The organism is Quisquiliibacterium transsilvanicum (assembly GCF_014202215.1).
Classification (GTDB): Bacteria; Pseudomonadota; Gammaproteobacteria; order Burkholderiales; family Burkholderiaceae_E; genus Quisquiliibacterium; species Quisquiliibacterium transsilvanicum.
In genome coordinates this window covers 162,082-274,233 of the sequence record NZ_JACHGB010000005.1, presented here as the reverse complement: position 1 = coordinate 274,233, position 112,152 = coordinate 162,082, and the positions used below count along the sequence as shown (strand labels likewise).

The following is a 112,152-nucleotide window of genomic DNA, read 5'->3' as shown; positions in this document are numbered from 1 at the left end:
GGTCGGGCAGGCCGTCGAGCAGCTTCGCGCCGTGCGGCTTGTTCTTCGGCCAGGTGCCGTCGGGGGCGTCGCCGCTGATCGCGTAGTAGAACTTGCGCAGCGATGCGCGCACGTCCGCCTCCAGCTCGGCCTCGGCCACGCCCTCGTCCTGGAAGTAGACCTGGTAGAAGAAGCGGCCCTTCGCGGTGAAGGCTGCGCGCACCGCCTCGAGGAAGTTCACGGTGGCGATTCCGGTCCAGGGCACGGAGAGGCCGGCCACGGCGGAAACCCGGTCGGGGCGCGTCAGCGCGGTGTTCCAGACGATGGGGGCGCCCCAGTCGTGGCCCACCAGCACCGCGCTGCCGTCGGGCGACAGCGCTTCGATCACGCCGGCCAGGTCGGCAGTGATCTTCTCCAGGCTGTAGTCGGCCACTTCGGGCGGCCTGTCCGAGCCGCCGTAGCCGCGCACGTCGATCGCGCAGACGGTGAAGCCGGCTTCGGCGACCGGTCCGATCTGGTGGCGCCAGCTGTACCAGCCCTCGGGAAAGCTGGACCATCACGACCAGCGGGCCGCTGCCGGCGACGGCCGCGCGCAGCTTGATGCCGTTGGTGGGAACCTGGATGAAGCGGGGGGGCATGGGGGCTCCTGGGCGATATGTCCGGGGCCGGCTGCAGGGCGCGGCACGGGGTGCTCCATTGTGCGGATCTTCTGGACGTTGGGCCGCCAGCCGGAGTTCCAATCGGTGATCGACCGGATCGACTCCGCGGCCGGATCGCTGTCTCATGTGACGAGAGCAGCACGGTCCGCGGCGGACGGATCGTCCCTTGGGAGCAGGAGACGGCATGGAAGCGACGAAAGCGACGATCGACAGCCGGCAGGCCGGCGATGGGCTGGCGCAAGCCAGGGCGCATCTGCGCGCCGAAGGCTGGTGCGTGGTGCCCGCCGTGCTGCGCCCGGAGGAGGCGGCCGCCGTCCTGGAGAGGCTCTGGGCTGCCGCCGACGAATTCCGCAGTCGCGGGCGCGACACCTACATGGCGCGCCTGGATCCCAACCCGTCGAACGTGCGGGTGTTCGAGCTGCTCGACATCGATCCGGTCTTTCGCGACCTGATCCGCAGGCCGATTGCGCTTGAGCTGGTGCGCACCCTGCTCGGGCCGGAGTTCCTGATCTCGAACTTCACGGCCAACATCGCCCGGCCCGGCTCGGGTTCGATGAGCCTGCATTCCGACCAGGCGCTGGTGGTGCCGGAGCCGTGGCTGGAGCCCTGGTCCATCAACGTGATCTGGTGCCTGACGGACGTCTACTTCGAGAACGGCGCCACCCTGTTCATTCCGCGCAGCCACGAGGTGACCCGGCTCGCCGAGCTCGGCCCGGACCCGGCGGCGAGGCTGCGACCCTTCGAGGCCAGGGCGGGGTCGGTGATCGCGATGGACGGGCGCGTCTGGCACACCTCCGGCGCCAACGTCACCGCCGACGCGGACCGTGCGCTGCTGTTCGGCTACTACTCGCGCAGCTTCCTGCGGCCACAGGTCAACTGGAACGCAGTGCTGTCGCCGCAGGTGCAGAACGCACTGGATCCCGAGCTTCGGGAACTGCTCGGGATGGACGCCGTGGCGAATCGGGGCGTGGGGGCGAAGCTGCTGGCGGCGAACGTGGGGCGTGAGGCCTCGGCTACCCAAGGGAGTGTGAAATGAAGGCGGTCCTTCCCTCGATCACCAGCGACCTCGACCAGGCGGAGCGGGATCTCCGCGAGCACGGCATCTGTCTCGTCTCCGGGGTGCTCTCCGCCGAGCAGCTGGCCGACGTGCGCGCCGGGCTGTACCGGGCGGCGAAGCTCGACAACCGGCGCAAGCTGGCCCACAGCGGCCGCAGGATCGATCACGGCGAGAGCAACCAACACGTCCGGAACACGCTGAGTCTGGATCCGGTGTTCGCGGACGTCGCCGAGCATCCCGCCGCGCTGCGGCTGGTGAGGTCGGTGCTGGGATGGCCGGCGCTGCTGGGCAACCAGTCCGCGTTCATCGCGATGCCGGGCTGCGAGGCCGGCCGGCTGCATGCCGACCAGGGCTTCATCCCGGAGCCGTGGCCGACGCTGCCGCAGGGCTGCAACGTGGGCTGGTGCATAGACGAGTTCACCGAGGAGAACGGTGCGACGCGGTTCGTGCCGGGCAGCTGCCGCCACCACCGCCCCCCTGGCGAGGGTGACGAGGAAGGCTCGGTGGCCGCGGTCGCGCCGGCCGGCACGATGGTGGTCTTCGACAGCCGGATCTGGCACCGCACCGGCGAGAACCGCACCAGCGACCAGAGCTGCGCGGCGCTGTTCAACTGGTACACGCGGCCGATCTACCGCACCCAGGAGAACTGGTTCCTGTCGCTGAACCCCCGCATCCTGGAGGGGGCGTCCGACGAGCTGCTGACCCTGCTTGGGTACAAGACCGAGGGTTTCGGGAAGGTCAACGGGCGCTCGCCGATGTGACGTGCGCAGGGCGATGCGCCGATGGGCACAGGCTTGCGCACTGCTGCCTTCAGCGTGCCGGTCAGGACCGCCCTCCTCCGATCAGCGCCTGGCGCTGCTCCAGGAGGAAGGGGCGGTCGATGTGCCGTGCCAGTTCCTCGATCGAAGCCACTGAAAGCCCGCGTGCCGCGAAGTGCTCGCGCCAGCGATCCACAACCCGTGCAACACGGGTTGCCTCCGCAAGCGCATCTTTCGGCGTCAGCCAGTACTGCGCGGCCGCGGTCAGCGCATTCTCGATCGACGATTCCGCGCCGCGTTCACCGACCGCCATGGCCTGGTAGCCCAACGAACTTGCCATCGGCAGCACGTCGAATGCGGGCGCCAGTGCATAGTGCTGGTCCGGCGTGACCAGCAGCACGTGGTTCTTCTCGTGGTCGTCGGTGTTGTCGACGAGGATGTTGAACACCAGGCGACGGAACAGGTCGTGCATCTGCGCGCGATGGACGTCGACGGCACCCCGGCGGCGAAGCAGCAGGGCCAGGGCGGGATAGGAGAGCTCGCTGCCCGCGGCCTTCAGCGCCACGTTGGCCGACAGCGCATGCAGCCGGCGAGCCGCTGCGCGGTCGAAGCGCCGGATGGCGAGAGCGGTTCCGCGCGCCAGGGGGATCAGCCGCGTGTCGGCGACGGTGATGCCTGCCTGGCCCGCCAGCGTGAGGGCGGCGTGCTCGATCAGCGCCTCGTCGGGACGGTCAGGTTCGGCGAACTTGAGGACCCACTCGTGGTCGTCCAGCTGCAGCAGCGCCTTCGGACGGGCGCCGCCCATGGTGACGCCGGGCGCGATCAGCCGTCTGCGGGCTTCGTCCAACGGTTCGCCGGCCAGGACGCGATGCACCACTTCATGCACGGCGTCGACGTCGGCGAGGCGGGGCAAGGGACCGATCTCGCGCGGCTGGTAGCGGTCCGCGGCAGTGGAGACACCGAGCGCGCCGAAGCGGTCGTCGCCCGCGTAGAACAGGTACTCCAGAAGCGAGAGCCGGGGCGGGCGGTCCAGCATCCGGATCACCCGCTCGCCCCAGCGATCCGGGCGGGCATCATCGACCGCGCCTGCGGCCGTGTCCTTCTCGCGCGGGACATGCTCGCGATCTACCAGGGGCAGGTCCTCGCTGAGCGCGAAACCGTGCTCGAGCCACGCCGGCGCGTAGCGCAACGACACGCCCCTGCGCGCCATCACCAGGTTGAGTTCGCCCACGAGGACGGGGGTCTCGGGCGTGCCGAGATACCAGAGATGGAGGGTGTCCGCGAGCTGCCGGCCGCTCACCCGGGGTCTCCCTGGGCCCGCCCTGATCGCGGCGCCGGTCCCGAAGACGAGGTGCGTGTGCGCGCCGCGCGCAGGCGGCTCGCCTTGCGGACATCGGCCTCCAGCGCCTGCTGGTCCTTGGCGGGGTCGGCCAGATCGGCGAGATCCCCCGACATTCCGGCCAGCCAGAGGGCGGTGGCGTACACCCCCATGCGCACCGAGGGATCGCCCCGTTCCATCCGGATCAGCGTGGGCACCGAGACGCCGAGCCGGGCGGCCCACTGCTTCTGGGACTCCCTGCGGCGCAGGCGCGCCACCGCGAGCCGCTCACCCAGGGTGACCAGCGAGCCTGCCACTTCCGGTGGCAGGGAGATGAGTGCGAGCGAGGCTTTCGACATCACATCCGATTGATCTCGTTACCGTAACAAGATAACGCATATGTGATGTCGAGGCTATTTCCCCGTCACCCCGGCTTGCGCGGCGCAGTCCCGCTGCGCACCTCCCTGAACGGCACGTCGCGGTCCACCTCCGGCTCCCTGGGCAGGCCCAGCAGGACGTTCTACGGTTCCAGCAGCTGATGGTCTGTATGTCTGGATGGGCTTCCGCGCTACGCGCAGTCTTTATGCATTGATGCCGTAGCCCCGACTGCTTCCACAGCCTACGACTTCGGCAACTTCCTCGGCGACTGCTCAGTATTGCCTTGCCGGCGACTGCCTTCTGAGCGGGGGGCAAGTGTCGCAGGACCTTTGCGGCGCCGTGAAGGTGCGAGCAATCCACCCAGGATGAGCGCATACGCCTCCTCGAATGCCTGGGAGATCGTCAGGCCGGCTTCCGCGAGGAACGCGGACCGACGCAGCCTGAGTGATGCCCCCAGCAGGACCTCGGTGGCCACGAACTGGTTGTGAGCGGTGAAGACTCCGCGCCGGATGCCGTCCTCGAGGATTCGCCGCACGCCCTCGGCGCGGGCGATCTGGTAGCGATCGAAGATCTCGCGGCCTTCGGAGGACGACTCGAGGTCGCGCAGGAACGCAGGGCTCAGCGTGACCGTCGATGTCACACCAACGCGGAGGTAGGCGGCGATCGCGCGCGCCGGATCGGGTTCACGGGCAGCCGCCTCGAAGCCTTCGCGGAGCATCTGGTCGAAATGCGCTCGCGCTGCGAGGTGCAGCAGCGCCTCCTTGCTGGGTGCCAGCTCATAGAGCCGCCTGCGGGAGCAGCGCAGGCGGGTGGCCATCTGCGCGACCGAGAGCGCGGAGATGCCTTCGGCCTTGAGCAGCTCGAAAAGCTGCGTGGCGAACTCCTCGCCGGTACGCGTGGTTCTCATTGCTTGTTTCGGTCGCCCGGTCAGATCCGGCCAGAGGATAGCCTCTCGCTTGCTTTGCGGTACTGAATGCGTTGACGTGGTACCAAAACATGTCTCTAATCCATCGAGTACAACAACGCCCCGTTCGCTCGCCTTCGCCCGAAGGCCGCGCGCCGGCACGACACGCGAGGAGACCTGATGGACAACGTTTACGTGGTGGGCGTCGGGATGACGCCCTTCGGCCGGCTCATCGATACCAGCATCAAGGAGATGACGCGCCAGGCCGTGGATGAAGCACTGTCGGACGCCGGCATCGGCGCAGACGCGCTCCAGGCGGCGTTCTTCGGAAACGCCTCGCAGGGGCACATGGAAGGCCAGCAGATGATCCGGGGACAGGTTGCGCTGCGCGCGATGGGTATCCAGGGCATACCGGTGACCAACGTCGAGAACGCCTGCGCGAGCGGCAGCACGGCGATGTACCTCGCCGTCAATTTCGTCAGGTCCGGCGAGGGCGACGTGGCGCTGGCCGTGGGCGCCGAGAAGATGTTCTCGACCGACCGCGACCGGATGTTCTCGGTGTTCGACAGCGCCTGGGACGTGTCCGAGGCCGATGCGATCCGCGAACGCCTGCTGAGCATGGGCGCGGGCGTCGAGGTGCCGCCCGGTACCACCTCGCCGAAGCCCTACAGCGTGTTCATGGACGTGTATGCGGCATTTGCACGCTTCCACATGAAGCGCTTCGGAACCACGCAGCGCCAGCTGGCCGCCGTGGCCGCGAAGAACCATCGCCACTCGCAGCACAACCCCCTGTCTCAGTATCGCAATCCGTACTCGATCGACGAGGTGCTGGCTGCCCCGCCGATCACCTACCCCCTGACGCTTCCGATGTGTTCCCCCATCTCGGACGGAGCGGCCGCGACGATCGTCTGCAGCGAAGCGGGTATGCGTCGTCTCGGGATCGACCGGCGTCGGGTCGTGCGCGTGCTCGCTTCGGTGCTGCAGACCGGAAGCGATCGCGACCCGAGCGATGTGGAGAATCATTGCACCGCGCTTGCGGCGCGGCGCGCCTACGAGAAGGCAGGCCTTGGACCGTCCGACGTTTCGGTTGCCGAGGTTCACGACGCGACCGCGATGGGCGAGATCATCCAGGTCGAGAACCTCGGCTTCTGCGCATTCGGCGACGGCGGCCCTCTGGCCGAGCGCGGCGACACCTCGATCGGCGGCCGAATTCCGGTCAACCCTTCCGGCGGCCTGGAGTCCAAGGGACATCCGGTCGGCGCGACAGGCCTCGGCCAAGTGCATGAGCTCGTCACGCAGCTGCGCGGCGAGGCTGGGTCGCGGCAGGTGGACGGCGCGCGAATCGCGCTGGCCGAGAACGGCGGGGGGCTGCAGGGAGTCGAAGAGGCCGTGGCCTGCGTGACGATCCTGTCGAGGTAGCCGCCATGCCGCAGTTCGATGGCCGCTTTGCGCCAGCAGGTCCGGCCATGATCAAGGGTGCCGAAGAGGATGGTACCAATGGTATTGACGGGGTACCTTTGCCCGCTTCTAATTGACCGATCAGGCGACAGTCCGTCATTACCGCTTGCACCGTCGCTTGAATCCCGCCGGGCCGGCAGAGCCGGTTCCCGCCGGGCGCCCTAAACACCACGAAACGATAAGAGGAGACATCGATGAACACGAACAGGCGCGATTTCCTTACGATGGCCGCCGCCGCGGGCGGCGCCGTGGTCCTGCCGGGCATCGCCCGCGCCCAGTCGCCGGGCGTCACCGCGACCGAGATCCGGATCGGCAACACCACCCCGCTGAGCGGCCCGGCCGCAGCCTGGTCCTCCGGTGCGATCGTCTTCAAGAACTATCTGCAGATGATCAACGATCGCGGCGGCATCAACGGGAGGAAGCTTGCCGTGCTCCAGATGGACGACGGCTACAGCCCGCCCAAGACCGTCGAGGTGACGCGCAAGCTGGTCGAGCAGGACGAGGTGCTCCTGATGGCCGCGACCACCGGCACGCCGACCTCGATCTCGGTGCGCGCCTACCTGAACCAGAAGAAGGTTCCCCAGCTCTTCGTGGGCTCCGGCGCCGCCAGCTGGGCCGACGACATCCAGAAGTTCCCCTGGAGTCTCGGCTTCCAGCCGCTGTTCTCCGACGAGGGACGGGAGACGGCCCTCTACGTGATGAAGCATAAGCCTGGCGCGAAGATCTCGGTCTGCTACCAGAACGACGACGCCGGCAAGGACTTCCTGAGGGGCCTGAAGGCGGGCCTGAACGCTGCCGGCGCATCGAAGCAGCTGGTGAACGAGTCGACCCACGAGGTTTCCGATCCCACGGTCGATTCGCAGGTGATCTCGGCGCAGGGCTCGGGAGCCGACGTGTTCATGCTGTTTGGCTCGCCCAAGGCGACCGCGCAGGGGATTCGAAAGGCGGGCGAGATCGGCTGGAAGCCGCAGATCTTCGTGAACGGGAACGCCACCTCGGTCAAGAGCGTGATGGAGCCCGCGGGGCTCGACCGGGCCAAGGGCGTGATGGCGGCGGCGTTCATGAAGGACCCGAACGACCCGCGCTGGGCGGACGACAAGGGGATGCTCGAGTGGAAGGCCTTCATGGACAAGTACAGTCCGGCCCAGGCACGCGACAACCTCGCCACTTACGGCACGCTGTCGGCGCAACTGCTGGTGCAGGTGCTGACCCAGTGCGGCAACGACCTGTCGCGCGAGAACATCATCCGGCAGACCGCGAACCTCGACATGGACCTGCCGCTGCTGCTTCCGGGCCTGCGCGTTAAGACCAGCGCCACCGAGCGCCACCCGCTGCGCAGCATGCGTTTCCAGCAGTTCGACGGCGCCGGCTGGAAGGTGCTGTTGTGAGCGTGGCCGCGACCGACAGCCTGACCGCCGGCGCAGCGCCCCCGCTGCCCCTCGGGCAACTGGTGCGCTCGCGCGCCGGTTGGCCGGAGGAGCCGCCGTTGCTCACCTTCGTAGGGCACGACGCCTCTGGTGCTTACGTGGTTGCGCACCGGCACTTCGCCAGCTTGTGGCGACGCGGCCAGGCGATCGCCCGGGCGCTCGCTGCACGGGGCGTCGCAGCGGGTGACCGCTTCGCGCTGCAGATGCAGAACCACGCTGAGTTCGCCGACGCGGTCGTCGCCTCCGCGATCCTCGGCGCGGTCTTCGTGCCGATCGATCCGCGCACGCGGGGCAAGAAGCTGCAGTACATGCTCGATGCCGTCGGCTGCAAGGGGGTGATCGCCGGAACCTATTGCCTCGAGGCGCTGCAGGAAGTCGTCCACGAGGCCCCGTCGGTCGGCTGGGTGCTGCTGGTCGGGCCTCGCGACCCGGCGCGCGCGCTGCCCGCGCGCACCGAATGGCTCGACGACGTCGTCGTACCCGACGGTCCGGACCTGCCCGTCACAGGGGACCGCCTGGACATGGCGATGCAGATGATGTTCACCTCCGGGACGACCGGTGACCCGAAGGCGATCGTCGGGACCTATCAGCGCTACGCATCGATCGGCGACATCGTGCGCGCCCTGGGCGTGATCGACTCCGACCGCATGTACACAGGGTTGTCGATGACCCACGGCAACGCGCTGATGATCACCATGGGCGGCGCTCTGTACACGGGCGTCCCCGCGGTGTTCAGCCTGAAGTTCACGAAGAGCCGCCTCTGGTCGGTGATCCGCGACTTCCGCTGCACCACGATGAACCTGCTGGGAGGCATGTTCAGCGCGATCTACAGCGAGCCGCCCACCGAACGCGACGCCGACAACCCCCTGCGGGTGGTGCTGTCCGCGGGCATGCCGAAGAACCTGTGGGAAGCATTCGAGAAGCGATTCGACCTCCGGGTGCTCGAGTTCTACGGCGCATCGGAAGGCGGCCTGCTGGTGAAGCACCCTGGGGTCGGACCGATCGGCAGCATCGGACGTCCGCCGCCCAGCCTGATCGCTCACATCCTTGACGAGGAAGATTGCGAGTGCGCGCCCTTCCAGCCTGGCGAGATCGTCTTCGAGAACGCCGACGGCAGCCCCGCGGTCGTCGACTACTTCGGCAACCCGGATGCGTCGCAGAAGAAGACTCGGGGCGGATGGCTGAGGATGGGCGACATCGGTTACCGCGATGACGAGGGCTGGTTCTACTTCATGCATCGCAAGGGCAACGAGATTCGCCGCAACGGCGACTTCATCTCGCCGGGCTTCCTGGAGAAGGAGATCGCCGAACACCCGAACGTCATCGACGTCTTCGTCTATGGCGTGAAGAGCACCAACGGTACGCCGGGAGAGAAGGACGTCGTGGCTGCGATCGTCGCTCAGGACGCTCGTGCCTGGGATGCCGAATCCGTCTTCGCCTTCTGCGAGACGCGGCTGGAGAAGAACAGCGTCCCGTCGTACTTGCAGCTTGTCGATGAGATCCCGAAGACGGCCTCCGAGAAGCCGCTGGAGCGGGTGCTGCTGGAAACGTTCAGCCCATCGGCGGCGAACGTGTTCGCGCGTCGTACCGACGACGTGGCGGCGTGAGGCGGACGCCCGGAAGCGTATAGGCCAAGGGGGCGCGTCGCGGGAGGCGGTTACCTGCCGCGACGCGCATGATCCTCACCCCGCCTTCCGCGGCGCCGTCCCGCTGCGCACCTCCCTGAACGGCACGTCGCGATCCACCTCCGGCTCCCTGGGCAGGCCCAGCACGCGCTCGGAGATGATGTTGCGCTGGATCTGGTCGGTGCCGCCGCCGATCGAGGTGAAGTAGGCGTTGAGCGTCAGGAAGTTGGCGTCCTCGGCGCGCGGATGCTCGGGGCCTTCGAGCAGGCTTTCGGGGCCGAGCAGTGCGGTGCGCAGCCGTGCCTCCTCGTGCAGGATGCGCGACATCGCCAGCTTGCCCAGCGACATGATCGGCGACGAGGTGCCCTGGGCGAGGTCCGCCTTGGCACGCGCGGTGTTCAGCCGGTTGAGCACGCGGTAGGCGGTCACGCGTGCGATGTCCTGGCGGATCACCGGGTCGGCCAGCCGGCCGGCCTCGCGGGCTAGCGCCACCATCGCGGTGTCGCCCTGCGGATTGGCCAGCCCGCTGCGCGGGCCGCGGGCGCCCTCCCCCATCACCGAGCGCTCGTAGGCGAGCGCCGTCTGCAGCACGCCCCAGCCGCCGTTCAGCGGGCCAAGCAGGTTCTCGGCGGGCGCGATCGCGTCGGTGATGAAGACCTCGTTGAAGTGCGCCTCGTCGGTGACCTGGCGCAGCGGCCGCACCTCCACGCCGGGCTGCTTCATCGGCAGGAAGAAGAAGCTGATGCCGCGGTGCTTGGGCACGTCCCAGTCGGTGCGCGCGATCAGCATGCCGTAGTCGGCGGTGTGGCCGTTGGTCGTCCAGACCTTCTGGCCGTTGACCACGAAGTGGTCGCCCTGCCGATCGGCGCGGGTGCGGATCGCGGCCAGGTCGGAGCCGGCGCCGGGTTCGCTGTAGAGCAGGCACATGCCGACCGCCTCGGTCAGCAGCGCGGGCACGATGTGCGCCTTGAAGGAGGGCGTGGCATGCGCCAGCGCGGTGTTGGCCCACAGGTTGATGCGGTCCTGGCCGGCTCCGGGCGCGCCCGCTTCTGCGAAGGCTCGCTCGATGAGCCTGCCCTGCTCCGCCGGCAGCCCGCGGCCCTGCCATTCGGGCGACCAGGTGGGCACGGCGTAGCCTGCGGCCAGCACCTTCTCGAGGAAGGCGCGGCGCTCGGGCGAACGCAGCACGCCGCATGGGGCCTGCATCGTGGCGCGGTCCCAGTGCTGGGCCAGCCAGGCGCGGACCTCGGCGAGCAGCGCTTCGTCGGTGATCGGGGTGCTCATGCCTGGGCCTCCAGCAGTTGGACGTAGCGTTCTCGGTACGCGGCGGGCGTGCCGAACAGTTGCGCGTCGGCGCGCGCGCGGCGCAGGTACAGGTGGGCGGGGTGCGCCCAGGTGAATGCGATGCCGCCATGCATCTGGATGCTGGTGGCGGCCACGGTGGAGAAGGCGTCGGCGCAGGCGAAGGCCGCCAGGCACACCGCCTGCGGCGCATCGGCATCGCCGTCGGCCAGGCAACGCGCCGCGTGGCGTGCCGCCGAGGTGCAGGACTCGCTCTCGAGCAGCAGGTCGGCGGCCATGTGCTTGATGGCCTGGAAGCTGCCGATGGCGCGGCCGAACTGGAAGCGATCCTGCGCGTAGGCCACCGTTGCCTCGAGCACGCGGCGCGCCGCGCCCGACTGCTCGCCGGCCAGCGCGATGCGCGCGAGGTCCAGCGCGGCTTCCACCGCCTGCCAGCCGGGACGGGCGCAGGCCAGCCGGCGCGCGGGCGCGTCCTGCAGCGACAGTTCCGCCATGGGCTGCGTGCGGTCGAACACCGGCAGCGCCTTGCGCTGCAGGCCCGGGGCTTCGGCCGGCAGCTCGAAGACGCCGATGCCATCCGGGGTGCGCGCCACCACCAGCAGCAGGTCGGCGATCTGGCCATGGGTCACGTAGCCGGCGGTGCCGGCCAGGCGCCAGCCGTCGCTGCCCTGCCGCGCCGTGACCGCCACGTCGCTCTCGGTCCAGCCGCCCTTCGGGCCGGTGAGCGCCACGGTGGCGATGCGGCTGCCGTCTGCAATTCCCGGCAGCAGCCGCGCCTGCGCGTCGGCGTCGTCCAGCGCCTGCAGCAGGCCCGCGGCGAGCACGCCACTGGAGAGCATCGGCGTGCAGGCCAGCACCGCGCCCATCTCCTCCATCACCCGCTCGAGCTCCACCGGGCCCGCGCCCACGCCGCCGTGCCGGGCATCGACCAGCAGGCCGGCCACGCCCATCGAGGCGAGGTCGCGCCAGAGCGCGGGGTCATGGCCCTCGGGGCCGTCCATCGTGCGGCGCACGTCGGCTTCGGTGCTGCGGTCGGCGAGCAGCCGGCGCACCGAATCGACGAACGCGTCGAGTTCATCCTGGTCGATCGTTGCCATGGGTTCCTGTGTGGGTTGGGTGCCCGGGCGCCCTTGGGCGGGCACGGTGCGCATCATGGTAGCGGTCGGTCCCCACCATCGCTTCGCGTCGAGCACGAAAGCGGTACGCCGGCAGCCGTCACTGCGCCCGCGCATCGGGCATCCTGCGCATTGGCGCGCGCCGCAGGCCTGGCCCCGCAGCGCGCGTGGAGAACGGGATCACCCACACGGAGGAGCACTCGAATGGAACTCAAGGACAAGGTCGTCGTGATCACCGGCGGCAGCGGCGGCATCGGCCGCGCGATGGCCAAGGCCTTCCTGGCGCAGGGCGCCAAGGCCGTCATGCTCGCCGACCTGGACGCGGCGGCGGTGAGCGCGGCCGCGAAGGAGATCGGCTGCGACGGCATGGCCTGCGACGTCACGCAGGAGGCGCAGGTGCAGGCGCTGGTGAAAGCGACCGTCGACAAGTACGGCCCCATCGACCTCTTCTGCTCCAACGCCGGCGCCGGCGGCAAGGGCGTGCTGACCGACGCGCCGAACGAGGTCTGGCAGAAGCAGTGGGAGTTGCACGTGATGTCGCACCTGTACGCGGCCCGCGCGGTGCTGCCCTCGATGATCGAGCGCGGCTCGGGCTACCTGCTGAACACCGCGTCGGCCGCCGGACTGCTGGCGGCGCTGGGCTCGGGGCCCTACACGGTCACCAAGGCGGCCGCGGTGAAGTTTGCGGAGTTCCTGTCGATCACCCACGGGGACCAGGGCATCAAGGTGTCGGTGCTGTGCCCGCAGGGCGTGAACACCGCGATGGCGCCGCGCTCGCTGGGCGACGGCCAGACCGACGGCATCATCGAGCCCGAACAGCTTGCGCAGACGGTCGTCGAGACGCTGCGCGAGGAGCGCTTCTACGTGCTGCCGCACCCGGAGGTCGGGGAATACGTCCGCCGCAAGGGCGAGGACGTGGATCGCTGGCTGGGCGGGATGCGGCGGCTGCGGAGGAAGTCGCAAGGGGGGTGATCTCGCTCCGAGCGAGCGCTACCGCCCTTCGGCGCGACAGCGGGGCCGGCCGGTTTCCGACGGCCGGCTGCCCGTGGAGAATGCACCAATAGAACGCCCATTGACACCCATTCAGCGGTCAGGCCTTGCAAGGCATGCGCCGCCATAAATGGGTGTTATTGGGCGTATCATGGACTGCATGCTTCGCTCGGACACTCTTCAGATCACCACTGAGATCCTGAGCCTCATTGCTCGGATCGATGAGTTCAAAGGCGCCTGGCGCGCCCTGGGCAGCCTTGCGCCTGATCGTCTGTCGGCCTTGCGCAGGGTGGCCACCATCGAGAGCATCGGCTCGTCCACCCGTATCGAGGGCAGCAAGCTGACCGACCGGGAAGTGGAGAAACTGCTTTCCAATCTGGCCATCCAGTCTTTCGACACCCGTGATGAGCAGGAGGTGGCTGGCTACGCCGAGCTGATGGAGTTGGTGTTCGGCTCTTGGCGGCACATCCCGTTCAACGAGAACCACATCAAGCAACTGCACCAGATCCTGCTTCGCCACAGCGAAAAGGATGCGCGTCACCGGGGGCAGTACAAGACCAGCTCGAACAGCGTGGCCGCTTTCGATGAGAACGGCGTGCGGATCGGAATCGTGTTCGAGACGGCAAGCCCGTTCGACACACCGCGGCTGATGGCCGAACTCGTGACCTGGGTGAACGAAGAGCGTGGCAAGGCGCAACTGCATCCGCTGCTGATCGTTGCCATCTTCGTGGTGGTGTTCCTGGAGATCCACCCGTTCCAGGATGGCAACGGCCGCCTCAGTCGTGTGCTGACGACGCTGCTGCTCATTCAGGCAGGCTACGCCTACGTGCCCTACAGCTCGCTGGAAAGCGTGATCGAACTCAACAAGGAGGCCTACTACCTTGCATTGCGGCAGACGCAAGGGTCGATCCGCACGGACGCGCCCAATTGGCAGCCGTGGCTGGTGTTCTTTCTACGGTCTCTGGCCGAGCAGGTCAGGCGACTCGAGAAGAAGGTCGAGCGCGAGAAGATCGTGCTGGCTGCCTTGCCGGACCTTTCACTCCAGATCGTCGAATTCGCCCGAGAGCACGGACGCATCACCATGGGCGATGCCATCAGATTGACGGGTGTCAGCCGAAACACGTTGAAGCAGCACCTCCGCAATCTGGTCGATCGCGGCCATTTGAACCAGCAGGGCAGCGGGCGCGGTGTCTGGTATGAACTCAAGTGATGGTACGGAAACAAGTCCCCCAGGCTGACATGACCGCTCTCTCCTCGTTGCTCGACCACTATCGCCACTCCTCGATGTCAGAACGCGAGAAGGGCACGTACTTCGAAGAGCTCATGCTCTGCTACCTGCGCAACGAGGCGACCTACCGCGACCTCTACAGCGAGGTCTGGACCTACGCCGACTGGGCAGCGCAGCAAGGCTTGGACAAGCGTGATGCCGGCATCGATCTGGTGGCCAAGACCCAGGGCACCGGCGAACTCCACGCCATCCAGTGCAAGCTGTACGCCGATGACTATCGGCTGCAGAAGAGCGACATCGACAGCTTCTTCACCGCCTCGGGCAAGAAGCCGTTCACCCACCGAATGATCGTCAGCACGACCAACCACTGGAGCACCCACGCCGAGGAGGCGCTGCGCGACCAGCAGCCGCCTGTCAGCAAGATCGACCTGAACGCTCTGGAGAGCAGCCAGATCGACTGGGCAAAGTACCAGTCCAAGGCGGCGCCGGTACTCAAGGTCAAAAAGCAGCTTCGACCGCATCAGCAACAGGCGTTGAATGCCACATTGGCCGGGTTTCAGAGATCCGACCGGGGCAAGCTCATCATGGCCTGCGGCACCGGCAAGACCCTCACCAGTCTGAAGATCGCCGAGGCCCTGGCCGGCAAGGGCAAGCGTGTGCTGTTCCTGGTGCCCAGCCTGTCCCTGCTGTCGCAGACCCTGGCCGAGTGGACCCAGGAAAGCGCTACGCCCTTGCACAGCTTCGCCGTCTGCTCGGACAGCGATGTGGGCAAGAAGCGCCAGAAGGACGACGACAGCGTCCAGACCTTCACCCACGAGCTGCGCTATCCGGCCACGACCGAGCCCGCGCGCCTGGCCACCGAGATGGTCAAGCGGCACGACGCCGCGCACATGAGCGTGGTATTCAGCACCTACCACTCGATCGACGTCATCAGCAGCGCCCAGCACGGCCATGGACTGGCCGACTTCGACCTCATCGTCTGCGACGAGGCCCACCGCACCACGGGCGCCACCTTCGGCGACGACGACGAGAGCAGCTTCGTGAAGGTGCATGACGCGGACTTCATCCGGTCTGCGAAACGCCTCTACATGACAGCCACGCCGCGCATCTATGGCGACAGCGCCAAGGCGAAGGCAGAGCAGGGCAGCGTCGCTTTGTGCTCGATGGACGACGCGGCCCTCTATGGCCAGGAGTTCCACGTCATCTCCTTCTCCGAGGCGGTGCGGCGCGGCCTGCTGGTGGACTACAAGGTCATCGTGCTGTCCGTGGAAGAGAGCCACGTGAGCCGCCGCATCCAGTCCCTGCTGAAGGACGAGAACAACCAGCTCAAGGTGGACGACGCTGCCAAGATCATCGGCTGCTGGAAGGCCTTGGCCAAGCAGGGGCTCACCGAGGAGTTGAACGGTGACCACGAGGCCATGAAGCGGGCCGTCGCCTTCTGCCAGGTCATCGAGGTGAGCAAGGGCGCGAAGACCCACAAGGTCAGTTCGAAGAACATCGCAGGCATGTTCCAGGCGGTGGTCGAGGCCTACCAGGCCACCGAGGAAGACGATGCGGCTTCGACGCTGGCCTGCGAAGCGGAGCACGTGGACGGAAGCATGAACGCCAGCGAGAAGGAGGCCAAGCTCGCGTGGCTCAAGGCGGACGCCGCCGCTGACACCTGCCGCATCCTGAGCAACGTGCGCTGCCTCTCCGAAGGCGTTGACGTACCTGCCCTGGATGCGGTGCTGTTCCTGACCCCGCGCAACTCTCAGGTGGACGTCGTGCAGTCCGTCGGCCGGGTGATGCGCAATGCGCCGGGCAAGAGACGCGGCTACGTCGTCCTGCCGGTGGTCATCCCGGCAGGCGTGGAGCCCCATGATGCGCTCAACGACAACAAGACCTATGCCGTGGTGTGGCAGGTGCTGCAGGCGCTGCGCTCACACGACGACCGCTTCGACGCGATGGTCAACAAGCTGGACCTGATCGGCCGAGACACCAGCAAGATGGAAGTCGTTGCCATCACCGACAAGATTCAGAAGAAGTCGGAAAAGGCGAAGGGACCAAAGAACAAGGACGCCGGCAAGGGGGGGTTCGCCATCGGTGAACCGGAACCCAAGCGCTACGGCAAAGAGGACCAGGCTTCCCTGCCGTTCGAGATCGGCGAGATCGAGAAGGCCATCTACGCCAAGCTGGTGCAGAAGGTGGGCAACCGCCACCATTGGGAAGACTGGGCGAACGACATCGCCAAGATCGCCCGCACCCACATCGACCGCATCACGGCCATCGTTGAAGAGCCGGCCAACGAGAAGGAGCGCGCGGCCTTCAACACCTTTGCCGGCGAGCTGCGTGACGACCTGAACAGCAGCATCGGCGACGGCGAGGTCATCGAGATGCTGGCCCAGCACCTCATCACAAAGCCGGTCTTCGATGCCCTGTTCGAGGACTACAGCTTCGCCCAGCACAACCCCATCTCGCTGGCCATGCAGGGTGTGCTCGACGTGCTGCAGGAGCACCGGTTGGACAAGGAGGCCGACACCCTCCAGCGCTTCTACGACAGCGTGAAGATGCGCGCCCAGGGCATCGACAACGCGGCCGGCAAGCAGAAGATCGTCGTCGAGCTGTATGACAAGTTCTTCCGCAACGCCTTCCCCAAGATGACCGAGCGGCTAGGTATCGTCTACACGCCGGTCGAGGTGGTGGACTTCATCATCCACAGTGTCGCCCACATCCTCGAGACCGAGTTCGGTCAGACGCTTGGCAGCAAGGGCGTCCACATCATCGACCCCTTCACCGGCACCGGCACCTTCATCACCCGGCTGCTACAGAGCGGCCTGATCGCGCCCGAGCATCTGCCGCACAAGTACAAGCACGAGATCCATGCCAACGAGTTGGTGCTGCTGGCCTATTACATCGCCGCCATCAACATCGAGGCCGTGTACCACGGCATCGTGGGCGGCAAGTACCAGCCCTTCGAGGGTATCTGCCTGACCGACACCTTCCAGATGTACGAGAAGGAGGACCTGGTGGATGCGCTCCTGGTGGACAACAGCGCGCGGCGCAAGCGGCAGAAGAAACTAGACATCCGGGTCATCATCGGCAATCCGCCGTACTCAGTAGGGCAGAAGAGCGAGAACGACAACAACGACAACGTTGCCTACCCGCACCTGGACGGGCGCATCCGCGCCACCTATGTCCAACGTTCTGACGCGATGCTGGCCAAGGGCCTTTACGACAGCTATATCCGCGCCATACGCTGGGCCAGTGACCGGGTCGGCAGCAACGGCGTTATCGGCTTTGTGACCAACGCTGGCTTTCTGGACGCGCAAACAGCCGATGGTCTGCGCCGCTGCTTGGCCGACGAGTTCAGTAGCATTTACATCTTTCACCTGCGCGGAAACCAGCGCACAGCTGGCGAGTTGTCACGTCGGGAAGGCGGCAAGATTTTCGGCAGCGGAAGCCGCGCTCCGATTGCCATCTCGCTGCTGGTCAAGAACCCCGTCTCCAAGCAGCCGGGGCAAATCCACTTCCATGATATCGGCGACTGCCTTAGCCGGGAGGAGAAGCTGACTAGGATTGCCGATCTGGCCAGCGTCGCCGGTATCGCTGCAATTGAGGGCTGGCATGCCATTACGCCAGATGTCCATGGCGATTGGCTCAAGCAGCGCGATGACAGCTTTGCCGAGCACATGGTGCTGGGCGATAAGAAGGGCAATGCGCCCAAGCTGTTCGGGAACTTCTCGTTGGGCGTGGTCACCAACCGGGACGCCTGGTGCTACAACGCCTCGAAAGCGGAATTGACGGCTAATATGACTCGGATGATTGCTTTCTACAACCAGGAAGCAGAACGTTTTGCGGCCGCCCACCTTGGCTTGGACAAGAAGCAGCGCGAATCCTTGGTGGATGATTTCATAGACGCTGATGCGAGGCGGATTGCATGGACCCGGTCACTCAAGCAGGAGCTTGCGAAGGACCGGCGTTTCAGATTTCAGACTGTCTGCCTGATTCCTTCGATGTATCGACCATTCAACAAGCAATGGACCTACTTCAACCGCCGATTCAACGAAGTGGTGTACCAGATGCCCAGGATTTTCCCGGACGCCTCTGCCGAAAATCGCGTCATCATCGTTCATGGACCCGGAGAAATTCTGCCGTTTACGGTCCTGATGACATCTGTCCTGCCAAACATTCATGTTTTGCACGGCGGCCAGTGCTTTCCGCTCTACCTATACGACGATCCGGAGCCCGAGGCCGCAGAAGCCAGCCCTGAGCAGTCCGCCCTGTTCAGCGAGGAAGTTGAACCGGCGGAGCCGCTGGCAACCAGGCGCCGTGACGCCATCACGGCAGAAGCGCTTGCGCACTTCCAGTCCGCCTACCCCGACGAGAGCATCACTCGCGAAGACATTTTCTACTACGTCTACGGCCTGCTGCACTCGCCCGACTACCGTGAGCGCTTCGCCGACAACTTGGGCAAGGAACTGCCGCGCATCCCGCGCGTCAAGACGGCCACCGATTTCTGGGCTTTTTCCCATGCCGGCCGCAAGCTGGCCGACCTGCACCTGAACTACGAGAGCGTTGAGCCCTATCCCCTGAAGATCGACAGCGGCGGCAGGAAGCTCACCGACGCCGACTTCCGCGTCGAGAAGATGCGCTACGGCAGGAAGGGCAAGGACAAGGACCTGACCACCCTGCACTACAACGACCGAATCACCTTGACGGACATCCCGCCGGAAGCCTATGAGTACGTCGTCAACGGCAAGCCGGCCGTGGACTGGGTGGTCGAGCGCCAGGGCGTCAAGACCGACAAGAACAGCGGCATCGTCAACGATGCCAATGACTGGGCGATTGAGACAGTAGGAAATGCTCGCTACCCGATGGAGTTGTTCCAGCGCGTGGTTACCGTGAGCTTGGAAACGATGAAGATCGTGAGGGCACTGCCCCAACTCGACATTTCATCGGCCAACAGCTGACACAAGGTAACTTCCCTGACGGCGACAGGTTGCATAACCGCTCTGTGCTCACCGACTTCGCAGGCGCGTCGCTCTCGTACAGTACCCAGGCCTTGGGGCCCTTGGTCCTTGATGACCTGTCGTTGCTTTATCAAGAGCAAAACGAGGAGCGCCGGCGATAATTCACACGACCGGAGCGGCTCAAGCCGATGGGTGCTGCGCGAGTCGTCATTGGCACAGCCCAAACGTCGATCGACTATAAAAATTCTTGCAAAGGCATAAGGATGGTATAGGCATCGACAGAAAGTAGTGCGCTAAGTCGTGGACTTTTCGTAGATCACGAGTTAGCACGCCGCTAGCGTTCGTAGTGGCACGGGCGCCAGTTGGCTGGACTTCCTAGAGGCGGCCGGACCGGCTGCGTTCACCTTCTGGAGATCAACATGGCGCGACGAGTTTTCTACAGTTTCCACTATGCGCCTGACAACTGGCGTGCCTCGCAGGTGCGCAACATCGGTGCGGTGGAGGGTAACCAGCCTGCCAAAGACAACGACTGGGAGACCGTGACCAAGGGCGGTGACAAAGCAATCGCAAAATGGATTGCTGACCAGATGGATGGCCGCAGCTGCGTGGTGGTGCTGATCGGTTCGGGAACAGCCAATCGAAAGTGGATCAATCATGAAATCGTGAAGGCGTGGAACGATGGCAAGGGCATCCTCGGCGTCCACGTCCACAACCTGAAGAACAGCGAGGGCAAGACCAGCACGAAGGGCGCTAACCCTTTCGAGCACGTGACGCTGAAGTCGACTGGCGCGAAACTCTCCACCGTGGTTAAAACCTACGATCCTCCGGGCTACAGCAGCGCCGATGTCTATGCCCACATCAAGACGAATTTGGATTCCTGGATCGAAGCTGCAATTGCCAGCAGAACCAAGAAATGAGGCGATGCAAGGCAAGCACCGAGAGCGGTAGGCGCTGCCTCGATGCGGCTCGTCAAGGCGGCGACCACTGCCGCACTCATGATGGTCAGCGTCAGATGGAAGTGTCGCCGCCGCTGCGATTGGCGCTTTGGTTGGTCACGCTGTCCTTCCGGGCATTCGTGGTGCGTTGATCGGCAGCGCGACAGCACCAATCGCAAGACAGTCCTACAGAGAGACTCGAATGAGCAAGAAAAAGGTATTCGTCAGTTGCGATTTCGACAACGACCAGATGCTCAAGGATTTCATCATTGGTCAGGCGCGCCTCGCCGACTCACCATTCGAGGTGGTCGACCACTCCCTAAAAGAGGCTGCGCCTGAAGCTGATTGGCCCAAGAGGGCACGGGCTGCGATCAAGCGCTCAGAGCTCGTCTTGGTCATGGTCGGCCCTCAAACGCACCGTGCGCAGGGTGTCCTGAAAGAGGTGGCGTTGGCCTGCGAAGAAGGCGTGCCCATCGTTCAGATCATTGGCTACAAGGACGGGAGCTACCCAGCCGTTCCGAACGCCGGACGCCTGTACTCGTGGAACTGGGACAACCTGAAGCGTCTCTTGTCCTGATCGACGAATACCCAATCGGAAATGCCGCATCAAATCAGCAGGGAGCGCAACTGATGGCGATTGTTCCAATCGATCGCTTTGTTCAAGACTACTCGGAGGCCCTGCGGCAAGGAACAGCAGCAATCTTCGCTGGCGCAGGGCTCTCTGTTGCGGAAGGCTTTGTGGACTGGAAAGGCTTGCTTCGTCCGCTTGCCGACGAACTCAATCTGGACATAGCTCGCGAGCACGACTTGGTCCGTGTAGCTCAGTACCATGTCAATCACCACAGCAACCGCAATGACCTAGCTCAGGCAGTACTTAACCAGTTCTCTGGACGTACCGCGACTGTCACAGAAAACCACCGAATCCTCGCCCGACTACCGATATCGGTCTACTGGACGACAAATTACGATCGTTCGATAGAACAGGCGCTCGAGCAGAGTGGGAAAGTTGTTGATATCAAACATCGACAAGATCAGCTGGTGCAAAGCCTGCATGACCGAGACGCCATCGTCTACAAGATGCATGGCGATTGCCAGAACTCGGCTGAGGCGATTCTTGCCAAAGAGGACTATGAACGCTACCACCTGACGCGTGGAGATTTTCTGACCGCGCTTGCAGGTGATCTTCTTTCCAAGACGTTCCTGTTCATTGGGTTCAGCTTCTCTGACCCGAATATGGACTATGTTCTGGCCCGAATGTTCACGCGTCACGGGCGAAATCAGAACAAGCACTTTTGCATCTTGCGCTGGGAATCACAGGCACCCGGAGACTCTCCTGAGGACTTTGCATACCGCAAAGCGAAGCAAGACTATTTCGTCAAGGATCTGGAGCGATACAACATCCGCGCTGTAATGGTTGACTCCTATGACCAGATCACCGAAGTGCTGCGACGGGTTGAGGCACGCCACAAGAGCAAGACGATTTTTGTCTCTGGAGCAGCTCACGAGTATGGGTCACGCTGGTCGTCAACCGATGCGCTGGAATTCGTTCACAAGCTTGCTTGGGAGCTGATCGGGCGAGATTTCCGTTTGGTGACCGGGCTCGGCCTGGGCATTGGGAGTGCGGTCGTCGATGGCGCACTGCAGCAGATATATCGAGTCCAGAGGCGAACATTACGAGATCAGCTGGTCATTCGACCGTTTCCGCAATCGGTTGAAGGAAAGCAGCTTTGGTCTTCGTACCGAGATGACATGCTCAACTTCGCAGGCATCGCCATTTTCATGTTCGGCAACAAACTGAGTGCCGAACCTCCCGCTGTGGCAACTTCAGATGGCATGATTGAGGAGTTCCGGATTGCCGCAGAGAAGGGCCTCAAGGTGCTACCTCTCGGCTTCACCGAGTACGCCGCACGAATTTTGTACGACCAAGTCACAGCGGATTTCGCAAGGTACTTCCCGCGATCCACTCCAGCCTTCGAGGCTCTGTTCAAGTCGCTCGGCGATTCAACACGCTCCTTGGCCGATCAGTTGAGAACAACTTTGAGTGCCCTTCAAGAACTGGAAAGGATGTAGTTCGATGGCGTACTTCACGAAGTCGGAAGCGCGGGCCGCCGCGGCGAGGAATCGTGGTCTTCAGAAGAGCGCCGGGATGACCTCTGGCCGAATTCTGAAGGAGTCGGTGACTGCCGCGACAGCCCGCGATACGTTCGACGTCTTCCTCTCGCATTCGTTAGCTGACGCTGAGATCGTGCTCGGCATCAAGCTGCTCCTTGAGGAGAGCGGACTCAAGGTCTACGTGGATTGGGTCGAAGACGCGCAGTTGGATCGCCGTGCGGTGACCAAGGAAACCGCTGCGGTCCTGCGGCAACGGATGCGGCAATCAAAGTCGCTCATCTACCTGTCGAGCGACAACTCAAGTTCGTCGAAGTGGATGCCCTGGGAGCTGGGCTACTTCGATGGCTTCAAGCCAGACGGCGTGGCCATCATGCCGGTTCTTGACAGTCCGACGGGTACATTCAAGGGCCAAGAGTACCTAGGCTTGTACCCCATCGTTCAAAAGAACACCTACACCGACGGAAGGCCAGATGTCTTCGTCGAAGAGCGTGGAGTACGCTGGTCAACGCTTCAGAAGTTCGGACGTGGCCAGCCCGCTTGGGGAAGGTACAACTGAGTCATCCGAGACTCGGCGTCAGGGGGGGCTGTGGAGATCGCTGGTCAGCTGAATCTGCATCAACTGGGTCAGCAATCTCTCACTAACGTGGCACGGCTCTCACTATCCGTGTCACCCGACAGCAGGCGTCACACGTCGATGTTCCTCGCCACCAGCGCGTACTTCTCGATGAACGCCCTCCTCGGCTCCACGTCGTCACCCATCAGCGTGGTGAAGATCTGGTCGGCCGCGATGGCGTCCTCGATCTGCACGCGCAGCATGCGGCGCACGGCGGGGTCCATGGTGGTGTCCCAGAGCTGGTCGGCGTTCATCTCGCCCAGGCCCTTGTAGCGCTGGCGGCCGACGCCGCGCTCGGCCTCGGCGAGCAGCCAGCGCATTGCGCCGCGGAAGTCGGTCACCGCCTGGCCGCGCTGCCTGTCGCCCTCGCCGCGCCGGATCTCGGCGCCCGGGCCGATCAGGCCGGTCACGGTGCGGGCGAAATCCACCAGCGCGGTGTAGTCGGATGACAGCAGGAAGTCGGCATCGATGACGCTGGTCTTGACGTTGCCGTGGTGGGCGCGCTCGATCAGCAGCATCCACTTCTCGTTACGCTCGACGTAGCGCGGGCGCACCACGGGCGCCTCGGTCTGGTGGCCGGGCGGCGCGTAGCGCGCCATGGCCGCGGCCAGCTCCACTGCCGAGGCCTCTGCCGTGGCTTCGGTGGCCAGGTCGAGCTCGCAGCCGTCGAGCACCGCGCGCAGCGCGTCGGTGTCGATGATGCGCGACAGGCGGTCGATCACCGCCTCGGCCACCAGGTACTTGCGCGCCAGTTCGCCCAGCGTGTCGCCGGCGATCGGCTCGGCGTCCTGGCCGGGCAGCAGGCGCGCGCCGTCCAGTGCCAGGCGCAGCATGTACTGGTTGAGCTCGTGGTCGTCCTTCAGGTAGCGCTCTTCCTTGCCGTGCTTGACCTTGTAGAGCGGCGGCTGCGCGATGTACACGTAGCCGCGCTCGATCAGCTCGGGCATCTGCCGGTAGAACAGCGTGAGCAGCAGCGTGCGGATGTGGCTGCCGTCCACGTCCGCGTCGGTCATGATGATGATGCGGTGATAGCGGCACTTGCCGGCGTCGAAGTCCGGGCCGATGTTGGTGCCCAGCGCGGTGATCAGCGTGGCGATCTGGTCGGAGGTGATCAGCTTGTCGAAGCGCGCCTTCTCCACGTTGAGCACCTTGCCGCGCAGCGGCAGCACCGCCTGGAACTTGCGGTCCCTGCCCTGCTTGGCCGAGCCGCCCGCGGAGTCGCCCTCGACGATGTAGATCTCGCTCAGCGCGGGGTCCTTCTCCTGGCAGTCGGCCAGCTTGCCCGGCAGGCCCACGCCGTCGAGCAGCCCCTTGCGGCGGGTCATCTCGCGCGCCTTGCGCGCGGCCTCGCGGGCGCGGGCCGCATCGACGATCTTGCCGCAGATGATCTTCGCGTCGGTGGGCTTCTCGAGCAGGTATTCGTCGAGCGCCTTGGCGACGAGCTCCTCGACCGGCGCGCGCACTTCGGAAGAGACCAGCTTGTCTTTGGTCTGCGAGCTGAACTTGGGCTCGGGCACCTTCACGGAAAGCACGCAGGTGAGGCCCTCGCGCATGTCGTCGCCGGCGGTCTCGACCTTGGCCTTCTTGGCGAACTCGTGCTCTTCGATGTACTTGTTGACGACGCGGGTCATCGCCGCGCGCAGGCCGGTGAGGTGGGTGCCGCCGTCGCGCTGCGGAATGTTGTTGGTGAAGCAGAGCACCTGCTCGCTGTAGCCGTCGTTCCACTGCATGGCCACTTCGACGGTGATCGCCAGCCCGTTGTCGAGGTTCTTGCTGCCGACGGCGTGGAACACGTTCGGGTGCAGCACCGTCTTGTTCTTGTTGATGAACTCGACGAAGCCCTGCACGCCGCCGGCGAACGCGAAGTCCTCTTCCTTGCCCTGGCGCTGGTCCACCAGGCGGATGCGCACGCCGTTGTTCAGGAAGGAGAGCTCGCGCAGGCGCTTGGCGAGGATCTCGTAGTGGAAGTCGATGTCGGTGAAGATCTGCTCGTCGGGCGAGAAGTGCACCTCGGTGCCGCGCTTGTCGGTGGTGCCCACCACGCGCATCGGCGAGATCTGCACGTCGTCGATCTCCGAGACCAGGCGGTCCTTGAGCACGCCGCGCTCGAACTCGAGCATGTGCACCTTGCCGTCGCGCTTGATCACCAGGCGCAGCCACTTCGAGAGCGCGTTCACGCAGGACACGCCCACGCCGTGCAGCCCGCCCGACACCTTGTAGCTGTTCTGGTTGAACTTGCCGCCGGCGTGCAGCTCGGTGAGCGCGATCTCGGCGGCCGAGCGCTTGGGCTCGTGCTTGTCGTCCATCTTCACCCCGGTGGGGATGCCGCGTCCGTTGTCGGTGACGGAGATGGAGTTGTCGGTGTGGATGGTGACGACGATGTCGTCGCAGAACCCGGCCAGCGCCTCGTCGATCGAGTTGTCGACCACCTCGAAGACGAGGTGGTGCAGACCGGTGCCGTCGGAGGTGTCCCCGATGTACATTCCCGGGCGCTTGCGGACGGCCTCGAGCCCCTCGAGGATCTGGATCGAAGACTGGTCGTAGTTCTGTTCGGACATCGATTAACCCTTCAGATTCGCATCGGCATCACCACGTAGCGGAACGTGGTGTCGCCGGGAACAGTCAACAGCGCGCTGGTGCTGGCGTCGCCGAATTCGAGCATCACCTGCTCGGACTTCAGGTTGGCCAGGACGTCCTGGAGGTAGCCGACGTTGAAGCCGATCTCGAGGGCCTCGCCGTCGTAGTCGACCTCGAGCTCGTCGATCGCCTCCTCCTGCTCGGCATTGCTGGTCTGCACCCGCATCAGCCCCGGCGACAGCGACAGGCGCACGCCGCGGAACTTGTCGGAGGTGAGGATGGAGGCGCGGCCAAGCGAAGAGGCGAGCACCTCGCGCGAGACCGTGGTGGCCCTGGTGTAGCCCTGGGGGATCACGCGCTGGTAGTCCGGGAACTTGCCCTCGACCAGCTTGCTCACCATCTCGACCTCGCCGAAGCGGATGCGCACCTGGTTGGCGGCGACGTCGATCTCCACCGGCTCGTCGACGTCGCCGAGCAGCCGCTGCAGCTCCAGCACGGTCTTGCGCGGAATGATGACGTCGTTGCGGGCCAGCGTGCCGCCCACGAGCTGCGCCTCGCAGTAGGCCAGCCGGTGACCGTCGGTGGCCACCACGCGGACCATGTCGCCCTCGGTGACCAGCAGCAGCCCGTTCAGGTAGTAGCGGATGTCCTGCTGGGCCATCGCGAAGTGCACCATGTGCAGCAGGTGCTTTAGCTGCTTCTGCGGCAGCGCGAAGGAGGCGGCGTACTGCTCGTTGACCGCCACCGTGGGGAAGTCCTCCGCATCGAGCGTCTGCAGCGCGAAGCGGCTCTTGCCCGCCTGGATCGTCGCCTTCTTGCCGGCGACCGAGAGGCTCACCTCAGGCCCCTCGGGCAGCGCGCGCAGGATGTCGATCAGCTTGCGCGCCGACACGGTGGTGGCGCCGTCGCCCTCGCCCGCACCCAGCGATGCCGTGGTGCGGATCTGGATCTCGACGTCGGTGGCCAGGAACGAAACCGATTCCCCTTCCTTGCGCAGCAGCACGTTGGCGAGGATGGGCAGCGTGTGCCGGCGCTCGACGATGCCCGCGACCGTGGTCAGCGGCTTCAGAATGGAATCGCGAGAGGCTCTGATGAACTGCATGCTCTTCACTTCCCCTTGGTGTTGTTCATGAGGGTGGCGGCTTGAGATTCTCTATCCGCGAAGCGTCTGTTCGAGCACGTGGATCTGGTGGTTCAGTTCCGGATCGTGCTGGCGCTGCTCGGTGATCTTGCGCATCGCGTGCAGCACCGTTGTGTGGTCGCGCCCGCCGAAGCCCTCGCCGATCTCGGGCAGACTCTTCTGCGTGAGCTCCTTGGCGAGGTACATGGCGATCTGGCGCGGCAGCACGATGTGCGCATGGCGGCGTTTGCCGTACATCTCGGCGACCTTGATCTTGAAGAAGTCGGCAACGGTCTTCTGGATCACCTCGACCGAGATCTGCCGGCGGTTCAGCGCCAGCAGGTCCTCGAGCGCCTCTTTGGCGAGGTCGAGCGTGACCGGCTTGTTGCGAAATCCCGCATAGGCGATCACGCGCAGCAGCGCGCCTTCGAGCTCGCGCACGTTGGAGCGCAGGTGCTTGGCGATGAAGAAGGCGACGTCCTCGGGCAGCTGCGCGGACTGCTGTTCGGCCTTCTTGAGCAGGATGGCCACCCGCATCTCGAGCTCGGGCGGCTCGATGGCGACGATGAGGCCGGAGTCGAAGCGCGAAATCAGCCGCTCCTCGATCCCGGAGATCTCCTTCGGGTAGGTGTCGCAGGTGATGATGATCTGCTTGCGGGCCGCGTACAGCGCGTCGAAGGTGTAGAAGAACTCCTCCTGGGTGCGCGGTTTGCCGGACAGGAACTGGATGTCGTCGATCAGCAGCAGGTCGAGCGACTGGTAGTAGTGCTTGAGGTCTTCGGAGGTCTTGCGCTGGATGGCGCGGACCATTTCGTCGAAGTATTCCTGCGCGTGGATGTAGCGCACCTTGGCGCGCGGGTTGCGTTCCACGAAAGCGTTGCCCACTGCGTGGATCAGGTGGGTCTTGCCCAGCCCGACCCCGCCGTACAGGAACAGCGGGTTGTAGCTGCCGGGGCGGTCCACCACCTGCAGCGCGGTTGCTCGCGCCATCTGGTTGGACTTGCCGGTGACGAAGTTCTCGAAGGTGAGTTCCGCGCGCAGGCGGCTGCGGTCGACCACCGGCTGCGCGGGCGCGGGCGGCTGCTCGGGGGCCTGCGCCGCTGCGGCATCGGCGCCCTGCCCCGGCGCGGCGCCGGCGGCCTCCGGACCTGCGAAGCGCGTCTCTGCGGCAGTCGGCTGCGGCGCGCGCGGCGTCGGCGCAGCCGACCTCGACGGCTGCCCCGGCGCCAGCTCGAAGGCGACGCGGGTCTGCGGGCCGAGCAGTCCGGCGGCAAGCTCGGCGATGCGCGAGCCGAACTGGGTGCGCACCCAGTTCAGCTTGAACTGGTTGGGCGCGCCCAGGCGCAGTAGCTGCTCCTCCGGCTCGTAGCCCAGGCACACCAGCGGCTTGATCCAGGTCTTGAACAGCTGCGCCGGCACCTCGGCTTCGAGCCGGGCGGCACAGGCGAGCCAGTGATCCTGCACCTGTGCAGCCTGGCTGGGGTCGTGTTCTGCGGACCTGGAATGGGGCATCTGTGGGTGGTGAGCGGGGGGCGAATGTCGACTGGACGAACCCGTCATTCTACCCCGGCGAGGTGAGTTTTCCACAGGCCTGGGATTGACTGGCCTTGACGGATGGGGTGTAATTAAAGGCTTTTCTCAGAGAACCGCCATGAAACGTACCTTTCAGCCCTCCGTCGTGCGCCGTAAGCGCACCCACGGTTTTCTCGTTCGCATGAAGACCCGCGGCGGTCGCGCGGTGATCCGTGCGCGTCGCGCCAAGGGCCGCAAGCGCCTGGCAGTCTGAGCCGCCGCCGGTGTGGCGGCTGCGGCGTGACAGCGGGCCCGATCTACGCCGTGATGCCGCGGCAGGCAATGCTCGCTGCGGGTCGGCGCGCTTTGCCACGCGGCTGCTGAGCTTCCGGCCATGGGCAGGCAGCGGGTCGACGCTTCGCTGGCAGCGCTCGCGCGTAGGCGTGCCGACGTCTCCAGCGCGCACTTCGGGTTGGCTTTCATGATGACGGAAGCCGACGGCGTCGTCGCGTCCGTCCCTCATGGAAAGGGACGGCTCGGCATGTCCGTGCCCAAGCGCCAGCTCAAGCTTGCGGTGGATCGCAATGCGCTCAAGCGCGTCGCCCGGGAGGCCTGGCGGCTGGCGCCGTGGGACGAACTGCCGCGTCCGCAGGTTGTGATGGTCAAGCTGAGGCGCTCCGAGCCGCAGTGGAAAACCACGGGCAGGGCAGCGCTCAAGAAAGCCTGGCGTGCCGAACTCGACGAACTCATTTCCAGGCTGCGCCGCCGGGTGCAGTCGCAAACGCAGTCGCAGGCGAACATGCAAGCCGACGCCGCGGCCCAGGCAGGAGCCGCAGCCGGGGGCGACACCGCCCCGATGAATCCGCAAGCTGGCGAGCGCCGGGATGCCTGAGCGCCCCGTTTTCTCGATGCTTCGGCGCGTCCTCGTCGCGATGCTGAGCGCGCCGGTGCATTTCTACCGGTACGCGATCAGTCCGATGCTGGCGCCCCGCTGCCGTTTCTTTCCCTCCTGCTCGGAGTACGCGCTGGAGTCGCTGAGCCGCCATGGTCCCCTCACGGGTTCATGGCTGGCGGTGACGCGCGTGTGCCGCTGCCACCCGTTCAATCCGGGCGGAATCGACCCCGTTCCCGACAATCCTTCGCTATTGCGCGGCGGCAACAACCGCTGGCCCGCGGCAATGCGCGGCGATCCACCTGCCGAGTGAACCACATGCAATCGAGTCAACTGCAACGCACCATCCTCTGGGTCGTCTTCTCGATGTCCCTGCTGTTCCTCTGGGACGGCTGGCAGCGCTACAACGGCAAGCCGTCGATGTTCGGGGAGCCGCCGGCGGTGCAGGCCGACGCGGGCGCGCAGGGCAAGGGCGCGACGCCGCCGACCCAGAACGACGCGAGCATCCCGGCGGCGCCGGCCTCGGCCGCCGGCGCCGCCGCGGTGCCGGGCGCCGCTGGCGCGCCGGCCGCGGGTCAGCCGCGCCTGGAGCCGCTGAAGCTGCGCAGTGACGTGCTGGCGCTGGAGATCGACCCCGTCGGCGGCCAGGTGCGCCGCGGCGAGCTGCTGAAGCACAAGGCCAGCGAAGAGGCGATGACCGACACCGGCAACGTGGTGCTGCTCGAGGAGGCGCCGGGCCGCACCTACCTCGCGCAGAGCGGCCTGGTGGGCGCGCCGCAGGGCAGCAGCTTCCCGACGCACAAGTCGGTCTTCAACGTCCTGGAGCAGGGAGCCGGCGAGGGCGGCGCGCAGCAGCTCAAGCTGGTGGCCGAGAGCGGCGGGGCGCGGCTGGTGCGCACCTACCGGCTTGCGCCGGGCGCGTACACGGTGGATATCACCGATGAGGTGACCAACGTCGGCACGGAGCCGATGCGCCCCGTGCTCTACATGCAGCTGACGCGCGACGGCAGCAGCCCCCCGGGCGACTCCAAGTTCTACAGCACCTACACCGGGCCGGTGGTCTACACCGAGGCAGCCAAGTTCCAGAAGGTCGCCTTCGGCGACATCGAGAAGGGCAAGGGCGATCACGCGAAGGGCGCGGCCGACGGCTGGGCTGGCATCATCCAGCACTATTTCGTGACGGCCTGGATCCCCACCGAGAGCGCCACGCGGGAGTTCTACACCCGCAAGATCGACACCAACCTCTATACGGTCGGCGCCACCCAGCCGATGGCCGAACTCGCACCCGGCGCCAGCGCCTCCGCGTCGACGCGCCTGCTGATCGCGCCGCAGGACCAGCGGATGCTCGAGTCCGTTGCGCCCGGGCTGGACCTGACGGTGGACTACGGCTGGCTCACGGTGATCGCCAAGCCGATCTTCTGGCTGCTGCAGTGGCTGCACGGCATTGTCGGCAACTGGGGCTGGTCGATCGTGCTGCTCACCATCGTGATCAAGACCATGTTCTTCCCGCTGCAGGCGGCCAGCTACCGCTCGATGGCGCGGATGAAGGCCGTCTCGCCGCGCCTGATGCAGCTGCGCGAGCGCTACGGCAGCGACCGCGTGAAGATGAACCAGGCGATGATGGAGCTGTACAAGGAAGAGAAGATCAACCCGCTCGGCGGCTGCCTGCCGATCGTGGTGCAGATCCCCGTGTTCATCGCGCTGTACTGGGTGCTGCTGGCTTCGGTGGAGATGCGCAACGCGCCCTGGATCCTCTGGATCAAGGACCTTGCGGTGCCGGACCCCTGGTTCATCCTGCCGCTGGTGATGGCCGGCACGATGTTCCTGCAGGTGAGACTGAACCCGAAGCCGCCGGACCCGGTCCAGGCCAAGGTCATGATGATGATGCCGATCATCTTCTCGGTGATGTTCTTCTTCTTCCCGGCCGGCCTGGTGCTGTACTGGCTGGTGAACAACATCTACTCGATCGCGCAGCAGTGGACGATCACGCGGACGATCGAGAAGGCTGCGGCGGCGAAGAAGAAGTAGAGGGCGACGCAGGCGTCGCCGGCCGCGGCCGGCGACTCGAGTCCTTTGCGGGGCCGCGCATGCGCGGCCCCGTTCACATTCCGCTGGCGCTCCGAACGTGATCGCTGCCCTCACGCTGCTGCTCGTCTTCCAGCTCGCCGGCGAAGTCATCGCCCGCGCGCTGGGATTGCCGATTCCCGGCCCGGTGATCGGCATGGCGCTGCTCTTCGTCGCCCTGCTGGTCCGCCGAGGCCCCGGCGAAGACCTGCGCCGGACTTCGGGGCAGCTGCTTCAGCACCTGTCGCTGCTCTTCGTGCCCGCCGGCACCGGCATCGTGCTCTACGGCGACCGCATCGCCGCCGAGTGGCTGCCCCTGCTGGTGTCGCTGTTCATCAGCACCCTGCTCACGCTCGCGGTGACGGCACTGGTGCTGAAGGCGCTCGGCCGCAGGCGCGGCAAGCCCGAAGAGGAGGGCGGCCGATGAGCCCGGAGCTCCAGGAAATCTGGGTCTACCTGTCGACCTCGCCACTGCTCGGGCTGACGCTGACCCTGCTCGCCTACCAGGCGGCGTACTGGATCCACCGGCGCGTCGGCTTCCATCCGCTGGCCAACCCGGTGCTGGTCAGCGTGGCCATGCTCGCCGCGCTGCTGCTCGCCACCGGCACCTCCTACCAGGCCTATTTCGACGGCGCGCAGTTCGTGCACTTCCTGCTCGGCCCGGCCACCGTTGCCCTGGCGATTCCGCTGCATGCGCAGTGGCCGCGGCTGAAGGCGATGGCCGGCCCGCTGACGATCGCGCTGGCGGCCGGCTCGCTGACCGCGGCGCTGTCGGCCTGGGGCATCGGCGCGCTGCTCGGCGCCAGCCGCGAATCGCTGATGTCGCTCGCCCCCAAGAGCGTCACCACGCCGATCGCGATGGGCGTGGCCGAGCGCCTCGGCGGCCTGCCCTCGCTGACCGCGGTGCTGGTGATCGGCACCGGCATCATCGGCGCGGTGCTGGCGCACGGCGTGATGCGCCGCCTGCGCGTCGAAGACCACGCGGTGCAGGGGTTCGCCCTCGGCCTCGCCTCGCACGGCATCGGCACCGCGCGCGCCTTCCAGGTCAGCGAACAGGCGGGCGCCTTCGCAGCGCTGGCGATGGGGCTGAACGGCCTGGTCACCGCGGTGTCGCTGCCGTGGATCATGCCCTGGGTGGAGCGGGTGTTTGCGCGGTGACAGCGGGGCCGCCCGGATTCCTCGCCGGCTCGTGTTGCGGTCCACTGTATATTTTCAGCTGCCAATGCGCGCGACATGCCGTATCAGTCGCTGATCAAGGTCTGGCTGCAGAAGAAGGTTCAGAGTCACTTAGCGATCGGATATGCCGATGCCGATGACGAGGACGGACTTCCGCGACCGCGTCGTGCTGGTGACCGGCGCGGCACAGGGAATCGGACGCAGGATGGCGCTGCGCTTCCACGCCGCCGGCGCGACGGTCGTTGCCTGGGACGTCGACGCCGCGGGCCTCGAGTCGCTCGCTGCCGAGCTGGGCGGGGAGCGCGTGCACGCCCAGGTCTGCGACCTCGCTGATCCCGCGGCGATCGCAACGCAATCGGCGCGCGTGCTGGCGGGGGTCGGACCGGTGGACGTACTCGTCAACAACGCGGGTGTCGTCAGCGGACGGCCGCTGCTCGAGCTCGAGGACAGCGACGTCGAGCGCACGCTGAACGTGAACACGCTGTCGCTGTTCCGCACCACCCGCGCGTTCCTGCCGTCGATGATCGCGCGCGACCGCGGCACGGTCGTCACGATCTCGTCCGCCGCGGGGCTCGTCGGCGTCGCAGGCCTTACCGACTACTGCGCGAGCAAGTGGGCGGCCGTGGGCTTCGACGAGGCGCTGCGCGCCGAGCTCGGCAAACAGGGTTCGCAGGTGCGTACGCTGATCGTATGCCCGTACTACATCGACACCGGCATGTTCAAGGGCGTGCGTACGCGCTTCCCGCGACTGCTGCCGATCCTCGACCCTGACGACGTGGCAGCGCGCATCGTCGGCGCGGTGGCCGAGGGACGCGCCCGCCTGCTGCTGCCGCGCTTCGTCTGGGCGACACTCCTCGCGCGGAGCCTGCCGGTGCCCCTGTTCGACCGGGTGGCCGGGTTCTTCGGCATCAACGCGAGCATGGACCACTTCGTCGGCAAGCGCCGCCGCTGAGGCGGGCCCCCTGGGCTCTGTTAGATTCGCCGGCATGCGCCTTCCCGACGAATCCCCGATCGCCGCGATCGCCACGCCCCCCGGGCGCGGCGGCATCGGCGTGGTGCGCGTCTCGGGCAGCGGGCTCGACTGCGTGATCTCCGGCCTGCTGGGCGAGGCGCGGGCGGCCGCGCTGGCGCCGCGGCACGCGGCCTACGGACCCTTCCTCGCTGCCGATGGCAGCGAGATCGATCGCGGACTGGCGCTGCACTTCCCGGCGCCGCACTCGTACACCGGCGAGGACGTCTTCGAGCTGCAGGGCCACGGCGGCCCGGTCGTGATGCAGCTGCTGCTGCGCCGCGTGCTCGAGGCCGGCGCGCCGATCGGGCTGCGCCTGGCGATGCCCGGCGAGTTCACGCAGCGCGCCTACCTGAACGAGAAGCTCGACCTGGCCCAGGCCGAGGCGGTGGCCGACCTGATCGACGCCACCACCGAACAGGCCGCGCGCTCGGCCACGCGCTCGCTGGCCGGCGAGTTCTCGCAGGAAATCCACGCGCTGGTGGAGCAGGTGATCCACCTGCGGATGCTGGTCGAGGCCACGCTGGACTTCCCCGAGGAGGAGATCGACTTCCTGGAGCGCGCCGATGCGTTCGGGCAGCTCGCGCGCATCCGCGCCACGCTGGCCGGCGTGCTCGCGCGCGCGCGCCAGGGCGCGCTGCTGCGCGAGGGGCTGAACGTGGTGCTGATCGGCCGGCCCAATGTGGGTAAGTCGAGCCTCCTGAATGCGCTGGCCGGCGCGGAGGTGGCGATCGTCACGCCGATCGCCGGCACGACGCGCGACCGCGTCGCGCAGGCCATCCAGGTGGAGGGCGTGCCGCTGAACGTGATCGACACCGCGGGGCTGCGCGACACCGCCGACGAGGTGGAGCGCATCGGCATCGCGCGCACCTGGGACGAGGTGGCGAAGGCGGACGTGATCCTGCACCTGCAGGAGGCGGGGCAGGGGGGCGCGACAGCGGCGGCGGCCGCCGGCGCGCGTGTCGATCCGAATGCTGTGCCAGGTGCCGGCGCGATAGACGCCGACGCGATCGACGCCGGCATCGCCGCGCGGCTGCCCGCCGGTGTGCCCATCGTGCGCGTGCTCAACAAGATCGACCTGGCCGGGGAGGGCGCGCGCGTGGAGCGCGTGGGCGGCCGGCCGTCAGCGGTGTGGCTGTCGGCGCGCGGCGGGGAGGGCGTGGAACTGCTGCGCGCGGCGCTGCTGGAGCTGGCCGGCTGGCAGGGCGCCGGCGAGTCGCAGTTCATCGCGCGCGAGCGGCACCTGCAGGCGCTGCGCGCGGCGTCCGATCACCTGGATGCTGCGGAGGAGAACGCGCGCAGGCGAGGGGAGCAGCTGGAGCTGTTCGCGGAGGAGCTGCGGCTGGCTCAGGAGGCCTTGAGTGAGATCACCGGGGAGTTCACGCCGGATGATCTGCTGGGGGTGATCTTCAGTCGATTTTGCATCGGGAAGTAGGGCCGTGGTCCGGGGCGCGCAGTAGTTCTCGAGGAGCAATCGTATGAACTGGTTCCACCGACTCACGGGCTTCCAAGAGTCCGACTACCGCAGCACCCGGTCGCGCCTGCGCGTGGAGGGCAGGCACCTGGTGTCCGACGCGCATGACCGCCGCTTGGGCATCGGCGATTTCGAGATGCCCTCGCTCGCGGAGCTGCGCCAGCGTGCCGCGAGCGCCGTCGACGGGTCGGCGTCCCCGGCGGGCGGGCTGTCCGTTTCGGCGGTCTCCGGCGACGTGCGTGCGCTCCATGCGCAGCCCGAGTACGCGGGCGCGCTCTTCCAGGTGGCGTCGCAGTTCAACATGCTGGAGATGGTCCACCCGGACTTCACGCCGGAGGACGGTGTCGCCGGCTACGAGCACGACCGCACGCAGGGCCCGGCCTGCGCGATCGCGGCGGGGGCGGCCACGGTTTACCGGAACTACTTCGTGCCCGTCGGCGACCAGGCGGGGCAGAGCCGCGCGCGTCAGCTCGACGGGCTGGCGGATCTGGGCGAGGGGCTTGCCGGGGCGCTGGGCGCCTCGGTGCCCGATCTCTGGGAGATGCGCAACGGCTATGCGCTGTGCACGCCGGAGGGGCTCGACCGGATCGGGCGGCACCTGGCCGCCGCCGACGAGGCGGCGCGCGATGCCCTGCGCGCGCGGCTTCGCATCGGCCTTCACTGGGAGGTGGAGGTGACCGATGCGCCGGAGCCTGGGCGCCCGGTGGTCTCGCAGGCCTTCTGCTCGGCGCTGCCGGTCGCGTACAGCGGGATCCCGGGGACGCGCTGGGAGGGCTTCGCCCGCCTGGTGCTCGAGGCGGCCTACGAGGCCACCCTGCTGGCGGGGCTGCTCAATGCGCGCCGTACCGGCTCGCGGGTGGTCGCGCTGACGCGGCTGGGCGGCGGGGCCTTCGGCAACGAGGGCGCCTGGATCGACGACGCGATGGACCGTGCGTTCGGCCGGATGGCGGCGCAGGACCTGGAAGTGCGGGTCGTCGTGTGGGGCGAGGTTCCACAGGTGCTGCGGCGGCTGGAGCGCGCGTATCCGGTGTCCGCGCGAGGGTGAGCAGGCGATGAGGGATCGGGGCGGGATGCGCCCGGAGCGTCCGCGCGCGCCGCCCGCGGATCCCTTGCGCTAGCATCGTCGAAGGTCCACGCGCCGGATCGGCAAGCCCGCCCGATGCGGCCCGAACCCAGGGAGAGCGCCCGATGGCCGGCATCAAGAGGATCGATCACGTCGCGATCGCGGTGCGCGACTGCGACCAGGCAACCGAGCAGTACACGAAGCTGCTGAACGCGAAGCACGTGCGCACCGAGGTGCTGCGCGAGAAGGCCGGCATGGTGAAGGTGGCCTACATGCAGATCGGCGAGAACATCCTCTCGCTGGTGCAGTCGCTGGAGCCGGACGGCTTCATCAACCAGCACATCGACCGCTACGGCGAGGGCCTGCACCACCTGGGCCTGGAGGTGGACGACCTGGAGGGCTTCATCTCGCAGGTGGAGGCCAACGGCTACAGGATCCCGCTGCGCGACGAGTTCAGCAATCGCAGCGAGGTGGTGCTGCGGCCGCGCGACGCGAACGGCGTGGTGCTGCAGGTGCTGCAGTGGAAGGGCGGAAGCGACGCCACGGTGGCGGACCGCATCGAGCGCATCCTGGCGCTGCAGAACCAGCCGGAGTGAGGACGGCTGCGAGCCAGGTGTTCTCGAGCTCGCAGCAGCGCCTTTGTGTACGGTGAGCCCTGCCGGGCTTTTCAGACTCCAATCCCCTGGCCGTGCTGGTGGACAGCAAAGCGGACATCCACGCCATGTGATTCGACCATGAGACTTACCTAAGATACTGATTGGAATCGATAAAGTTCTGATATCGTGAAGGCATGAAAGAGGACATCAATGCGGTCACGGACAGGGGCGAGAGCACCGCCCGGATGGAGCCGCTGCTGCTCGGTGAGACTTCACGCCACCGAGGTCCGCTGACCGACCGTGCCATGGATCTGGTGTCCAGGTCAGCCGGGTTCCGTCGCAGCCTGCCGGAGGGGGTTCGCGCCGGGCTCGCCGACCTTGTGAGGTCGATGAACTGCTACTACAGCAATCTCATCGAGGGCCACGACACCCACCCGGTGGAGATCGAGCGGGCGCTCAGAGGCGACTACAGCAGCGATCCCCGCAAGCGCGATCTTCAGCTGGAAGCCAGGGCGCACTTCGAGGTGCAGGCCTGGATCGACGGTGGCGGGCTTGAGGGCCGTGCCGCCCTGGTGGCAGGGCTGGTGGAGATCCACAGGCGCTTCTGCGAGCACCTGCCCGAAGAGCTGTTGAAGGTCGAGGATCCGCGCGCCGGCGAGCGCCTGGATGTGGTTCCCGGGGCCCTGCGTGATCGGGACGTCATGGTCGGCCGTCACCTGGCGGTCAGTCCGGGGGCCGTTCCCCGGTTCCTGGATCGTTTCGAGAGCGTGTACGCGCGGCTGGGCAGGACTGACGCCATCCTGTCGGTGGCGGCCGCGCACCACCGCCTGCTCTGGATACACCCGTTCCTCGACGGCAACGGCCGGGTGGCACGCCTGATGTCGCACGCGATGCTGCTCGAGCAACTGGACTCGGGGGGCGCCTGGTCGGTGGCGCGCGGGCTCGCACGCCGGGTCACCGACTACAGGGCGCACCTCGCGGGGTGCGATCTGCCTCGCCGTAACGACCTCGACGGTCGTGGGGCGCTGAGCGAGGAGGCGCTGGCGGATTTCACCCGCTTCTTCCTTGAAACCTGCATCGACCAGGTGGAGTTCATGGAGGCGCTGGTCCAGCCGGAGCGCCTGCGAACGCGGATTTTGATCTGGGCCGAGGAGGAGATGCGCGTCGGCGCGCTGCCGGCGAAGGCGGGGCGGGTGCTGGAAGCCCTGCTCTACAGGGGGGAACTTCCGCGCGGCGAGGTCGCCGGCCTGCTCGGCACGACACCGCGACACGCGCGCCGGATCGTCGCTGCGCTGGCCGATCGGGGTGCGCTGGTCTCGGATGGCCACCGTGCGCCGCTTCGGCTTGGCTTTCCTGCCGCATTGGCAGGGCAGTGGATGCCGGGTCTTTTTCCGGAGCAGGCGGCTTAGCCGGCTTCAGGGTCCACGCGCTGGGATCGCGCGATGCCCTCCGCCTAGAGCTCCAGGTCCCCCGCCAGCATCTCCTTGGCGATCGTCCTGCGCAGGATCTCGTTGCTGCCGTCGGCGATCTGCACCAGGCGCAGCGCGTGGTAGGCCTCGGCCAGGTGCATCTCGGCGGTCATGCCCATGGCGCCGTGGGCCTGCATCGCGCGGTCGATCGCCTGGGTGCACATCTGGGTGGCGAATGCCTTGGTCATCGACAGCTCCTTGCGCGCGGGCAGGCCGCGGTCGAGCAGCTGCGACACGTTCAGCGCCATCAGGTGGGCGGCATGCACCTGCATCGCGGCTTCCGCCAGCGGGAAGGTCACGCCCTGGTACTCGGACAGCGTGCTGCCGAAGGCCTCGCGCACCTTGACGTAGTCGAAGGCCTTCTCCAGCGCCCAGCGGGCGGTGCCGACCGAGCGTGCCGAGTTGTAGATGCGGCCGAGGTTGACGCCGAGCATCGCGATCGAGAAGCCCTTGCCGGGGCGGCCCACCAGCTGCCAGGGCTCGACGCGGATGTCGTCGAAGTGCAGCACCGCCTCGTTGCCGCCGGCGCTGTCCCACATGCGGATCACGCGCTGCACGACGAAGCCGGGCGAGGAGGTCGGCACCAGGAAGGCGCTGATGCCGCCGCGGCGCTGCGCGGCCGCCTCGGGGTCGGTCACCGCGAACACGATGCAGAAGTCCGCGTACGGGCTGTTGGTCGTCCAGATCTTGCTGCCGCTGATGCGCCAGCCCTCGCCGTCGGGGGTGGCGCGCGTCTGCATCATCATCGCGTCGGAGCCTGCGCCCGGCTCGGACATGCCGAAGCACATGGTGGTCTCGCCGCTCATGAGGCCGGGCAGGAAGCGCTCGCGTGCCTGCGGCGTGAGCTCGGTGAGCACCGGGCTCGGGCCGAAGGCCCAGTGCGACAGCGCGCTGAGGCCGAGCCAGTACTGGCCGCCGCACAGGTGGAAGACCCGTTCCCAGCCGGCGAACCAGGCGACGTGGCCGAGCCCCTGGCCGCCGATGGATTCCGGCGCGCACATCGCGTAGTAGCCGGCCCGGGCCGAGGCCCGGCGGACCTCGCCGATCAGCTCGAGCACCGGCGCGCTGTAGCGGCCGTCCGCGTCGAAGCAGCGGTGCGGGTTCTCGAGCAGCGCGGCGTTGTCGTGGTGGCGCTGGATCACCTCGGTGCGCACGAAGCGCTCGAGGCCGTCGCGGATGGCCGAGATGTCGGGCGGATATTCGTAGGCGATGGCGGGCATGGGTCTCCTCCGTTTCCTGTTTGGGCTGGTTGCAGGCAATCCATTGCCGAAACCTTCATATCGCATCCCCGGACAGCCGCAGCTCGAGTTCCGCGCGCAGCCCCCCAAGCGGCGACTCTCCCAGCGCGATCCTTCCCCCATACAACTCGGCCGTCTCGCGGGCGATCGCCAGCCCCAGGCCGGTGCCGGGCGTGCGTTCGTCGGCGCGCACGCCGCGGCGGAAGACCTCATCGCGCTCGGCTTCGGTCAGCCCGGGCCCGTCGTCGTCGATCGTGACGAGCAGGCTGCCGTCGACCGCGGCGGCGCCCACGCGCACCTGGCGGTGCGCCCACTTGCAGGCGTTGTCCAGCAGGTTGCCGACCATCTCGTGCAGGTCCTGGCTCTCTCCGGCGAAGCGAAGCCCGGGGGCGACCGGCGTCAGCGCGATCTCCAGCTCGGGGCGGTTCTCGCGATGGGCATGCACCTTGCGCATCACGCGCACCAGTCCTTCCACGATGGGGGCCACCTCGGTGCGCTGGCCGGGCAGGCCGGCGCTCGACTGGCGGGCGCGTTTCAGCTGCCAGTCCACCTGCCCGCGGATGCTGGTGACCTGCTCGGCGAGCTGGCGGGACAGCGTGGCGCGGTCGATGCGCTGGTCCTCGGAGAGGCCGGCGAGCACCGCGAGCGGCGTCTTGATCGCATGCGCCAGGTTGCCGGCGAGCTGGCGGGCGCGTTCGACCACGCGGCGGTTCTCGTCGAGCACGCGGTTGAGGTCGTCCGCCAGGGGCTCGACTTCGGCGGGGAAGCTGCCGGCGAGATGCTGGGCGCGGCCGCTGCGCAGGTCGGCGATCGCCGACTGCAGGTTGCGCAGCGGCTTCAGGCCGAGGTGGACCTGCGCGAGGGCGGCGGCGAGCAGTGCCACGCCGAGGATGGCGAGGAAGAGGGCGAGCAGGCCGGTGAAGCGGGCGACCGCGCTCTGCAGCGCTGCGTCGTCGGCCGCAACGACGAGCCTCCATTCGGAGGCCGGTGTCGCCGGCGTGTCGCGCGCCTGCCGCGCGGGGGCCGATGGCGCGGCGGCAGGTGCCTGCCGTGCGTCGGTCGCGTCAGGCGGCGCGATGCGCACGCGGCGTTCCAGCGCCCGCAGCGATTGGCCGTCGGGGCCGGCGAGCTGCCGGTGGACGGTATCTGCACCCGCAGCAGCAGCGGCAGGCAGCTCCAGCCGGACGTCCCACAGCGATCGCGAGCGCGCAGGCTCCTGCGCTTCGGCTGCCCGACCGGTCGCCGGATCCAGCCGCTCGATCTGCCAATACAGCCCCGAGTAGGGCCGGCTCCACCTGGGGTCGCTGAGCGGCGCCTGCAGTTGCGGGCGTTGCTCGGGGCCGGGCTCGAAGGCGGCGGTGAGCTGGTCGAGCTGCAGGCGCAGCTGCGCCTCGAACTGGGTTTCTGCGTACTCGCGGAACAGGCCGGCGAGCGACCACCCTGCCACGAGCATCGCGGCCGTCACGGTGAGCAGGGTGGCGCCCAGCAGGCGCCAGCGCAGCGAGCGCGTTGCGAACCTCATCCGTGGGCTCCGCCTTCGGGGCGGCGCATCCGGTAGCCCAGGCCGCGCACCGTTTCGATGAGCCCGGCCGGCAGCTTCCTGCGCAGCCGCGCCACGAAGACCTCGATGGTGTTGGAGTCGCGCTCGAAGTCCTGCGCGTAGAGGTGCTCGGTGAGCTCGCTGCGCGAAACGGTCTGGTCGGCGTGGTGCATCAGGTAGGACAGCAGGCGAAATTCCTGCGCGGTCAGCGCCACCGGCTGGCCGTCGAGCGCGACGCGGGCGCTGCGGGTGTCCAGCGACAGCGGCCCGCAGCGCAGCACCGGGGTGGCGATGCCGCTGGCGCGCCGGATCAGCGCGCGGATGCGCGCCAGCAGCTCCTCGGTGTGGAAGGGCTTGGTCAGGTAGTCGTCCGCGCCGGCGTCGATGCCTGCCACTTTCTCCTGCCACTGGTCGCGGGCGGTGAGGATCAGCACGGGCGCGGCGACGCCCTCGGCCCGCCAGCGGCGCAGCACGCTCAGGCCGTCGACCACCGGCAGGCCCAGGTCCAGGACGACGGCGTCGTAGGGCTCGGTGCCGCCGAGGAACCAGGCGTCGCGCCCGTTGCCGGCGTGGTCGACCGAGTAGCCCGCGGCCAGCAGCGCGGCCCGCAGCTGCGCTGCGAGCGTTGGCTCGTCTTCGACCAGCAGGACCCGCATCAGCGCCTGCTCTCGCGCGTGTCGATCACGGCGGCGTCCTTGGCGTCGACGTCCAGCTTCAGCAGCTTCCCGTCGGACTGGAGGATCTTGATCTCGTAGATCCAGCGTCCGCTCGCGCGTTCGAGCTCGACTTCCAGCACGTCGCCGGGGTGCTTGCGGGCGACGCTCTCGAGGATCTTCGGCAGGGGCTGGATCTCGCCGGCGACCAGCGCGGCGCGCGCCTTGTCGTGGTCGCTGTCCGCGAAGGCGGCGGTGGCGGGAATGGCGATGGCGATCGCCAGGAGTGCGGTGCTCAGGGTGCGTTTCATGTCTTGCTCCGATGGTGGTGCCCGGGCGCGCCGAAGACGGTCCGCCGGGGCCTGGCCTGCGAAGGCGGGCCGTGGCGGAAGTGTCCGGCGCGGCGGCTGAACGCCGGATGAACGCCGCGTTCAGCTCCGGTACAGGCCGGCCCGCGCAGCATGGCCGTCGTGAAAGCGAAGCGCTGCCCGCCAGCGATCGCCCATCGGACCCGAGAGCGTACCGCGCTTTGAACCAACAGGAGGCACCGGATGATTCCCGACACCCTTGCAGGCAATGCAGCCAGCGGCATGAAGCAGGGCCCTGCGCCCGTCCGCCCAGTCATCGGCCTGCCGATGCGCATCTTCCACTGGGCACTGGCCCTGTCGTTCACCGGCGCCTGGCTGACGGCGGAGGCCGACGGGCTGCGCGAGGTGCACACCGTGCTCGGCTACACCATGGCGGGCCTGCTGGCCTTCAGGCTGGTGTACGGACTGGTCGGGCCGAAGCGCGCGCGCCTGTCCGCCCTCCATGCGCGGGCCGCTGGCCTGCCGCGCTGGCTGCGCGCGACGTGGCAGACGGTGAAGTCGCTCGGGCGCCCCGGCACGCCGGATGCACCCAGGGTGAACTGGTCGCAGGGGCTGGGCGTGGCCACCGGCGCGATCCTCGCCGCGATGCTTGCGCTGATCGCGCCGCTGGTTCTTTCCGGGCTGGCGACGCTGGACGAGTGGGGAGGGCACCGGGTCGCCGAGCTGACCGAGGAACTGCATGAGTTCTCCGGCAGCCTGCTGCTCGGCCTGGTGCTGTCGCACCTTGCGCTGCTGGCCGTGCTGAGTGTGCTTCGCCGCAGGAACGAGGCGGCCCCGATGATCACCGGACGCCTGCCGGTCGGCACCCGCCCCCGGATCCATTAGACTTCTCGGCTCCGCCCTCCGGGACGCAATCAGGCTCACCGCTTGCGCCCGGGGGCTCTACAGGTGTCCGGATGAGCAGGCTTCGCGCAAGAGACGTTCCCGGCTGGCTCGGGCAGGCCGCCTCCAGGCCCGCCGTGGCTGCAGCTGCGCTGCTGGCGCTCTGCCTGGTGCTGCAGCAGGGGGCCCTGTCCGCGGGCTGGCGCTTCGACGACGGCCCGCTGCTGTACTTCGTCACGAAGTTCTCGCCGCTGGAGTATTTCTCCAGCCCGGAGGTGATGCGGCAGCAGTCCTGGGCGTCCCTCACGCCCTGGAATGCGCTGTTCTACGAGCTGGGGCTGCCGTTCTCCGGTCTCGACCCGCACGGGCACTACGCGCACCTGCTCGCGGTCATCTGGCTGACCTCGGTGGCGACCTGGTTCCTGCTGCGCCTCTGGCTGCCGGGCGCGGCTGCGTTCGCCGGGGCCGCGCTCTACCTGGCGATGCCGGCCACCGGCGCGGTCGGGCGGATGCTGATGACCGGGCATTACGCCTACGGTCTGCTGTTCTCGGTGCTCGCGCTGTACCTCTTCGCGCGCGGCGTCCGGGAAGGGCGCAAGGGCCTGTCGCTGGCCGCAGCGCTGTTCTACGCGCTCGCCTGCCTGTGCAAGGAGCTCTACCCGCCGCTGATCGCGGCGATGGTCCTGCTTCCGGTGGGCAGCTTCAGGGAGCGGCTGCGGCACCTGCCGGCCCTGCTGGTCGCCGCTGCGGGGTATGCGGCCTTGCGGCTGACGGTGCTGCAGGGGGTCAACACCTATGCCCGTCCGCACTTGGACGGAGGGCTGTCCGCGGGCGAGATCGGCAGGCAGTTCGTCGATGCCTTGTTCGGCGCCGGCCTGCCCGGCGGGGTCGGCATCCTGGCCGCGGTGCTGGCGCTGTTCGTCGCGGCGTTCCGCCCGCGGCAGCGGGTCGCCTGGGGGTTCGTGCTCGTAATCCTGCTGCTGGCCGTGCTGCCGATCCTCGGCATGGCGCGGATGGGCTTCGCGGACCTCACCGCATCGCGGCTGCTCTACCTGCTGAGCTGGGCCGTTGCGGTGGGGCTCGCCTGGTCCCTGGGGCGAGGCCGGGTGCTCGGCGCCTTCCTGGTCGTTGCGGCGGCGGCTCTGGTCCTGGGACAGCAGGGCACGGCCAGCCACATCGACGCTGCCGCCCGCCAGCTCGAGGCCCAGTACGGATTCGTTGCCGAGCCGCGGCCGGACGCCTTCCTGCTGCCGCCGGGCTTCGCCTACGTGGGCTACCTGGAGTCGATGCGCGACGCGTCGCTGCGGCTTGGCCGCGCGCAGCTGCCCGCCGTGCTGAAGTCCGAGGAGGAGCTGGAGCGGATCGGCCGCGACCCCGGCGCGAGGGTCTTCCACTGGAGCCTGGAGTGCAGCTGCGTCGCGCCGATGGGTGCGGGCGGCGGAGCCTTCCTGCGCGAACATCGTGCGATGCTGGAGGCCGGGATCGGCAAGACGCTGTGGGTGATGGTGGAGGTATAAGACCACGGCATGCGCAAGCTGCTGCGCTGGAAGTTCGCCTCGGAGGATCCCGGCAGCTTCGAGCTCCACCTGATCGAATACATGCGGTACTCAGTGCCGCCGGAAGGCGAGATTCCGTTCGGCCTCGACGTCACCGCGCCGCGCAATGCCGAACTGCACCTGCGCGTGCAGCTGCGCTCGCCCGAGGGCTGGCTGGCCCGGTCGCCGGTGCTGGCGATCCACCCGGGCAGGGCGAGCCGCGTCGAGTGGGCCGGGCCGTCGGCGAGGGAAGACGGACAGGAGCTCGCCGGTGCTGGCCGGTGACCGATGGCAACAGGAGGCCGCCGATGAGCAAGGCAGGATTGCGGTTCGTGCTGGCGGCGCTCCTGGCGGCGGTGCTGGCGCTCGGCGCGTGGTGGTACTGGTCGCCCCACCTGGCGGTGCGCTCCATGCTGGAGGCCGCGCAGCAGCGCGACGCGGAGCGCTTCAATCGCTACGTCGATTACCCGCGGGTGCGCGAGAGTCTCAAGGCCCAGTTCGGCGCGCGCGTCGGCGAGCTGGCGGGCGACGGCCGGGGCGACGGCGCCGACCGGGCGATGTCCGCGCTGGGCTCGCTGCTGGCGACCGCGCTCGCGGACCGCTTCATCGACGCGATGGTGCGGCCCGAGGTGGTGATGCGCGCGATGGCCGAGGCGAGGATGCAGGCGCCGCCGGGGCGGGAGGAGAGGCGGTCGGGCCAGGACGGGGGCGGAAGCGCAAACGGGGGAAACGGGGAGAGCGACTCTAGCGAGCGTCCGCGCCGCGGCGTCGACTGGCGCTTCGAGCGCAGCAGCGCCGACCGCATCGTCGCCTGGGGCGGGCGGCCCGGCGCCGGGCTCGAGGAGCGCACCGGTTTCGTCTTCGAGCGCAGCGGCTTCGCCACCTGGAGGATGACGGAGATCCGGCTGCCCTGAGGACGGCCGCACCAATGGAGACGACTGATGGGCTGCATGCCTGGATCGGAGCGGAAGTGAACGCGTCCCGGGATCGTGGGCGAGGTACATCCGCAGTGAAATCCCCGCCGACGGGTGCGCTCGCCGTTGCAGGTCATCGCCATGGGCTCGCCCAGCCGGCGATGACCGTGGTCGTGCGCATGACGACCACTGCTGACCCGAGGCATGGGCTGCCGCGGATCGACCAGTGGCTCGTCGAGGCGCTGGGCATCGACCCGAACGCACGTGGGGAGCCTCGCGTTGCGCCGGGCGTGCGCGCTCCGACCGCGGCGGTGCACGCGGCCTGGCGGCTGCTGCTGTTCGCGGGAGAGATGCTGCGGCTGCTCAAGCTGCCCTCGTTCGAGCCGGGCTGTGTGCTGGCGCTGGAGCCTGAGCGTGGTGGGCCGGGCGCCTGGCGGCTGGCCGCGGCGGTGCCGTTGGTCGAGCACATGCCCCGGATCGTCTACGACGCGGCCTACTCGAAGGCGTCCGCCTTCCTCGACTGGATGCAGCGGACCCCGTGCACGCCGCCGAACGCCGCCCTGCTGCACGGGAGGGTGGAGGACGAGTTCCTGGGCGTGCTGAAGGACCGCGTTCCGGGCGGCCTGTCGACCATCCCGATCCTCGAGGCGGCGCACCGGCGGGGCATTCCGTTCCGGCACCTCGGCGGCGGCGCCTATCAGCTGGGCTGGGGCCGCAATGCGCGGCGCGTCGAGCGGGGCGCAGTCGACCTGGACTCTGCGATCGGATCGAAGCTCTCGCACGACAAGCATCTCACCGCGCAGGTGCTGCGCGGAGCGGGCCTGCCGGCGCCGGTGCATCTGCCGGTCCGCTCGGAGGAGGCTGCCCTCGAGGGGGCCCGGCGGCTGGGCTGGCCGGTGGTGATCAAGCCCGTGGACCGTGACCGCGGCGAGGGCGTGACGGTGAACGTGTCCGACGAGGCGGCGCTGCGCGCCGCCTGCGCGGCGGCGTTCGCGTTCTCGCCCAGGGCGCTGGTCGAGCGCCAGGTGGCGGGCGTCTGCCACCGACTCCACGTTGCCGGCGGGCGCCTGCTGATCGTCTCGAGACGCCTGCCGAAATCGGTCAAGGGCGATGGCCAGCGCACCGTGGCGGAGCTGATCCGTGCCGCCAACGAAGAAGAGGGCCGCAAGCCGCCCTGGAGCCGCCTCAAGCCCTTTCCGGACGATGCGCTGGCGTTCGCCTCGCTGCGCGCGGCGGGCCTGGCGCTGGACTCCATTCCGGAGGAAGGCCGCTGGGCGCCGCTGCGGCCGATCCAGTCGGTGGCCTGGGGTGGCGTCGTGGAGGACTACACCGGGACGATCCACCCCGACAACGTCGAACTGGCGCTGCGCGCCGCCGAGGCACTCGGCCTGTCGGCGGCCGGCATCGACGTGATCTCCACGGACATCCGTGTGCCGTGGCACGAGAACGGGGCGATCGTCAACGAGGTCAACTACGCGCCGCAGACCGCGCCCAGCGCCGCGGGCCGGCACATGCTCGAGTCCTTCCTGGACCGGTACTGCCCGGAGAACGGGCGCATCCCGGTGGAGGCGGTGATGGGCGGCGCTTCGGCGCTCGCGTTCGCCCTGGCGCGCCAGCGGGCGCTGGGGGAAGAGGGAGTGGCCTGCTACCTTGCCGCGCACGATGCCTGCGTCGGCCCCGGCGGCGCTCCGGTCACGCTGGCGGCCGACGGCCTGTCCGACCGCGTCAGGGCGCTGCTGATGCGCCCGGACGCAGGCGCGCTGGTGATTGCCGTGCGGACAGACGAGTGGCTGAACAGCGGCCTGCCCGTCCACCGCTTCGACCGCGTCACGGTGCTGGACGAACCGCTGCTGTCCCTGGAGCCGGGGAGCGACGCCGACGAACCGGCGCGACGACGGCGCCTGGCGGGGATGTTGCGGGCCGCAGCCGCAGCCGCAGCCGCAGGCTGATCAGCGCCCAGAGGCCATCCAGGCGCGCGCCGCGGACATCAGCGCATCGCCGGTGGCGGTGAGCCTGCCGTGGCGGCGCACCACCTCGTCACCCGCGGCGAAGTTGCGGGCGTCGGCCTCGCGTGCGGCGCCGGCCTCGTCACGGCCAGCGGCATCGAGCAGGCCGCTCTCGAGCAGTCGTCCCATCGCCCAGTGCATGCGGGCCGAGACGTAGGTGGCGTGGTAGATGCCGTCCATCGGGCGCTCGTCGATGCGCAGCGGCGAGGGATAGAGCTCGTCGTCATCGTTGAGCACCAGGGCCTCCTCGGCGGCGAAGCCGTAGAGCAGCATGTGCGCGCTCTCGTGGGCGAGCACCTCGAGCAGCGCCACCGGGCTGCGCGACAGCCCCACGTTGAGGAACAGCGCCCCCCACAGCATGTAGCAGGAGCCGCCGTCGAACTGGTAGCCCCTGCGCTCCTCGCCGGAGACCATCACCAGCTCGGAGACCAGCGCGTCGAACTCGTCGGCCAGCGCCGGAGTGGCGGCGCGCATCAGCGCCATCGCCTGCGGAAGCTCGCGCTCGAAGCGTTCGGCGCGCTCCGGCGAGGGCGGCAGGATGACGAAATCGGAGTCCGGCTCGCAGCCCATCATGCGCGAGTAGCGCTCGCGATGCGCAGCGAGGCCGGGATGGTCGAAGGGGATGACGCGCGTCGCGCCTTGCCGCGGCTGTTCGCACGCCAGCGAGACGAACAGCGCCTCGGCGTCGGCCAGCCGGTCCTCGGACAAGGCGATGACGAGGTCGGAATAGAGGCCGAAGGTGGATGGGGGCAGTAGTTCGCCCCTGGCCAGCGCCTGGGACAGCCCCGCGATGGCGGGGACGTCGAAACGGACGTGGCCCGCGCAGCGTTCGGCGATGTGGTCGAGACTCTCGGCCAGCGAGCGGCGCATCCGCAGGTCGAGCGCGCGCGCGCGCGCGCCGTCCGGCAGGAACCGGAAGTCGTCGAGCAGGTTCACTTGGGAAGCAGGCTGTGCCGGTGCCGCGCCCGCGGAGCGTCTGGCGCGCAAGGCACCGCACCGGAGCGGCGCGGGCACGCGGGCATGGCCGGAACTACGCGGGAACTCAGGCGGGAGAGATGGTCTTCATGCCGACCTTCATGCCGATCTTGGCTCCGACCTTGACGCCGGCCTTCTCGCCGATCTTGGAGCCCACCTTGGCGCCGGAGGCGGCGGCGCCGTTCTGCTGGATGATCTTGAAGCCAAAGAGCTTGGAGGGGTCGAGCTTGACGGTTTGCATGGGGTCTTCCTCTTGGAGTGCTGCCAAGTATCGCTTGCGGCATCGGCGCAGCGCAAGCCGGCCCGTCGCGCGGCCGATGAAACGCCTGTCCGTCGCGGGAACTCAGGACCGCTCCCACGCGTGATACCGCGCCACCCACTCGAGCAGCTTCTTCGGCGCATGCGCGCGCTTCCACTCGCCGGCCGCGTACTTGTTCGCTTCCGCCATGGTGGGGTAGGTGTGGATGGTGCCCAGGATCCTGTTCAGCCCGAGGCCGTGCTTCATCGCGAGCACGTACTCCGCCAGCAGATCGCCGGCGTGGTGGCCGACGATGGTCACGCCCAGGATGCGGTCCTTGCCCGGCACGGTGAGCACCTTGACGAAGCCGTGCGCGTTGCCGTCGGCGATCGCGCGGTCCAGGTCGTCGATGCCATAGCGGGTCACCTCGAAGGCGACGCCCTGCTCGAGCGCCTCGCTTTCCGAGAGCCCCACGCGAGCCACTTCGGGATCGGTGAAGGTGGTCCAGGGGATCACCGAGTAGTCGGCGCGGAACTTCCGCAAGCGTCCGAACAGAGCGTTGACCGTGGCATACCAGGCCTGGTGCGCGGCCACGTGGGTGAGCTGGTAGGGGCCGGCCACGTCGCCCACCGCGTAGATGTTCGGGTAGTGCGTCTGCAGCCAGGCGTTGGTCTCGACGGTGCGCTTCGGCGTGAGCGGGATGCCCAGCTCCTCCAGTCCGTAGCCGGTGACGCGCGGGCTGCGGCCTACGGCGCACAGCAGCTGGTCGAAGGGCAGGGCGATCTCGCGCTCGCCCGCGCGCACCACCAGCCGCTTCTCGCCATCGACCACCTCGGCGCGCACCGCCTGGTGCCCGGTGAGCACGGCGACACCGTCGGCGCGCAGCGATGCGGCCACCAGCTCCGAGACGTCCGGGTCTTCGCGCAGCATCACGCGCGGCGCCATCTCCACCTGCGTGACCTGCGAGCCCAGGCGCGCGAAGGCCTGCGCAAGCTCGCAGCCGATGGGGCCGCCGCCCAGCACCACCAGCCGCCGCGGAAGATCCTCGAGGCCCCACAAGGTGTCGCTGGTCAGGAAGCCGGTGTCCTGCAGCCCCGGGATCGGCGGCACGAACGGCGAGGCGCCGGTGGCCAGCACGATGCTGCGCGTGCTCAGCGTCCGGATGCCGCCGTCGGCCAGCGTCACCTCGACGGTCCACGGGCCGGTGATGCGGGCATGGCCCTGCAGCACTTCCACGCCCAGGCCGGTATAGCGTTCGACCGAGTCATGCGGCTCGATCGCCCGGATCACCTGCTGCACGCGGCGCATCACCGCCGGGAAGTCCACGTCGCCGCGCGCCTCGCGGATGCCCAGGCGGTGGGCCTCGCGCAGCTCCTTGGCCATCGTGGCCGAGCGGATCAGCGCCTTGCTCGGCACGCAGCCGAAGTTCAGGCAGTCGCCGCCCAGCCGGTGGCCCTCCACCAGCGTCACCTTGGCCTTCACCGCGGCGGCGATGTAGGCGGACACCAGCCCGCCCGCACCCGCGCCGATCACCACCAGGTTGCGTTCGAACCGCTTCGGCCGCGGCCAGCGCGCGTATACCTTGCGTGCCTGCAGCCAGCCGACGATGGCCTTGGCGATCAGCGGGAAGATTCCGAGCAGCACGAAGCTGCCCAGCAGCGCTGGCGACAGAACGTCCGCCGGCGAGCGGATCGCGGCCAGCTGGGTACCCGCGTTCACGTACACCGCGGTGCCGGCCAGCATGCCGATCTGGCTGACCAGGTAGAAGCGGCCCGCGCCGATCGGCGTGAGGCCCATCAGCAGGTTGATCAGCCAGAACGGGAACACCGGCACCAGGCGCAGCGTGAGCAGGTAGAAGGTGCCGTCGCGGCGGATGCCTTCGTTGATCGAGGCCAGCGTCTTGCCGAAGCGCGACTGCACGGTGTCGCGCAGCAGGTGCCGCGACGCGAGAAAGGCCAGCAGCGCGCCGAGACTGGACGCGAAGGAGACGACCAGCAGGCCGGTCCAGAAGCCGAAGACGGCGCCGCCCGCCAGCGTGAGCACCACGGCGCCGGGAATGGAGATCGCGGTGGCGAGCACGTAGATCGCGAAGTAGGCGAGCAGCATCGCGATCGGACGCGACGCGTACAGCCCGGCGAGCGCGTCGCGGCTGTCCTTGAGCCGCTCGAGGGTGAGCAGCTCGCCCAGCCCGAAGTGGCGGTACAGCGCGACGAGCAGGATCGCGGCGGCTGCGGCGCCGATCCACAGCCAACGCCGCGCGGGCGCGGCCATCAGGCGGCCGCGCGCGATGGCGCGGCTTCTCTGCCGAAGGTCGGGCCGTTTGTCTCGGCGCGCGCGGTCGCCGTCGCGGCGCGGCCCGGTTCCTGGCCCTCGACCTCTTCGCGGTCCGCGCCCAGCGCACCGCCGCAGCTGCTGCCCTGCCCGGCGGTACAGCCATAGCAGTGCCCGGACACGCGGATGGCCTCGCCTTCGGGGTCATTCGTCAGCAGGTCGCGCAGGTGCGCGCGCGACTTGCCGGCCAGGCCCGCGGGCAGCCCGAGCATCTGGTTGAAGTCGCAGTCGTTCAGCCAGCCCTGCCAGTCGACGCTGACCAGGCTGCGGCACATCACCGTGTCGAGGTTCTCGGGCCGGTACGCGCCGCGCAGCAGCGCCATGTAGCCGTCGAAGGTTCCCTTGCTGACCAGCGTGCTGCCGAAACGCTGGATGGGCATGTTGGCGAGCGCGAACAGGTGGTCGAAGCTGATGCCGAAGTGCTGCATCAGCTCGCGCTTGTAGTCCTCTCCCAGGGCCTCCTGCGGCGGCGGCAGCGAGGGGCCCTGCGGGTTGTAAACCAGGTTCAGCACCAGTCCGCTGCGCGCGTCGCCGTAGCCGAGCGCGTTCAGCCGGCGCAGCCCAGTGATGCTGCGCTCGAAGACGCCGTCGCCGCGCTGGCGGTCGACGTTGTCGCGCGAGTAGCAGGGCAGCGACGCGGTGATCTCGACGCCTTCGCCTGCAAGGAAATCCGCGAGATCTTCCTGGCCCGGCTCGGAGAGGATGGTGAGGTTGCAGCGGTCGATCACGCGCACGCCCAGTGCCCGCGCGCCCCGCACCAGGGCGCGGAAGTGCGGGCTCAGCTCCGGGGCGCCTCCGGTGAGGTCGAGTGTGCCGATGCCGCGCGCCTTGAGCACCTCGAGCACCAGCGCCGCGTTGTCCGCGTCCATCATCTCGGTGCGGTTCGGGCCTGCGTTGACGTGGCAGTGCAGGCAGCTCTGGTTGCACCTGTAGCCCAGGTTGACCTGCAGCGTCTCCAGGCGATGGCGGCGCAGGCGCGGGAAGTCGATCTTGGCCAGCAGCGGCAGGGTGTCATGCATCGGGGTCGGTCCTTCGATCGGATCGTGTTCGTGGAAGCCAGTTCGCAGCCAGGTGCGTTTCGGTTACATCCTGCCTGAAGCGCGGCGCGGCGGAGCCCGGCCGTGGGAGAATCCGCGGCGCACGGGGCGGCCGGCCAGCGCAGGACCTGCCGCGGAGCCGGGTGTAACCAGACCACGCACCGGAGCGAAATGGCAGGAGATGCCGCGGGAAACGACTTCGAATCGGGCCTGAAGCCGCTCTGGGTGCGCGCACAGACAGGAGACGAGGCTGCCTATCGCGAGTCTCTCGAGCGGATCGCCGCGCGGCTGCGCGGCTACCTGCGCAGGCGGATGCAGGGGGCGCCAGACGACGTCGAGGACCTGGTGCAGGAGATCCTGCTCGCGCTGCACCTGCAGCGCGGCACCTGGGACCCGGCGCTGCCGGTGAGCGCCTGGGTGCTGGCGATCACCCGGCACAAGCTGGTCGATCTCTGGCGCCGCCGCGGGCGACGGGAAGCGCTGAACGGGGTTCTGGAGGAGGTCGACGAGTCGCTGCTGGCGGTGGCGCCGGATGCCGGCGAGGCCAGGCGAGACCTGGACCGGCTGCTGCTGGAACTCCCGGAAGCGCAGCGCCAGGCGATCCTGCTGACCAAGGTCGAGGGGCTTTCGGTGTCCGAGGCCTCGCGCCGGACCGGGGTGTCCGAGTCGGCGATCAAGGTGCAGGTGCACCGGGGCCTCAGGCGCCTGGCCGCGTTCGTGAAGGGTGGCTGACCATGAAGACCGAAGCGCTGATCGATCTGCTCGCTAATGGCGCCGGGCCCGCGCCGCGTGCCGTGGCGGCGCGCCGGCTGCTGCCGGCGGCCCTGCTGGGCGTGCTGCTCAGCGTCGTGCTCGCGCTCGCGCTGCTGGGGCCGGTTCCTGCGTCGATGTACGCGACGCCTGCGCCGTGGATCAAGTTCGGCTACGCGCTGGCGCTGGCGGCCGCGGGGGGCTGGCTGGCGGCGCGGCTGTCGCGGCCGGTGGCCAGGCTGGGCACGCCGCGTGCCGTGCTTTCGGCCGTGCTGACGGCGATGGCGCTGCTGGCAGCGTACGCGCTGCTCACGCGGCCGGCCGGCGAGCGGCTGGCGGCGGTGCTCGGCCATTCGTGGCTGGCGTGCCCGTGGAACGTCCTTGCGTTCTCCCTGCCGGCGCTGGCTGCCGTTCTCTGGGCCGTCCGCGGGCTGGCGCCCACCCGGCCGCGTGCCGCGGGCTGCGCCGCCGGCCTGTTCGCCGGCGCGCTGGGCGCCTTCGGCTATGCGCTGGCCTGCACCGAGGACTCCACCGCCTTCGTCGCGATCTGGTATTCGGTGGGCATCGGGCTGACTGCGCTGCTCGGGGCGCTCGCCGGGCCTCGCGTGCTGCGCTGGTGAGCACGCGCTTCCCGGCCGAGCTCGGCGCAGGTCACTGCTGACCGGCGCGGCCGGTACCCCGGCCTCCGCGCCAGGCTCAGCCTGGCTTCACCGCAACCTTCAGCACGCCGTCGCGCTGGTTCGCGAAGAGCTCGTAGGCCTCGACGATGTCGTCGAGCTTGTACTGATGGGTGACCAGCAGGCCGAGGTCCAGCCGGCCGGACTCCAGCACGTTCATCAGGCGGCGCATGCGCTCCTTGCCGCCGGGGCACAGCGCGGTGTTGATCCGATGGTCCCCCAGGCCGGCGGCGAAGGCGTCCAGCGGGATGGTGAGGTCGCTGGAGTAGACGCCGAGGCTGGAAAGGGTGCCGCCCGGCTTGAGCACCCGCAGCGCGGACTCGAAGGTGGACTGCAGGCCGAGGGCCTCGATGGACGAATCCGCGCCGCGGCCGCCGGTGATGCGCATGACTTCGGCGATCACGTCGTCGGTCTTGAAGTTGAGGGTGACGTCCGCCCCCAGCTTGCGCGAGATGTCCAGCCGGTGGTCGTTGCCGTCGACCGCGATGATGGTGGTGGCGCCGAGCAGCCGTGCGCCCGCGGTAGCGCACAGGCCGATCGGACCCTGCGCGAACACCACCACGGTGTCGCCGATGCGGATGTTGGCGTTCTCGGCGCCCTTGAAGCCGGTGGACATGATGTCCGGGCACATCAGCACCTGCTCGTCGGTGAGTCCGTCGGGGATGGGCGCCAGGTTGGCCTGCGCGTCGGGCACCAGCACGTACTCGGCCTGGGTGCCGTCGATCAGGTTGCCGAAGCGCCAGCCCGCGGTGGCCTTGTAGCCGTGGCAGCCGCAGCGGCCGCTGGCTACCAGGTAGCTGCCGTCCTGCGACGGCACGCCGTCCTGCGCGGCATACGAGTTGAAGTTGGGGCAGATGGCGCCGGCGATCACGCGCTGGCCCTCGGCATAGCCCTGCACCGCGCTGCCCAGCTTCTCGATGATGCCCACCGGTTCGTGACCCACGGTGAGCCCCTTGGCCACCGGGTACTCGCCCTTGAGGATGTGGACGTCGGTGCCGCAGATGGTGGTGGTGGTGATGCGCACCAGCGCGTCGTTGGGGCCGACATCCGGAATGGGCTTCTCGGCGATCTCGATCCGGCCGGGCTCGACGAAGACGGCGGCTTTCATCATTCGGGGCATGGCGTTCCTCGGTGTGTTGCGTACGGCCCGATGCTGGTCGCGCGGGGTGACTCGATGATGTCGGGGCTCATTATCCGCGAGCCAGCGCGATTCCCCCCAGCACGACGGCGGCGATGAACAGCGTTTCCGCGACCATCATCGCCACCGGCTTCCAGCCCAGCTCCGCAAGCTGCATCAGCGAGGTCTTGACGCCGAGCGCAGCGATCGCGACCACCAGGCACCAGCGCGAGACTTCGCCGAGGCCGCGCGCAACTCCGGCCGGCACGACGCCCGCGCTGTTGAGCGCCACCAGCAGGACGAAGGCCACCAGGAAGCCGGGCAGGATGGGCGGGCGCTTCCCCTGGGCGCCGGAACCGCCGTGCCCGTTGCGGAACAGGTGCGCGAACAGCACCACCACCGGCACCAGCATCGCAACGCGCAGCAGCTTGACCAGCGTGGCGCCGTCGCCCACTTCCGGCGAGATCATGAAGCCCGCGCCGACCACCTGGGCGACGTCGTGGATGGAGCCGCCCAGGAAGATCGCCGCCTGCCGGGCGTCCAGCCCGAGCTCGCCGGCAATCGTCGGGTAGAACACCATCGCGATCGTCGACAGCGTGGTCACGCCGACCACCGTGAGCAGCGTGAAGCGCTGCTGGTCCTTGCCCGCCGGCAGCACCGCGGAAATGGCCAGCGCGGCGGATGCCCCGCAGATGGCGACCGCGCCGCCGGTGAGCAGGCCCTCGCTGGCAGGGCGCCGCATCAGCCTGGCGAGCAGCCAGCCGAAGGCGATGGTTCCGGCCACCGCTGCAACCACGATCGCGGCCGGCGCTGCGCCGAGCGCGACGATCTGCTCGAGGCCGATGCGTGTCCCCAGCAGGGCGACGCCGAAGCGCAGCACGGTGCGCGAGGCGAATTCGAGACCCGGCTTCAGGCGCCGACTCTCGGCGGCGAAGTTGAAGGCCATGCCGAGCATCAGCGCAAACAGCAGCTGCGGCCCCTGGTAGCGCTCGGCGAGGTAGCTGGCGGCGAGTGCGATGGCCAGGGCGGCGAGGGAACCGGGGGCGGCGGCGAGGGGGCGCATGCTGGCAGGATTCTGCACGATCCTCGGCACGGCACCGCCGCGGCGGCGGGCGACGCTGCCTGTAAGCCGTTTGTGGCAGCTGTAACGCCGCGTAAGGCCGCGGGACTTCCGCCCGGGCGCGCCGGAAGATGGGGGCACCTTCCAGGAGGAGACCCGAGATGAAATCCAGATACAGCACACTTGCCGCCGCGATTGCCGCGGCGGTCTTCGCCTTCGGCGCCACCGCTGCATCGGCCGACCCCCGCGGCGATCGCGGCGAGCGCGGCGCGCGGCACCAGGACGACCGGCGCGGTGCCCAGCACTGGCAGCGCGACGGCGGGCACCGCGACGCGCAGCGTTCGCACCGCGCCGGATATGACCGGGACGATCGCAGCTGGCGCAACGATCACGACCACCGCCGCGCGGCCCCCGCGTACCGCCATGGCCCGCCGCCGCATGCGCGTGGCGGCGGCCGCGGCGCGGGACCGCGGCACGACCTCTATGCGGGCCGCTACGTGCCGGCCTACTACCGGACGCCGCACTACGTGGTGCGCGACTGGCACGGCCACCGGCTGGCGGCGCCGCCGCGCGGCTACCACTGGGTGCAGACCGGCGCCGACTACGTACTGATCGCCATCGGCACCGGGCTGATCGCGCAGGTGGTGCTGGGCTGGTGACGCGACGTGCCGGGCCAGGAGTCCGGCACGATCGCTGCGGCGTCCGCCCGTTTCTGGAAGGCGCGCTGCGCGCCGGGTGGCGGCTGCGGAGGTAGTCTGCAGACTCCCTGCCCGTAGCGCTGCCGCCGATGTCCGTATTTCCACCCTTGTCGAATTCCCCCGAGCGCCAGCGCTGGAAGATGCTGCTGGCACTCACCTGCGCCTTCGCGCTGAGCCAGGCCTACCGCACGGTGGCGGCGATCATGGCGCCCTCGCTGCAGCAGGATTTCGGCCTGTCGGCTCAGGGCCTGGGCCTGTTCTCGGGGATGTTCCATCTGGCCTTCGGCGGCCTGCAACTGGCGATGGGCATCGGGGTGGACATGCACGGTGTGCGCCGCACGGTGCTGGCGGCCTTTCCACTGGCCATCGCCGGGGCGCTGCTGTCGGCGATGGCGCCGGGCTTCGGCACGCTGCTGCTGGGGCAGGCGCTGATCGGCATAGGTTGCGCGCCGGCCTTCCTGGTGTGCACGGTGTTCATCGCGCGCCAGTTCCCGCCGCACCGCTTCGCGTCGGTCTCCGGCCTGGTGCTGGCGATCGGCGGCATGGGCATGCTGCTCACCGGCACGCCGCTGGCCTGGCTGATCGAGGCCTGGTCCTGGCGGGCCGGCTTCCTTGCGCTGGCGCTGCTGTCGGTGCTGGCCTGGCTGGCCGTGCTGCGCTGGGTGCGCGAGCCCGCAGCGGGGCAGGCGGGCAGCGTTCGGCGCGAGACGCTGGGCGGGGCGCTGCGCGGCTTCGCGCAGCTGTTCACCTTCCCGCACACCTGGGGGATCCTGGCGCTGGGCGCGGTGTCCTATGCGTCTTTCGTCACGTTGCGCGGCCTGTGGCTGGGGCCGATGATGGTGGAGCGCCACGGGTTGTCGCTGGTGGAGGCGGGCAACGTGGCGGTGCTGGTGACGGTGGTCGCGCTGGTCGGGCCGCCGCTGTTCGGCCGGCTCGATCCCGGCGAGCGGACGAGGCGCCGGTGGATCGTCGGCTACGGGCTGGCGTCGGCGGCGCTGTTCGCGGTGGCGGCCTTCGGGCTGGGGCTGGCCGGCGACCTGGCGGTGCTGGTGGTGCTGTCGCTGGTGCTGGGCTTCATGGTGCTACAGTACGCGGACGTGCGCAGCGCCTATCCGATGGCGATGACCGGGCGGGCGCTGTCGCTGTTCACGATGTCGATGTTCCTCGGGGTGGCGCTGGTGCAGTGGCTCACCGGGCTGGCGGCTGGAGCCGCCCAGGCTGCGGGGCTGCCGATCCCGGCGGTGGTGCTCGGCGCGCTGGCTGCGATCCTGGCTGCCGGGGTCGCCGCCTTCGCCTGGCTGCCGCGGCCGCCCAGGCCGGGGCAGCACTGACCGATCGCGCTCGCTGCACGGCGATGGGGCCGGCCGGGGCGCCGCTGGTCCGGCCGCCGCGGCGGCCGGACCGGACTCAGCCCGCCGCCTGCGTCGCGGTGTAGCCGGCCTCCTCGATCGCGGCCTTCAAGGCCTCGACCGAGGCGCCCGCTGCCTCCACCGACACGCGGTGCGCCGGCAGATCCACGTTCACCTCGGCGCCGGCGTCCACCGCCTTGACCGCTTCGGTGATCGCCTTGACGCAGTGGTTGCAGCTGATGTCGGGGACTTCGAATACGACCATTCCTGTTCTCCTCTTGGCTCGGGACGGCGAATGCCGCCGATGCAGGAAGTGTGAACCTTGCCGCGGTGGCAAGGTCAAGTGCCCTCACGCGCCGCGGTAGCGGGGCTCGCGCTTTTCCAGGAAGGCGCGCACGCCTTCGGCGAAGTCCTCGCCCTGGACGCCGAGGATCTGGTTGCGGTCCTCCAGCGCCAGCACCGATTCCAGGCTCGGCATGTCGACCGCGTGGTCGAAGGCGTCCTTGGTCAGCCGCAGCCCCAGCGGGGTGGCGCGCAGCAGGTCGGCCAGCAGCGCGTCGATTTCGACGTCGAGCGCATCCTCCTCGACCACCGCGCTGACCAGGCCGAGTTCCAGCGCGCGCTGCGGCTCGATGAAGCGGCCGGTGAGCATGTAGTGCTTGGCCAGCGAGGTGCCGAGCATCCGCGGCAGGAAGTAGCTGACGCCCATGTCGCAGGCGCTCACCCCAAGCTTGATGAAGGCTGCGTTCATCCTGCCCTGCGGGGTGGCGATGCGCAGGTCGGCGGCGAGCGCGATTCCCATGCCGGCGCCTGAGGCCGGGCCGTTGAGCGCAGCGAGGATCACCTGCGGCAGCCGGTGCATCTCCAGCATGATGTCGCGGATTCGCCGCTGCGCGCGCAGGCCGTCGGAGATGCCGCCGGCTGCGCTGCCGGTCTTGGCGCTCTTGAGGTCGAGGCCTGCGCAGAAGGCGCGGCCGGCGCCGCGCATCACGATCACGCGCAGCGCGTCGTCGTCGCGCGCCGCGCGCAGGAAGCGCGTGAGGTCCGAGACCAGCGCGTCGTCCAGCGCGTTCAGGCGTTCAGGGCGGTTCAGCGTCACGCGGGCCACGGGGCCCACGCGCTGGACGATCAGAGTGGGGTAGGCGTCGTTCATCGGGGCGTCTCCTGCGTTCATCGTGGCGGCAGGCTAGCCGATGGCGCACGGCGCCGTGCGCCGCCCTGTCTCGATATGGGCAGGCGAAGGCTACTCCCAGCGCTGCCGATAGCTGAAGGTCGGCAGGCCCCAGCCCCGCCAGATCGCGAGCAGACGCAGCCCGAGACCGAAGGCGAAGCAGATCGAGGTGTTCAGGTCGGGCGCCACGCCTGCCTTGCCGAGCCCCAGGAACAGCAGGCAGACGGCCAGCGAGACGCTCGCGTACAGCTCCCGCCGGAACACGATCGGCACCTGGTTGCAGAGAACGTCACGGATAACGCCGCCGAAGATGCCGGTGATCATTCCCGACATCACGATTACCGCCAGCGGGTAGCCCATCTCGCGGGCCACGTTGCAGCCGATCAGCGAGAAAGCGACCAGGCCCATCGCGTCCAGCACCAGGAAGATGCGCTTGAGGTGGTGGACGTGGGAAGCAAGGAGGATCGTCAGCAAGCCCGCCGAGATGACCAGGTAGATGTACTCGGGGTGCTGGGTCCAGCCGATCGGGTAGCGGCCGAGGATCAGGTCGCGAACGGTTCCACCGCCCAGCGCGGTGACGAAGGCGATCACGGCGACGCCGAACACGTCCATGTTGCGCCGGCCCGCAGCGAGGGCGCCGGCCATGGCTTCGGCGGCGATGGCCACGAGGTAGACGACGGTCAGCATGCGGGGACCTCGCACGCAAGGGCGGGTCGCGCATGCGGCGACGAAGGGGCGAGAACGGACATCGGGAGGCGTCTCCAATGCAGGCCGGACCTGCTTTCGTTGCGGGTCCGGTGGGCCTCTCCCCCTGTCCTTTTACCTGAGAGTTTCGGCTGCGCGGGCAGCCTGCCCCTTCGGTGGACCGGCTCGCGCGGTGCGGCGGTCTCTCTCCAGTCGGCGAAATGTTCCTGCGGTCCGGTGTGCCTGAGCGATGATGGGAGCTTGCGCCTTCGGCGGAGGCGGCTTCGCCTCTCTCTCCCGCAGAACCTGCGGATTATCGAACGGCTCCGGGTGCGGCGTCAAACACGTCCCCAACGGACCGGGGCGGGCCGCCCGAAGGCCTGCCCGCCCCGACCTGGCGCAGCGGCGCCGCGCCTGCGACGGGCGGACCGTGGTCCGCCCGTCGCAGGCGCTCAGCGGCGCGCCGCCGCAGCGCCGGCCAGCGCGGGCACCGCGGGCGCCCGCGTGCCGAGCAGGCCGATCACGACCTGCCAGATCACCGCGAAGGCGCCGACGATGAACACCACGTCGCCGAAGGTGCGGATCCAGCGCAGCGTCTCGAGGAAGGGCTGCTGCAGGAAGGCCTCGCTGCGCGCATACCAGAGACCTTCGCTCACGCTGGCGTGGAACTGGAAGATGCCGATCGGCAGCAGGCTGGTCGCGATCATCAGCACCAGGCCGGCGTTGAGCCACCAGAAGCCGGTCTTCATCAGCCGCTCGCTGAACACCAGCTCCGGGCGGAGGTAGCGCAGCACCAGCAGCGTGAAGCCCAGCGCCAGGAAGCCGTACACCCCGAACAGCGCAGCATGCGCATGCACCGGCGTGGTGTTGAGGCCCTGCAGGTAGTACAGCGAGATCGGCGGGTTGATCATGAAGCCGAAGACGCCGGCGCCCAGCATGTTCCAGAAGGCCACTGCGATGAAGCACATCAGCGGCCATTTCAGCCGGGCCATCCAGGGGGCGCGGTTCTTGAGCCTCCAGTTCTCCCAGGCTTCGTGGCCCAGCACCACCAGCGGCACCACTTCGAGGGCGCTGAAGGACGCGCCCACCGCCATCACCGGCGTCGTGGTGCCGGCGAAGTACAGGTGATGGAAGGTGCCCGGCACGCCGCCCAGCATGAACAGCGAGGCCGAGGCGAGGCTTGCCGTGGTGGCCATGCGCGCCGAGACCAGGCCCAGCGTGGAGAAGACGAAGGCGAGCGCCGTGGTGGCGAACACCTCGAAGAAGCCTTCCACCCACAGATGCACCACCCACCAGCGCCAGTACTCCATCACCGAGAGGTGGGTGCGCTCGCCATAGAACAGGCCGGCGCCATAGAACAGGCCGATGGCGATCACCGAGGCGCTGAACAGCGCCAGCAGGTTCTTGTCGCCGGGGTTGCGGAAGGCGGGCAGGATGCCGCGCAGCATCAGCACCAGCCAGAACAGGATGCCGGTGAACTTGCCGATCTGCCAGAGACGGCCGAGATCGACGTACTCGTAGCCCTGGTGTCCCAGCCAGAAGTTCAGGTGCTCGGGCATCACCTGGGCGATCGCCAGGTAGTTGCCGGTGTAGGAGCCGACCACCACCACGACCAGCGCCCAGAAGAGGATGTCGACCCCCAGCTTCTGGTACTTCGGGTCCTTGCCGCCGTTGATCAGCGGCGCGAGGAACAGGCCTGCGGCCAGGAAGCCGGTGGCGATCCAGAACAGCGCGCTCTGGATGTGCCAGGTGCGCACCAGCGAGTACGGGAACCACTGCGACACGTCGATGCCGTAGAACTCCTGGCCCTCGACGGTGTAGTGCGCGGTGAAGCCGCCCAGCAGCACCTGCAGTCCGAACAGCGACACCACCAGGAACAGGTACTTGCCCAGCGCGCGCTGCGACGGCGTGAGCGGCACGCGGGTGAGCGGATCATGCGCCGGAGCCGCCGGCTCCTCTTCCTCCTTGCGCATGAAGGCCCAGGCCCAGATCAGCAGGCCGACGCCGGCCATCATCACGACCACGCTCGCGATCGACCAGATCAGGTTCTCGGCGGTGGGCCGGTTGTCGATCAGCGGCTCGTGCGGCCAGTTGTTGGTGTAGGTCGCGTCGGTGCCGGGGCGCTCGGTGGAGGCGGCCCAGGCGGTCCAGAAGAAGAAGCCCGCCATCTTGGCGCGGCGCTCCGCGCTGGGCAGCGTGTTCTCCTTCATCGCGAAGCTCTCGCGCGAGCCGCGCAGGGCGGGGTCGTCGCTGAACAGCCGGTCGTAGTAGGCGGCGGTCTGCTCGATGGCCCTGGCGCGCAGCGCCGACACGGTGGCCGTGTCGGTGGCGGCGTCGTAGGGCCCGTTGCGGTACTCCGCCTTCATCTGCGCGCGCAGCGCGGCCTGGGCGCCGACGTCGAGCGCGTCGTAGCGCTTGCCGTGCGCCTTCTCGGCAGCGAGATCCAGCCAGGCGACCAGCTCGCGGTGCAGCCAGTCGGCGGTCCAGTCCGGCGCCTGGTAGGCGCCGTGGCCCCAGATGGAGCCGAGCTGCATGCCGCCCACCGACTGCCAGGCGGTCTGGCCGTCGAGGATGTCGTCCTCGGTGTAGAGGACGCGTCCGTCCGCGGTGACCACCTTGTCGGGGATCGGCGGCGCCGAGCGATAGACCTCCGCGCCGTAGTAGCCGAGCAGGCCGAAGGTGACGGCCAGCACTGCGATGAGGATGAACCAGAGTCTGCGATACCTACCCACGATGGGCCTCCCGGTCTTGGGGTACTTCGTCGTCGTCGGGGCCCTTGAACAGGACCTCGTTTTCAAGTGCGATGTGCTGGAGCAGGTCTTCGCGGAACTCGGCGATGCCCGCGTGGAGCGCGCGCCAGGTGCCGCAGGCGTCCGCGGGGAGCGCATTGCCGCGGGTGATGGCGTCGAGCTCGCGCAGGGCCTCGCCGTGCTGTTCGTGCTCCATGCGCATCACGGCGATCGGTCCCTGGGCCAGCGGCGGAAAGCCGCGCGCCAGCAGCGGGAAGAGCACCTGCTCCTCCTTCTGCATATGGCTCTCGAGCTCCTGCTGCATGGCCGCGAGATGGTCTGCCAGGCCGGGCGGGCAGTCGTCACGGTCGCCGTGCACGCGCTCCACGGTGCGCGCCAGGCGGACCAGTTCGGAGAGCTGCTCGCGGTGGCGATCGTGGTACCTGGACAGGATGTGCTCTATCAGGGCGGCCGGCGGACCGTTGCGCCAGCCGGCTGCCGACTGTTCGGAGGGGGTCATTCGAATCCCGTTCATGCTTGTTGAGGCATGTTTTCCCTTGCATGTTGCAGGCCAGCATTGCGGTATAGAAAAATCAATGACTTGCGAGGGGGAAGGGTAGAATGCACCGCAGCATATTGGGGTCAAGATGACCCGAAAAGGGTAATCAGGACCATGATCGAAACGCTGCTGCTGACCGACCTGGTCGCCGACCTGCCGCAGGCGGTGCGCCTGCAGCGCCTGGTGACCACGCTGCGCGGGCACTTCCGCTGCGGCGCCGTGGCGCTGCTGCGGCTGGAGGAGGAGCACCTGCGGCCGGTGGCGGTCGACGGGCTGGTGCGCGAGGCCCTGGGCCGGCGCTTCGCCGTGGGACAGCATCCGCGCCTGGCGGCGATCCTGTCGCGGCGCGAGGTGACCTGCTTCGACCGCGACAGCACGCTGCCCGATCCCTACGACGGCCTGCTCGACACTCTCGTGGGCGAGCCGTTGCCGGTGCACGACTGCATGGGCGCCAGCCTCTACGTCGAGGGCCGCCTCTGGGGGGCACTGACACTGGATGCGCTGAAGACCGGCACCTTCGACGAGGCGGCCCAGGCCGAGCTGCTGCGCTGCTCGGTGCTGGTCGAGGCGGCCATCCGGGTGAGCCGGCTCGAGGAGGAAATCCATGCGCTGAGGCTGTCGCGCGCGCCGGGCGGAACGGTGCGGCCCGGTTCCCCGCAGGAGCAGGGGGAAGAACTGGAGATCATCGGCCAGAGCGAGACCTTGTTGCGCCTGCTGCATGAGCTGGAAGTGGTGGCCGACTCGGAGCTGCCGGTGCTGCTGCTGGGCGAGACCGGCGTCGGCAAGGAGCTGTTCGCGCGGCTGCTGCACCGGCGCTCGCGCCGGCGCAACAAGCCGCTGGTGCACGTGAATTGCGCGGCGCTGCCGGAGTCGCTCGCCGAGAGCGAGCTTTTCGGCCACGTGCGCGGCGCGTTCTCGGGCGCGAGCGCCGACCGGCCCGGGCGCTTCGAGGCGGCCGACGGCGGCACGCTGTTCCTCGACGAGGTGGGCGAGCTGCCGCTGCCGATCCAGGCCAAGCTGCTGCGCGCGCTGCAGAACGGCGAGATCCAGCGCCTGGGCGCGGACCGGCCGCGGCGCGTGAACGTGCGGGTGATCGCCGCGACCAACCGGCAGCTGCGCGAGAGCGTGCGCGACGGCGGCTTCCGCGCCGACCTCTACCATCGGCTGTCGGTGTACCCGGTACCGATCCCGCCGCTGCGCGAGCGCGGCAACGACGTGCTGCTGCTGGCCGGGCGCTTCCTCGAGCTGAACCGCGCGCGCCTGGGCCTGCGCAGCCTGCGGCTGGCGCCCGAGGCGGAGGATGCGCTGCTGCGCTACCCCTGGCCGGGCAACGTGCGCGAGCTGGAGCACGTGGTCAGCCGTGCGGCGCTGAAGGCGGTGAGCCGGGGCGCGGACCGCGCGGACATCGTGACGCTGCCGCCGGAACTGCTGGACCTGGACGGCGTCAGCCGGGGGTCGTCCGGCGGCCTTGCCGGGCCTGCGGCAGGACGCTGGGGCTCATCGGGCGAGCCCGCCGACGGTGGCGGAACGGTCGGCAGCAGCGGGACGGCCGCGGGCGGCGACGGCGGCGGGCCGCAGGAAGACCTGCCGCTGCGCGACGCGGTGGATGCGCTGCAGCGCCAGCGCATCCGCGCCGCGCTGCAGGCCTGCGAGGGCAACTGGGCGCAGGCGGCGCGCCGCCTGGGGCTGGATGCGAGCAACCTGCATAAGCTCGCGCACAGGCTTCGGCTGAAGTAGCCGGCGAGGGCCGGCAATCGGTCGCCGGCCACCTTGCGCTCGCTCAGATCACGAAGAACCCGTGCGTGCCGTCGCGCCCGAGCTGCTCGACCAGGCCGAATTCCCAGTCCAGGTAGCCCTGCATCGCTTCGACCGGATTGTCGGTGCCCTCGTAGGGGCGCCGGTAGCGGTCGATCCGCGGCGAGGCCAGGCGCTGCTCGCCGGATTCCATCGGCAGGCCGGCGGCCGACCAGGCGTCGGTTCCGCCTTCGAGGACATGGATCGATTCCGGCGGCACCAATCGTGCGAGATCGGCGGCGGCGAAACGGGCGAGCACGCCGTCGGGCGAGGCGAGCACGTAGCGGGCCGGCGCGGGCTGCGCTGAATGGATCGCTGCGAGCGCCTCGGGCAGCTGCGAGCGCAGCGCGAACCAGGCGCCCGGCAGGTGGGCTCTCACGTGTGTGGCGCTCGCGGCCAGGTCGAGGATCACGACCTGACGAGGTGGTGGCGCGGTGCCATCAACGCTGGCGCCGCTGCTCGCCGCGAGGCCGAGCCATTCGGCCAGGCGGGCGGGCGACACCGTCGCGGTGGCGGGGGACGGCGGCAGCGCCGCGGCAGGCTTGCCCGTTTCGCTGAAGTCGCCGGCGGCCAGCCCGTCGAGCACGTGCACCTCCCAGCCCATCTGGGCCAGCCAGGAGGCGGTCATGTGGGCGCGCACGCCGTCGTCGTCCACCAGCACGATGCGCGCGCCGCGCACCGGCACGCTGTGGTCGGTCTCCTGCACCAGCTGGCCGCCGGGAGCGCTGGCCGAGCCCGGCAGGTGGCCGGCCGCGAATTCCTCGGGCGTGCGCACGTCGAACAGGCAGGTGGTGCGGTCCGCGTCGCGGCGCCAGGCGTCTAGCGAGGCGCGCGTGGCGCGGCCTACGCCGGCGCGGTCCGCCACCGCGCGGGCGCGTGCTGCGGCGTCATCGCGCTGCGCGCCCGCGGCCGGGTCGAAGCGCCGGGCCTGGCCGTGCTCCAGCGACTGGCCGGCGAGCGTCCAACCGATGGTGCCGTTGCGCAGCGCGGCTACCGGGTTCGGGATGCCGAAGTTGACCAGCGATTGCGTGCCGATGATGCTGCGCGTGCGGCCGGCGCAGTTGACGATGACGCGGGTGGACGGGTCAGGTGCGAGCGCGCGCACGCGCAGCGCGAGCTCGGCGCCGGGCACGCTGATGCCTCCGGGGATGCTCATCGTGTTGTACTCGTCGAAGCGCCGCGCATCGAGCACCACGACGTCCGCCTTCGAATCGAGCAAGGCCTTGACCTCCTGCGCGCTCAGCGAGGGCGTGTGCCGCTTCGATTCGACCAGCTCGCCGAAGGCCTTGCTGGGCACGTTGACGTCGCGGAACAGCTCGCCGCCGGCATCGCGCCAGCCGGCCAGGCCGCCCTCGAGCAGGCCGACGTCGGTGTAGCCGAGCTCGGCCAGCCGCAGGGCAGCACGCGGCGCGAGGCCCACGCCGTCGTCATAGACGACGATGCTCGTGTCCCGGCGCGGGATGCGCGCCCAGGCCTCGGGCTCGATGCGCGACAGCGGCAGGTTGGCGGCGAACAGCGGGTGCGCTTCGGCGAAGGGCGCCTCCTCGCGCACGTCGAGCAGCGCGATCTCGCGGCGCTCGAGCAGCGCTGTGCGCACCCACTGGAAATCGCGCTGCGCCGGGCGCGCAGCAGCGGGGGCCGCGGAATGGGCGGGTCGGTTCGGTCGGTGGGGGAGCATCTTCTTCGGGCCTGCGGGGATGTTGGGCGATGTTGCGCGATGAGCGCGATGAGCGCGATGAGCGCGATGTTAGCGCGGCCCGCCGCTTCGCCCCGTGCGCGCCCCGCGCTCGCCCCGCGTGTCGACGCCGCGTAACATCCAGCCTCCGCTCGAGTCGGCGCGCAGCGGGTTTGTCGACCGATAGGTCTTGTCCGGGAAGGGAATCGATGGGTTCGCTGACGATGCGTGCGGTCGCGCTGGAGCGGGTCGCTCACCTGGCTGCATCGGCGCTGCGGTACGCGCACCATGGCGTGCGCCCGCTGACGCGACCGGAGGGCTGGTGATCGTGGCCAATCCGGGCGAGGAGTTCGATCGTTCCCTGCAGGCCAGGCGCATGCAGGCCGTGCTCGACCAGGTCTGCGCGGCGGGTGCGCGATCGGTGCTCGATGCGGGCTGCGGCGATGGCGATCTGCTGGTGCGCCTCGCCGAGCTGCCGGATCTGACGCGCATCGTCGGCCTCGATCCGGATCCGGACAAAATCCTTGCAGCGCGGGCGGCACTGGGCCTGGAGTCACCCTGGACGTCGACCAGGATCTCGCTGGAGCCGGTGAGCCTGTTCGAATACGCGCGGGCCCCGGAGCGTTTCGACGTGTGCACCATGGTGGAGGTGATCGAGCACGTCGATCCGGGTCGGCTCGGTGCGCTGGAGCGCGCGCTGTTCGGGCAGATTCGTGCGCGCGCCGTGGTGGTGACGACGCCGAACCGGGACTACAACGCGCGGCTCGGGATGCCGCCCGGCAGCTTTCGCCATCCGGATCATCGCTTCGAGTGGGGCCGCGCGCGGTTCGGAGAGTGGGCCAGGCGGGTGGCTGGTGAGCACGGCCTGCAGGCGGAGCTGTCCGGTATCGGCGACCTCGATCCGGCCCTTGGCGCGCCCACCCAGATGGCGGTGTTCACCCGGGCCTGAGCGGATTCACGCGGCCGGTCGGTTCAGCGGGCGAAGCCGAGCATGCCGGCAAGCCGGCGCGGCAGGGCGTACGGCGCCGGTCGCCCGGCCGCCGGTGCGCTCACGCCTGGCGCCGGCATCGCATCGGAAGGCGGCGCTGGCCGCGCGCTGGCGTCGCCCGCCTGCCTTGCGGGAGGCACGTGTCTGGGCGAATCGTCCATCTCGCGCAGCACCCGCTCGACCAGCGCGGCCGCCTCTGGAAACTGCCTGTAACCGGCGTCCGCATCGACATGGCCGGCCGGTCCGAGGTTGACCACCCAGCTGCCCCATCGGCGGGCCCATTCGCGGGCCTCGGCGATCGGCATTCCGGGGTCGTTCTCGCTGGCGAACAGGGTCGAGGGAAGCAGCGGCGCGCCGACCGGCAGGCGGGCGGCGACCCCGAAGCGGGCCGGGTCGCTCGGCGCCACCAGCATCGCGAAGCGCACCGGCGAGGCGCGCAGCTGCAGGTGACGCATCAGCGCCAGGCACCCGAAGCCGTGCGCCGCGGCCACCCAGGGGCCCGGGCCCGCGGCGTCGATGGTGTCGCCGATCCGGGCGGCCCAGGCGTCCAGGTCGGGCCTGGACCAGTGCCGCTGGTAGACGCGCACCGCGCCCGGAAAGCGCAGTTGCAGCCAGGTCTGCCAGTGCGCTGCGCCGCTGTCGCGCAGGCCCGGCACGATGAGCAGGCGGCCGGAGGGCGGCGTGCCGGCGGCAGTCGGCAGCTGGGCACCGGGAGCGTCCCGGCCGTCGATTGCGGGTCCTGACTGGATGGGGTTCATAGCGCTGCACCTCGCGTCATGGAGCTTGCGGCCGCGGCGTGGGCCGGCTGCGGTGGTCCAGGAAGTCTGCTCCCGCTGCGATGACGCCGGCGTGAAGGCGGCGACGGAGGGCGGAGACGGGGCGCCTGACGGCGAGTTCCGGAGCGGGGCGCCGGCGGGAGGCCTGCCGGCGCGTGGCCGGCCGGCAGGCGGGCTCGAGATCGCGCCTGGCGGGACGCGGCGCTCAGCCGTCCTTGAGCAGGCGGCGCAGCATCTTGCCCGCGCCGGTGGCCGGCAGCGAATCGCGGAACATCACCTGGCGCGGCGCCTTGTAGACCGCCATGTTCTCGCGCGCCCAGGCGATCACCTCGGCTTCGCTGATCTGGCCGGCGAAGCCGGGACGCAGCACGATGAAGGCCTTGACCACCTGGCCCTTCTCGGGGTCGGCCACGCCGATGGCGGCGGCCTGCGCGATCGCGGGGTGGCGGATCAGGATGGCTTCCACCTCCTCGGGGAATACGCTGTAGCCGGAGACCTTGATCATCTCCTTGAAGCGGCCCATGAAGGTCAGGTAGCCGTCGGCATCGAGCCGGCCCATGTCGCCGGTGTGCACCCAGCCGTCGCGCAGCGTCGCCTCGGTGGCCTCGGGCTTGTTCCAGTAGCCCTTGAAGTTGCCGCGGCCGCGCACCGTGATCTCGCCCTGCTGGCCGGCCGGCAGCGCGCGGCCGCTGTCCGGGTCGACGATGCGGATCTCGTTGCCCGGGATGGCGCGGCCCTGGGTGCCCCAGCGGATGGCATCCAGCGGCATCGTGGTGTCCATGGTGTGCGTCTCGGACAGGCCGTAGGCGGCCTCGAAGGAGATGCAGTTCGGCGCAAAGCCCTGCCACTGCCGCGCCAGGTCTTCGGTGAAGGTGATGCCGAAGCTGGTGGCCGCGTTGATGCGCAGGCTGGAGAGATCGTAGGTCTTCGCGTCGGGCAGCTGCATGCAGGCCACCAGCATCGGCGCGATGCTGTACCACCAGTTCACGCGGTGGCGGTCGATCGCCTGCATCACCGCGACCGGGTCGAATCGGTACATCAGCACCGCGGTGGTGCCAGCGTAGACGTTCATGTTCACTGCCATCAGCATGCCGGCGATGTGGTACATCGGCGCGACCGCCAGCATCACGTCGTCCGGGCGCACGTCGTAGGCGCCCACGGAACGCGAGGTCTTGAAGTACGCGTTGTCGTAGCTGAGCATCGCGCCCTTGGGCAGGCCGGTGGTGCCCGATGTGTAGGTCATCAGCGCGATGTCGTCCGGGCCCACTTCGACCTGCGGGGCCTGGCCGCCGGTGCGGGTGGCTGCGAGGAAGTCTTCGGTGCCCGGCGGGGTGGTGCGCGGCGCGGCGGCGAGTTCGGCGAGCTCCTCGGGCAGGTCGATCGAGGGCCGGGCAGGCAGCAGATCGCCGTAGTGGACGACGAAGACCTGCTCCAGCTTCGTCGTTGCGCGGACCTTGTCCACCGTGGGCATCAGGTGGTCGGCGGCGACGATCACGCGGGCACCGAGGTCGCCCAGCTGGTAGGCGAGCTCATGCTCCTTGTAGAGCGGCCCGCAGGGGCAGACCACCGCGCCGAGCTTCTGGATGCCGTAGTGCGCCATCACGTACTGCGGGCAGTTCTGCATGTACAGCGCCACCGGCTCGCCCTTGCGCACGCCCAGTTGCGCCAGGCGCGCGGCGAAGGCGTCGCTGGCGCGGTCGATGTCCGCGTAGCTGACCGGTGCGCCGTACCAGAGGAAGGCGGGCTTGTCCGGCTGGCTGCGTGCATGGGCGCGAAGCACCTCGTGCAGCGGGGTGAAGTCGGAGCGGTCTTCGGTGGCGGTCGATGCAGTCATGGGGCGGCTTCCAGGGAATGCGGGAGTTGCGGGGCGAGCGGCGGACGCGCTCAGGCCTGCGTGGCGTGAACGGGCTCGAAAACGCCGAGCGCGCGGTTCTTGCGCACCGCGTCCCAGGCGAACACCTGCGCGTTCATCGCGACGTGCACCCCGTGCGGCAGCACCCGGGCGCAGCCCGCGGCGAAGCCCAGGTTGAAGAGCGCGTCGGAGTCGGCAAGGTCGACCGGCACCATGGCGCCGGTGAGCACGATGGTGCGGGGCAGCCGCGCCTCGCCGAGCACGCGCGCAGTGTCCACCAGGGTGTCGGTGCCGTGGATCACGACGATGCGGTCCTCGGGGCTGGCGGCGCAGGCTTCCAGCACCTGGCGGCGGTGCGCGTCGGTCATGTCCAGGCTGTCGACCTGCATCAGTTCCTGGACCGTCGCGGCGCCCTCGATGCGCGCCTGGCGGAGCAGGACATGCAGGTGCGTCCTTGCGAAGCCGAGCGTGCCGGCGATGGGGTCGTAGCGCTTGTCGAAGGTGCCGCCGGTGGCGAGGATGCGCAGGCTCATGCGGCGAGTTTAAACGCGCCGGCGGCGCGTCGGTTCCGAGTGTCGCGGTGCGCGGCAGCGCCGCTCAGTGGGCCTCGGCCGGCACTGCGCGTGCCAGCAGCGCGCGCCAGTGCGCGTCGGACCGGGGCCAGTCGCGTTCGGGCAGCGCGTCGAGCTGGCGCAACACCTGCCGCAGGTGCCAGGTCGGCGGCTGGCCGAGCGCGGCCGGCGCTTCGCGCCACAGCCGCCGGATCAGGTTGTCGCCGACCGCGAAGCGCTGCGCCAGTGCCTCGATCACGTGGCGATCCTGGCCGGCGTCGATCGCGCGCCTGAGCACGCCGGTCCAGTGCAGGCTGTGCGCGCTGGCGCTGCGCGCGGCGATGGCGCGCAGGTCCAGCGTGCGGGCCTGTGGCGGGCGGGGTGGCGCGTCCACCTCCGCTGCGGCGTCTCCGGCGCCTGCCGTGCCATCGTCCCAGTCTTCGGCGCCCGGCGACAGCAGCGCCGCGTCCGCCGGCACCAGCGATTCGGCGAGGAAGGTGGCGAGCCACGGCAGGCGGCGCAGCACATGGGCGCGCGCCGGCGCATGGCGTCCGCCGAGCAGCAGCCAGTTGTAGCAGCCCAGGTGCAGTCCGGCGCCGGTGTCGAGCAGCCGCGAAGTCGTGTCGGGATCCAGGCAGCGCTGCACCAGCGTGGCGATGCGCCGCTCCGCATCCAGTTCGCGGGTGTCGATGCTGCGCAGCGCGCGGCCGTAGAAGTGTGCGTCGATCAGGTCGTCGCGCAGCGCCGAGCGCAGCATCGAAAGGAAGTCGGGATGGCGCGTGTCGCGGGCGAAGAGCGTGGCCGGCAGTCCCGGTTCGAGCCGGTGCTCCACGTCGAGGTGACGGCCCCAGCCGCAGTGGCGGCGCTCGAGCAGGGTGAGCATCTCGCCGGCCAGCGAGGCGAACAGAGTGTCGAGCATCGCGGGATCGTCGGCCAGTCCGGCGTCCAGCAGCTCGACCAGCAGGCGCAGGGTGCGGTCGGAGAGCAGGTTGCGGAAGTCGTAGGCCAGGCCGTCGCGGTCCACGCCGACGAAGCGCACGTTCAGTCCCCAGGCGCGGGTGAGCTGCGCGAAGATCGGATTGGCGATCAGCGAAAGCCGCGACGCCAGCGGCGGCAGCAGCAGGAACAGGCGCCAGTCCGGCGACGGGCGATGCCAGGCGAGCGCGCGCGGGCTGCGCCGGTAGACGCCCGACAGGTGTGCCAGTTCGGGGCCGACGGCGCCGGCATCCTGGAGGTCTTCGTCGACGGGGGCGTCGTCGATGCGCAGGGTCTCGAATTCCATCGTCAAAAAGGCCTCGCGCCGCGCGGGGCGCGGGCGGATGGACGGGGGGAGGGGCGGGCGGAGCGCCGCGCCGGTCAGTCGGCCCGCTTGGCGAAGAACAGCAGGCCGGCGCCAAGCGCCAGCAGGGCCGTGGACAGCAGCGTGCGGGCGACGGAACCACGGAACACCGCCTCGGCGGCGAACAGCGCGCCGGCGGTCATCAGGATGCGCGCGGTACCGGCGGTACGCTGCGCAGGGCTGAGCTGGGCCATGAAGGGACTGTACCTCAGATGCGCGCGGTTTGCCGGTCCCGCGCGCGCGGCCCGCTCAACGGCGTTTCGGGCGGTTGAGAAGGCGGTGGGTCTGCTCGACGGAGAGCACGCGATCGCCCGGCAGCAGCTGCACGGCGTCGCCGGCGCACAGGCTGCCGGGTCGCAGCACCGAGCAGTAGAAACCGGTGTAGCCGCTCTCCACCATCATCTTCACCGCCCACTTGAAGCCCATCCGGGCGTTGAACTTGTAGCAGGGCTGGCGCGGGCTCTCGACGCGCAGTTCCACCTCACCGATGTGCAGCCGGTCGCCGATCCAGACATCGGCTTCGAGGAGCCCCGCGACCAGCAGGTTCTCGCCCATCGTGCCGGGGGGCAGGGCGGTGCCGGTGATCGGTGAAGGCTCGCGCTGCGCGGGGACGCCGGCCTGGGCGCGCACCGTCTGCCAGAATGCGTAGTGGGTGACCGGGTAGACGTATACCGCCTTGTCCAGGCCGCCATGCACCGTGAGGTCCGCCTGCTCGTCGCCTTCGAGCCCCAGGGGGCCGACGCGGACGGCGACCGGCGCTGCGGGGCTGCCCAGAGGCGACTTGGCGATCGCGCTGATGACCGTCTCGGGCGCGCCGCGCTCGGTGACGACCAGCGGGGCCACCCGGCCGGTGCAGACGGCCAGCAAGCGCGGTGAGGTGCTCATGGGGGTGGGCGTGCGGCGCAATCGGGCGGAGGGCGGACCGGAGTCAGTCGTTGCGGGCAGCGACTGAGCCCAGCCGGGCGGCGTCGACGCGGAAGTGCCTGCCCTGACGATCGGTGGCCAGCAGCAGACCCTCGCGGCGGAAGGCGGCCACCGCCCGGCTGGCAGTCTCGGTGGTGATGCCCAGCATGGCGCCGACGTCCTCGCGCGAGGGCAGCAGGACCTGCTGGCCGGAGTCGCCGTGGGAGAGGCGCAGCAGCAGCCGGGCGAGGCGCTGGCGGGCGTTTCCGGAGGCAAGGTCCGCGATGAAGTCGTCGGCCTGTTTCAGTGCTTCGTGCCACTTGCGCAGCAGCTGCGAGTGCAGGCGCGGCGACGCGCCCTCCAGCCGATGGATCACGGCCAGCGGAATGCGGCAGGCGGTGACCTCGGTGAGGGCGATGGCGGTGGAGTCGTAGAGCGGGTGCGCGGTGATCTCGAGTCCGGCGATGTCGCCCGGGGTGAGCATGCGGATGATCCGCTGGCTGCCGTCGGACTGATAGCGCACCAGCTTCACCAGGCCGCTGCGCAGCGTGTAGAGAAACTGCCCCGAAGCGCCTTCGTCGAACAGCGTGGCGTGTGCGGGGATGCCGGTTTCGTGGATCGCCTGCTCGATCAGCCGGAAGTCGTCGCTGTTGAGGTTCGCGAACAGGGAGTTCGAGCGGACGCCGCAGCTTTCGCATTCCTGCACATCGACGGGATGGATCTTGAACTGCATGGGCACCCTGGATTGACAATCGTCATGGCGACGCCTTTCAGATTATGCGGCAAAGGCCACAGAACGCCAGGCGCGCCCGGGGGAGTATGCCCGGGGGCTTGCGCGCCGCGCGTGCGGGTCGTACCGTGACGGCCCGCGCGCGGCCCGGATGCGGGGCGCGGCTGTAAAATGGAATGTTTAACCGGGGACTCTCGCATGAATCATCCGTACTTGATGGGTGCCGCGGGCGCCGCAGGCAAGGGCGCCGCGCCGGAAGTGGGCGCGCCCGCCTACGTGCAGCACCAGGGTCTGATCGACTGGGTTGCGTCGATCGCGGCGCTCACGAAGCCCGACCGGGTCCATTGGGCGGATGGTTCGCAGGAGGAGTACGACCGGCTGTGCGCGGCAATGGTGGAAGCCGGCACGATGCGCCGGCTCGATCCTGAGAAGCGCCCGAATTCCTACCTCGCTTGGTCGGATCCCACCGACGTCGCCCGGGTCGAGGATCGCACCTTCATCTGCAGCGAACGCAAGGAGGACGCGGGCCCGACCAACAACTGGGTGGCGCCGGCCGAGATGCGCGTCACGCTCGACGGCCTGTTCGACGGCTGCATGCGCGGGCGCACGATGTACGTGATCCCGTTCTCGATGGGCCCGCTGGGCAGCCACATCGCCCACATCGGCGTCGAGATCTCAGACAGCCCCTATGTGGTGGCCAACATGCGGATGATGACCCGCATGGGCCGCGCGGTCTTCGACGTGCTGGGCGAGGATGGCCATTTCGTGCCCTGCGTTCATTCGGTGGGCAAGCCGCTGGCGGTAGGCGAGAAGGACGTCGCCTGGCCCTGCAACCCGACGAAGTACATTGTCCAATTCCCCGAAACCCGCGAGATCTGGTCCTACGGTTCGGGCTACGGCGGCAACGCGCTGCTGGGCAAGAAGTGCTTCGCCCTGCGCATCGCCTCCAACATGGGCCGGCAGGACGTGCTTGGCGGCGGCATCGGCTGGCTGGCCGAGCACATGCTGATCCTCGGCGTGACCTCGCCCGAAGGCAAGAAGTACCACGTCGCCGCCGCGTTTCCGTCGGCCTGCGGCAAGACCAACTTCGCGATGCTGATTCCGCCCAAGGGCTTCGAGGGCTGGACGGTACGCACCATCGGCGACGACATCGCCTGGATCAAGCCGCATGCCGACGGCCGCCTGTACGCGATCAACCCGGAAGCGGGCTTCTTCGGCGTGGCGCCCGGCACGAGCCGCAAGACCAACCCGAACTGCATCGATACGCTGACCCACGACGTCATCTTCACCAACGTGGCGCTGACCGACGACGGCGACGTCTGGTGGGAGGGCTTGTCGGAGGCGCCGGCGCACCTGACCGACTGGCAGGGCCGCGACTGGACGCCCGAGATCGCCGCGGCCAACCCGGTCAACGGCAAGCCGCGGCCGGCGGCGCATCCGAACGCACGATTCACGGTGTCCGCCGCGCAGTGCCCGTCGATCGACCCGCTCTGGGACGACCCGGCCGGCGTGCCGATCGACGCCTTCATCTTTGGCGGACGCCGCAGCACGACGGTGCCGCTGGTCACCGAGGCGCGCTCCTGGGAGGAGGGCGTCTACATGGCCGCGACGATGGGCTCCGAGACGACGGCCGCGCAGGCTGGCGCCACCGGCGTGGTACGGCGCGACCCGTTCGCGATGCTGCCCTTCTGCGGCTACAACATGGCCGAGTACTTCGCGCACTGGCTGGATCTCGGTCACCGCCTGCAGGCCGGCGGCGCCAAGCTTCCGGGGATCTTCTGCGTCAACTGGTTCCGCACCGACGAGAACGGCAAGTTCGTCTGGCCGGGCTTCGGCGACAACATGCGGGTGCTGGCCTGGATCCTTGGTCGCCTCGAGGGCCGCGCCGAAGGTGAGGAGCACGTGTTCGGCACCACGCCGCGCTACGAGGACCTGCACTGGGAAGGGCTGGACTTCCCCCGGAGCGCGTACGCGACGATCACCTCGATCGACCGCGGGGCCTGGCGCGAGGAGCTGAAGCTGCATACGGCGCTGTTCGAGCAGCTCGCCCACGGGCTGCCGAAGGCGCTGCTGCGCGTGAAGGGGCAGCTCGAGGAACGGCTGGCCGGCTGACCGGCTGCTGCGGAGCAGGGGGCGTGGTCGTGAAAGTCACGCTGCGCCAGTTCCGCTACTTCATCACCGTCGCCGACTGTGCGTCGGTGTCGGCCGCGGCCCGCCAGCTCAGCATCTCCCAGAGCGCCATCACCGCGGCGATCCTCGAGCTCGAGGAGTCGATCGGCGTGGCGCTCTTCGAGCGCGGCCCGCGCGGCATGAGCCTCACCGCCGAGGGGCATCGCTTCCTCGCAAGCGCGCGCCGCGTGATGGCAGCGGTGGCCGACGCCACCCACGCGATGCGAGCCGAGCCGCTGCGGCTCGAAGGCGGGCTGTCGATCGGCGTCACGCCGCTGGTGGCCGGCTACTACCTGTCGGAGCTGCTCGCCCGGTTCACGCGCAGCTTTCCAGCGGTCGAGGTTGCGGTCAGCGAGGACGAGCCTCGCTACCTCGAGCACCTGCTGATCAACGGCGAGATCGATGTCGCGATCATGATCGCCAGCGCGCTGGTGGAGCGGCAGGCGCTGGCCAGCGAGATCCTCTCGCGCTCGCGTAACCGCGTCTGGCTGCCGATGAACCATCCGCTCGCGTCGCGCGAGGACCTGACCCTGGCAGAGGTGGCCGAGAGCCCGGTCGTCGTGCTCGCCGCCGACCGGATCGACGAGATGCTGCGCGCGATCTGGTCGCGGCACGGGCTGTCGCCGCGACGGCTGCTGCGCACTTCGTCGCTGGAGGCGGTGCGTTCGCTGGTTGGCGCCGGCATGGGCGTGACGGTACTGCCGGACTTCGTCTACCGGCCCTGGTCGCTGGAGGCCGACCGGATCGAGGCGCGGCCGCTGCGCGACGAGCTGCCCAGCGTGGACATCGGCCTCGTGTGGCGGCGCGGGTCCCCGCTGAGCCCGGTCGCCCGCGAGTTCATCGAGGCTGCGCGCGAGCAGTCGCACGCGCGCAACCGGCACGCAGGGCCCTGAAGCGAGCCGCCGCGACGCTCGGTTTGCCTGCGGATCCATGTCCGGCGCGACGGTCGGTCTGCCTGCGCATCCTCGCGCGGCATCTGATTTTCCGATGGCTGCCGCAAGGAATATTGAATTTCTTTGGCGCCCTGGCCTGGCGCTAGTCTGAGCGTTCCGGGGTTTTCCCCGCCCGCGTGCGGGCCGCGTCGCGTCCCGCGCTTCGAGGTTTCCTGAGCGAAGGAGAGCTTCCATGCCCCGTTCCCCCCGCACGCACGCCCTGGCCTGGACGGCGCTCGCCGTGGCCTCGGCGCTGGCCATCGGCACCGCCTCGGCGCAGCCGAAGATGCTGCAGAAGATCGGCAAGGGCGAAGGCCGCGTCGACATCGTCGCGTGGCCCGGCTACATCGAGCGCGGCGCCACCGACAAGAGCTTCGACTGGGTGACCGACTTCGAGAAGAAGACCGGCTGCAAGGTCAACGTGAAGACCGCCGGCACTTCGGACGAGATGGTCGCGCTGATGAATGAAGGCGGCTTCGACCTCGTGACCGCCTCGGGCGACGCGAGCATGCGGCTGATCGCCGGCAAGAAGGTGCAGCCGGTCAACACCGCGCTGGTGCCCTCCTACAAGAACGTGGACCCGCGGCTGCAGAAGGCGCCCTGGCACTACGTGAACAACACGCACTACGGCGTGCCCTACCAGTGGGGCTACAACGTGCTGATGTACAACACCAAGACCTTCGGCAGCCAGCCGCCGGATTCCTGGAAGGTGGTGTTCGAGGAGATGAACCTGCCCGACGGCAAGCCCAACAAGGGCCGGGTGCAGGCCTTCGACGGACCGATCTACATCGCCGACGCGGCGATCTACCTGATGTCGACCAGGCCCGAGCTTGGCATCAAGGATCCCTACGAGCTGAACGAGGACCAGTACAAGGCGGCGCTCACGCTGCTGCGCGCGCAGCGCAAGATCGTCGCACGCTACTGGCACGACGCCTTCGTGCAGATCGACGACTTCACCAACGAGGGCGTGGTCGCTTCGTCGTCCTGGGGCTTCCAGGCCAACGTGTTGAAGTCGAAGAACGCGCCGATCGCCACCGTGGTGCCGAAGGAGGGCGCCAGCGGCTGGGCCGACACCACGATGATGCACGCCGAGGCGAAGAACCCGAATTGCGCCTACATGTGGCTCGAGCACTCGGTGAGCAGGAAGCTGCAGGGCGACCTGGCGGCCTGGTTCGGATCGGTGCCAGTGGTGCTGGACGCGTGCAAGGGCAACCCGCTGCTGGGCGAGAAGGGCTGCGAGAACAACGGCCTGGGCAGCTTCGAGCGCATCCGCTTCTGGAAGACGCCGGTCAGCAAGTGCGCGACCCAGCCCGCGGGCTGCGTGCCCTACCACCGGTGGGTGACCGACTACATCGCCGTCCTCGGCGGCCGCTGAGCAAGGCGCTTCCGGGGGAAGGCGCCGGGGTCCGCATGGGGCGCCTTCCCCTCCGGGGCACTTCTCCCTTCTCCCTTCTCCCTTCTCCCTTCTCCCCGCTCCCTTCTCCCCACGATGCACACCCCCGCAGTCGCCCTGGAAGACGTCGTCGTCGATTTCGGCGAGGTGCGCGCGGTCGACGGCGTGAGCCTCGAGATCCGTCCCGGCGAGTTCTTCACGCTGCTGGGTCCGTCCGGGTCCGGCAAGACCACCTGCCTGCGGCTGATCGGCGGCTTCCAGTACCCGAGCTCGGGGCACGTGCGCATCGCCGGCGTCGACGCCACCGCGCTGCCGCCCTACGCGCGCGACGTGAACACGGTGTTCCAGGACTACGCGTTGTTCCCGCACATGAGCGTGCGCGACAACGTAGCTTACGGGCCGATGGTGCGCGGCGTGCCCAAAGCGCAGCGCCATGCGCAGGCCGAGCGCCTGCTCGCGCTGGTGCAACTGTCCGGCGTGGGCGACCGGCGCCCCTCGCAGCTCTCCGGCGGGCAGCGACAGCGGGTGGCGCTGGCGCGGGCGCTGATCAACGAGCCGAAGGTGCTGTTGCTCGACGAGCCGCTGGGCGCGCTGGACCTGAAGCTGCGCGAGCAGATGCAGCTGGAGCTCAAGGCGCTGCAGCAGCGGCTTGGCATCACCTTCGTGTTCGTCACCCACGACCAGCACGAGGCGCTGTCGATGAGCGACCGCATCGGCGTCTTCAACCGCGGCCGGCTCGAGCAGGTGGGCCCGCCGCGGGAGGTCTACGAGCGGCCGGCCACCCGTTTCGTCGCCGAATTCGTCGGCGCGGCCAACCTCGTCGACGGCGCGGCTGCCGCGCGCTGGGCCGACGGCGCCAGCTGCGCGCTGCTGCGCCCCGAGCGGATCATCCTGGGCGAGGCCGCCGGCGCACGCGCCTCCGGGCAGGTGGCCGCGGCCCAGTACTACGGCTCGTTCACGCGGCTGGCGATCGACTGCGGCGACGCCACGCTCGAGGTGGACCGGCCTGGCGGCGCCGGGCCGGTGCCCGCGGCCGGCGAGACGGTGCATCTGCACTGGAGCGGCGACGCGGTGCATCCGATCGACGCCGGGCGCGGAGCGGCGAGATGAGCGCACGCTGCGCGGGAAGCGCCGCGAGGGCCCCCGCCTCGCGGGGTGCTGCGCCATGACCCGCGCCGCGAAGGCCCCCGCCGCGCCGGGAGCTGCGCGATGAATCGCGCCGCAGCGCTGCCCTTGCATGCGGGCTGGCCACGCCTGCGCCGGCGCATCTCCGACCTGCTGGTCGGCCGGCGCGGCGCGCTGCTCGCGCTGCTGCTGGTGCCGCCGCTGCTGTGGCTGGGCGTTCTCTACGTGGGCTCGCTGTTCGCGCTGCTCGCCAACAGCGTGTTCCAGCTCGACGAGTTCACTGGTCAGGTCGAGCGCACGTTCACGCTGAAGAACTTCGTCGACATCCTCGCGCCAGCCAACCTCGACGTGATTCTGCGCACCGTCGGGATGGCGGTGATGGTGACGCTGGCCTGTGCCGCAATCGGCTTCCCCGTCGCCTGGTACATGGCGCGCCACACCACCGGCGCCACCAAGGCGGCCTGCTACCTGCTGGTGATGCTGCCGCTGTGGTCGAGCTATCTCGTGCGGATCTACGCCTGGAAGCTGCTGCTCGCCAAGGAGGGAGCGATCAACTGGTTGCTGGCGAAGCTGCACCTGGGCTGGCTGCTCGAAGCGCTGCTCTCGCTGCCGCTGGTGGGCGGGCCCTCGCTGTCGTTTTCGGCGCTGGGCACCTTCGTGGTCTTCGTCTACCTGTGGCTGCCCTTCATGATCCTGCCGATCCAGGCGGCGATCGAGAGAATCCCGCCGTCGGTGATCGAGGCTTCGGGCGACCTCGGCGCGCGCGGCGCGGACACCTTCCGCAGGGTGATCCTGCCGCTTGCGCTGCCCGGTGTGGTGGCCGGCTCGATCTTCACCTTCTCGCTGACCCTGGGCGATTACATCGTGCCCGGCGTGATCGGCGATTCCACGCTGTACATCGGGCAGGTGGTCTACATGCAGCAGGGCGTCGCCGGCAACGTGCCATTCGCGGCGGCCTTCTCGTTCGTGCCGATCGTGGTGATCGGCGCCTACCTGTGGCTCGCGCGGCGCATGGGGGCCTTCGATGCGCTCTGACCGCCCGCGCGCTGGCTGGGGGCTGAAGCTTGCCGCGGCGGGCGGGCTGCTGTTCCTGCACCTGCCGATGCTGCTGATCTTCGTCTACGCGTTCTCGTCGGAGGACAAGTCGTACCGGTTCCCGCCGCCCGGGCTCACCACCGAGTGGTTCGCGGTGGCCTGGGCGCGCGAGGACGTCTGGGCGGCGATCAGGCTGTCGCTGCAGGTGGCGTCATGGTCCACCGCGATCGCGCTGGTGCTGGGCACGCTGGTGGCCGGCGCGCTGGCGTGGGGGCGCTTCCTCGGGCGCGACACGATCTCGCTGCTGATCATCCTGCCGATCGCGCTGCCAGGCGTCATCACCGGCATCGCGCTACGCTCCGGCTTCAACGCGCTGGAGATCCCGTTCTCGTTCTGGACGATCGTGATCGGCCACGCGACCTTCTGCGTGGTGGTGGTGCACAACAACGCGGTCGCCCGGCTGCGCCGCACCAGTCCGTCGCTGATCGAGGCGTCGATGGACCTCGGCGCCGACGGTCTGCAGACACTGCGTCACGTGATCCTGCCGCAGCTCGGCACGGCGCTGCTGGCCGGCGGCATGCTGGCCCTCGCACTCAGCTTCGACGAGGTGATCGTCACCACTTTCACCGCGGGCCAGCAGACGACGCTGCCGATCTGGATGCTCAACGAACTGGTGCGGCCGCGCCAGCGCCCGGTGACCAACGTGGTGGCGGTGATCATCATCGCCGTGACCACGCTGCCGATCCTCGCCGCCTACTTCCTGACGCGCGACGGCGAGCACGTCGCGGGCGCCGGCAAGTGACAATGAACGCAACCCCGCAGGAGACGCCGATGGACACGAATGCGAAGCACGCCGTAGGGGCGCTGCCCACCGAGCTGCTGATCGACGGCCAGTTCGTCGCCGGCGAGGGGAGAGCCGAGGCGATCCTCGATCCCGCGACCGGGCGCACCATCGCGCAGGTGCCGGAGGCCTCGGTCGAGCAGATCCAGCGCGCGGTGGCTGCCGCGCATCGCGCGTTCGACGGCTGGTCCGAGACCACGCCGGTCGGGCGCAGCGCGCTGCTGCTGCGCCTGGCCGACGCCATCGAGCGCGAAGCCGATGCGTTCGCGCGCATCGAGTCGCTGAACTGCGGCAAGCCCTACGCGCGCGCGCTCGCCGACGAGATCCCGGCGGTGGCCGACTGCTTCCGCTTCTTCGCGGGCGCGGCGCGCTGCATGCCGGGCACCGCGGCCAACGAGTACCTGGCCGGCTACACCAGCATGATCCGGCGCGACCCGGTGGGCGTCGTCGCGTCGATCGCGCCGTGGAACTATCCGCTGATGATGGCCGCCTGGAAGCTCGCGCCCGCGCTGGCCGGCGGCAACACGGTGGTGATCAAGCCGTCCGAGCAGACGCCGCTGACAACGCTGAAGCTGGCGAAGCTGCTGGCCGAGCTGTTCCCGAAGGGCGTGGTCAACGTGGTCTGCGGCCGTGGCGAGTCGGTCGGCCAGCCGCTGATCGAGCACCCGCTGGTGCGCATGGTCTCGCTCACCGGCGACGTCTCCACCGGACAGAAGATCCTGCAGGCCGCGGCGCGCTCGATGAAGCGCACCCACCTGGAGCTTGGCGGCAAGGCGCCCGTGATCGTCTTCGACGACGCCGATCTCGCCGAGGTGGTCGAGGGCATCCGTTCGTTCGGCTACTACAACTCGGGGCAGGACTGCACCGCGGCCTGCCGGGTGTACGCGGGCGCGAAGATCTACGAGCGGCTGGTGGCGGACCTCTCCGCGGCGGTGGGCTCGATCCGGGTCGGCGCGCAGCACGACGAGGGCGCCGAGATGGGCCCGCTGATCACCGACCGCCAGCGCAGCCGGGTGGCAAGCTTCGTCGAGCGCGCGGCGATGGCGGGGCACATGGAGATCACCACCGGCGGGCGGCTGCGCGCCGGCGCCGGCTTCTTCTACGAGCCCACCGTGATCGCCGGTGCGCGCCAGGAGGACGAAATCGTGCGCCGCGAGGTGTTCGGCCCGGTGGTCTCGGTGACGCGCTTCGCGGATGCCGAGCAGGCGATCGCCTGGGCCAACGACTCCGACTACGGCCTGGCGTCCTCGGTGTGGACGCAGGACGTGCGCCGGGCGCTGCGGGTGGCGAAGAAGCTGCAGTATGGTTGCACCTGGATCAACACCCACTTCATGCTGGCCAACGAGATGCCGCACGGCGGCCTGAAGAACTCAGGCTACGGCAAGGACCTGTCGATGTACGCGCTGGAGGACTATACGGTGGCGCGGCACGTGATGGCCCGGCTCTGAGCCGGCCGCCCACCCGCATCCGCACGGCGAACGAGGAGCATCGATGGACCCGTCCGAAACCCTGGCATCGCGGCGCGACCGCGCCTTCCACCTGCATCCGTCGAGCAACCTCGCGGCGCTGCGCACCGAGGGGCCGCTGGTGATCGTGCGCGGCGACGGCGTGCACGTGATCGACGAGGCCGGCAACCGCTACCTGGAGGGAATGGCGGGGCTGTGGTGCGCAGGGCTCGGCTTCTCCGAGCGCCGGCTCGCCGAGGCCGCCTACCGGCAGATGCTCGAGCTGCCCTTCTATCACGCGTTCTCGAACAAGGTGGCAGCCGTGTCCGCCGAACTCGCAGAGCGCATCGTCGGGGTGGCGCCGGCGGGGCTGTCGCGGGTGTTCTTCGCGAACTCCGGCTCCGAGGCCAACGACTCCGCGGTGAAGCTTGCCTGGTACCTGAGCAACGCTGTCGGCAGGCCTGAGAAGAAGAAGATCATCTCGCGCCGTCGCGCCTATCACGGCGTGACCGTGGCCTCGGGCAGCCTCACCGGGCTGCCGTTCGCGCACGGCGACTGGGACCTGCCCGCGCCGCGCTTCCTGCACACCGAGACGCCGCACCACTGGCGCTACGCGAAGCCCGGCGAGAGCGAGGAGGCCTACGCGGAGCGGCTCGCCGCCGAGCTTGAGCGGCTGATCCTGGCCGAAGGGCCCGACACCGTGGCGGCCTTCTTCGCCGAGCCGGTGATGGGGGCGGGCGGCGTGATCGTGCCGCCGGCCACCTATTTCGAGCGGGTGCAGCGCGTGCTGACGAAGTACGAGGTGCTGATGGTGGCCGACGAGGTGATCTGCGGCTTCGGCCGCACCGGGCAGATGTTCGGCTCGCAGACCTTCGGCATCCGGCCCGACGTGCTCACCTGCGCGAAGATGATGACCAGCGGCTATGTGCCGATGTCGGCAATGCTGGTCGGCGACGGCATCTACCGCACGCTGGAGCAGCAGTCGGAGAAGCTGGGCGTGTTCGGCCACGGCTTCACCTACTCGGGCCACCCGGTGGCCGCGGCCGTGGGCCTGGAGACCCTGCGCATCTACGAGGAGCGCGACCTGCTGGCCCATGTGCGCCGCGTGGCGCCGGTGCTGCAGGAGGGCTTGCGCGCGCTGGCCGACCACCCGCTGGTGGGCGAGGCGCGCGGCATCGGGCTGATCGGCGCCTGGGAGCTCGCGAAGGACCGCGATCGCCGGGAGAGTTTCGACCCGAAGGCCGGCGTCGGCGCGCAGGTGGTGAAGAACGCGCAGAAGCGCGGCGCGATCGTGCGGGTGCTGCCCGGCGACATCATCGCGTTCTCGCCGCCGCTGATCATCGAAGCCCACGAGCTGCGCGAGCTGCTCGCGCGCGCCGAGGCGGCACTGGACGAGACCTGGGAGTGGGTCAGGGCGAACGGGCTGGTCTGAGTGCCCGCATTGGAAGTCGAGCGAGCCTGTGCCGGCGTGGGGTGCGAGTGACGCGCGCAGTGGCGCGCACTGGCTCGCAGGTGGTGCGTGCAGGTGGTGCGAGCAGGTGACGCCTCAGTTGCCGCGCTTGCGCAGGTAGAAGCCTTCGTCGAACAGCCGCACGCTGCCGGGAACGTAGACCACGAGAAGCGTGACCAGCATGCCCTCGAGCCAGGCCTCTCCGGCGGCCAGCAGCAGCGCGTAGGGCAGGATTTCGTCGACGAAGGCTGCTGGTACGTCGGGCGCGAGCACCACGTAGGCGAGCGCGCTCGCGCACAGCTGCACGCAGTACGCGGCAAACTGGCCGAACAGGCCGCAGGCCAGCAGGAAGACGAAGGGGTTGGCGGGCAACCAGCGGCGGCAGGCGCCGACGATCGCCCACATGGTGACGACGGGCAGGGCACCGGACAGCAGCACGCGCAGCCCCCAGTTGCTCCAGTCGCCGCCGCGGGCGGCTTCGGCCGCGAACACCATCGCCATAGACAGCAGCGCGCGCGGGTAGCCCAGCAGCAGCGTCAGGAAGGCTGAGCCGAGGTAGTGCAGCGCGAGCCCCGAGGGCAGCTCCACGGTCATCCGGTGGCCGAGCAGGATCAGCGCGGTGGCCAGCGCCCAGCCCAGGTGCTCGTCGATGCCTGCGTTCCAGCGGGCGCGCCGGGCTGCCTCCAGGCACAGCAGCAGCGCGATCGCGGCCAGCAGCATTGCGGCGGTTGCGGACAGCGGGTAGGCGAACATGACGGCGACGGGTGCGAGAGCGGCGGGCGGATCGGGCGGGTCGCGGGCGGGTCGGCGGCGGTTAGGGAGCGGTTAGGGAGCGGTTAGGGAGCGGTACGGGGGCGCAGGCGGCGCGCAGAGAGAGCCGCTCTGGGCCGAAAGGCTCAGCGCGCCAGACGCTCGGCCTGCGCGACCGCGGCGAGCAGGCTGCGCGGGTCGGCAAGGCCATGGCCGTCGGGGCCGGGCCGGCCGGCGATGTCGAAGGCGGTGCCATGGTCGGGGCTGGTGCGCACGAAGGGCAGGCCGATCGTGATGTTCACGCCGGCGTCCAGGCCCAGGTACTTGACCGGGATCAGGCCCTGGTCGTGGTACATCGCGATCACGACGTCGAACTCGGCGAAGCCGCGCGCGCGCATGAACACGGTGTCGGGGGCGAAGGGACCGCGCGCGTCGATGCCCATCGCGCACGCCCGGCGCACGGCCGGCCCGACGATCTCGATCTCCTCGCGGCCGAAGGCGCCGCCCTCGCCGGCGTGCGGGTTCACGCCAGCGACCGCGATCCGCGGCGCGGCGATGCCGGCGCGGCGCAGCGCGCGGTCGGCGATCACGATGGTCTCGACGATGCCGGGTTCGGACAGCGCGTCGAGCGCGTCGCGCAGCGCCAGGTGGATGGTGACCAGCACCGTGCGCAGCTCGTCGTTGGCCAGCATCATGCGCACCGGCACGCCGCCGGCCAGCTCGGCGAGCAGTTCGGTGTGGCCCGGAAAGCGATGCCCGGCGAGGTGCATCGCTTCCTTGGAGATCGGCGCTGTGACCACGGCGCGCGCTTCGCCCGCCAGTGCCATGCGCGCCGCGCGCTCGATGCAGCGGAACGCGGCCTCGCCGGCGCGCGCGTCGACGCTCCCCGCGACCAGGTCCGGGGGCAGCGCGGTAGCGTCGATCACGGCGACCGAACCGGGCGCGCCGGGCGCCGCCTGCGTGACGGGACGCACATCCAGGGCGAGCCCGAGCCGGGCGGCCTCGCGCGCGAGGAAGTCCGCGTCGCCGACCACCACGCAGGGCGCTGGCAGGCCAGTGGCGAACGCCTTGAGCACGATCTCGGGGCCGATGCCGCAGGCGTCGCCCAGCGTGATCGCGATCGGCGCGCGCGACGCCGCGCCGGAGGTGACGGCAGGCGGCGCTGCGGCGGACAAGGTGGCGGGCGGCGCCGCGGAGGCCGCGCGGGTGGACTCGTTCATGGCGCCAGCATACCGCCTGCTGCCGGTATCATCGGAGCCAGCCGTGCGAGGGAGGCGGCCGCCCTGGAACTGGATGCGTCGCTCGTCGTGGTGCTTGCGCTGTGCGCATTCGGCGCGGGCTTCATCGACGCCGTGGTGGGCGGCGGCGGGCTGATCCAGGTGCCGGCTCTGTTCACTGCGCTGCCGCAGCAGACGCCTGCGACGCTGTTCGGCACCAACAAGGTGGCGTCGATCGCCGGCACCTCGATGGCCGCGCGCAACTATCTGCGGCAGGTGAAGGTGGAGTGGCAGGTGCTGGGCCCCGCCTTCGCCTGCACGCTGGTCGGCGCCTGGCTGGGCGCGCGCACCGTGGCCTGGCTGCCGAAGGACGCGGTGCGGCCGGTGGTGCTGGTGGCGCTGGTGGCGGTGGCGTTGTACACGCTGCGCCGCAAGGGGCTCGGCGAGGTCCACGCGCCGCTGCATTCGCGGGCCGGGCGGCGCGCGCTGGGCATGCTGGCCGGGCTGCTGATCGGCTTCTACGACGGCTTCCTCGGGCCGGGTACCGGCACTTTCTTCATCTTCTGGTTCGTGCGCATGCTCGGCTACGACTTCCTGTCGGCGTCGGCCTGCGCGAAGGTGCTGAACTGGGCGTCCAACTTCGCTTCGCTCGCCTTCTTCATCCCGGCCGGCCACGTGATCTGGCCGCTGGCGCTGTCGATGGCCGCCGCGAACATGGCCGGCGGCTTCACCGGCAGCCACACTGCGATCGCGCGCGGCAGCCCCTTCGTGCGGCGCGTGTTCATCGCGGTGCTGCTGGTCACGATCGGCAAGTTCGGGTGGGACACGCTGCGAGGACTCCTCGCCTGAGCCTCGGGTCGGGGCTCAGCGCCCGAAGATGCCACGGATCGCGTCCATCGCCTTGCCGGCGCCCGGGATCACGGGCATGCCGGGGAGCAGCGGCTTCTCCTCCTGCGCCTGGCGGTCGGCGCCCTGCGCGTCACGCTGGCCCTCGGCGTCCCCAGGCCTCGCCATTCCACCCATGTCCATGCCCAGCATCGCCATCGTGGTTGCCTTGACGCGCACGCGCGCGGACCACTCCGGCTCCCAGGGCGTGCGCGGGTCGGACGGGCGCGGCGGGTGCGCGAAACCCAGCTCGCTGCCGTAGGCGATCATGCGCAGCATCGCGCTGCCCTCGTTGCCGCCGGAGAAAATGCCCTTCGGGACGGCGCAGCGGGTCTCGGAGGCCGGCAGCAGCACCCGCTCGCGCACCCAGCGGTCGATGGTGGCGTTGGGCAGGTAGTCGATCAGCCCCATGCCGGTGTCGGGCGTTTCGGCCGAGCTCCACAACACCATGTCCTTGCCGATGCTGCCCATCGCGTGCAGATAGAACGCGCGCGCTGCGGACAATGGCTGCCATTGCAGCGCGATGCTGTCGGCGAGGCCGCCGGTGCTGGCGAGCTGGATTGGCGGGATGAAGTCCTGTTGCTGGCCGAGCGTGAAGCGCAGGCTGGCCGGGACGCCGTCGCCGCTGACCGCGTGTTCGCCGGCCAGCGACGCACCCTTCGGCACCTCGATGCGGCTCTTCTCGTTGGGCCACGTGGCGTAGCCGGGGCCGACGCGCGCGCCGCGGTCGGGCGCGAAGCGGCCGCCGAAGGCCCGGCCGAACTCGGCGGGACCGGCGCTGGCCAGGTCGATCACGCGCGGCTGGCCGGCGCGCACCGACTCACCGCAGCCCCAGTAGATCAGGATGCGCCCGGAGGGCTTCTCGGGGACGGACTCGGAGGGATCGCCAGGTTCGCGCTGCGCGGGGGCGGCCGGGGGCAGGGGCAGCAGCGGCAGCGCCGGGCCCATCTGCATGCCCGCCGGGATCGCGTGGCTGGCCTCGGTGCCGGAGGGGCGCGCGCGGGTGTGCAGCGCGAGATCGAGCCAGCGGCCCGGCGACATGCCGCGCGTATTGCCGTAGACGTTCGCGCCGCTGCCGCCGCCCGGCCCGCGTCCGAAGAAGGGCAAGGTGGGCATGCCAGGCATTTCGGGCATGCCCGCCATCGAGTGGGTGGCCACGTCCATCCAGTACTGCGCGACTGGGGGCTTGACGACCTGCTGCTGGCCGATCGCGGCGCCCGCCGCGGTGAGTATCAGGCTGCCGGCGGTCAGGCGGACGATGCCGGGAAGGGCGCTTGACATGGCGGAACTCCGACGCGGGTTCGTGATGACCAATGATATCGTCGGACTGGCGCAGGCGGTTGGCTGGGCGACGCGCGGCGGGCAGACGCGCTGTCGGGCGGCGGGGCGGAACGCCTCGCGTCGGGCGCTCGCACAGCTTCGGCCTTACGCGCGGTCCGCTTCGCGGATGCGCTCGGCGAGCGCGTGCAGCGCCGGCAGGCCCGGATCCTTGCGTGGCCACACCAGTTCGACGCCGTCGCCCTCGTGCCGGGGCAATACGTGCAGGTGGAAGTGGGGCACGGTCTGCCAGCCGGCGGCGTGGTTGGCCTGCAGCACCGTGATGCCCTGCGGGGCGAAGGCAGCCTGCACTGCGCGGGCCACGCGCGCGGCGGTGCGGAATACCGCCCCGGCGAGTTCATCGTCGAGGTCGAGGATGGTTTCGACCTGCCGGCGCGTGGCGACGATCACGTGGCCCGGGTTCACCTGTCCCGCGTCCATGAAGGCGATCGTGTGCTCGTCCTCGTGGACGATCGCGGCCGGGATCTCACGGGCGACGATTCGGGAGAAGACGCTGGGTGTCATCGGCTGTCCGGATCGGGTGGTCGAGGTGCGCAGACGGTAGCGCGCGGGCGCGGATGTGTCACGCGCCGGGGCTCACGGCATCAGGCGCCCAGCCGCGCCGACAGGCGCCGTGCCAGTTCTCGGATCGACGCGATCACCTGGGTGCGCCGCTTCGCCGTTGTGGTCGATTTGATCAGGCTGACGCCCACCGCGGCCACCGCCTGGACGCTGCCGGCGGCGAACACCGGGGCGCCGAAGCAGTTCATCCCCTCGGCGGTCTCCTCGTCGTCCACCGCATGGCCGCGGCGCCGTGCCTGCGCGAGTTGCGCGAGCAGTTCGTCCACGCCCGACGGGCCGTGTCGCGTCAGCGGCTTCATGCCGGCGGCGCGCATCGTGGCGCGGACCTGCTCTGGCGGCAGCGTGGCCATCATCGCCTTGCCGGTCGAGGTGCACCAGGCCGGGAAGCGGCCACCGACGCGGAAGTTGACCGCCAGCGGCTTGGTGCCATGCCGGCAGGCAAGGTAGAAGACCTGGGCGCCGTCCAGCACTGACAGCATCACGGTCTCCTCGGCCAGGGGGGCGAAGTCGCGGGCGATCTCGCTGAACGCGGAGACCAGGTTCGAGCGCTCGGTGAATGCGCCGGCCCAGGCCATCGATTTCGGGCCGATCGCCAGCCCGCCGTCGCGGCCGCGCTCGAGCAGACCGCAGTGGACCAGAGTGATGGCCAGGCCGTGCACCGAACTCTTGGAGAGCCCGAGCCGGCGGGCCAGCTCCGAAACGCCCAGCGGGTCGGTCCCGGCGGCCACCGCGTCCAGCAGGTTTACGGCCCGGACCACCGCTGGCACCAGCCGCGGCGTGTCGGGCGGGCGCGGCGCGTCGGTTGGCGGCGAGTCGGCCGGGGGTACATCGGCCAGGCGCGCATCGGAGGGGCCGGCGTCGGGCCGGCGCGGCATCGCGTCGTCGGAGCTCCGCAGGGGCGCCTGCGCGTCCGCGCGGCCGGCGGCGCGCGAGGTTGACAGCCCGCGGGGTTTGGACGAAGCTTTCGGCACTTTTCGGTATATCGAACGACGTTCAACCAGTTGAACGACCTTATCACGCTGGTCGGCGCAGATGCAAGTTGCGCGGCAGCGCAGGAGATGCAGATGGGAAGCAGCGACCAGATCGGGACCTTGACGGACGCCGCCGCGCCGGCCATCGTGGGGCACTGGATCGGAGGCCGGCAGGTCGACGCCGCTGGCGAACGTTCGGCGGAGGTATTCAACCCCGCCTCAGGCGAGCTGGCGCGCCGGGTGCCGCTGGGCGGCGCCGTCGAAGTGGACGCCGCGGTGCGTGCGGCCGCCGAAGCCTTCCCCGCCTGGGCCGCCACCCCTCCGCTGCGCCGCGCGCGTGTGATGTTCCGCTTCAAGGATCTGGTCGAGCGGCACTCGGCCGAGCTCGCTGCTCTGATCACCTCGGAGCACGGCAAGGTGTTCACTGACGCCGAAGGCGAGGTGACCCGTGGCCTGGAGGTGGTCGAGTTCGCCTGCGGCATCCCGCAGCTGCTCAAGGGGGAGTTCAGCGAGCAGGTGGGGCCCGGCATCGACCTGTACTCGGTGCGCCAGCCGCTCGGTGTCTGCGTCGGCATCACGCCCTTCAACTTCCCGGTGATGGTGCCGATGTGGATGTTCCCGATGGCGATCGCCTGCGGGAACACCTTCGTGCTCAAGCCCTCGGAGCGGGATCCATCCGCCTCGCTGATGCTGGCGCGGCTGCTCAAGGAGGCGGGCCTGCCGGATGGGGTGTTCAACGTGGTGCAGGGTGATCGCGAGGCGGTGGATGCCCTGCTCGGTCATCCGCAGGTGGCGGCGGTGAGCTTCGTCGGCTCGACGCCGATCGCGCGCCACATCCATGACACCGCGGCCGCGAACGGCAAGCGCGTCCAGGCGCTGGGCGGCGCCAAGAACCACATGGTGGTGATGCCCGACGCCGACCTGGACCAGGCGGTGGATGCACTGATCGGCGCGGCCTACGGCTCGGCGGGCGAGCGCTGCATGGCGATCTCGGTGGCGGTGGCCGTGGGCGAGGTGGCCGACGCCCTGGTCGACCGGCTCGCGCAGCGGGTGCCGCAGATCCGGGTCGCCGATGGCATGGATCCGGCGGCCGAGATGGGTCCGCTGGTGACGCGCGCGCACTGCGACAAGGTCCGCAATTATGTCGATGCCGGCGTGGCCGAGGGTGCGACGTTGGTGGTCGACGGGCGCGACCTCGTCGTTCCGGGGCGCGAAGGCGGCTTCTTCCTGGGCGGCTGCCTGTTCGACCACGTCCGGCCGGGCATGCGCATCCATTCCGAGGAGATCTTCGGGCCGGTGCTCTGCGTGGTCCGCGCGGCGGACTTCGAGGAGGCGCTGGCCCTGGTCAACGGGCATGAGTACGGCAACGGCTGCGCGATCTTCACGCGCGACGGTGACGCCGCGCGCGAATTCGCCAACCGGGTGCAGGTGGGCATGGTGGGGGTCAACGTGCCGATCCCGGTGCCGATGGCCTTCCATTCCTTCGGCGGCTGGAAGGCTTCGCTGTTCGGCGATCACCACATGCACGGCCCCGAGGGCGTGCGCTTCTACACGCGCAACAAGGCGGTGACCCAGCGCTGGCCCAAGGGCATCCGCGCCGGCGCCTCCTTCGTCATGCCCACGCTCGGATGAGCGCGGGACAAGCGTGGGCCGTGCTGTTCGTGGCCGGCCTGCTGGAGATCGTCTGGGCGCTCGGGCTGAAGGCGAGCGAAGGGTTCACGCGCTGGGTGCCTTCGGTGGTGGTGGTCGTGGCCGCGGCGGCCAGCTTCTGGCTGCTCGCGCTTGCGATGCGGGTGCTGCCGGCCGGGACCGCCTACGCGGTCTGGACGGGCATCGGCGCGGCTGGCACCGCGGTGCTGGGCATGGTGCTGTTCGGGGAGTCGGCGGCCGCGCTGCGGCTGGCGTGCATCGGTCTGATCGTGGCCGGCGTGCTGGGTCTCAAGTTCGCGTCCGGTTGAAGCGCATGCGGGCGCTGCGCTGGGGCGGCCCGCGGGAGGAGGGGAGATGGCATTGCAGCTGAAGGACGCAGCGCTGTTGCGCACCGATGGATACATCGACGGCCAATGGATCGGCGCGGACTCTGGCGCGCGCTTTCCGGTGACCGATCCCGCCAGCGGCAGGCGGCTCGCAGAAGTCGCCGACATGGGGGCTGCCGAGACCCGGCGCGCCATCGAAGCCGCCGAGCGAGCGCTGCCGGCATGGCGCGCGAAGACCGCCAAGGAGCGGGCGGCGGTGATGCGCCGCTGGTTCGAGATGATCCTGGCGAACACCGAGGATCTCGCCCTGCTGATGACCTCCGAGCAGGGCAAGCCGCTGGCCGAGGCGCGCGGCGAGGTGAGCTACGGTGCATCCTTCGTCGAGTGGTTCGCCGAGGAGGGCAAGCGCGTCTACGGCGACATCGTGCCCAGCTGGATGCCGGATCGCCGCGTGCTAGTCATGAAGCAGCCGATCGGCGTGAGCGCGTCGATCACCCCCTGGAACTTCCCGATCGCGATGATCACCCGCAAGGTGTCGCCGGCGTTGGCCGCGGGCTGCACCGTGGTGGCCAAGCCGGCCGAGGCGACGCCGCTGTGCGCGCTGGCGCTGGCCGAGCTGGCCGAGCGCGCGGGCTTTCCGCCAGGCGTGTTCAACGTGGTGGTGGGCGATGCCGGCAGGGCGCCGGCGATCGGGCTCGAGATGTGCACCAACCCCGTGGTGCGCAAGCTCTCGTTCACCGGCTCCACCGAGGTCGGCCGCATCCTGCTGCGGCAGTCGGCCGACACCGTGAAGAAGCTGTCGCTGGAGCTGGGCGGCAACGCCCCCTTCATCGTGTTCGACGATGCGGACCTGGACGCCGCGGTCGACGGCGCCATCGCTTCCAAGTACCGCAACGCGGGGCAGACCTGCGTATGCGCCAACCGCATCTACGTGCAGGACGCCGTCTATGAAGACTTCGCTGCCCGGCTGGCCGCGAAGGTGGCAGCGTTCAGGGTCGGCCCAGGCACTGTGCCTGGGGTCAACGTTGGCCCGCTGATCGAGGAGGCGGCGCTGCTCAAGGTGGAAGAGCACGTCGCGGACGCGCTCGCGCACGGGGCCCGGGTGCTGGCCGGCGGGCGGCGCCATGAGCTCGGAGGCCTGTTCTACGAGCCGACGATTCTCACCGGCGTCACCCAGCGGATGAGGGTGGCGCGCGAGGAAACCTTCGGGCCGGTGGCGCCGCTGTTCCGCTTCGGCACCGAGGAGGAGGCGATCGCGATGGCCAATGCCACCGAGTTCGGGCTGGCGGCCTACTTCTATGCACGCGACGTCGGCCGGATCTTCCGTGTTGCCGAGGCGCTCGAGAGCGGGATGGTCTGCGTCAACAGCGGCGCGCTGTCGACCGAGATTGCGCCCTTCGGCGGCGTCAAGCAGTCCGGGCTGGGGCGCGAGGGGTCACGCTACGGCATCGACGAGTACCTGGAGATCAAGTACCTTTGCCTGGCCGGGCTCTGAGGGCTGGCGCGGCTCCATCGGGAGGGACACTAGGTGAGGATTCGCGCGGCGGTGTTGCGGCAGATGGGCCTGCCGATGCCCTACGGGCAGAGCAGGCCTCTGTCGGTGGAAGAGGTCGATCTGGCCGGCCCCGGCGCCGGCGAGCTGCTGGTGAGGATCCGCGCCGCCGGCCTGTGCCATTCGGACCTGTCAGCGATCAACGGTGACCGGCCCTGGCCGATGCCGATCGTGCTTGGGCACGAAGCCGCGGCCGAGGTGGTGGGGCTCGGTCCGGGAGTGACCGACCTGGCGCTTGGCGACCACGTGGTGCTGGTGTTCAGGCCCTCCTGCGGCAGCTGCATGAGCTGCGCCACCGGCCGGCCAGCGCTGTGCGGCCCTGGCGGGGAGTCGAATGGAACGGGGTCGCTGCTGGGCGGCTACAAGCGCCTGCGGGCCGTCGGCGGGGCTGCCGGCATCGCCGGCGAGCCGGGCGGGGTGCTGAATCACCATCTGGGCTGTGCGGCCTTCGCCGAGTACGCAACCGTCTCCCGGCGTTCCGCAGTCAGGATCGACCCCGACCTGCCCTGGGACGAGGCGGCGCTGTTCGGGTGCGCGGTGCTCACCGGCGCGGGTGCGGTGTTCAACACCGCGCGCATGGAGGCCGGCAGCAGTGCGGCCGTGGTGGGGCTGGGCGGCGTCGGCTTCTCGTCGCTGCTGGCGGCCGCCGCGGCGGGCGCACGCACCGTCGTCGCGGTGGACCTGCTCGACGCCAAGCTGGCCCTCGCGCGCGAGCTTGGCGCAACGCACACCTTCAACGCGTCCGACCCGGACGTGATCGAGAAGGTCAGGGAGGCCACCGGCGGGGGCGTCGAGTACGCGTTCGAGATGGCGGGCAGCGTCAGGGCGCTGGATCTCGCCTACCGGATCACCGCGCGCGGCGGCACCACGGTCACCGCGGGCCTGCCCAATCCCGCTGCGAAGTGGGAGCTGCAGGCGGTGAGCCTGATCGCCGAGGAGCGCACGCTGAAGGGCAGCTACGTCGGCTCCTGCGTTCCCGCGCGTGATGTTCCCCGGTACGTGGCGATGTACCGCGCCGGGAGACTGCCGGTCGATCGCCTGCTGTCGGAGCGCATCCGGCTGGACGACATCAACGAGGCGCTGGACAGGCTGGCCCGCGGGGATTCGATCCGCCAGGTCATCATGATGGATTGAGCGCGCGCGACGCGGCAGGGGCCCCGATGGAGCAGTTCGACTACATCGTCGTCGGTGCGGGAACGGCGGGCTGCCTGCTCGCCAACCGCCTGTCCGCCGACCCTTCGATCCGCGTGCTGCTGCTCGAGGCGGGCGGGCGCGACGACTACCTCTGGATCCACATCCCGGTCGGCTACCTCTACTGCATCGGGAATCCGCGTACCGACTGGCTCTACCAGACCGAGCCCGAGGCCGGCCTGAACGGGCGCGCGATCAAGTATCCGCGGGGCAAGGTGCTCGGAGGATGCTCGTCGATCAACGGCATGATCTACATGCGCGGCCAGCGCCGCGACTACGACGAGTGGGCCGCACTGGGCAACGCCGGGTGGGGCTGGGACGAGGTCCTGCCCTATTTCCTCAAGCACGAGAGCCATCATTCGCTCGATGGCGGCGGCAGCGATCCGCTGCACCGAAGCGGCGGCGAGTGGCGGGTGGAGCGCCAGCGAATCCGCTGGGATCTGCTGGACGCGTTCCGGGAGGCGGCGGCCCAGGTCGGCATCCCGTCCACCGAGGACTTCAACCGGGGCGACAACCTCGGCTGCGGCTACTTCGAGGTGAACCAGCGAAAGGGGGTGCGCTGGAATGCCTCCAAGGCCTTCCTCCGGCCGGCGGCGTCACGCGTCAACCTGCGGGTGGTCAGCGGCGCGCACGTGGTCGGTCTGCGCTTCCGCGACGATGGCTCCGGGCGCATCGATGGCGTGGACTACCGGATCGGCGGGCCCGGCGGCGCACCGCGCGTCGCGCGGGCTGCTGCCGAGGTGGTGATGGCGGCAGGGGCGGTCGGCACGCCGCAACTGCTGGAGCTCTCCGGCATCGGCGATCCCGCCAGGCTGCTGGCCGCAGGCATTGCGCCCAGGGTCGATCTGCCGGGGGTGGGGGAAAACCTGCAGGACCACCTGCAGCTGCGCACCATCTACAAGGTGAGCAACGCGGTCACGCTGAACCAGCAGGCGAGCACTTTACTCGGCAAGGCCGGAATGGGGCTCGAGTACCTGCTGTTCAGGCGGGGGCCAATGGCGATGTCGCCCAGCCAGCTGGGAGCGTTCGCCAAGTCCGACGACGGGCAGGGCAGCGCGAACCTGGAGTATCACGTCCAGCCGCTGTCGCTGGATCGGTTTGGCGAGCCCTTGCACCGGTTCCCCGCGTTCACCGCGTCCGTCTGCAATCTGCGGCCGAGCTCGCGGGGCAGCATTCACGTGCGATCACCGGATCCGGGCCAGGCGCCGCTGATTCGCCCGAACTACCTGACGACCGAAGAGGACCGGCGCGTGGCGGCGGCGGCGATCCGGCTGACGCGCCAGATCGTCGCTGCGCCGGCGCTGCGCGGCTACGGCCCGGAGGAATACCTGCCCGGGGCGGGGCTGCAGACGGAAGATGAGTTGGCGCAGGCTGCGGGGGACGTGGGAACGACCATTTTCCACCCGGTGGGCACCTGTCGCATGGGGCCGGTGGGGGATCCTGCGTCGGTCGTGGACGCGCAGCTGCGTTGTCATCGCGTGCCAGGATTGAGGATCGCGGATGCATCGATCATGCCGACCATCACCTCCGGCAACACGAACTCACCCACGCTGATGATTGCGGAGCGCGCCGCGGAGATGATCCTGGCGGACCGCCGGCGCTGACGCTGTCGCGTTGATGCGGCGGTTGGCGGTGTTTCACGTGGAACATGCTGGGCGGGCGTTGTTTCACGTGAAACACGAGCACGGAAGCAGAGGCGAGGCGACGGCCAGTTGTGGGGGGTGCGTTGCCTTGCAATCCGCTTGATCGTCGCCGCGTGTTTCACGTGAAACAATGGAAAGAGGCGCCGAGCAGAGAGGGATGCTGATACCCCGGCGAGCCCGAAGTCCTGGCGTCATTGACGAGGTTCGGATGCAGAGCGTTCAAACAGTGGTGGTGGGCGCCGGGATCGTCGGGCTGGCGATCGCGCAGGAAATGGCTCGGACCGGGCGCGAGGTGCTCATCCTGGAGGCGGCCGACCGGTTCGGCTCCGGCATCAGCTCGCGCAACAGCGAGGTGATCCATGCAGGCCTGTACTACGAGCCGGGATCGCTGAAAGCTCAGCTCTGCGTTGAAGGGCGCCAACGGCTGTACGAATGGTGCGAGGCCCGAGGCGTGGCTCATCGGCGCTGCGGCAAGCTGATCGTCGCCACATCCGCCGACCAGGCACCGGCCCTCGAGGGGATTGCCGAGCGCGCCGCTCGAGCGGGCGTCGAAGATCTGGCCTGGCTGAATGCGACGCAGGCGCATGCACTGGAATCCGCGATCGCCTGCGAGCTGGCGCTCCATTCGCCGTCAACCGGCATCGTCGACAGTCACTCCCTGATGCTGTCGCTGCTTGGCGCCGCCGAGGACCACGGTGCGGTGCTTTCCTGCCGGAGCCGGGTGCTCGGTGTTGGGCATGGCGCGGACGGCTTGGGCGTGTCGATCGAGGCCGACGGCGAGACCATGGTGCTTCAGTGTCGCGAACTGGTGAACAGCGCTGGGCTGGGCGCCGTGGCGCTGGCACGAAAGATCGAAGGCCTTGCCGTGGAGAGCCTTCCGACTGCGTGGCTTGCCAAGGGCAGCTACTTCACGCTTCAAGGGCGCTGCCCCTTCAGCCGACTGGTCTATCCGGTTCCGAACGAGGCGGGCTTGGGAGTGCATCTGACCCTGGATCTCGCTGGGCAGGGGCGCTTTGGTCCCGATGTCGAGTGGGTCTCCACGGAGGACTACGAGGTCGACCCGCAGCGCGGCATCCGCTTCGAGGAAGAGATCCGGCGCTACTGGCCGGGATTGCCCGCCGGAGTCCTGCAGCCGGCCTATGCCGGGATTAGGCCAAAGATCGCAGGCCCGGAAGAGGGCAGCCGGGATTTCATCATCTCCGGACCGGAGGAACATGGGTTGCCTGGCCTCGTCAACCTGTTCGGGATCGAGTCTCCCGGGCTCACTTCATCGCTGGCCATTGCGGCTCTGGTTCGGGGGCTGCTCGAGCGGACTGCCTGAAGGTGCGCGGCCTGAGTGCGGTGTGTCCTGGACGCCTGGCTTTGCGGAGGGGGCTTGGCCCGCGAGCGGAGTTGCCTGACCTGGCGCGTGCTTTCGGACGCGCCGCGCGAGGGCGTGCTGGGGGGCTCCTTCAGAGCTCATGAGCACTGGGCGCAGCGGGGACCAGGGGCGTGCAGTGCTGTGCGCGCAGAGGTTCCGAGGGTTCCGATCCCGGGTGTCGGAGTGCCGGAGTGCCGGAGTGCCGGAGTGCCGGAGTGCCGGAGGCGAGGGCGATCTGGCGAACCTGTCAGGATTGACGACCCGCTGAGTGCGCGGGTCCGCGCCGGCAGGCCGCCTCAGTGTCAGCTGGAGCTCTTACCCTGCATCCCGCAGGTGTTCCATCCGAAGATCGAGTACAGCGGGCAGCTGCGGAAAAGTCCCGTGAGCAGCGGCACAATGCCGATCCATCCCCAGGCGCCGATCGTCCCGGTCAGCGCAAGAGCGATGAGCACGACTCCGACGGCGATCCGGAGCATCCTGTCGAGTCCACCTACATTGGTCTTCATCTGCTTTCCTTTTGGCTGATTGTGTCTGACTACGGGTGGCCGTAGTCTCCCCTGCAGGTGGCGTCAGGTCTGTGACTGCGGTTACAAAGCTGGGAGCGGCCCAAAGGCAACCGGTGGGCTGCGCAGGGCCGCAACGTCAGTCCTGTCTTGCGAGCGACTTTAGCCGGATCAGGTCCAGAATTTCCACCTGCTCGCGTCCAAGGCGCAGGATGCCCTGGTCTTCCAGTCGCTTGAGCAGTCGCGAGACCATTTCTCGTGCGGTGCCGAGCTCGTCTGCAAGTTGCTGGTGCGTCGCGCGGATCAGCTTGCCGTGACCGAGCAGCGCGTGGGCAAGTCGCTGATCGAGGCGCTGGAATGCAACCGCCTCGACGAGAGCCATCAGTTCCGCCATCCGGTCGGCCATCAGACCGAGTAGGAAGATCCGCATCGAGGGGAAGTCCGTCCAGCCGAGCAGGGTGGTGCGGTCGATCATCACGAGGCGGGTGCCGGTCACCGCCACCCCGTGGGCGCTCATCGGCGTGCCTCCCAGCAGGCAGCCGGTCGAGACGACGCAGATCTCGCCCGGGTGTACCCGGTAGAGCTCCAGCTCGCGGCCGTCGGCTGAGGCGCGGGCAACCTTCACCTGTCCGTCGAGGACGAAAGGGAAGCCTGCGCAGGGTTCGGTCTCCCGAAACAGGGTTGTGCGCTCTGGCACCGACACGACGATTGCGCTCGCGAGATCGACCGCCAGTCGTGCTTGGGGAATGTCGGCAAGGCAGGGGTAGTGTTCGAGCAGGAGGCCGGAGAGTGCGGTCATCGTCTGGGTTGATGTTTCACGTGGAACATCCATCAATTCTGCTCGTCAGCAATCATGGCTCGCTCCGGAGCGACGGCGCTCCAACGGGATACGAAACCGCCCCCCTCCATCGTGCCGACCCGGAAGGACGAAGGGCCGGGCGCGCCACTGCGGGCAGGGGCTTATATAATCCGCGATCTCCCCGTGCGGTACTCGCCCCCTCAGCATGAACTATCCGGACGAATTCGACGTCATCGTCGTTGGCGGCGGTCACGCCGGCACCGAAGCCGCGCTCGCCGCGGCGCGGATGGGCGCGCGCACGCTCCTGCTCACGCACAGCATCGAGACCCTGGGTCAGATGTCCTGCAATCCGTCGATCGGCGGAATCGGCAAGGGACACCTGGTCAAGGAGATCGACGCGCTCGGCGGCGCGATGGCGGAAGCCACCGACGAGGCGGGCATTCAGTTCCGCATCCTGAACTCCAGCAAGGGGCCCGCGGTGCGCGCCACCCGCGCCCAGGCGGACCGCATGCTCTATCGGCACGCCATCCGACGGCGCATCGAGAACCAGTCCAACCTGTGGCTGTTCCAGCAGGCGGTGGATGACCTCATTCTGGAGGGCGGTCGTGTCGCCGGTGCGGTCACCCAGCTGGGGCTTCGCTTCCGGGGTCGTACGGTCATCCTCACCGCCGGCACTTTCCTGAACGGGCTGGTGCACGTCGGGCTCGCCAACCATCCGGCCGGCCGCGCGGGCGACCCGCCTTCGATCTCGCTGGCGGCGCGGCTGCGCGAGCTGAAGCTGCCGCAGGGACGCCTGAAAACCGGCACGCCGCCGCGCATCGATGGCCGCAGCATCGATTTCTCCCGCTGTGACGAGCAGCCCGGTGACCTCGACCCGGTGCCGGTGTTCTCCTTCCTGGGGCGTCCGGACGCGCATCCGCGACAGCTGCCCTGCTGGGTCACGCACACCAATACCCGCACCCACGAGATCATCCGCGGCGGGCTTGATCGCAGCCCGATGTACACCGGGGTCATTGAAGGCGTAGGGCCGCGCTACTGCCCGTCGGTCGAGGACAAGATCCATCGCTTCGCGGACAAGGAATCCCACCAGGTCTTCCTGGAGCCCGAGGGGCTGGCCACGCACGAGTTCTATCCGAACGGCATCTCCACCAGCCTGCCCTTCGACGTGCAGCTCGAGCTCGTCCACTCGATCGCCGGCCTGGAGCGTGCCCACATCCTGCGGCCCGGCTACGCGATCGAGTACGACTTCTTCGATCCGCGCGCGCTGCGTCGCTCGCTCGAGACCCAGCAGATCCCCGGGCTGTTCTTCGCGGGCCAGATCAACGGCACCACCGGCTACGAGGAGGCGGCAGCCCAGGGGCTGCTCGCCGGCATCAACGCGGCGCTGCAGGTGCAGGGCAGGGAGCCCTGGTGTCCGCGGCGCGACGAGGCCTACCTGGGCGTTCTGGTCGACGACCTGATCACGCGCGGCGTGACCGATCCCTATCGGATGTTCACCAGTCGCGCCGAATATCGGCTCAGCCTGCGCGAGGACAATGCCGATCTGCGCCTGACTGCGATCGGGCGCGAGCTCGGCTGCGTCAGTGATGCCCGCTGGGATGTGTTCTGTCGCAAACGCGACGCCATCGACGCCGAAATGAAGCGATTGTCGTCCATCTCCGTCAATCCAGTCAGTCTGCCTCCGGAGCGCGCAGTGCAGCTGATCGGCCAGCCCATCGAGCGGGACCACACCCTTGCGGAACTGCTGCGCCGGCCCGAAGTGCGCTACGCGGCGCTGATGGAGCTTGCCGGGCCCGGCATCGCGGAGCGCGCGGACGAGCTCGGCCTGGATGCGCTGCGCTGCGAGCAGGCCGTCGAGCAGCTCGAGATCCAGAGCAAGTACGCCGGCTACATCGCCCGCCAGCGGGCGGAAGTAGCGAGGCAGGAGCACAACGAGCACCTGCCGATTCCGGCGGATTTCGACTACGCGCGGGTGCAGGGGCTTTCCAACGAGGTCAGGGCGAAGCTGGTCGCGCAACGTCCCGAGACTGTGGGCCTGGCATCCCGCATCTCCGGGGTCACGCCGGCGGCCATCTCGCTGCTGCTCGTCTACCTGAAGAAGCGGCGCCTCGACGCGCAGGCGGCCTGATGCCGCCGCAGCGCGGCGGCAGGCCCCCTGCGGCCGGCGGGGCGGGGAAGGGGAGATCCCCGGGGGCGGCGCGAACTCAGGATGCAGCGCGCGCCAGGCCGTCCGCAGCCGCGCCCGATCCCGCTGCCGAGTCGCGCGCGCTGGCGCATGCCTGCACCGAACTGGGCCTGACGATCGACGAGCTCCAGCAGCGCAGGCTGCTCGACTACTGCGCCCTGCTGCGCAAGTGGAACGGGGTCTACAACCTGACCGCGGTGCGCGACCCCGGCGCGATGCTGGTGCAGCACCTGTTCGACTGCCTCGCGATCATTCCCGTGCTGCGCAGCCCGCAGGATCACCTCGCCGACGGCGCGGTGGTGCTCGACGTGGGCTCGGGCGGGGGCCTGCCGGGCGTGGTTCTCGCCATCTGCCTGCCGGGGATCGAAGTGCACTGCGTGGACACGGTCGGCAAGAAGGCGGCCTTCGTCACGCAGGTCCGTGCGGAACTGGGGCTCGCCAATCTCAGCGCCCACCACGCGCGGGTGGAGGAGCTGCGCGCGCCGCGCGACCTGCCGCCCGCCACGCTGATCGTCTCGCGGGCCTTCTCCTCGCTCGCGCAGTTCGTCGGGCTCACCGCCCATCTGCGCGCGCCGCAGGGCGTCTGGGCGGCGATGAAGGGGCAATGGCCCGCCGACGAGCTCGCCGCGCTGCCCGCCACGGTGCGCCCCGGACCGGCCTATACACTGCGGGTGCCGCAGCTCGACGCCCAGCGGCACGTCCTGCTGATCGAAGCGGCCTCGCCGGCCGCCTGAACCCCCACCGAGCATTCGATGGCCCGCATTTTCGTCGTCGCAAACCAGAAGGGGGGCGTGGGCAAGACCACGACCTCCGTCAATCTCGCTGCCGCCCTGGCGCGCCTGGGCCGGCGCACGCTGCTGGTCGACCTCGACCCGCAGGGCAATGCGACCATGGGCAGCGGCATCGACAAGCGCGGCCTGTCGCGCTCGGTCTACCACGTGCTGATCGGGCTGTGCGACGTGGTCGAGGCGGCTCAGCCCTCGCCAGATGGCGGGTACACGGTGCTGCCGGCCAACCGCGAGCTCGCGGGCGCCGAGCTCGAACTCGTCGATTTCGAGGAACGCGAGACGCGCCTGAAGGACGCGCTGGCCGCGGTCGACGACCAGTACGACGTCATCCTGGTCGACTGCCCCCCGGCGCTTTCACTGCTCACGCTCAACGGCTTCTGCGCCGCGCACGGCGTGATCATCCCCATGCAGTGCGAGTACTACGCGCTCGAGGGCCTGTCGGACCTGGTCAACACGATCCGCAAGATCCACGCCAACTTCAACACCGAGCTCAAGGTGATCGGTCTGCTGCGCGTGATGTTCGACCCGCGCATCACGCTCTCGCAGCAGGTGTCGGCACAGCTCGAGCAGCACTTCGGCGACAAGGTCTTCAAGACCGTGATCCCGCGCAACGTGCGCCTGGCCGAGGCGCCGAGCTATGGCCAGCCCGGCGTGGTCTTCGACCCCGCATCGAAGGGCGCGCGCGCCTACGTCGAATTCGCCGAGGAGCTGCTCCGGCGGCTCGACGGGGATGCGGGCGCTGCCGTGCCCGACGCGGGGCAGGACGCCGCGGCAGCCGACCCGGTGCTGGGCGCTGCGGCTGTCGACCCGGTGCTGGGCGTGCCCCGGACGCCCGGCGGCGGCGACGAACCTCCTGTCGCCCTGTTCCGGGTGGCCGGCTGAACGAGGAATACGCATCGATGAGCAAGGTGAAATCGAAGGGGCTTGGCCGCGGGCTGGATGCGCTGCTCGGCGCCGATGCGCCGGCAATGCCAGCGCCTGGGCAGGACGGGCCGGGTCCGGTGCTGACGCTCCCGGTCGGGCGGATGCAGCCCGGCCGTTACCAGCCGCGGACCCGGATGGACGAGTCGGCGCTCCAGGAACTTGCGGCATCGATCCGCCAGCACGGGATGATGCAGCCGATCGTCGTGCGACCGCTCGCGGGCGCATCCGGGGCCGCAGCGCGCTACGAGATCATCGCCGGCGAGCGCCGCTTCCGCGCCGCGCAGGCGGCGGGCCTCTCCGAGGTGCCGGTGACCGTGCGCGACGTGAGCGACCAGCAGGCGCTCGCGATGGCGCTGATCGAGAACATCCAGCGCGAGGACCTCAACCCCCTCGAGCAGGCGCAGGCAGTCAAGCGCCTGATCGACGAGTTCGACTACTCCCACGAGCAGGCCGCCGAGGCGATCGGCCGATCGCGCAGCGCGACGAGCAACCTGTTGCGCCTGCTCAACCTCGCAGATCCGGTGCAGACCATGCTGCTGGCCGGCGACCTGGACATGGGCCACGCGCGCGCGCTGCTGGCGGTGGATCGCGCCACGCAGATCATGCTTGCCAATCAGGTGGTGCAGAAGCGCCTGTCGGTGCGCGAGGCGGAGAAGCTGGTCGCGCGCACGCTGGCGGCCGGCGAGGGCACTGCTGCCGGACGCGGGCGGCGGGCCGGCGAAGCGCCGGACCGCGACATCGCGCGCCTGCAGGAGCATCTCTCCGACCTGCTCGGCACCACGGTCCAGGTGCGGCAGGCGGCACGCGGACGGGGCCAGCTGCTGATCGATTTTTCCGGCCCCGAACAGTTCGACGGACTGCTCCAGCGCATGGGACTGTCGTTGCTACGCGACTGATTCTGGTGGGGTCTTGTATAAGACCGTTTGACCCCCATTGGGATCAACCCTTAGAATCGCACGTCTTTGCCTGCCGCCGACTGCCAAGCCGGATTCAACCAATGCTCGCATCTGTCGGTTTGCAAGTCGTTGCGGTACTCCTGTTCGGTCTGGTCACCGCTGGAGTATCGGACTGGACGAGTGCCTGGTTCTTCGTCCTGGGCGGCGTGGCGGCAATCATCCCGAACGCATTGTTCGCACTGCGTCTGGCGATCCAGAAGGGAAGGTCTCCGGAGTCGTACCCGGTGGTCTTCTTCCTGGGAGAGTTCGCCAAGATCGGCCTGACGCTGGGCCTGCTGGCATGGATCGTGAGCGCCAACCCGGATGTCCGGTGGCTGCCGATGATCCTCGGGCTGATCGTCGCGCTGAAGGCGCCGCTGTTCGCGCTGTTCGTCACCGGTGACCACCGGCCTGCCGAACGGTTCTCCCGGCAGGAGCCGGGCGCGGCGCAGCAGCAGGGCGGGCACGGACGGGTTTGACCGAACAACGCAAGAACGCGAAACGAAGATCGACAAGCCATGGCAGCCGGATCCAGCGCACCTACACCCACCGAATACATCGTCCATCACCTGGCGCACCTGAACAGTTCGGGCAGCGCGCAGAAGAAGATCGTCGATTTCTCCATCGTCAACTACGACACGGTGTTCTGGTCGATCGCGATGGGCCTGCTGACCGTCCTGTTCTTCTACTCGGCTGCCCGCAAGGTCCGGGTCGAGGGGCCGTCGAGCCGGCTGGTGGCGATGGTCGAGTCGCTGGTGGAGTTCGTCCATGAGCAGGCCCGCTCGATCGTCCACGGCGACGTGCGGATGATCGCGCCGCTGGCGATGACGTCCTTCGTGTGGATCTTCCTGATGAACGCGATCGACCTGATCCCGGTCGACCTGCCCGGCTACATCGGATCGTTCTTCGGCCTGCATTACATGCGCGCCGTCCCCACTGCCGACCTGAACGCCACGCTGGCGATGTCGCTGGTGGTGCTTGGCGCCTCCATCTACTACGGCATCAAGATCAAGCATCCTGGCGGCTTCGTGAAGGAGTTGTTCGCGGCGCCGTTCGGCAAGAGCCTCGTGCTGGCGCCCTTCAACTTCCTGATCCAGATCATCGAATACGCGGCCAAGACCGTCTCGCTGGGCATGCGGCTGTTCGGCAACATGTTCGCCGGCGAGCTCGTGTTCATGCTGATTGCGCTGCTCGGCGCCACCGCCACCTGGTGGGGCTTCGGGCTGCACTTCCTGACCGGCCTCGGGTGGGCGATCTTCCACATCCTGATCATCACTCTTCAGGCCTTCATCTTCATGATGCTGACGCTGGTGTACATCGGCCAGGCGCATGAGGGGCACTGAAGCCGGTCGCCGGTTTGCGTTTCCTTTCCCAGTCACTTCAAACTACTTAGTTCACTAGGAGTCATCATGACCAACGTTGCTCTCGTCGCGATCGCTTGCGGGATGATCATCAGCCTCGGTGCCCTGGGTGCCTGTATCGGCATCGGCATGATGGGCGGCAAGTACATCGAGGCCTCGGCCCGCCAGCCCGAACTGATGGACAAGCTGCAGACCAAGATGTTCCTGCTTGCAGGCCTGATCGACGCCGCGTTCCTGATCGGTGTCGGTATCGCAATGATGTTCGCCTTCGCCAACCCCTTCCAGGGCTGATCGGCCCTTGGCGGCTCAACGCATTAACGAAGGGGGACCGTCGTGAACCTGAATGCGACGCTGATCGTCCAGATTGTCGTCTTCCTCGCGCTGTGGTGGTTCACTGCCAAACTCGTTTGGCCGCCGATCACCAAGGCGCTGGATGAGCGCAGCAAGCGCATCGCCGACGGGCTGGCTGCGGCCGACAAGGCCAAGGCCGACCTGGTCGCTGCCGAGCGCCGGGTGCAGGACGAGATGAAGAAGGCCCGTGACGTGGCTGCCGAGATGCGTACCGGCGCCGAGCGCCAGGGCGCGCAGCTCCTCGAAGAGGCGCGCTCCGAAGCCGCCCGCATCGTGACCCAGGCCAAGCAGTCGGCCGAGGAAGAGGCCGGCCTCGCCGCGCAGCGCGCCAAGGATGCGCTGCGTGAGCAGGTTGCCGAGCTCGCGGTGGTGGGTGCGGAGCGCATCCTGCGCCGCGAGATCGACGCGGATCGCCACGCCGAGCTGCTGTCGAACCTGAAGAACGAACTGCGCTAGGAACGGGTCATGGCCGAGTCGCTCACCATTGCCCGCCCGTACGCAGAGGCGGCGTTCAAGATCGCCCGCGATGCGGGCGCGCTTCCCGCCTGGTCGGACGCCCTCGGTCGCCTCGCGGCCGTGGCGTCCAGCAAGGCGGCCCAAGAGCTGGTCGGCAATCCGAGACTGACGGTCGCCCAGGTGGCGTCCGTGGTCGCGGACACCGCCGGTCAGCTTCTGCCGGATCAGCACAACTTCGTCCGGGTGCTCGCCGAAAACGAGCGCATGACGGTTTTGCCCGAGATCGCAGAGCAGTTCGAGGCCCTGCGCAACGCCCATGAAGGTGTGCTCGACGCGCATGTCTCGTCCGCGTTCCCGCTGTCGGAGGCTCAGCTGGCCGAAGTCACCGGCACGCTGCAGTCCAGGTACGGCCGCCAGGTGAAGGTCGGCGTGTCCATCGACCCCGATCTCATCGGCGGCGTGTCGATCCGGATCGGCGACGAGGTCATCGACACCTCGGTACGCGGCAAGCTCGCGCAGCTCGCGAGCGCATTGAAGGTATAGCGCAGAGGCCGCACCGGCGTCGCGCGAACGGAATTCCAGGAGAGTCTCCATGCAGCTCAATCCGGCAGAGATCAGCGAACTGCTCAAGAGCAAGATTCAGAACCTGCAGGTGTCAGCAGACACCCGCAATCAGGGCACCGTCGTGTCCGTCACCGATGGCATCTGCCGCGTCCACGGTCTGTCCGACGTGATGCAGGGCGAGATGATCGAGTTCCCCGGCAACACCTTCGGCCTGGCGCTGAACCTCGAGCGCGACTCGGTGGGCTCGGTGGTGCTCGGCGAGTACGAGCACATCTCCGAAGGCGACACCGTCAAGGCCACTGGCCGCATCCTCGAGGTGCCGGTGGGCCCCGAGCTGATCGGCCGCGTCGTGAACTCCCTGGGTCAGCCGATCGACGGCAAGGGTCCGATCAACGCCAAGATGACAGACGTCATCGAGAAGGTTGCGCCGGGCGTCATTGCGCGTCAGTCGGTGTCGCAGCCGGTGCAGTCGGGCCTGAAGTCCATCGACGCGATGGTCCCCGTGGGCCGGGGCCAGCGCGAGCTGATCATCGGCGACCGCCAGACCGGCAAGACCGCGGTCGCGATCGACACGATCATCAACCAGAAGGGCAAGGGCGTCTATTGCGTCTACGTCGCGATCGGCCAGAAGGCGTCGACCGTGAGCAACGTGGTGCGCAAGCTCGAAGAGTACGGCGCGATGGAGTACACCATCGTGGTCGCTTCGACCGCCTCCGAATCGGCCGCGATGCAGTACATCGCCGCGTATTCGGGCTGCACGATGGGCGAGTACTTCCGCGATCGCGGCGAGGATGCGCTGATCGTCTACGATGACCTCTCCAAGCAGGCCGTGGCCTATCGCCAGGTCTCGCTGCTGCTGCGCCGTCCGCCGGGCCGCGAAGCCTACCCGGGCGACGTGTTCTACCTGCACTCGCGCCTGCTCGAGCGGGCCGCGCGCGTGAACGCCGACTACGTCGAGAAGTTCACCAACGGCGAAGTCAAGGGCAAGACCGGTTCGCTGACCGCGCTGCCGATCATCGAGACGCAGGCCGGCGACGTGTCCGCCTTCGTTCCGACCAACGTGATCTCGATCACGGACGGCCAGATCTTCCTCGAGACCGATCTGTTCAACGCCGGCATCCGTCCCGCCATCAACGCGGGCATCTCGGTGTCGCGAGTGGGCGGTGCGGCGCAGACCGACATCATCAAGAAGCTCGGCGGCGGCGTGCGTCTCGCGCTGGCCCAGTACCGCGAGCTGGCCGCCTTCGCGCAGTTCGCCTCGGACCTCGACGACGCCACCCGCAAGCAGCTGGAGCGTGGTCGCCTGGTCACCGAGCTGATGAAACAGGCCCAGTACCAGCCACTTCAGGTCTGGCAGATGGCGCTGACGCTGTTCGCCTCGAACGAGGGCTACTTCGACGACATCGAGGTTCCCAAGGCGCTGGCGGCCGAGAAGTCGCTGCAGGACTTCGCCAAGACGAAGTACGCGTCGCTGGTCGAGGAGATCGAGCGCGACAAGAAATACAGCAAGGAAGTGCAGGAGAAGCTGCACGAGCTGCTGAAGGACTTCAAGAAGTCCGGCGCGTACTGATCGACCGTAACGGAGCCCGGAAGGAACCAGCATGGCCGGTAGCAAAGAAATCCGGACGAAGATCAAGAGCGTGCAGAACACGCGCAAGATCACGAAGGCGATGGAGATGGTCGCCGCGTCCAAGATGCGCAAGGCCCAGGAACGGATGCGTCGGGCTCGCCCGTATGCCGACAAGGTGCGCAACATTGCGGCGCACCTCGCTGGCGCGAACCCGGAGTATCAGCACCCGTTCCTCGTCGAGCATGACTCGATCAAGGCCGCAGGCCTGATCGTCGTCACCACCGACAAGGGGCTCTGCGGCGGTCTGAACACCAACCTGCTGCGCGCGGTCACCATCAAGCTGCGCGAGTTGGAGAAGGCGGGTGAGGCCATCAGCATCACCGCGATCGGGAACAAGGGCTTCGGCTTCTTCAACCGGATCGGCGCGAAGGTGGTTTCGCACCTCACGCAGCTGGGCGACACGCCGCACCTGGACAGGCTCATCGGTCCGGTGAAGGTGCAGCTCGATGCCTACGTGCGCGGCGAGATCGACCAGGTCTTCCTCTGCTACACCCGCTTCATCAACACGATGAAGCAGGAGGCGGTCATCGAGCAGCTGCTGCCGCTGTCGGCCGACCGCCTGCAGGAAGACTCGCGCGAGTACTCCTGGGACTACATATACGAGCCCGATGCGCAGAGCGTGCTCGACGATCTGCTGTTGCGCTACGTGGAGGCGCTGGTCTACCAGGCGGTCTCCGAGAACATGGCATCCGAGCAGAGCGCGCGAATGGTGGCGATGAAGGCCGCCTCCGACAACGCGAAGAAGGTCATCGACGAGCTGCAGCTGTCCTACAACAAGGCGCGGCAGGCGGCGATCACCAAGGAACTCAGCGAGATCGTGAGCGGCGCTGCCGCCGTTTGAGGCGGGCGCAGGCGAATTTCAGGCGACGCGGCGGCACCCAGGAGCCACGCGATCGCCGGACCAGGTACAAAAGGAACAGGAAGGCACAACCATGAGTCAAGGGACGATCGTTCAGTGCATCGGCGCGGTGGTCGACATCCAGTTTCCGCGCGAGGCAATGCCCAAGATTTACGACGCGCTGGTGCTGGGCGACGCGGGCGACAGCCTGGCGGAAAAGGGCCTCACCTTCGAGGTGCAGCAGCAGCTGGGTGACGGCGTGGTCCGCACCATCGCGATGGGCTCGTCCGACGGCCTGCGCCGCGGCATGGCCGTCAGCAACACCGGCGCGGGCATTTCGGTGCCGGTCGGCACCGCAACGCTCGGCCGCATCATGGACGTGCTCGGCCGTCCGATCGACGATGCCGGCCCGATCGCGACCGACGAGCGCCGCGTGATCCACGCCAAGGCGCCCAAGTTCGACGAGCTCTCGCCTTCGGTCGAGCTGCTGCCCACCGGGATCAAGGTCATCGACCTGATCTGCCCGTTCGCCAAGGGCGGCAAGATCGGCCTGTTCGGCGGCGCCGGCGTGGGCAAGACCGTCAACATGATGGAGCTCATCAACAACATCGCGAAGAGCTACGGCGGCTACTCGGTGTTCGCCGGGGTCGGCGAGCGCACCCGCGAGGGCAACGACTTCTACCACGAGATGGAAGAGTCGAAGGTTCTCGACAAGGTGGCGATGGTGTTCGGCCAGATGAACGAGCCCCCGGGCAACCGCCTGCGCGTCGCGCTGACCGGCCTGACCATGGCCGAGAAGTTCCGCGACGAAGGCCGCGACATCCTGCTGTTCATCGACAACATCTACCGTTACACGCTGGCCGGCACCGAGGTTTCGGCGCTGCTGGGCCGGATGCCCTCCGCCGTGGGTTACCAGCCCACGCTGGCCGAGGAGATGGGCCGCCTGCAGGAGCGGATCACGTCGACCAAGGTCGGCTCGATCACCTCGATCCAGGCCGTATACGTTCCCGCGGACGACCTGACCGACCCGTCGCCGGCAACCACCTTCGCCCACCTGGACGCAACGGTGGTGCTGTCGCGCGACATCGCGTCGCTGGGCATCTACCCGGCGGTGGATCCGCTCGACTCCACGTCGCGCCAGCTCGACCCGCTGGTGATCGGCGAGGAGCACTACTCGGTCACGCGCCGCGTGCAGTCGACGCTGCAGCGTTACAAGGAACTGCGCGACATCATCGCCATTCTCGGCATGGACGAGCTCTCGCCCGAGGACAAGCTGGCGGTGGCCCGCGCGCGGAAGATCCAGCGCTTCCTGTCGCAGCCCTTCAACGTGGCCGAGGTCTTCACCGGTTCGCCGGGCAAGATCGTCCAGCTGAAGGACACCATCCGCGGCTTCAAGATGATCGTCGACGGCGAGTGCGATGCGCTGCCCGAGCAGGCCTTCTACATGGTCGGCGCGATCGAGGAAGCCTTCGAGAAGGCGAAGACGCTGCAGTAGGCAGGAGAAGGGGGAAGGGAGAAGGGGGAAGGGCGCCGGTGAGGCGCCCGCTCCAGGCTCCCTGACCTCGGGCACGCTTCCGGAGGGAACATGAATACGATTTTCGTCGACGTGGTGAGCGCAGAGGCCTCGATTTTCGAGGGCGAGGCGGAGTTCGTCGCGCTGCCGGGCGAAGCGGGTGAGCTGGGGATCTACCCGCGGCACACGCCGCTGATCACCCGCATCAAGCCGGGCGCGGTCCGCATCAAGGTCGCCGGCCAGGCCGAGGAGGAGTTCGTCTTCGTGGCGGGCGGCATCCTGGAGGTGCAGCCGAACCGCGTGACGGTGCTCGCCGACACCGCGATCCGCGGCCACGACCTGGACGAGGCCAAGGCCGAGTCCGCGAAGAAGGCGGCCGAGGAGGCGATGGCCAATGCGAAGACCGACATCGACTTCGCGAAGGCGCAGTCGGAGTTCGCGGTGATGGCGGCGCAGATCGCCGCCTTGCGCAAGCTGCGCCAGAAGCATTGAGCTGCGGCGGCGGCCTTCGCGGCCGCCCCGCCGGTTCCCCCCGGTCTTGCATGGCCGGGTCCCGAAGACGCCCGCGAACGCGGGCGTTTTCAATGCGGCGGCCGCAGGGCGCCGTGATCGAGAGACGCGCCGCCGCGGCCCGGCCGCATTCACCCGGAGAATCGTAGCCGATGCATCCCGACGCGGAACGACTCTGGCGCGGGCCCCGCTGGGCGCTCGCGGTGCTGCTCGCGGCCCTTGGCATGCTGGGGCCGTTTTCGATCGACACCTACCTGCCGGCCTTCGCCGGGATCGCCACCGATCTATCGGCCACGCCGGTGCAGATGCAGCAGACGCTGTCCGCCTATCTGTTCGGGTTCGCGTTCATGAACCTGTTCCACGGGGCCCTGTCCGACAGCATCGGCCGGCGGCCGGTCGTGCTGTGGGGCATCGCAGTGTTCACACTGGCCTCGGTCGGCTGTGCGCTGTCGACCAGCATCGGGGCCCTGGTGTTCTTCCGCGCCTTGCAGGGGCTGTCGACTGGCGCCGGGATCGTGGTGTCACGGGCGGTCATCCGCGACCTGTTTCCGCCCGCGGCGGCGCAGAAGATGATGTCGCAGGTGACCATTTTCTTCGGCATCGCGCCAGCGGTGGCGCCGCTGATCGGCGGCTGGCTCTACGTCTACGTCGACTGGCACGGCATCTTCTGGTTCCTCGCGCTGATCGGCGTCGCGCTGTGGTGGTCCAACTGGCGCCACCTGCCGGAGACCCTGCACCCCAGCCAGCGCCAGTCCTTCCATCCGCGGCATCTGATGCGCGGCTACCTGCAGCTCGGCGCCGATCCCCGCTTCCTGCTGCTCGCGCTGGCCAGCGGCGTGCCCTTCAACGGAATGTTCCTGTACGTGCTGTCGGCGCCAGCCTTCCTGGGCGAGAGCCTGGCGCTGGCGCCGACGCAGTTCTTCTGGTTCTTCCTGCTGAACATCGCGGGAATCATGGCCGGCGCGCATTTCAGCGGGCGCTTCGCCGGGCGGCTCGAGCCGCGCCGCCAGATCCGGCGCGGCTTCCGCATCATGGCGTCGGCAGGGATCGTCAACGTGGCCGCCAACCTGCTTTTCGAGCCGCATGCCGTCTGGGCGATGCTGCCGGTGGCGGTGTTCGCCTTCGGCTGGGCGCTGATGGTGCCGGTGGTGACCCTGATGGTGCTCGACGTCGTCCCTGAGCGCCGCGGCATGGCCTCGTCGCTGCAGGCGGTGGTCGGCAGCGCGTCCAACGGAGTCGTCGCCGGGGTGATCGCCCCGCTGGTGATGCACTCCACGGTGGCGCTGTCGATCACCTCGCTGGGGATGATGTGCGTGGGGCTCGTCGCCTGGGTCGCCATCCGGCGGCGCTGGCCCGAGACGGGAACGACACCGGGCGCGGCCGAGGGCTGAACCCGCGGCGGGGTCAGGACCTAGAGGTGCCTGAGCCAGATCTCCCCGACCGAATGGTCTGGCCGCTTGCGCAGCACCACGTTGGCGCGCTCGCGGGTCGGCAGGATGTTCTCGGTGAGGTTCAGCAGGTTGATGTCGCGCCAGATTCCCGCGGCCACCGTGCGCGCCTCGGCCTCGTCCAGGTCCTTGTAGTGATGGAAGTAGGACGAGGGATTGCGGAACACGGTGCGCTGCAGCAGCAGGAAGCGCTCGACATACCAGGGCTCGATGTCCGCGGTCTCGGCGTCCACGTACAGGGAGAAGTCGAAGAAGTCGGAAATGATGATGCTGGGCGTGCGGCCTGGCTCGTCGGCGCCGGTCTGCAGCACGTTGAGGCCCTCGAAGATCAGGATGTCCGGCTGGCGGATCACCTCGACCTCGCCGGGCAGGATGTCGTAGGCCTGGTGCGAGTACACCGGCGCGCTGACCTCGGGCTTGCCCGCCTTGAGGTCGGCGAGGAACCGGATCATCCGGCGGCGGTCGTAGCTCTCGGGGAAGCCCTTGCGCCCCATCAGGCCGCGTTCTTCGAGCACCCGGTTGGGGTGCAGGAAGCCGTCAGTGGTGATCAGCGAGACGCGCGGATGGTCCGGCCAGCGTGCCAGCAGCGCCCGCAGGATCCGCGCAAACGTGCTCTTGCCCACCGCAACGCTGCCCGCGATCGCAATCACGTAGGGCCGGTTGCCGACCAGCCGGCCGAGGAACTCGTCCTTCAC

Annotated in this window: 101 protein-coding genes, 2 pseudogenes and 1 riboswitch (2 of these 104 cut by a window edge); of the genes and pseudogenes, 63 read left to right on the top strand and 40 right to left on the bottom strand. The window is 69.0% G+C overall.

Annotation, left to right across the window (positions count from 1 at the left end):
• Positions 1–514, bottom strand: a pseudogene (locus tag HNQ70_RS13735) (alpha/beta fold hydrolase) (its annotated part extends 350 nt beyond the left edge of the window); the annotation flags it as partial.
• Between the two features lie 308 nt (positions 515–822).
• Here HNQ70_RS13735 and HNQ70_RS13730 point away from each other — a divergent pair.
• Both HNQ70_RS13730 and HNQ70_RS13725 read left to right on the top strand, forming a co-directional pair.
• Positions 823–1,674, top strand: coding sequence for a phytanoyl-CoA dioxygenase family protein (locus HNQ70_RS13730; RefSeq protein ID WP_183968547.1), 852 nt, complete (start codon positions 823–825; stop codon positions 1,672–1,674).
• Positions 1,671–2,456 (top strand): phytanoyl-CoA dioxygenase family protein, encoded by a 786-nt coding sequence (locus HNQ70_RS13725; RefSeq protein ID WP_183968545.1) that lies wholly within the window; start codon positions 1,671–1,673, stop codon positions 2,454–2,456. Before HNQ70_RS13730 ends, HNQ70_RS13725 begins: the two co-directional genes overlap by 4 nt.
• Before the next feature lie 61 nt (positions 2,457–2,517).
• On the opposite strand, the gene HNQ70_RS20535 is transcribed toward HNQ70_RS13725, so the two are convergent.
• The 3 genes from HNQ70_RS20535 to HNQ70_RS13710 all read right to left on the bottom strand — a co-directional run bounded on the left by HNQ70_RS20535 (position 2,518) and on the right by HNQ70_RS13710 (position 5,056).
• The gene (locus HNQ70_RS20535; protein WP_343060782.1) at positions 2,518–3,753 is read right to left on the bottom strand and encodes a type II toxin-antitoxin system HipA family toxin; all 1,236 of its coding nucleotides are present in this window, start codon (positions 3,751–3,753) and stop codon (positions 2,518–2,520) included.
• Complete coding sequence (locus HNQ70_RS13715; RefSeq protein ID WP_183968542.1) at positions 3,750–4,130, bottom strand: helix-turn-helix domain-containing protein; 381 nt, start codon at positions 4,128–4,130, stop codon at positions 3,750–3,752. Before HNQ70_RS13715 ends, HNQ70_RS20535 begins: the two co-directional genes overlap by 4 nt.
• Positions 4,131–4,390: 260 nt before the next feature.
• Positions 4,391–5,056 carry a TetR/AcrR family transcriptional regulator gene (locus HNQ70_RS13710; RefSeq protein ID WP_183968540.1) on the bottom strand — a complete coding sequence of 222 codons (666 nt, stop codon included), beginning with the start codon at positions 5,054–5,056 and terminating at the stop codon, positions 4,391–4,393.
• A 177-nt stretch (positions 5,057–5,233) separates the two neighbouring features.
• Here HNQ70_RS13710 and HNQ70_RS13705 point away from each other — a divergent pair, with 177 nt between their 5' ends.
• The 3 genes from HNQ70_RS13705 (at position 5,234) to HNQ70_RS13695 (ending at position 9,545) form a co-directional block, all read left to right on the top strand.
• Positions 5,234–6,472: a thiolase family protein gene (locus tag HNQ70_RS13705; protein WP_183968538.1), complete on the top strand. Its 1,239-nt coding sequence runs from the start codon at positions 5,234–5,236 to the stop codon at positions 6,470–6,472.
• 233 nt (positions 6,473–6,705) lie between these two features.
• Complete coding sequence (locus HNQ70_RS13700) at positions 6,706–7,899, top strand: ABC transporter substrate-binding protein (RefSeq protein ID WP_183968536.1); 1,194 nt, start codon at positions 6,706–6,708, stop codon at positions 7,897–7,899.
• Positions 7,900–7,997: 98 nt separating this feature from the next.
• Positions 7,998–9,545 carry an AMP-binding protein gene (locus HNQ70_RS13695; protein ID WP_246434961.1) on the top strand — a complete coding sequence of 516 codons (1,548 nt, stop codon included), beginning with the start codon at positions 7,998–8,000 and terminating at the stop codon, positions 9,543–9,545.
• Positions 9,546–9,620: 75 nt separating this feature from the next.
• Here HNQ70_RS13695 and HNQ70_RS13690 read toward each other — a convergent pair whose 3' ends face one another.
• The gene (locus tag HNQ70_RS13690) at positions 9,621–10,847 is read right to left on the bottom strand and encodes an acyl-CoA dehydrogenase family protein (RefSeq protein ID WP_183968534.1); all 1,227 of its coding nucleotides are present in this window, start codon (positions 10,845–10,847) and stop codon (positions 9,621–9,623) included.
• Positions 10,844–11,962: an acyl-CoA dehydrogenase family protein gene (locus tag HNQ70_RS13685; RefSeq protein ID WP_183968532.1), complete on the bottom strand. Its 1,119-nt coding sequence runs from the start codon at positions 11,960–11,962 to the stop codon at positions 10,844–10,846. Before HNQ70_RS13685 ends, HNQ70_RS13690 begins: the two co-directional genes overlap by 4 nt.
• Before the next feature lie 222 nt (positions 11,963–12,184).
• On the opposite strand from HNQ70_RS13685, the gene HNQ70_RS13680 reads away from it, so the two are divergent.
• The 7 genes from HNQ70_RS13680 (at position 12,185) to HNQ70_RS13650 (ending at position 22,750) form a co-directional block, all read left to right on the top strand.
• Positions 12,185–12,952 (top strand): SDR family oxidoreductase, encoded by a 768-nt coding sequence (locus HNQ70_RS13680; RefSeq protein ID WP_183968530.1) that lies wholly within the window; start codon positions 12,185–12,187, stop codon positions 12,950–12,952.
• A gap of 178 nt (positions 12,953–13,130) precedes the next feature.
• Entirely contained in the window at positions 13,131–14,180 is a 1,050-nt protein-coding gene (locus HNQ70_RS13675) for a Fic family protein (protein WP_183968528.1), read from the top strand.
• Between the two features lie 29 nt (positions 14,181–14,209).
• A complete protein-coding gene (locus HNQ70_RS13670) occupies positions 14,210–19,147 on the top strand; it encodes a DEAD/DEAH box helicase (protein WP_183968526.1) in 4,938 nt (1,645 codons plus the stop codon).
• Positions 19,148–19,566: 419 nt separating this feature from the next.
• Positions 19,567–20,064: a TIR domain-containing protein gene (locus HNQ70_RS13665; protein ID WP_183968524.1), complete on the top strand. Its 498-nt coding sequence runs from the start codon at positions 19,567–19,569 to the stop codon at positions 20,062–20,064.
• A 220-nt stretch (positions 20,065–20,284) separates the two neighbouring features.
• Entirely contained in the window at positions 20,285–20,659 is a 375-nt protein-coding gene (locus tag HNQ70_RS13660; protein WP_183968522.1) for a TIR domain-containing protein, read from the top strand.
• Positions 20,623–22,152 carry an SIR2 family protein gene (locus tag HNQ70_RS13655; RefSeq protein ID WP_183968519.1) on the top strand — a complete coding sequence of 510 codons (1,530 nt, stop codon included), beginning with the start codon at positions 20,623–20,625 and terminating at the stop codon, positions 22,150–22,152. Before HNQ70_RS13660 ends, HNQ70_RS13655 begins: the two co-directional genes overlap by 37 nt.
• A 4-nt stretch (positions 22,153–22,156) precedes the next feature.
• Positions 22,157–22,750 carry a TIR domain-containing protein gene (locus HNQ70_RS13650; protein WP_183968517.1) on the top strand — a complete coding sequence of 198 codons (594 nt, stop codon included), beginning with the start codon at positions 22,157–22,159 and terminating at the stop codon, positions 22,748–22,750.
• A 128-nt stretch (positions 22,751–22,878) separates the two neighbouring features.
• Here the strand turns inward: HNQ70_RS13650 and gyrB are convergent, their stop codons facing one another.
• From gyrB to dnaA, 3 genes are read right to left on the bottom strand one after another with little or no spacing between them, the layout of a single operon-like run.
• Positions 22,879–25,365 (bottom strand): DNA topoisomerase (ATP-hydrolyzing) subunit B, encoded by a 2,487-nt coding sequence (gene gyrB, locus HNQ70_RS13645; protein ID WP_183968515.1) that lies wholly within the window; start codon positions 25,363–25,365, stop codon positions 22,879–22,881.
• Positions 25,366–25,376: 11 nt separating this feature from the next.
• Positions 25,377–26,486 carry a DNA polymerase III subunit beta gene (gene dnaN / locus HNQ70_RS13640; RefSeq protein ID WP_183968514.1) on the bottom strand — a complete coding sequence of 370 codons (1,110 nt, stop codon included), beginning with the start codon at positions 26,484–26,486 and terminating at the stop codon, positions 25,377–25,379.
• Between the two features lie 51 nt (positions 26,487–26,537).
• Complete coding sequence (gene dnaA, locus HNQ70_RS13635; RefSeq protein WP_183969130.1) at positions 26,538–27,968, bottom strand: chromosomal replication initiator protein DnaA; 1,431 nt, start codon at positions 27,966–27,968, stop codon at positions 26,538–26,540.
• 187 nt (positions 27,969–28,155) lie between these two features.
• On the opposite strand from dnaA, the gene rpmH reads away from it, so the two are divergent.
• The 11 genes from rpmH (at position 28,156) to HNQ70_RS13580 (ending at position 37,699) form a co-directional block, all read left to right on the top strand.
• Entirely contained in the window at positions 28,156–28,290 is a 135-nt protein-coding gene (rpmH, locus tag HNQ70_RS13630) for a 50S ribosomal protein L34 (protein WP_183968512.1), read from the top strand.
• 120 nt (positions 28,291–28,410) lie between these two features.
• Positions 28,411–28,908: a ribonuclease P protein component gene (locus tag HNQ70_RS13625; RefSeq protein WP_183968510.1), complete on the top strand. Its 498-nt coding sequence runs from the start codon at positions 28,411–28,413 to the stop codon at positions 28,906–28,908.
• Positions 28,901–29,221, top strand: a complete 321-nt coding sequence (gene yidD / locus HNQ70_RS13620) for a membrane protein insertion efficiency factor YidD (RefSeq protein ID WP_246434960.1) — start codon at positions 28,901–28,903, stop codon at positions 29,219–29,221. Before HNQ70_RS13625 ends, yidD begins: the two co-directional genes overlap by 8 nt.
• A gap of 5 nt (positions 29,222–29,226) precedes the next feature.
• Entirely contained in the window at positions 29,227–30,936 is a 1,710-nt protein-coding gene (gene yidC, locus HNQ70_RS13615) for a membrane protein insertase YidC (protein WP_183968508.1), read from the top strand.
• 97 nt (positions 30,937–31,033) lie between these two features.
• Entirely contained in the window at positions 31,034–31,399 is a 366-nt protein-coding gene (locus HNQ70_RS13610; RefSeq protein WP_183968506.1) for a CidA/LrgA family protein, read from the top strand.
• Positions 31,396–32,130 (top strand): LrgB family protein, encoded by a 735-nt coding sequence (locus HNQ70_RS13605; protein ID WP_183968504.1) that lies wholly within the window; start codon positions 31,396–31,398, stop codon positions 32,128–32,130. Before HNQ70_RS13610 ends, HNQ70_RS13605 begins: the two co-directional genes overlap by 4 nt.
• A 148-nt stretch (positions 32,131–32,278) precedes the next feature.
• Entirely contained in the window at positions 32,279–33,100 is an 822-nt protein-coding gene (locus tag HNQ70_RS13600) for an SDR family oxidoreductase (RefSeq protein WP_221302811.1), read from the top strand.
• A gap of 34 nt (positions 33,101–33,134) precedes the next feature.
• Complete coding sequence (gene mnmE, locus HNQ70_RS13595; RefSeq protein ID WP_183968502.1) at positions 33,135–34,592, top strand: tRNA uridine-5-carboxymethylaminomethyl(34) synthesis GTPase MnmE; 1,458 nt, start codon at positions 33,135–33,137, stop codon at positions 34,590–34,592.
• A 43-nt stretch (positions 34,593–34,635) separates the two neighbouring features.
• On the top strand, positions 34,636–35,676 hold the full coding sequence (locus HNQ70_RS13590) for a hypothetical protein (RefSeq protein WP_183968500.1): 1,041 nt from the start codon (positions 34,636–34,638) through the stop codon (positions 35,674–35,676).
• Positions 35,677–35,819: 143 nt separating this feature from the next.
• Positions 35,820–36,290: a VOC family protein gene (locus HNQ70_RS13585; RefSeq protein WP_183968498.1), complete on the top strand. Its 471-nt coding sequence runs from the start codon at positions 35,820–35,822 to the stop codon at positions 36,288–36,290.
• Positions 36,291–36,484: 194 nt separating this feature from the next.
• Positions 36,485–37,699: a Fic family protein gene (locus HNQ70_RS13580; protein WP_221302810.1), complete on the top strand. Its 1,215-nt coding sequence runs from the start codon at positions 36,485–36,487 to the stop codon at positions 37,697–37,699.
• Positions 37,700–37,743: 44 nt separating this feature from the next.
• Here the strand turns inward: HNQ70_RS13580 and HNQ70_RS13575 are convergent, their stop codons facing one another.
• From HNQ70_RS13575 to HNQ70_RS13560, 4 genes are read right to left on the bottom strand one after another with little or no spacing between them, the layout of a single operon-like run.
• Positions 37,744–38,979 carry an acyl-CoA dehydrogenase family protein gene (locus HNQ70_RS13575; RefSeq protein WP_183968496.1) on the bottom strand — a complete coding sequence of 412 codons (1,236 nt, stop codon included), beginning with the start codon at positions 38,977–38,979 and terminating at the stop codon, positions 37,744–37,746.
• A gap of 55 nt (positions 38,980–39,034) precedes the next feature.
• Positions 39,035–40,519 carry an ATP-binding protein gene (locus HNQ70_RS13570; protein WP_183968494.1) on the bottom strand — a complete coding sequence of 495 codons (1,485 nt, stop codon included), beginning with the start codon at positions 40,517–40,519 and terminating at the stop codon, positions 39,035–39,037.
• Positions 40,516–41,193 (bottom strand): response regulator transcription factor, encoded by a 678-nt coding sequence (locus tag HNQ70_RS13565; protein WP_183968492.1) that lies wholly within the window; start codon positions 41,191–41,193, stop codon positions 40,516–40,518. The genes HNQ70_RS13570 and HNQ70_RS13565 overlap by 4 nt, the downstream gene beginning before the upstream one ends.
• Positions 41,193–41,501, bottom strand: coding sequence for a PepSY domain-containing protein (locus tag HNQ70_RS13560; RefSeq protein WP_183968490.1), 309 nt, complete (start codon positions 41,499–41,501; stop codon positions 41,193–41,195). The genes HNQ70_RS13565 and HNQ70_RS13560 overlap by 1 nt, the downstream gene beginning before the upstream one ends.
• A 240-nt stretch (positions 41,502–41,741) precedes the next feature.
• Between HNQ70_RS13560 and HNQ70_RS13555 the strand changes: the two genes are divergently transcribed.
• The 5 genes from HNQ70_RS13555 to HNQ70_RS13535 all read left to right on the top strand — a co-directional run bounded on the left by HNQ70_RS13555 (position 41,742) and on the right by HNQ70_RS13535 (position 46,778).
• The gene (locus HNQ70_RS13555) at positions 41,742–42,383 is read left to right on the top strand and encodes a cytochrome b/b6 domain-containing protein (RefSeq protein ID WP_183968488.1); all 642 of its coding nucleotides are present in this window, start codon (positions 41,742–41,744) and stop codon (positions 42,381–42,383) included.
• Positions 42,384–42,454: 71 nt separating this feature from the next.
• Positions 42,455–43,897, top strand: coding sequence for a glycosyltransferase family 39 protein (locus HNQ70_RS13550; RefSeq protein ID WP_183968486.1), 1,443 nt, complete (start codon positions 42,455–42,457; stop codon positions 43,895–43,897).
• 9 nt (positions 43,898–43,906) lie between these two features.
• A complete protein-coding gene (locus HNQ70_RS13545; RefSeq protein WP_183968484.1) occupies positions 43,907–44,200 on the top strand; it encodes a hypothetical protein in 294 nt (97 codons plus the stop codon).
• Between the two features lie 23 nt (positions 44,201–44,223).
• A complete protein-coding gene (locus tag HNQ70_RS13540; RefSeq protein WP_183968481.1) occupies positions 44,224–44,829 on the top strand; it encodes a DUF2939 domain-containing protein in 606 nt (201 codons plus the stop codon).
• A gap of 95 nt (positions 44,830–44,924) precedes the next feature.
• Positions 44,925–46,778 carry an ATP-binding protein gene (locus tag HNQ70_RS13535; protein WP_183968479.1) on the top strand — a complete coding sequence of 618 codons (1,854 nt, stop codon included), beginning with the start codon at positions 44,925–44,927 and terminating at the stop codon, positions 46,776–46,778.
• Here HNQ70_RS13535 and HNQ70_RS13530 read toward each other — a convergent pair whose 3' ends face one another.
• From HNQ70_RS13530 to arsS, 4 genes are all read right to left on the bottom strand, one after another.
• Positions 46,779–47,771, bottom strand: a complete 993-nt coding sequence (locus HNQ70_RS13530) for an aKG-HExxH-type peptide beta-hydroxylase (RefSeq protein WP_183968477.1) — start codon at positions 47,769–47,771, stop codon at positions 46,779–46,781.
• 106 nt (positions 47,772–47,877) lie between these two features.
• Positions 47,878–48,051: a hypothetical protein gene (locus tag HNQ70_RS13525; protein ID WP_183968475.1), complete on the bottom strand. Its 174-nt coding sequence runs from the start codon at positions 48,049–48,051 to the stop codon at positions 47,878–47,880.
• 102 nt (positions 48,052–48,153) lie between these two features.
• Positions 48,154–50,319, bottom strand: a complete 2,166-nt coding sequence (locus HNQ70_RS13520; RefSeq protein ID WP_183968473.1) for an FAD-dependent oxidoreductase — start codon at positions 50,317–50,319, stop codon at positions 48,154–48,156.
• On the bottom strand, positions 50,319–51,398 hold the full coding sequence (gene arsS / locus HNQ70_RS13515) for an arsenosugar biosynthesis radical SAM (seleno)protein ArsS (RefSeq protein WP_183968471.1): 1,080 nt from the start codon (positions 51,396–51,398) through the stop codon (positions 50,319–50,321). The genes HNQ70_RS13520 and arsS overlap by 1 nt, the downstream gene beginning before the upstream one ends.
• A 189-nt stretch (positions 51,399–51,587) precedes the next feature.
• On the opposite strand from arsS, the gene HNQ70_RS13510 reads away from it, so the two are divergent.
• Both HNQ70_RS13510 and HNQ70_RS13505 read left to right on the top strand, forming a co-directional pair.
• Entirely contained in the window at positions 51,588–52,148 is a 561-nt protein-coding gene (locus HNQ70_RS13510; protein WP_183968469.1) for a sigma-70 family RNA polymerase sigma factor, read from the top strand.
• 2 nt (positions 52,149–52,150) lie between these two features.
• Positions 52,151–52,786 (top strand): NrsF family protein, encoded by a 636-nt coding sequence (locus HNQ70_RS13505; RefSeq protein WP_183968467.1) that lies wholly within the window; start codon positions 52,151–52,153, stop codon positions 52,784–52,786.
• Between the two features lie 76 nt (positions 52,787–52,862).
• Here the strand turns inward: HNQ70_RS13505 and HNQ70_RS13500 are convergent, their stop codons facing one another.
• Both HNQ70_RS13500 and HNQ70_RS13495 read right to left on the bottom strand, forming a co-directional pair.
• A complete protein-coding gene (locus HNQ70_RS13500) occupies positions 52,863–53,963 on the bottom strand; it encodes an NAD(P)-dependent alcohol dehydrogenase (protein WP_183968465.1) in 1,101 nt (366 codons plus the stop codon).
• Positions 53,964–54,033: 70 nt separating this feature from the next.
• Positions 54,034–55,023, bottom strand: a complete 990-nt coding sequence (locus tag HNQ70_RS13495; protein WP_183968463.1) for a YeiH family protein — start codon at positions 55,021–55,023, stop codon at positions 54,034–54,036.
• 158 nt (positions 55,024–55,181) lie between these two features.
• Here HNQ70_RS13495 and HNQ70_RS13490 point away from each other — a divergent pair, with 158 nt between their 5' ends.
• Positions 55,182–55,679 carry an RcnB family protein gene (locus HNQ70_RS13490; RefSeq protein ID WP_183968461.1) on the top strand — a complete coding sequence of 166 codons (498 nt, stop codon included), beginning with the start codon at positions 55,182–55,184 and terminating at the stop codon, positions 55,677–55,679.
• 128 nt (positions 55,680–55,807) lie between these two features.
• Positions 55,808–57,049 carry an MFS transporter gene (locus HNQ70_RS13485; protein ID WP_425504371.1) on the top strand — a complete coding sequence of 414 codons (1,242 nt, stop codon included), beginning with the start codon at positions 55,808–55,810 and terminating at the stop codon, positions 57,047–57,049.
• A 76-nt stretch (positions 57,050–57,125) separates the two neighbouring features.
• Here HNQ70_RS13485 and HNQ70_RS13480 read toward each other — a convergent pair whose 3' ends face one another.
• The 5 genes from HNQ70_RS13480 to HNQ70_RS13460 all read right to left on the bottom strand — a co-directional run bounded on the left by HNQ70_RS13480 (position 57,126) and on the right by HNQ70_RS13460 (position 62,171).
• Positions 57,126–57,332: a heavy-metal-associated domain-containing protein gene (locus tag HNQ70_RS13480; RefSeq protein WP_183968459.1), complete on the bottom strand. Its 207-nt coding sequence runs from the start codon at positions 57,330–57,332 to the stop codon at positions 57,126–57,128.
• Between the two features lie 84 nt (positions 57,333–57,416).
• Positions 57,417–58,220 carry an enoyl-CoA hydratase/isomerase family protein gene (locus HNQ70_RS13475; protein ID WP_183968457.1) on the bottom strand — a complete coding sequence of 268 codons (804 nt, stop codon included), beginning with the start codon at positions 58,218–58,220 and terminating at the stop codon, positions 57,417–57,419.
• A 90-nt stretch (positions 58,221–58,310) separates the two neighbouring features.
• Positions 58,311–58,925: a trimeric intracellular cation channel family protein gene (locus HNQ70_RS13470; RefSeq protein ID WP_183968455.1), complete on the bottom strand. Its 615-nt coding sequence runs from the start codon at positions 58,923–58,925 to the stop codon at positions 58,311–58,313.
• Between the two features lie 217 nt (positions 58,926–59,142).
• Positions 59,143–59,232, bottom strand: a riboswitch (glycine riboswitch).
• A 142-nt stretch (positions 59,233–59,374) separates the two neighbouring features.
• A complete protein-coding gene (locus tag HNQ70_RS13465; RefSeq protein ID WP_183968453.1) occupies positions 59,375–61,654 on the bottom strand; it encodes a cbb3-type cytochrome c oxidase subunit I in 2,280 nt (759 codons plus the stop codon).
• A complete protein-coding gene (locus HNQ70_RS13460) occupies positions 61,647–62,171 on the bottom strand; it encodes a hemerythrin domain-containing protein (RefSeq protein WP_425504370.1) in 525 nt (174 codons plus the stop codon). The genes HNQ70_RS13465 and HNQ70_RS13460 overlap by 8 nt, the downstream gene beginning before the upstream one ends.
• 153 nt (positions 62,172–62,324) lie before the next feature.
• Here HNQ70_RS13460 and norR point away from each other — a divergent pair, with 153 nt between their 5' ends.
• A complete protein-coding gene (gene norR, locus HNQ70_RS13455) occupies positions 62,325–63,947 on the top strand; it encodes a nitric oxide reductase transcriptional regulator NorR (protein WP_183968444.1) in 1,623 nt (540 codons plus the stop codon).
• Positions 63,948–63,990: 43 nt separating this feature from the next.
• On the opposite strand, the gene HNQ70_RS13450 is transcribed toward norR, so the two are convergent.
• Positions 63,991–65,682, bottom strand: a complete 1,692-nt coding sequence (locus HNQ70_RS13450) for a rhodanese-related sulfurtransferase (RefSeq protein ID WP_183968442.1) — start codon at positions 65,680–65,682, stop codon at positions 63,991–63,993.
• Positions 65,683–66,007: 325 nt separating this feature from the next.
• On the opposite strand from HNQ70_RS13450, the gene HNQ70_RS13445 reads away from it, so the two are divergent.
• Entirely contained in the window at positions 66,008–66,628 is a 621-nt protein-coding gene (locus HNQ70_RS13445; RefSeq protein ID WP_183968440.1) for a methyltransferase, read from the top strand.
• A 23-nt stretch (positions 66,629–66,651) separates the two neighbouring features.
• On the opposite strand, the gene HNQ70_RS13440 is transcribed toward HNQ70_RS13445, so the two are convergent.
• The 7 genes from HNQ70_RS13440 to HNQ70_RS13410 all read right to left on the bottom strand — a co-directional run bounded on the left by HNQ70_RS13440 (position 66,652) and on the right by HNQ70_RS13410 (position 72,821).
• Positions 66,652–67,425 (bottom strand): RBBP9/YdeN family alpha/beta hydrolase, encoded by a 774-nt coding sequence (locus HNQ70_RS13440; protein WP_183968438.1) that lies wholly within the window; start codon positions 67,423–67,425, stop codon positions 66,652–66,654.
• Between the two features lie 223 nt (positions 67,426–67,648).
• Positions 67,649–69,277 carry an AMP-binding protein gene (locus tag HNQ70_RS13435; RefSeq protein WP_183968429.1) on the bottom strand — a complete coding sequence of 543 codons (1,629 nt, stop codon included), beginning with the start codon at positions 69,275–69,277 and terminating at the stop codon, positions 67,649–67,651.
• A gap of 50 nt (positions 69,278–69,327) precedes the next feature.
• Positions 69,328–69,828, bottom strand: coding sequence for an asparaginase domain-containing protein (locus HNQ70_RS13430; RefSeq protein ID WP_183968427.1), 501 nt, complete (start codon positions 69,826–69,828; stop codon positions 69,328–69,330).
• Positions 69,829–69,892: 64 nt separating this feature from the next.
• Positions 69,893–71,128, bottom strand: coding sequence for a hypothetical protein (locus tag HNQ70_RS13425; protein ID WP_183968425.1), 1,236 nt, complete (start codon positions 71,126–71,128; stop codon positions 69,893–69,895).
• Positions 71,129–71,202: 74 nt separating this feature from the next.
• Positions 71,203–71,379 (bottom strand): hypothetical protein, encoded by a 177-nt coding sequence (locus HNQ70_RS13420; protein ID WP_183968423.1) that lies wholly within the window; start codon positions 71,377–71,379, stop codon positions 71,203–71,205.
• A gap of 55 nt (positions 71,380–71,434) precedes the next feature.
• Positions 71,435–72,070, bottom strand: a complete 636-nt coding sequence (locus HNQ70_RS13415; protein ID WP_183968421.1) for an MOSC domain-containing protein — start codon at positions 72,068–72,070, stop codon at positions 71,435–71,437.
• Between the two features lie 43 nt (positions 72,071–72,113).
• Entirely contained in the window at positions 72,114–72,821 is a 708-nt protein-coding gene (locus HNQ70_RS13410) for a Crp/Fnr family transcriptional regulator (protein WP_183968419.1), read from the bottom strand.
• A 195-nt stretch (positions 72,822–73,016) separates the two neighbouring features.
• Between HNQ70_RS13410 and HNQ70_RS13405 the strand changes: the two genes are divergently transcribed.
• The 8 genes from HNQ70_RS13405 (at position 73,017) to HNQ70_RS13370 (ending at position 83,190) form a co-directional block, all read left to right on the top strand.
• The gene (locus HNQ70_RS13405; RefSeq protein ID WP_425504369.1) at positions 73,017–74,930 is read left to right on the top strand and encodes a phosphoenolpyruvate carboxykinase (GTP); all 1,914 of its coding nucleotides are present in this window, start codon (positions 73,017–73,019) and stop codon (positions 74,928–74,930) included.
• 23 nt (positions 74,931–74,953) lie between these two features.
• Positions 74,954–75,880, top strand: a complete 927-nt coding sequence (locus HNQ70_RS13400; RefSeq protein WP_221302809.1) for a LysR substrate-binding domain-containing protein — start codon at positions 74,954–74,956, stop codon at positions 75,878–75,880.
• A 232-nt stretch (positions 75,881–76,112) separates the two neighbouring features.
• Positions 76,113–77,294 (top strand): ABC transporter substrate-binding protein, encoded by a 1,182-nt coding sequence (locus tag HNQ70_RS13395; RefSeq protein WP_183968417.1) that lies wholly within the window; start codon positions 76,113–76,115, stop codon positions 77,292–77,294.
• Positions 77,295–77,408: 114 nt separating this feature from the next.
• A complete protein-coding gene (locus HNQ70_RS13390; protein ID WP_183968415.1) occupies positions 77,409–78,422 on the top strand; it encodes an ABC transporter ATP-binding protein in 1,014 nt (337 codons plus the stop codon).
• Between the two features lie 99 nt (positions 78,423–78,521).
• Positions 78,522–79,472 (top strand): ABC transporter permease, encoded by a 951-nt coding sequence (locus tag HNQ70_RS13385; protein ID WP_183968413.1) that lies wholly within the window; start codon positions 78,522–78,524, stop codon positions 79,470–79,472.
• Entirely contained in the window at positions 79,462–80,274 is an 813-nt protein-coding gene (locus HNQ70_RS13380) for an ABC transporter permease (RefSeq protein ID WP_183968411.1), read from the top strand. The genes HNQ70_RS13385 and HNQ70_RS13380 overlap by 11 nt, the downstream gene beginning before the upstream one ends.
• Before the next feature lie 29 nt (positions 80,275–80,303).
• Positions 80,304–81,761, top strand: coding sequence for a gamma-aminobutyraldehyde dehydrogenase (locus HNQ70_RS13375; RefSeq protein ID WP_183968409.1), 1,458 nt, complete (start codon positions 80,304–80,306; stop codon positions 81,759–81,761).
• Positions 81,762–81,804: 43 nt separating this feature from the next.
• Positions 81,805–83,190, top strand: coding sequence for an aminotransferase (locus HNQ70_RS13370; protein WP_183968407.1), 1,386 nt, complete (start codon positions 81,805–81,807; stop codon positions 83,188–83,190).
• 114 nt (positions 83,191–83,304) lie between these two features.
• On the opposite strand, the gene HNQ70_RS13365 is transcribed toward HNQ70_RS13370, so the two are convergent.
• Together HNQ70_RS13365 and pdxA are read right to left on the bottom strand one after the other, a co-directional pair.
• On the bottom strand, positions 83,305–83,961 hold the full coding sequence (locus HNQ70_RS13365) for an energy-coupling factor ABC transporter permease (protein ID WP_183968405.1): 657 nt from the start codon (positions 83,959–83,961) through the stop codon (positions 83,305–83,307).
• A 143-nt stretch (positions 83,962–84,104) separates the two neighbouring features.
• The gene (pdxA, locus tag HNQ70_RS13360) at positions 84,105–85,178 is read right to left on the bottom strand and encodes a 4-hydroxythreonine-4-phosphate dehydrogenase PdxA (protein ID WP_183969116.1); all 1,074 of its coding nucleotides are present in this window, start codon (positions 85,176–85,178) and stop codon (positions 84,105–84,107) included.
• An 87-nt stretch (positions 85,179–85,265) separates the two neighbouring features.
• On the opposite strand from pdxA, the gene HNQ70_RS13355 reads away from it, so the two are divergent.
• Positions 85,266–86,024: a sulfite exporter TauE/SafE family protein gene (locus HNQ70_RS13355; protein ID WP_343060779.1), complete on the top strand. Its 759-nt coding sequence runs from the start codon at positions 85,266–85,268 to the stop codon at positions 86,022–86,024.
• Positions 86,025–86,039: 15 nt separating this feature from the next.
• On the opposite strand, the gene HNQ70_RS13350 is transcribed toward HNQ70_RS13355, so the two are convergent.
• From HNQ70_RS13350 to HNQ70_RS13340, 3 genes are all read right to left on the bottom strand, one after another.
• Complete coding sequence (locus tag HNQ70_RS13350; RefSeq protein WP_183968397.1) at positions 86,040–87,341, bottom strand: hypothetical protein; 1,302 nt, start codon at positions 87,339–87,341, stop codon at positions 86,040–86,042.
• Positions 87,342–87,485: 144 nt separating this feature from the next.
• Positions 87,486–87,902: an HIT family protein gene (locus HNQ70_RS13345; RefSeq protein ID WP_183968395.1), complete on the bottom strand. Its 417-nt coding sequence runs from the start codon at positions 87,900–87,902 to the stop codon at positions 87,486–87,488.
• Positions 87,903–87,982: 80 nt separating this feature from the next.
• Positions 87,983–88,834 (bottom strand): IclR family transcriptional regulator, encoded by an 852-nt coding sequence (locus tag HNQ70_RS13340; protein WP_183968393.1) that lies wholly within the window; start codon positions 88,832–88,834, stop codon positions 87,983–87,985.
• Between the two features lie 189 nt (positions 88,835–89,023).
• Here HNQ70_RS13340 and HNQ70_RS13335 point away from each other — a divergent pair, with 189 nt between their 5' ends.
• The 6 genes from HNQ70_RS13335 (at position 89,024) to HNQ70_RS13310 (ending at position 96,613) form a co-directional block, all read left to right on the top strand.
• Positions 89,024–90,562, top strand: coding sequence for a CoA-acylating methylmalonate-semialdehyde dehydrogenase (locus HNQ70_RS13335; protein ID WP_183968391.1), 1,539 nt, complete (start codon positions 89,024–89,026; stop codon positions 90,560–90,562).
• Positions 90,559–90,888: a quaternary ammonium compound efflux SMR transporter SugE gene (sugE, locus tag HNQ70_RS13330; protein WP_183968389.1), complete on the top strand. Its 330-nt coding sequence runs from the start codon at positions 90,559–90,561 to the stop codon at positions 90,886–90,888. Before HNQ70_RS13335 ends, sugE begins: the two co-directional genes overlap by 4 nt.
• Before the next feature lie 46 nt (positions 90,889–90,934).
• A complete protein-coding gene (locus tag HNQ70_RS13325) occupies positions 90,935–92,401 on the top strand; it encodes a succinate-semialdehyde dehydrogenase (protein WP_221302808.1) in 1,467 nt (488 codons plus the stop codon).
• Positions 92,402–92,434: 33 nt separating this feature from the next.
• The gene (locus HNQ70_RS13320; protein ID WP_183968387.1) at positions 92,435–93,592 is read left to right on the top strand and encodes a zinc-binding dehydrogenase; all 1,158 of its coding nucleotides are present in this window, start codon (positions 92,435–92,437) and stop codon (positions 93,590–93,592) included.
• 26 nt (positions 93,593–93,618) lie between these two features.
• On the top strand, positions 93,619–95,253 hold the full coding sequence (locus HNQ70_RS13315; protein WP_183968385.1) for a GMC family oxidoreductase: 1,635 nt from the start codon (positions 93,619–93,621) through the stop codon (positions 95,251–95,253).
• A gap of 247 nt (positions 95,254–95,500) precedes the next feature.
• Positions 95,501–96,613, top strand: a complete 1,113-nt coding sequence (locus HNQ70_RS13310; RefSeq protein ID WP_183968384.1) for an NAD(P)/FAD-dependent oxidoreductase — start codon at positions 95,501–95,503, stop codon at positions 96,611–96,613.
• Between the two features lie 341 nt (positions 96,614–96,954).
• Here HNQ70_RS13310 and HNQ70_RS13305 read toward each other — a convergent pair whose 3' ends face one another.
• Together HNQ70_RS13305 and HNQ70_RS13300 are read right to left on the bottom strand one after the other, a co-directional pair.
• On the bottom strand, positions 96,955–97,158 hold the full coding sequence (locus HNQ70_RS13305; protein ID WP_183968382.1) for a YgaP family membrane protein: 204 nt from the start codon (positions 97,156–97,158) through the stop codon (positions 96,955–96,957).
• Positions 97,159–97,294: 136 nt separating this feature from the next.
• Positions 97,295–97,954, bottom strand: coding sequence for a Crp/Fnr family transcriptional regulator (locus HNQ70_RS13300; RefSeq protein WP_183968380.1), 660 nt, complete (start codon positions 97,952–97,954; stop codon positions 97,295–97,297).
• Positions 97,955–98,159: 205 nt separating this feature from the next.
• Between HNQ70_RS13300 and mnmG the strand changes: the two genes are divergently transcribed.
• The 14 genes and pseudogenes from mnmG to HNQ70_RS13230 all read left to right on the top strand — a co-directional run bounded on the left by mnmG (position 98,160) and on the right by HNQ70_RS13230 (position 111,400).
• Positions 98,160–100,082: a tRNA uridine-5-carboxymethylaminomethyl(34) synthesis enzyme MnmG gene (gene mnmG, locus HNQ70_RS13295; protein ID WP_183968378.1), complete on the top strand. Its 1,923-nt coding sequence runs from the start codon at positions 98,160–98,162 to the stop codon at positions 100,080–100,082.
• Entirely contained in the window at positions 100,082–100,873 is a 792-nt protein-coding gene (gene rsmG / locus HNQ70_RS13290; protein WP_183968377.1) for a 16S rRNA (guanine(527)-N(7))-methyltransferase RsmG, read from the top strand. The genes mnmG and rsmG overlap by 1 nt, the downstream gene beginning before the upstream one ends.
• A gap of 18 nt (positions 100,874–100,891) precedes the next feature.
• Positions 100,892–101,650 (top strand): annotated as a pseudogene (locus tag HNQ70_RS13285) (ParA family protein); the annotation flags it as partial.
• A 176-nt stretch (positions 101,651–101,826) separates the two neighbouring features.
• Entirely contained in the window at positions 101,827–102,747 is a 921-nt protein-coding gene (locus tag HNQ70_RS13280; protein WP_183968373.1) for a ParB/RepB/Spo0J family partition protein, read from the top strand.
• Between the two features lie 101 nt (positions 102,748–102,848).
• A complete protein-coding gene (locus tag HNQ70_RS13275; protein WP_183968371.1) occupies positions 102,849–103,265 on the top strand; it encodes an ATP synthase subunit I in 417 nt (138 codons plus the stop codon).
• Between the two features lie 39 nt (positions 103,266–103,304).
• Positions 103,305–104,129, top strand: a complete 825-nt coding sequence (gene atpB, locus HNQ70_RS13270) for a F0F1 ATP synthase subunit A (protein WP_183968369.1) — start codon at positions 103,305–103,307, stop codon at positions 104,127–104,129.
• A gap of 66 nt (positions 104,130–104,195) precedes the next feature.
• Complete coding sequence (gene atpE, locus HNQ70_RS13265; protein ID WP_183968367.1) at positions 104,196–104,438, top strand: F0F1 ATP synthase subunit C; 243 nt, start codon at positions 104,196–104,198, stop codon at positions 104,436–104,438.
• A gap of 42 nt (positions 104,439–104,480) precedes the next feature.
• Entirely contained in the window at positions 104,481–104,954 is a 474-nt protein-coding gene (locus tag HNQ70_RS13260) for a F0F1 ATP synthase subunit B (RefSeq protein WP_183968365.1), read from the top strand.
• A gap of 9 nt (positions 104,955–104,963) precedes the next feature.
• Complete coding sequence (locus tag HNQ70_RS13255; RefSeq protein ID WP_183968363.1) at positions 104,964–105,497, top strand: F0F1 ATP synthase subunit delta; 534 nt, start codon at positions 104,964–104,966, stop codon at positions 105,495–105,497.
• Between the two features lie 49 nt (positions 105,498–105,546).
• Positions 105,547–107,088: a F0F1 ATP synthase subunit alpha gene (gene atpA, locus HNQ70_RS13250; protein ID WP_183968361.1), complete on the top strand. Its 1,542-nt coding sequence runs from the start codon at positions 105,547–105,549 to the stop codon at positions 107,086–107,088.
• Positions 107,089–107,119: 31 nt separating this feature from the next.
• Positions 107,120–107,989, top strand: coding sequence for a F0F1 ATP synthase subunit gamma (gene atpG, locus HNQ70_RS13245; RefSeq protein ID WP_183968359.1), 870 nt, complete (start codon positions 107,120–107,122; stop codon positions 107,987–107,989).
• Between the two features lie 91 nt (positions 107,990–108,080).
• Positions 108,081–109,481 carry a F0F1 ATP synthase subunit beta gene (atpD, locus tag HNQ70_RS13240; protein ID WP_183968357.1) on the top strand — a complete coding sequence of 467 codons (1,401 nt, stop codon included), beginning with the start codon at positions 108,081–108,083 and terminating at the stop codon, positions 109,479–109,481.
• Between the two features lie 90 nt (positions 109,482–109,571).
• The gene (locus tag HNQ70_RS13235) at positions 109,572–109,991 is read left to right on the top strand and encodes a F0F1 ATP synthase subunit epsilon (RefSeq protein WP_183968355.1); all 420 of its coding nucleotides are present in this window, start codon (positions 109,572–109,574) and stop codon (positions 109,989–109,991) included.
• Positions 109,992–110,161: 170 nt separating this feature from the next.
• Positions 110,162–111,400, top strand: coding sequence for a multidrug effflux MFS transporter (locus HNQ70_RS13230; protein ID WP_183968353.1), 1,239 nt, complete (start codon positions 110,162–110,164; stop codon positions 111,398–111,400).
• A 20-nt stretch (positions 111,401–111,420) separates the two neighbouring features.
• On the opposite strand, the gene coaA is transcribed toward HNQ70_RS13230, so the two are convergent.
• Positions 111,421–112,152, bottom strand: the 3' portion of a protein-coding gene (gene coaA, locus HNQ70_RS13225; RefSeq protein ID WP_183968351.1) for a type I pantothenate kinase. The gene runs 222 nt beyond the window's last position; only the last 732 of its 954 coding nucleotides appear in the window; its start codon lies off the right edge, out of view — the gene reads right to left on this strand; it ends in the stop codon at positions 111,421–111,423.

Excerpts from the sequence above, each read along its gene's own strand:
- HNQ70_RS13625 (WP_183968510.1), top strand. The coding sequence starts at position 28,411 with ATGGGCAGGCAGCGGGTCGACGCTTCGCTGGCAGCGCTCGCGCGTAGG.
- HNQ70_RS13440 (WP_183968438.1), bottom strand. The coding sequence starts at position 67,425 with ATGAACCCCATCCAGTCAGGACCCGCAATCGACGGCCGGGACGCTCCC.
- HNQ70_RS13510 (WP_183968469.1), top strand. The coding sequence starts at position 51,588 with ATGGCAGGAGATGCCGCGGGAAACGACTTCGAATCGGGCCTGAAGCCG.
- HNQ70_RS13690 (WP_183968534.1), bottom strand. The coding sequence starts at position 10,847 with ATGAGCACCCCGATCACCGACGAAGCGCTGCTCGCCGAGGTCCGCGCC.
- HNQ70_RS13280 (WP_183968373.1), top strand. The coding sequence starts at position 101,827 with ATGAGCAAGGTGAAATCGAAGGGGCTTGGCCGCGGGCTGGATGCGCTG.
- yidC (WP_183968508.1), top strand. The coding sequence starts at position 29,227 with ATGCAATCGAGTCAACTGCAACGCACCATCCTCTGGGTCGTCTTCTCG.
- sugE (WP_183968389.1), top strand. The coding sequence starts at position 90,559 with ATGAGCGCGGGACAAGCGTGGGCCGTGCTGTTCGTGGCCGGCCTGCTG.
- HNQ70_RS13585 (WP_183968498.1), top strand. The coding sequence starts at position 35,820 with ATGGCCGGCATCAAGAGGATCGATCACGTCGCGATCGCGGTGCGCGAC.
- HNQ70_RS13675 (WP_183968528.1), top strand. The coding sequence starts at position 13,131 with ATGCTTCGCTCGGACACTCTTCAGATCACCACTGAGATCCTGAGCCTC.
- HNQ70_RS13665 (WP_183968524.1), top strand. The coding sequence starts at position 19,567 with ATGGCGCGACGAGTTTTCTACAGTTTCCACTATGCGCCTGACAACTGG.
- HNQ70_RS13495 (WP_183968463.1), bottom strand. The coding sequence starts at position 55,023 with ATGCGCCCCCTCGCCGCCGCCCCCGGTTCCCTCGCCGCCCTGGCCATC.
- HNQ70_RS13570 (WP_183968494.1), bottom strand. The coding sequence starts at position 40,519 with ATGAGGTTCGCAACGCGCTCGCTGCGCTGGCGCCTGCTGGGCGCCACC.
- atpA (WP_183968361.1), top strand. The coding sequence starts at position 105,547 with ATGCAGCTCAATCCGGCAGAGATCAGCGAACTGCTCAAGAGCAAGATT.
- HNQ70_RS13555 (WP_183968488.1), top strand. The coding sequence starts at position 41,742 with ATGATTCCCGACACCCTTGCAGGCAATGCAGCCAGCGGCATGAAGCAG.
- HNQ70_RS13340 (WP_183968393.1), bottom strand. The coding sequence starts at position 88,834 with ATGCCGCGCCGGCCCGACGCCGGCCCCTCCGATGCGCGCCTGGCCGAT.
- HNQ70_RS13705 (WP_183968538.1), top strand. The coding sequence starts at position 5,234 with ATGGACAACGTTTACGTGGTGGGCGTCGGGATGACGCCCTTCGGCCGG.
- pdxA (WP_183969116.1), bottom strand. The coding sequence starts at position 85,178 with ATGAACGAGTCCACCCGCGCGGCCTCCGCGGCGCCGCCCGCCACCTTG.
- HNQ70_RS13275 (WP_183968371.1), top strand. The coding sequence starts at position 102,849 with ATGCTCGCATCTGTCGGTTTGCAAGTCGTTGCGGTACTCCTGTTCGGT.
- HNQ70_RS13395 (WP_183968417.1), top strand. The coding sequence starts at position 76,113 with ATGCCCCGTTCCCCCCGCACGCACGCCCTGGCCTGGACGGCGCTCGCC.
- HNQ70_RS13235 (WP_183968355.1), top strand. The coding sequence starts at position 109,572 with ATGAATACGATTTTCGTCGACGTGGTGAGCGCAGAGGCCTCGATTTTC.
- atpE (WP_183968367.1), top strand. The coding sequence starts at position 104,196 with ATGACCAACGTTGCTCTCGTCGCGATCGCTTGCGGGATGATCATCAGC.
- HNQ70_RS13435 (WP_183968429.1), bottom strand. The coding sequence starts at position 69,277 with ATGACTGCATCGACCGCCACCGAAGACCGCTCCGACTTCACCCCGCTG.
- HNQ70_RS13450 (WP_183968442.1), bottom strand. The coding sequence starts at position 65,682 with ATGCTCCCCCACCGACCGAACCGACCCGCCCATTCCGCGGCCCCCGCT.
- HNQ70_RS13550 (WP_183968486.1), top strand. The coding sequence starts at position 42,455 with ATGAGCAGGCTTCGCGCAAGAGACGTTCCCGGCTGGCTCGGGCAGGCC.
- HNQ70_RS13580 (WP_221302810.1), top strand. The coding sequence starts at position 36,485 with ATGAAAGAGGACATCAATGCGGTCACGGACAGGGGCGAGAGCACCGCC.
- HNQ70_RS13425 (WP_183968425.1), bottom strand. The coding sequence starts at position 71,128 with ATGGAATTCGAGACCCTGCGCATCGACGACGCCCCCGTCGACGAAGAC.
- HNQ70_RS13350 (WP_183968397.1), bottom strand. The coding sequence starts at position 87,341 with ATGTCAAGCGCCCTTCCCGGCATCGTCCGCCTGACCGCCGGCAGCCTG.
- HNQ70_RS13525 (WP_183968475.1), bottom strand. The coding sequence starts at position 48,051 with ATGCAAACCGTCAAGCTCGACCCCTCCAAGCTCTTTGGCTTCAAGATC.
- HNQ70_RS13650 (WP_183968517.1), top strand. The coding sequence starts at position 22,157 with ATGGCGTACTTCACGAAGTCGGAAGCGCGGGCCGCCGCGGCGAGGAAT.
- HNQ70_RS13565 (WP_183968492.1), bottom strand. The coding sequence starts at position 41,193 with ATGCGGGTCCTGCTGGTCGAAGACGAGCCAACGCTCGCAGCGCAGCTG.
- HNQ70_RS13415 (WP_183968421.1), bottom strand. The coding sequence starts at position 72,070 with ATGAGCACCTCACCGCGCTTGCTGGCCGTCTGCACCGGCCGGGTGGCC.
- HNQ70_RS13505 (WP_183968467.1), top strand. The coding sequence starts at position 52,151 with ATGAAGACCGAAGCGCTGATCGATCTGCTCGCTAATGGCGCCGGGCCC.
- HNQ70_RS13730 (WP_183968547.1), top strand. The coding sequence starts at position 823 with ATGGAAGCGACGAAAGCGACGATCGACAGCCGGCAGGCCGGCGATGGG.
- norR (WP_183968444.1), top strand. The coding sequence starts at position 62,325 with ATGATCGAAACGCTGCTGCTGACCGACCTGGTCGCCGACCTGCCGCAG.
- HNQ70_RS13715 (WP_183968542.1), bottom strand. The coding sequence starts at position 4,130 with ATGTCGAAAGCCTCGCTCGCACTCATCTCCCTGCCACCGGAAGTGGCA.
- HNQ70_RS13725 (WP_183968545.1), top strand. The coding sequence starts at position 1,671 with ATGAAGGCGGTCCTTCCCTCGATCACCAGCGACCTCGACCAGGCGGAG.
- atpD (WP_183968357.1), top strand. The coding sequence starts at position 108,081 with ATGAGTCAAGGGACGATCGTTCAGTGCATCGGCGCGGTGGTCGACATC.
- HNQ70_RS13605 (WP_183968504.1), top strand. The coding sequence starts at position 31,396 with ATGAGCCCGGAGCTCCAGGAAATCTGGGTCTACCTGTCGACCTCGCCA.
- HNQ70_RS13375 (WP_183968409.1), top strand. The coding sequence starts at position 80,304 with ATGGACACGAATGCGAAGCACGCCGTAGGGGCGCTGCCCACCGAGCTG.
- HNQ70_RS13380 (WP_183968411.1), top strand. The coding sequence starts at position 79,462 with ATGCGCTCTGACCGCCCGCGCGCTGGCTGGGGGCTGAAGCTTGCCGCG.
- HNQ70_RS13680 (WP_183968530.1), top strand. The coding sequence starts at position 12,185 with ATGGAACTCAAGGACAAGGTCGTCGTGATCACCGGCGGCAGCGGCGGC.
- HNQ70_RS13385 (WP_183968413.1), top strand. The coding sequence starts at position 78,522 with ATGAATCGCGCCGCAGCGCTGCCCTTGCATGCGGGCTGGCCACGCCTG.
- HNQ70_RS13600 (WP_221302811.1), top strand. The coding sequence starts at position 32,279 with ATGCCGATGACGAGGACGGACTTCCGCGACCGCGTCGTGCTGGTGACC.
- HNQ70_RS13460 (WP_425504370.1), bottom strand. The coding sequence starts at position 62,171 with ATGACCCCCTCCGAACAGTCGGCAGCCGGCTGGCGCAACGGTCCGCCG.
- HNQ70_RS13590 (WP_183968500.1), top strand. The coding sequence starts at position 34,636 with ATGAACTGGTTCCACCGACTCACGGGCTTCCAAGAGTCCGACTACCGC.
- rpmH (WP_183968512.1), top strand. The coding sequence starts at position 28,156 with ATGAAACGTACCTTTCAGCCCTCCGTCGTGCGCCGTAAGCGCACCCAC.
- HNQ70_RS13390 (WP_183968415.1), top strand. The coding sequence starts at position 77,409 with ATGCACACCCCCGCAGTCGCCCTGGAAGACGTCGTCGTCGATTTCGGC.
- HNQ70_RS13710 (WP_183968540.1), bottom strand. The coding sequence starts at position 5,056 with ATGAGAACCACGCGTACCGGCGAGGAGTTCGCCACGCAGCTTTTCGAG.
- HNQ70_RS13490 (WP_183968461.1), top strand. The coding sequence starts at position 55,182 with ATGAAATCCAGATACAGCACACTTGCCGCCGCGATTGCCGCGGCGGTC.
- HNQ70_RS13300 (WP_183968380.1), bottom strand. The coding sequence starts at position 97,954 with ATGACCGCACTCTCCGGCCTCCTGCTCGAACACTACCCCTGCCTTGCC.
- HNQ70_RS13335 (WP_183968391.1), top strand. The coding sequence starts at position 89,024 with ATGGGAAGCAGCGACCAGATCGGGACCTTGACGGACGCCGCCGCGCCG.
- HNQ70_RS13315 (WP_183968385.1), top strand. The coding sequence starts at position 93,619 with ATGGAGCAGTTCGACTACATCGTCGTCGGTGCGGGAACGGCGGGCTGC.
- yidD (WP_246434960.1), top strand. The coding sequence starts at position 28,901 with ATGCCTGAGCGCCCCGTTTTCTCGATGCTTCGGCGCGTCCTCGTCGCG.
- HNQ70_RS13540 (WP_183968481.1), top strand. The coding sequence starts at position 44,224 with ATGAGCAAGGCAGGATTGCGGTTCGTGCTGGCGGCGCTCCTGGCGGCG.
- HNQ70_RS13345 (WP_183968395.1), bottom strand. The coding sequence starts at position 87,902 with ATGACACCCAGCGTCTTCTCCCGAATCGTCGCCCGTGAGATCCCGGCC.
- mnmE (WP_183968502.1), top strand. The coding sequence starts at position 33,135 with ATGCGCCTTCCCGACGAATCCCCGATCGCCGCGATCGCCACGCCCCCC.
- atpB (WP_183968369.1), top strand. The coding sequence starts at position 103,305 with ATGGCAGCCGGATCCAGCGCACCTACACCCACCGAATACATCGTCCAT.
- HNQ70_RS13255 (WP_183968363.1), top strand. The coding sequence starts at position 104,964 with ATGGCCGAGTCGCTCACCATTGCCCGCCCGTACGCAGAGGCGGCGTTC.
- HNQ70_RS13500 (WP_183968465.1), bottom strand. The coding sequence starts at position 53,963 with ATGCCCCGAATGATGAAAGCCGCCGTCTTCGTCGAGCCCGGCCGGATC.
- HNQ70_RS13420 (WP_183968423.1), bottom strand. The coding sequence starts at position 71,379 with ATGGCCCAGCTCAGCCCTGCGCAGCGTACCGCCGGTACCGCGCGCATC.
- atpG (WP_183968359.1), top strand. The coding sequence starts at position 107,120 with ATGGCCGGTAGCAAAGAAATCCGGACGAAGATCAAGAGCGTGCAGAAC.
- HNQ70_RS13470 (WP_183968455.1), bottom strand. The coding sequence starts at position 58,925 with ATGCTGACCGTCGTCTACCTCGTGGCCATCGCCGCCGAAGCCATGGCC.
- HNQ70_RS13230 (WP_183968353.1), top strand. The coding sequence starts at position 110,162 with ATGCATCCCGACGCGGAACGACTCTGGCGCGGGCCCCGCTGGGCGCTC.
- HNQ70_RS13430 (WP_183968427.1), bottom strand. The coding sequence starts at position 69,828 with ATGAGCCTGCGCATCCTCGCCACCGGCGGCACCTTCGACAAGCGCTAC.
- HNQ70_RS13480 (WP_183968459.1), bottom strand. The coding sequence starts at position 57,332 with ATGGTCGTATTCGAAGTCCCCGACATCAGCTGCAACCACTGCGTCAAG.
- gyrB (WP_183968515.1), bottom strand. The coding sequence starts at position 25,365 with ATGTCCGAACAGAACTACGACCAGTCTTCGATCCAGATCCTCGAGGGG.
- HNQ70_RS13410 (WP_183968419.1), bottom strand. The coding sequence starts at position 72,821 with ATGCAGTTCAAGATCCATCCCGTCGATGTGCAGGAATGCGAAAGCTGC.
- HNQ70_RS13405 (WP_425504369.1), top strand. The coding sequence starts at position 73,017 with ATGAATCATCCGTACTTGATGGGTGCCGCGGGCGCCGCAGGCAAGGGC.
- mnmG (WP_183968378.1), top strand. The coding sequence starts at position 98,160 with ATGAACTATCCGGACGAATTCGACGTCATCGTCGTTGGCGGCGGTCAC.
- HNQ70_RS13310 (WP_183968384.1), top strand. The coding sequence starts at position 95,501 with ATGCAGAGCGTTCAAACAGTGGTGGTGGGCGCCGGGATCGTCGGGCTG.
- HNQ70_RS13545 (WP_183968484.1), top strand. The coding sequence starts at position 43,907 with ATGCGCAAGCTGCTGCGCTGGAAGTTCGCCTCGGAGGATCCCGGCAGC.
- HNQ70_RS13485 (WP_425504371.1), top strand. The coding sequence starts at position 55,808 with ATGTCCGTATTTCCACCCTTGTCGAATTCCCCCGAGCGCCAGCGCTGG.
- HNQ70_RS13365 (WP_183968405.1), bottom strand. The coding sequence starts at position 83,961 with ATGTTCGCCTACCCGCTGTCCGCAACCGCCGCAATGCTGCTGGCCGCG.
- arsS (WP_183968471.1), bottom strand. The coding sequence starts at position 51,398 with ATGCATGACACCCTGCCGCTGCTGGCCAAGATCGACTTCCCGCGCCTG.
- HNQ70_RS13370 (WP_183968407.1), top strand. The coding sequence starts at position 81,805 with ATGGACCCGTCCGAAACCCTGGCATCGCGGCGCGACCGCGCCTTCCAC.
- HNQ70_RS13475 (WP_183968457.1), bottom strand. The coding sequence starts at position 58,220 with ATGAACGACGCCTACCCCACTCTGATCGTCCAGCGCGTGGGCCCCGTG.
- HNQ70_RS13520 (WP_183968473.1), bottom strand. The coding sequence starts at position 50,319 with ATGGCCGCGCCCGCGCGGCGTTGGCTGTGGATCGGCGCCGCAGCCGCC.
- dnaN (WP_183968514.1), bottom strand. The coding sequence starts at position 26,486 with ATGCAGTTCATCAGAGCCTCTCGCGATTCCATTCTGAAGCCGCTGACC.
- HNQ70_RS13305 (WP_183968382.1), bottom strand. The coding sequence starts at position 97,158 with ATGAAGACCAATGTAGGTGGACTCGACAGGATGCTCCGGATCGCCGTC.
- HNQ70_RS13660 (WP_183968522.1), top strand. The coding sequence starts at position 20,285 with ATGAGCAAGAAAAAGGTATTCGTCAGTTGCGATTTCGACAACGACCAG.
- HNQ70_RS13560 (WP_183968490.1), bottom strand. The coding sequence starts at position 41,501 with ATGAAACGCACCCTGAGCACCGCACTCCTGGCGATCGCCATCGCCATT.
- HNQ70_RS13685 (WP_183968532.1), bottom strand. The coding sequence starts at position 11,962 with ATGGCAACGATCGACCAGGATGAACTCGACGCGTTCGTCGATTCGGTG.
- HNQ70_RS13575 (WP_183968496.1), bottom strand. The coding sequence starts at position 38,979 with ATGCCCGCCATCGCCTACGAATATCCGCCCGACATCTCGGCCATCCGC.
- HNQ70_RS13325 (WP_221302808.1), top strand. The coding sequence starts at position 90,935 with ATGGCATTGCAGCTGAAGGACGCAGCGCTGTTGCGCACCGATGGATAC.
- rsmG (WP_183968377.1), top strand. The coding sequence starts at position 100,082 with ATGCCGCCGCAGCGCGGCGGCAGGCCCCCTGCGGCCGGCGGGGCGGGG.
- HNQ70_RS13670 (WP_183968526.1), top strand. The coding sequence starts at position 14,210 with ATGACCGCTCTCTCCTCGTTGCTCGACCACTATCGCCACTCCTCGATG.
- HNQ70_RS13700 (WP_183968536.1), top strand. The coding sequence starts at position 6,706 with ATGAACACGAACAGGCGCGATTTCCTTACGATGGCCGCCGCCGCGGGC.